The organism is Aliishimia ponticola, from assembly GCF_004803475.1.
Classification (GTDB): domain Bacteria; phylum Pseudomonadota; class Alphaproteobacteria; order Rhodobacterales; family Rhodobacteraceae; genus Aliishimia; species Aliishimia ponticola.
Map to the genome: position 1 here is coordinate 112,628 of NZ_SRKY01000003.1, position 109,911 is coordinate 222,538.

At 62.1% G+C, this 109,911-nt stretch carries 120 protein-coding genes and 1 other RNA gene (1 of these 121 running past the window's edge); 51 read left to right on the plus strand and 70 right to left on the minus strand.

Annotation, left to right across the window (positions count from 1 at the left end; translation table 11 throughout):
• Nucleotides 1-1,699: the 3' portion of a hypothetical protein gene (locus tag E4Z66_RS11655; RefSeq protein WP_211097149.1), read on the plus strand. Its footprint begins 887 nt before the window's first position; the window shows 1,699 of its 2,586 coding nt (coding positions 888-2,586); the start codon falls outside the window, past its left edge; the stop codon is at nt 1,697-1,699.
• A gap of 52 nt (nt 1,700-1,751) precedes the next feature.
• On the opposite strand, the gene E4Z66_RS11660 is transcribed toward E4Z66_RS11655, so the two are convergent.
• Together E4Z66_RS11660 and E4Z66_RS11665 are read right to left on the minus strand one after the other, a co-directional pair.
• Complete coding sequence (locus tag E4Z66_RS11660; protein WP_136463209.1) at nt 1,752-1,985, minus strand: DUF2842 domain-containing protein; 234 nt, start codon at nt 1,983-1,985, stop codon at nt 1,752-1,754.
• A gap of 10 nt (nt 1,986-1,995) precedes the next feature.
• Entirely contained in the window at nt 1,996-3,288 is a 1,293-nt protein-coding gene (locus E4Z66_RS11665; protein ID WP_136463210.1) for an adenylosuccinate synthase, read from the minus strand.
• A 125-nt stretch (nt 3,289-3,413) separates the two neighbouring features.
• Here E4Z66_RS11665 and E4Z66_RS11670 point away from each other — a divergent pair, with 125 nt between their 5' ends.
• Entirely contained in the window at nt 3,414-3,809 is a 396-nt protein-coding gene (locus tag E4Z66_RS11670) for a DUF6524 family protein (protein ID WP_136463211.1), read from the plus strand.
• On the opposite strand, the gene E4Z66_RS11675 is transcribed toward E4Z66_RS11670, so the two are convergent.
• The 3 genes from E4Z66_RS11675 to nthA are packed head-to-tail and all read right to left on the minus strand — an operon-like array spanning nt 3,810 to nt 5,403.
• Nucleotides 3,810-4,121 carry a nitrile hydratase accessory protein gene (locus tag E4Z66_RS11675; RefSeq protein ID WP_136463212.1) on the minus strand — a complete coding sequence of 104 codons (312 nt, stop codon included), beginning with the start codon at nt 4,119-4,121 and terminating at the stop codon, nt 3,810-3,812. It abuts the gene before it with no gap.
• Nucleotides 4,118-4,789 carry a nitrile hydratase subunit beta gene (gene nthB, locus E4Z66_RS11680; RefSeq protein ID WP_136463213.1) on the minus strand — a complete coding sequence of 224 codons (672 nt, stop codon included), beginning with the start codon at nt 4,787-4,789 and terminating at the stop codon, nt 4,118-4,120. Before nthB ends, E4Z66_RS11675 begins: the two co-directional genes overlap by 4 nt.
• Nucleotides 4,786-5,403, minus strand: a complete 618-nt coding sequence (nthA, locus tag E4Z66_RS11685; protein ID WP_136463214.1) for a nitrile hydratase subunit alpha — start codon at nt 5,401-5,403, stop codon at nt 4,786-4,788. Before nthA ends, nthB begins: the two co-directional genes overlap by 4 nt.
• 111 nt (nt 5,404-5,514) lie before the next feature.
• Between nthA and secG the strand changes: the two genes are divergently transcribed.
• The 10 genes from secG (at nt 5,515) to E4Z66_RS11735 (ending at nt 13,000) form a co-directional block, all read left to right on the plus strand.
• Nucleotides 5,515-5,877: a preprotein translocase subunit SecG gene (gene secG, locus E4Z66_RS11690; RefSeq protein ID WP_136463215.1), complete on the plus strand. Its 363-nt coding sequence runs from the start codon at nt 5,515-5,517 to the stop codon at nt 5,875-5,877.
• 170 nt (nt 5,878-6,047) lie between these two features.
• Complete coding sequence (locus tag E4Z66_RS11695; RefSeq protein WP_136463216.1) at nt 6,048-7,691, plus strand: CTP synthase; 1,644 nt, start codon at nt 6,048-6,050, stop codon at nt 7,689-7,691.
• 110 nt (nt 7,692-7,801) lie between these two features.
• Nucleotides 7,802-8,581 (plus strand): 23S rRNA (adenine(2030)-N(6))-methyltransferase RlmJ, encoded by a 780-nt coding sequence (locus E4Z66_RS11700; protein ID WP_136463217.1) that lies wholly within the window; start codon nt 7,802-7,804, stop codon nt 8,579-8,581.
• Nucleotides 8,582-8,622: 41 nt separating this feature from the next.
• On the plus strand, nt 8,623-9,267 hold the full coding sequence (locus E4Z66_RS11705) for a hypothetical protein (protein ID WP_136463218.1): 645 nt from the start codon (nt 8,623-8,625) through the stop codon (nt 9,265-9,267).
• Nucleotides 9,268-9,277: 10 nt separating this feature from the next.
• The gene (locus E4Z66_RS11710; protein WP_136463219.1) at nt 9,278-9,718 is read left to right on the plus strand and encodes a tellurite resistance TerB family protein; all 441 of its coding nucleotides are present in this window, start codon (nt 9,278-9,280) and stop codon (nt 9,716-9,718) included.
• Between the two features lie 19 nt (nt 9,719-9,737).
• Nucleotides 9,738-10,178 (plus strand): tellurite resistance TerB family protein, encoded by a 441-nt coding sequence (locus E4Z66_RS11715; RefSeq protein WP_136463220.1) that lies wholly within the window; start codon nt 9,738-9,740, stop codon nt 10,176-10,178.
• Nucleotides 10,175-10,933 carry a phosphate/phosphite/phosphonate ABC transporter substrate-binding protein gene (locus tag E4Z66_RS11720; protein ID WP_246035999.1) on the plus strand — a complete coding sequence of 253 codons (759 nt, stop codon included), beginning with the start codon at nt 10,175-10,177 and terminating at the stop codon, nt 10,931-10,933. The genes E4Z66_RS11715 and E4Z66_RS11720 overlap by 4 nt, the downstream gene beginning before the upstream one ends.
• A gap of 153 nt (nt 10,934-11,086) precedes the next feature.
• The gene (locus E4Z66_RS11725; protein WP_136463221.1) at nt 11,087-11,863 is read left to right on the plus strand and encodes an ABC transporter ATP-binding protein; all 777 of its coding nucleotides are present in this window, start codon (nt 11,087-11,089) and stop codon (nt 11,861-11,863) included.
• Between the two features lie 28 nt (nt 11,864-11,891).
• Entirely contained in the window at nt 11,892-12,626 is a 735-nt protein-coding gene (locus tag E4Z66_RS11730; protein ID WP_136463222.1) for a transporter substrate-binding domain-containing protein, read from the plus strand.
• 92 nt (nt 12,627-12,718) lie between these two features.
• Nucleotides 12,719-13,000 carry a hypothetical protein gene (locus E4Z66_RS11735; RefSeq protein ID WP_136463223.1) on the plus strand — a complete coding sequence of 94 codons (282 nt, stop codon included), beginning with the start codon at nt 12,719-12,721 and terminating at the stop codon, nt 12,998-13,000.
• Nucleotides 13,001-13,023: 23 nt separating this feature from the next.
• Here E4Z66_RS11735 and E4Z66_RS11740 read toward each other — a convergent pair whose 3' ends face one another.
• Nucleotides 13,024-14,556, minus strand: coding sequence for a calcium-binding protein (locus E4Z66_RS11740; protein WP_136463224.1), 1,533 nt, complete (start codon nt 14,554-14,556; stop codon nt 13,024-13,026).
• 243 nt (nt 14,557-14,799) lie between these two features.
• On the opposite strand from E4Z66_RS11740, the gene E4Z66_RS11745 reads away from it, so the two are divergent.
• The 6 genes from E4Z66_RS11745 (at nt 14,800) to E4Z66_RS11770 (ending at nt 21,270) form a co-directional block, all read left to right on the plus strand.
• The gene (locus E4Z66_RS11745) at nt 14,800-15,687 is read left to right on the plus strand and encodes an ABC transporter permease (RefSeq protein WP_136463709.1); all 888 of its coding nucleotides are present in this window, start codon (nt 14,800-14,802) and stop codon (nt 15,685-15,687) included.
• Entirely contained in the window at nt 15,684-16,490 is an 807-nt protein-coding gene (locus E4Z66_RS11750; protein ID WP_136463225.1) for an ABC transporter permease, read from the plus strand. Before E4Z66_RS11745 ends, E4Z66_RS11750 begins: the two co-directional genes overlap by 4 nt.
• Before the next feature lie 49 nt (nt 16,491-16,539).
• Nucleotides 16,540-17,226, plus strand: a complete 687-nt coding sequence (locus E4Z66_RS11755) for a type 1 glutamine amidotransferase (RefSeq protein ID WP_136463226.1) — start codon at nt 16,540-16,542, stop codon at nt 17,224-17,226.
• The gene (locus E4Z66_RS11760) at nt 17,223-18,584 is read left to right on the plus strand and encodes a glutamine synthetase family protein (RefSeq protein ID WP_136463227.1); all 1,362 of its coding nucleotides are present in this window, start codon (nt 17,223-17,225) and stop codon (nt 18,582-18,584) included. The genes E4Z66_RS11755 and E4Z66_RS11760 overlap by 4 nt, the downstream gene beginning before the upstream one ends.
• Nucleotides 18,585-18,593: 9 nt before the next feature.
• Nucleotides 18,594-19,895 (plus strand): NAD(P)/FAD-dependent oxidoreductase, encoded by a 1,302-nt coding sequence (locus E4Z66_RS11765; RefSeq protein WP_136463228.1) that lies wholly within the window; start codon nt 18,594-18,596, stop codon nt 19,893-19,895.
• A gap of 160 nt (nt 19,896-20,055) precedes the next feature.
• Nucleotides 20,056-21,270, plus strand: a complete 1,215-nt coding sequence (locus tag E4Z66_RS11770) for a DegT/DnrJ/EryC1/StrS family aminotransferase (protein ID WP_136463229.1) — start codon at nt 20,056-20,058, stop codon at nt 21,268-21,270.
• A 66-nt stretch (nt 21,271-21,336) separates the two neighbouring features.
• Here the strand turns inward: E4Z66_RS11770 and phaR are convergent, their stop codons facing one another.
• The 3 genes from phaR to E4Z66_RS11785 form a co-directional block, all read right to left on the minus strand.
• Entirely contained in the window at nt 21,337-21,903 is a 567-nt protein-coding gene (gene phaR, locus E4Z66_RS11775) for a polyhydroxyalkanoate synthesis repressor PhaR (RefSeq protein WP_136463230.1), read from the minus strand.
• A gap of 252 nt (nt 21,904-22,155) precedes the next feature.
• Nucleotides 22,156-22,605: a phasin, PhaP gene (locus tag E4Z66_RS11780; protein ID WP_136463231.1), complete on the minus strand. Its 450-nt coding sequence runs from the start codon at nt 22,603-22,605 to the stop codon at nt 22,156-22,158.
• A gap of 156 nt (nt 22,606-22,761) precedes the next feature.
• Entirely contained in the window at nt 22,762-24,552 is a 1,791-nt protein-coding gene (locus tag E4Z66_RS11785) for a PHA/PHB synthase family protein (RefSeq protein WP_246036000.1), read from the minus strand.
• 165 nt (nt 24,553-24,717) lie between these two features.
• Between E4Z66_RS11785 and phaZ the strand changes: the two genes are divergently transcribed.
• A complete protein-coding gene (phaZ, locus tag E4Z66_RS11790) occupies nt 24,718-25,992 on the plus strand; it encodes a polyhydroxyalkanoate depolymerase (RefSeq protein WP_136463232.1) in 1,275 nt (424 codons plus the stop codon).
• Between the two features lie 43 nt (nt 25,993-26,035).
• On the opposite strand, the gene E4Z66_RS11795 is transcribed toward phaZ, so the two are convergent.
• The 7 genes from E4Z66_RS11795 to E4Z66_RS11825 form a co-directional block, all read right to left on the minus strand.
• On the minus strand, nt 26,036-26,728 hold the full coding sequence (locus tag E4Z66_RS11795; RefSeq protein ID WP_136463233.1) for an alpha/beta fold hydrolase: 693 nt from the start codon (nt 26,726-26,728) through the stop codon (nt 26,036-26,038).
• Nucleotides 26,729-26,869: 141 nt separating this feature from the next.
• Complete coding sequence (locus E4Z66_RS11800) at nt 26,870-27,472, minus strand: hypothetical protein (protein WP_136463234.1); 603 nt, start codon at nt 27,470-27,472, stop codon at nt 26,870-26,872.
• A gap of 17 nt (nt 27,473-27,489) precedes the next feature.
• The gene (locus E4Z66_RS11805) at nt 27,490-27,918 is read right to left on the minus strand and encodes a VOC family protein (RefSeq protein ID WP_136463235.1); all 429 of its coding nucleotides are present in this window, start codon (nt 27,916-27,918) and stop codon (nt 27,490-27,492) included.
• A gap of 1 nt (nt 27,919) precedes the next feature.
• Entirely contained in the window at nt 27,920-28,900 is a 981-nt protein-coding gene (locus tag E4Z66_RS11810) for an alpha/beta hydrolase (protein ID WP_136463236.1), read from the minus strand.
• Nucleotides 28,897-29,637, minus strand: a complete 741-nt coding sequence (locus E4Z66_RS11815; protein WP_136463237.1) for an alpha/beta fold hydrolase — start codon at nt 29,635-29,637, stop codon at nt 28,897-28,899. The genes E4Z66_RS11810 and E4Z66_RS11815 overlap by 4 nt, the downstream gene beginning before the upstream one ends.
• Nucleotides 29,638-29,798: 161 nt before the next feature.
• Entirely contained in the window at nt 29,799-31,058 is a 1,260-nt protein-coding gene (locus tag E4Z66_RS11820; protein ID WP_136463238.1) for an MFS transporter, read from the minus strand.
• Nucleotides 31,059-31,082: 24 nt separating this feature from the next.
• A complete protein-coding gene (locus E4Z66_RS11825; RefSeq protein WP_136463239.1) occupies nt 31,083-31,307 on the minus strand; it encodes a hypothetical protein in 225 nt (74 codons plus the stop codon).
• Between the two features lie 276 nt (nt 31,308-31,583).
• Here E4Z66_RS11825 and thrS point away from each other — a divergent pair, with 276 nt between their 5' ends.
• The 5 genes from thrS to E4Z66_RS11850 all read left to right on the plus strand — a co-directional run bounded on the left by thrS (nt 31,584) and on the right by E4Z66_RS11850 (nt 36,218).
• A complete protein-coding gene (gene thrS, locus E4Z66_RS11830; RefSeq protein WP_136463240.1) occupies nt 31,584-33,533 on the plus strand; it encodes a threonine--tRNA ligase in 1,950 nt (649 codons plus the stop codon).
• Nucleotides 33,534-33,730: 197 nt separating this feature from the next.
• The gene (locus E4Z66_RS11835; protein ID WP_136463241.1) at nt 33,731-34,036 is read left to right on the plus strand and encodes a BufA1 family periplasmic bufferin-type metallophore; all 306 of its coding nucleotides are present in this window, start codon (nt 33,731-33,733) and stop codon (nt 34,034-34,036) included.
• A gap of 56 nt (nt 34,037-34,092) precedes the next feature.
• Complete coding sequence (bufB, locus tag E4Z66_RS11840) at nt 34,093-34,956, plus strand: MNIO family bufferin maturase (protein ID WP_136463242.1); 864 nt, start codon at nt 34,093-34,095, stop codon at nt 34,954-34,956.
• On the plus strand, nt 34,953-35,690 hold the full coding sequence (locus E4Z66_RS11845) for an HvfC/BufC N-terminal domain-containing protein (protein WP_136463243.1): 738 nt from the start codon (nt 34,953-34,955) through the stop codon (nt 35,688-35,690). Before bufB ends, E4Z66_RS11845 begins: the two co-directional genes overlap by 4 nt.
• A 12-nt stretch (nt 35,691-35,702) precedes the next feature.
• A complete protein-coding gene (locus tag E4Z66_RS11850; protein ID WP_136463244.1) occupies nt 35,703-36,218 on the plus strand; it encodes a DoxX family protein in 516 nt (171 codons plus the stop codon).
• 6 nt (nt 36,219-36,224) lie between these two features.
• Here the strand turns inward: E4Z66_RS11850 and E4Z66_RS11855 are convergent, their stop codons facing one another.
• Nucleotides 36,225-36,539 (minus strand): arsenate reductase family protein, encoded by a 315-nt coding sequence (locus E4Z66_RS11855; protein ID WP_136463245.1) that lies wholly within the window; start codon nt 36,537-36,539, stop codon nt 36,225-36,227.
• Nucleotides 36,540-36,734: 195 nt separating this feature from the next.
• Between E4Z66_RS11855 and E4Z66_RS11860 the strand changes: the two genes are divergently transcribed.
• On the plus strand, nt 36,735-36,941 hold the full coding sequence (locus E4Z66_RS11860; protein WP_136463711.1) for a cold-shock protein: 207 nt from the start codon (nt 36,735-36,737) through the stop codon (nt 36,939-36,941).
• A gap of 27 nt (nt 36,942-36,968) precedes the next feature.
• Here E4Z66_RS11860 and E4Z66_RS11865 read toward each other — a convergent pair whose 3' ends face one another.
• Together E4Z66_RS11865 and thyX are read right to left on the minus strand one after the other, a co-directional pair.
• Nucleotides 36,969-37,262 carry a hypothetical protein gene (locus E4Z66_RS11865; RefSeq protein WP_211097150.1) on the minus strand — a complete coding sequence of 98 codons (294 nt, stop codon included), beginning with the start codon at nt 37,260-37,262 and terminating at the stop codon, nt 36,969-36,971.
• Nucleotides 37,263-37,330: 68 nt separating this feature from the next.
• A complete protein-coding gene (thyX, locus tag E4Z66_RS11870; RefSeq protein ID WP_136463247.1) occupies nt 37,331-38,239 on the minus strand; it encodes an FAD-dependent thymidylate synthase in 909 nt (302 codons plus the stop codon).
• A 193-nt stretch (nt 38,240-38,432) separates the two neighbouring features.
• Between thyX and E4Z66_RS11875 the strand changes: the two genes are divergently transcribed.
• The 5 genes from E4Z66_RS11875 to E4Z66_RS11895 are packed head-to-tail and all read left to right on the plus strand — an operon-like array spanning nt 38,433 to nt 42,680.
• Complete coding sequence (locus E4Z66_RS11875; RefSeq protein WP_136463248.1) at nt 38,433-39,353, plus strand: hypothetical protein; 921 nt, start codon at nt 38,433-38,435, stop codon at nt 39,351-39,353.
• Between the two features lie 6 nt (nt 39,354-39,359).
• Nucleotides 39,360-40,715, plus strand: a complete 1,356-nt coding sequence (locus E4Z66_RS11880) for a tetratricopeptide repeat protein (protein ID WP_136463249.1) — start codon at nt 39,360-39,362, stop codon at nt 40,713-40,715.
• Between the two features lie 48 nt (nt 40,716-40,763).
• Nucleotides 40,764-41,192 (plus strand): VOC family protein, encoded by a 429-nt coding sequence (locus E4Z66_RS11885; protein ID WP_136463250.1) that lies wholly within the window; start codon nt 40,764-40,766, stop codon nt 41,190-41,192.
• Nucleotides 41,186-41,899 (plus strand): DUF1194 domain-containing protein, encoded by a 714-nt coding sequence (locus tag E4Z66_RS11890; protein WP_136463712.1) that lies wholly within the window; start codon nt 41,186-41,188, stop codon nt 41,897-41,899. Before E4Z66_RS11885 ends, E4Z66_RS11890 begins: the two co-directional genes overlap by 7 nt.
• Nucleotides 41,880-42,680 carry a DUF1194 domain-containing protein gene (locus E4Z66_RS11895; protein ID WP_136463251.1) on the plus strand — a complete coding sequence of 267 codons (801 nt, stop codon included), beginning with the start codon at nt 41,880-41,882 and terminating at the stop codon, nt 42,678-42,680. The genes E4Z66_RS11890 and E4Z66_RS11895 overlap by 20 nt, the downstream gene beginning before the upstream one ends.
• On the opposite strand, the gene E4Z66_RS11900 is transcribed toward E4Z66_RS11895, so the two are convergent.
• The 3 genes from E4Z66_RS11900 to E4Z66_RS11910 form a co-directional block, all read right to left on the minus strand.
• Nucleotides 42,674-43,168, minus strand: coding sequence for a MarR family winged helix-turn-helix transcriptional regulator (locus E4Z66_RS11900; protein WP_136463252.1), 495 nt, complete (start codon nt 43,166-43,168; stop codon nt 42,674-42,676). The genes E4Z66_RS11895 and E4Z66_RS11900 overlap by 7 nt on opposite strands.
• An 82-nt stretch (nt 43,169-43,250) precedes the next feature.
• Nucleotides 43,251-43,472, minus strand: a complete 222-nt coding sequence (locus E4Z66_RS11905; protein ID WP_136463713.1) for a succinate dehydrogenase assembly factor 2 — start codon at nt 43,470-43,472, stop codon at nt 43,251-43,253.
• A gap of 37 nt (nt 43,473-43,509) precedes the next feature.
• Nucleotides 43,510-43,908 carry a helix-turn-helix domain-containing protein gene (locus E4Z66_RS11910; protein ID WP_136463253.1) on the minus strand — a complete coding sequence of 133 codons (399 nt, stop codon included), beginning with the start codon at nt 43,906-43,908 and terminating at the stop codon, nt 43,510-43,512.
• A gap of 81 nt (nt 43,909-43,989) precedes the next feature.
• On the opposite strand from E4Z66_RS11910, the gene E4Z66_RS11915 reads away from it, so the two are divergent.
• Nucleotides 43,990-45,192 carry a pyridoxal phosphate-dependent aminotransferase gene (locus E4Z66_RS11915; RefSeq protein WP_136463254.1) on the plus strand — a complete coding sequence of 401 codons (1,203 nt, stop codon included), beginning with the start codon at nt 43,990-43,992 and terminating at the stop codon, nt 45,190-45,192.
• A gap of 105 nt (nt 45,193-45,297) precedes the next feature.
• On the opposite strand, the gene E4Z66_RS11920 is transcribed toward E4Z66_RS11915, so the two are convergent.
• Nucleotides 45,298-45,723, minus strand: coding sequence for a GFA family protein (locus tag E4Z66_RS11920; RefSeq protein ID WP_136463255.1), 426 nt, complete (start codon nt 45,721-45,723; stop codon nt 45,298-45,300).
• A 221-nt stretch (nt 45,724-45,944) separates the two neighbouring features.
• Between E4Z66_RS11920 and E4Z66_RS11925 the strand changes: the two genes are divergently transcribed.
• Nucleotides 45,945-46,343: a hypothetical protein gene (locus tag E4Z66_RS11925; RefSeq protein ID WP_136463256.1), complete on the plus strand. Its 399-nt coding sequence runs from the start codon at nt 45,945-45,947 to the stop codon at nt 46,341-46,343.
• 19 nt (nt 46,344-46,362) lie between these two features.
• Here the strand turns inward: E4Z66_RS11925 and E4Z66_RS11930 are convergent, their stop codons facing one another.
• A complete protein-coding gene (locus tag E4Z66_RS11930; protein WP_246036002.1) occupies nt 46,363-47,769 on the minus strand; it encodes an MATE family efflux transporter in 1,407 nt (468 codons plus the stop codon).
• A gap of 158 nt (nt 47,770-47,927) precedes the next feature.
• On the opposite strand from E4Z66_RS11930, the gene E4Z66_RS11935 reads away from it, so the two are divergent.
• The 5 genes from E4Z66_RS11935 (at nt 47,928) to E4Z66_RS11955 (ending at nt 54,241) form a co-directional block, all read left to right on the plus strand.
• Entirely contained in the window at nt 47,928-48,443 is a 516-nt protein-coding gene (locus tag E4Z66_RS11935; RefSeq protein WP_136463257.1) for a fasciclin domain-containing protein, read from the plus strand.
• A 154-nt stretch (nt 48,444-48,597) separates the two neighbouring features.
• Complete coding sequence (locus E4Z66_RS11940; protein WP_136463258.1) at nt 48,598-49,665, plus strand: AI-2E family transporter; 1,068 nt, start codon at nt 48,598-48,600, stop codon at nt 49,663-49,665.
• Nucleotides 49,665-50,336 (plus strand): AAA family ATPase, encoded by a 672-nt coding sequence (locus tag E4Z66_RS11945; protein WP_136463259.1) that lies wholly within the window; start codon nt 49,665-49,667, stop codon nt 50,334-50,336. The genes E4Z66_RS11940 and E4Z66_RS11945 overlap by 1 nt, the downstream gene beginning before the upstream one ends.
• Before the next feature lie 51 nt (nt 50,337-50,387).
• Nucleotides 50,388-52,562 (plus strand): RNA degradosome polyphosphate kinase, encoded by a 2,175-nt coding sequence (locus E4Z66_RS11950; RefSeq protein ID WP_136463260.1) that lies wholly within the window; start codon nt 50,388-50,390, stop codon nt 52,560-52,562.
• 119 nt (nt 52,563-52,681) lie between these two features.
• Entirely contained in the window at nt 52,682-54,241 is a 1,560-nt protein-coding gene (locus tag E4Z66_RS11955; RefSeq protein WP_136463261.1) for a Ppx/GppA family phosphatase, read from the plus strand.
• A gap of 24 nt (nt 54,242-54,265) precedes the next feature.
• Here the strand turns inward: E4Z66_RS11955 and E4Z66_RS11960 are convergent, their stop codons facing one another.
• Genes E4Z66_RS11960 through E4Z66_RS11990 form a run of 7 tightly spaced genes read right to left on the minus strand, consistent with a single transcriptional unit; the run spans nt 54,266 to nt 60,707 of the window.
• Nucleotides 54,266-54,679 carry a hypothetical protein gene (locus E4Z66_RS11960; RefSeq protein WP_136463262.1) on the minus strand — a complete coding sequence of 138 codons (414 nt, stop codon included), beginning with the start codon at nt 54,677-54,679 and terminating at the stop codon, nt 54,266-54,268.
• Between the two features lie 51 nt (nt 54,680-54,730).
• Nucleotides 54,731-55,813 carry an endonuclease/exonuclease/phosphatase family protein gene (locus E4Z66_RS11965; protein WP_136463263.1) on the minus strand — a complete coding sequence of 361 codons (1,083 nt, stop codon included), beginning with the start codon at nt 55,811-55,813 and terminating at the stop codon, nt 54,731-54,733.
• Entirely contained in the window at nt 55,794-56,489 is a 696-nt protein-coding gene (locus E4Z66_RS11970; protein WP_136463264.1) for a molecular chaperone DjiA, read from the minus strand. The genes E4Z66_RS11965 and E4Z66_RS11970 overlap by 20 nt, the downstream gene beginning before the upstream one ends.
• A gap of 44 nt (nt 56,490-56,533) precedes the next feature.
• Complete coding sequence (locus E4Z66_RS11975; RefSeq protein WP_136463265.1) at nt 56,534-57,004, minus strand: GNAT family N-acetyltransferase; 471 nt, start codon at nt 57,002-57,004, stop codon at nt 56,534-56,536.
• Nucleotides 57,001-57,618: a VOC family protein gene (locus E4Z66_RS11980; protein WP_136463266.1), complete on the minus strand. Its 618-nt coding sequence runs from the start codon at nt 57,616-57,618 to the stop codon at nt 57,001-57,003. Before E4Z66_RS11980 ends, E4Z66_RS11975 begins: the two co-directional genes overlap by 4 nt.
• Nucleotides 57,619-57,676: 58 nt before the next feature.
• Nucleotides 57,677-59,803, minus strand: a complete 2,127-nt coding sequence (gene scpA / locus E4Z66_RS11985) for a methylmalonyl-CoA mutase (RefSeq protein WP_136463267.1) — start codon at nt 59,801-59,803, stop codon at nt 57,677-57,679.
• Entirely contained in the window at nt 59,769-60,707 is a 939-nt protein-coding gene (locus E4Z66_RS11990; protein WP_136463268.1) for a hypothetical protein, read from the minus strand. Before E4Z66_RS11990 ends, scpA begins: the two co-directional genes overlap by 35 nt.
• Nucleotides 60,708-60,866: 159 nt before the next feature.
• Between E4Z66_RS11990 and E4Z66_RS11995 the strand changes: the two genes are divergently transcribed.
• Entirely contained in the window at nt 60,867-61,325 is a 459-nt protein-coding gene (locus E4Z66_RS11995; protein WP_136463269.1) for a DUF4174 domain-containing protein, read from the plus strand.
• Nucleotides 61,326-61,430: 105 nt separating this feature from the next.
• On the opposite strand, the gene E4Z66_RS12000 is transcribed toward E4Z66_RS11995, so the two are convergent.
• From E4Z66_RS12000 to E4Z66_RS12030, 8 genes are all read right to left on the minus strand, one after another.
• Nucleotides 61,431-63,476 carry an acetyl-CoA carboxylase biotin carboxylase subunit gene (locus E4Z66_RS12000; protein ID WP_136463270.1) on the minus strand — a complete coding sequence of 682 codons (2,046 nt, stop codon included), beginning with the start codon at nt 63,474-63,476 and terminating at the stop codon, nt 61,431-61,433.
• A gap of 119 nt (nt 63,477-63,595) precedes the next feature.
• Nucleotides 63,596-63,799 carry a hypothetical protein gene (locus E4Z66_RS12005; protein ID WP_136463271.1) on the minus strand — a complete coding sequence of 68 codons (204 nt, stop codon included), beginning with the start codon at nt 63,797-63,799 and terminating at the stop codon, nt 63,596-63,598.
• Between the two features lie 111 nt (nt 63,800-63,910).
• Entirely contained in the window at nt 63,911-64,117 is a 207-nt protein-coding gene (locus tag E4Z66_RS12010) for a hypothetical protein (protein ID WP_136463272.1), read from the minus strand.
• A gap of 343 nt (nt 64,118-64,460) precedes the next feature.
• Nucleotides 64,461-64,811 carry a hypothetical protein gene (locus E4Z66_RS12015; protein ID WP_136463273.1) on the minus strand — a complete coding sequence of 117 codons (351 nt, stop codon included), beginning with the start codon at nt 64,809-64,811 and terminating at the stop codon, nt 64,461-64,463.
• A 63-nt stretch (nt 64,812-64,874) separates the two neighbouring features.
• Nucleotides 64,875-65,018, minus strand: a complete 144-nt coding sequence (locus tag E4Z66_RS19675) for a hypothetical protein (RefSeq protein ID WP_168797790.1) — start codon at nt 65,016-65,018, stop codon at nt 64,875-64,877.
• Between the two features lie 214 nt (nt 65,019-65,232).
• A complete protein-coding gene (locus E4Z66_RS19880; RefSeq protein ID WP_246036003.1) occupies nt 65,233-65,802 on the minus strand; it encodes a DUF6497 family protein in 570 nt (189 codons plus the stop codon).
• Nucleotides 65,802-66,146 carry a hypothetical protein gene (locus E4Z66_RS12025; RefSeq protein ID WP_136463274.1) on the minus strand — a complete coding sequence of 115 codons (345 nt, stop codon included), beginning with the start codon at nt 66,144-66,146 and terminating at the stop codon, nt 65,802-65,804. Before E4Z66_RS12025 ends, E4Z66_RS19880 begins: the two co-directional genes overlap by 1 nt.
• 3 nt (nt 66,147-66,149) lie before the next feature.
• Nucleotides 66,150-67,682, minus strand: a complete 1,533-nt coding sequence (locus E4Z66_RS12030; protein ID WP_136463275.1) for an acyl-CoA carboxylase subunit beta — start codon at nt 67,680-67,682, stop codon at nt 66,150-66,152.
• Nucleotides 67,683-67,874: 192 nt separating this feature from the next.
• Here E4Z66_RS12030 and E4Z66_RS12035 point away from each other — a divergent pair, with 192 nt between their 5' ends.
• Both E4Z66_RS12035 and E4Z66_RS12040 read left to right on the plus strand, forming a co-directional pair.
• The gene (locus E4Z66_RS12035) at nt 67,875-69,095 is read left to right on the plus strand and encodes a multidrug effflux MFS transporter (protein WP_136463276.1); all 1,221 of its coding nucleotides are present in this window, start codon (nt 67,875-67,877) and stop codon (nt 69,093-69,095) included.
• 99 nt (nt 69,096-69,194) lie between these two features.
• Nucleotides 69,195-70,595, plus strand: coding sequence for a helix-turn-helix domain-containing protein (locus E4Z66_RS12040; RefSeq protein WP_136463277.1), 1,401 nt, complete (start codon nt 69,195-69,197; stop codon nt 70,593-70,595).
• 70 nt (nt 70,596-70,665) lie between these two features.
• On the opposite strand, the gene E4Z66_RS12045 is transcribed toward E4Z66_RS12040, so the two are convergent.
• From E4Z66_RS12045 to E4Z66_RS12090, 10 genes are all read right to left on the minus strand, one after another.
• Nucleotides 70,666-70,908, minus strand: coding sequence for an HP1242/YdcH family protein (locus E4Z66_RS12045; protein ID WP_136463278.1), 243 nt, complete (start codon nt 70,906-70,908; stop codon nt 70,666-70,668).
• Between the two features lie 75 nt (nt 70,909-70,983).
• The gene (locus E4Z66_RS12050; protein WP_136463279.1) at nt 70,984-71,640 is read right to left on the minus strand and encodes a thermonuclease family protein; all 657 of its coding nucleotides are present in this window, start codon (nt 71,638-71,640) and stop codon (nt 70,984-70,986) included.
• A gap of 54 nt (nt 71,641-71,694) precedes the next feature.
• Nucleotides 71,695-73,347 carry a choline dehydrogenase gene (gene betA, locus E4Z66_RS12055; protein WP_136463280.1) on the minus strand — a complete coding sequence of 551 codons (1,653 nt, stop codon included), beginning with the start codon at nt 73,345-73,347 and terminating at the stop codon, nt 71,695-71,697.
• Between the two features lie 14 nt (nt 73,348-73,361).
• Nucleotides 73,362-73,619, minus strand: coding sequence for a DUF6552 family protein (locus tag E4Z66_RS12060; RefSeq protein ID WP_136463281.1), 258 nt, complete (start codon nt 73,617-73,619; stop codon nt 73,362-73,364).
• The gene (betB, locus tag E4Z66_RS12065) at nt 73,619-75,076 is read right to left on the minus strand and encodes a betaine-aldehyde dehydrogenase (protein WP_136463282.1); all 1,458 of its coding nucleotides are present in this window, start codon (nt 75,074-75,076) and stop codon (nt 73,619-73,621) included. Before betB ends, E4Z66_RS12060 begins: the two co-directional genes overlap by 1 nt.
• 71 nt (nt 75,077-75,147) lie before the next feature.
• Nucleotides 75,148-76,332, minus strand: a complete 1,185-nt coding sequence (locus E4Z66_RS12070) for a BCCT family transporter (protein ID WP_246036041.1) — start codon at nt 76,330-76,332, stop codon at nt 75,148-75,150.
• A gap of 69 nt (nt 76,333-76,401) precedes the next feature.
• On the minus strand, nt 76,402-77,916 hold the full coding sequence (gene betC, locus E4Z66_RS12075; RefSeq protein ID WP_136463284.1) for a choline-sulfatase: 1,515 nt from the start codon (nt 77,914-77,916) through the stop codon (nt 76,402-76,404).
• Entirely contained in the window at nt 77,913-78,482 is a 570-nt protein-coding gene (gene betI / locus E4Z66_RS12080; protein ID WP_136463285.1) for a choline-binding transcriptional repressor BetI, read from the minus strand. Before betI ends, betC begins: the two co-directional genes overlap by 4 nt.
• 63 nt (nt 78,483-78,545) lie before the next feature.
• Entirely contained in the window at nt 78,546-79,442 is an 897-nt protein-coding gene (locus E4Z66_RS12085) for a DMT family transporter (RefSeq protein WP_246036004.1), read from the minus strand.
• A gap of 72 nt (nt 79,443-79,514) precedes the next feature.
• On the minus strand, nt 79,515-80,117 hold the full coding sequence (locus tag E4Z66_RS12090) for a LysE/ArgO family amino acid transporter (protein WP_136463286.1): 603 nt from the start codon (nt 80,115-80,117) through the stop codon (nt 79,515-79,517).
• A 176-nt stretch (nt 80,118-80,293) separates the two neighbouring features.
• On the opposite strand from E4Z66_RS12090, the gene E4Z66_RS12095 reads away from it, so the two are divergent.
• Nucleotides 80,294-80,593 (plus strand): hypothetical protein, encoded by a 300-nt coding sequence (locus E4Z66_RS12095; RefSeq protein ID WP_136463287.1) that lies wholly within the window; start codon nt 80,294-80,296, stop codon nt 80,591-80,593.
• Nucleotides 80,594-80,664: 71 nt separating this feature from the next.
• On the opposite strand, the gene E4Z66_RS12100 is transcribed toward E4Z66_RS12095, so the two are convergent.
• Nucleotides 80,665-81,405: a YebC/PmpR family DNA-binding transcriptional regulator gene (locus E4Z66_RS12100; protein ID WP_136463288.1), complete on the minus strand. Its 741-nt coding sequence runs from the start codon at nt 81,403-81,405 to the stop codon at nt 80,665-80,667.
• A gap of 197 nt (nt 81,406-81,602) precedes the next feature.
• Between E4Z66_RS12100 and E4Z66_RS12105 the strand changes: the two genes are divergently transcribed.
• The 3 genes from E4Z66_RS12105 (at nt 81,603) to E4Z66_RS12115 (ending at nt 86,010) form a co-directional block, all read left to right on the plus strand.
• On the plus strand, nt 81,603-83,375 hold the full coding sequence (locus E4Z66_RS12105; RefSeq protein ID WP_136463289.1) for an SLC13 family permease: 1,773 nt from the start codon (nt 81,603-81,605) through the stop codon (nt 83,373-83,375).
• Between the two features lie 110 nt (nt 83,376-83,485).
• Nucleotides 83,486-84,349 carry a bile acid:sodium symporter family protein gene (locus E4Z66_RS12110; RefSeq protein ID WP_136463290.1) on the plus strand — a complete coding sequence of 288 codons (864 nt, stop codon included), beginning with the start codon at nt 83,486-83,488 and terminating at the stop codon, nt 84,347-84,349.
• On the plus strand, nt 84,346-86,010 hold the full coding sequence (locus E4Z66_RS12115) for an FAD-binding dehydrogenase (protein ID WP_211097151.1): 1,665 nt from the start codon (nt 84,346-84,348) through the stop codon (nt 86,008-86,010). The genes E4Z66_RS12110 and E4Z66_RS12115 overlap by 4 nt, the downstream gene beginning before the upstream one ends.
• Nucleotides 86,011-86,025: 15 nt before the next feature.
• Here E4Z66_RS12115 and E4Z66_RS12120 read toward each other — a convergent pair whose 3' ends face one another.
• The 5 genes from E4Z66_RS12120 to mgtE all read right to left on the minus strand — a co-directional run bounded on the left by E4Z66_RS12120 (nt 86,026) and on the right by mgtE (nt 91,710).
• Entirely contained in the window at nt 86,026-87,822 is a 1,797-nt protein-coding gene (locus E4Z66_RS12120) for an SLC13 family permease (protein WP_136463292.1), read from the minus strand.
• Between the two features lie 67 nt (nt 87,823-87,889).
• Nucleotides 87,890-88,795 carry a DMT family transporter gene (locus E4Z66_RS12125; RefSeq protein ID WP_136463293.1) on the minus strand — a complete coding sequence of 302 codons (906 nt, stop codon included), beginning with the start codon at nt 88,793-88,795 and terminating at the stop codon, nt 87,890-87,892.
• Nucleotides 88,795-89,619 (minus strand): TIGR00282 family metallophosphoesterase, encoded by an 825-nt coding sequence (locus E4Z66_RS12130; protein WP_136463294.1) that lies wholly within the window; start codon nt 89,617-89,619, stop codon nt 88,795-88,797. The genes E4Z66_RS12125 and E4Z66_RS12130 overlap by 1 nt, the downstream gene beginning before the upstream one ends.
• Before the next feature lie 133 nt (nt 89,620-89,752).
• On the minus strand, nt 89,753-90,319 hold the full coding sequence (locus E4Z66_RS12135; RefSeq protein WP_136463295.1) for a 5-formyltetrahydrofolate cyclo-ligase: 567 nt from the start codon (nt 90,317-90,319) through the stop codon (nt 89,753-89,755).
• Nucleotides 90,316-91,710: a magnesium transporter gene (gene mgtE / locus E4Z66_RS12140; protein ID WP_136463296.1), complete on the minus strand. Its 1,395-nt coding sequence runs from the start codon at nt 91,708-91,710 to the stop codon at nt 90,316-90,318. The genes E4Z66_RS12135 and mgtE overlap by 4 nt, the downstream gene beginning before the upstream one ends.
• 127 nt (nt 91,711-91,837) lie before the next feature.
• Here mgtE and guaD point away from each other — a divergent pair, with 127 nt between their 5' ends.
• A complete protein-coding gene (guaD, locus tag E4Z66_RS12145) occupies nt 91,838-93,124 on the plus strand; it encodes a guanine deaminase (protein ID WP_136463297.1) in 1,287 nt (428 codons plus the stop codon).
• 3 nt (nt 93,125-93,127) lie between these two features.
• Here the strand turns inward: guaD and E4Z66_RS12150 are convergent, their stop codons facing one another.
• Nucleotides 93,128-93,847 carry a helix-turn-helix transcriptional regulator gene (locus tag E4Z66_RS12150; protein WP_136463298.1) on the minus strand — a complete coding sequence of 240 codons (720 nt, stop codon included), beginning with the start codon at nt 93,845-93,847 and terminating at the stop codon, nt 93,128-93,130.
• Nucleotides 93,848-93,935: 88 nt separating this feature from the next.
• On the opposite strand from E4Z66_RS12150, the gene E4Z66_RS12155 reads away from it, so the two are divergent.
• Complete coding sequence (locus E4Z66_RS12155) at nt 93,936-94,331, plus strand: RidA family protein (protein ID WP_136463299.1); 396 nt, start codon at nt 93,936-93,938, stop codon at nt 94,329-94,331.
• 64 nt (nt 94,332-94,395) lie between these two features.
• On the opposite strand, the gene E4Z66_RS12160 is transcribed toward E4Z66_RS12155, so the two are convergent.
• The 3 genes from E4Z66_RS12160 to E4Z66_RS12170 all read right to left on the minus strand — a co-directional run bounded on the left by E4Z66_RS12160 (nt 94,396) and on the right by E4Z66_RS12170 (nt 96,968).
• Complete coding sequence (locus E4Z66_RS12160; RefSeq protein ID WP_136463300.1) at nt 94,396-95,739, minus strand: 8-oxoguanine deaminase; 1,344 nt, start codon at nt 95,737-95,739, stop codon at nt 94,396-94,398.
• Entirely contained in the window at nt 95,736-96,530 is a 795-nt protein-coding gene (gene hisN / locus E4Z66_RS12165; RefSeq protein ID WP_136463301.1) for a histidinol-phosphatase, read from the minus strand. Before hisN ends, E4Z66_RS12160 begins: the two co-directional genes overlap by 4 nt.
• Nucleotides 96,531-96,593: 63 nt before the next feature.
• Nucleotides 96,594-96,968, minus strand: coding sequence for a helix-turn-helix domain-containing protein (locus E4Z66_RS12170; protein ID WP_136463302.1), 375 nt, complete (start codon nt 96,966-96,968; stop codon nt 96,594-96,596).
• Between the two features lie 309 nt (nt 96,969-97,277).
• Here E4Z66_RS12170 and E4Z66_RS12175 point away from each other — a divergent pair, with 309 nt between their 5' ends.
• Nucleotides 97,278-98,237: an NADPH:quinone oxidoreductase family protein gene (locus E4Z66_RS12175; RefSeq protein WP_136463303.1), complete on the plus strand. Its 960-nt coding sequence runs from the start codon at nt 97,278-97,280 to the stop codon at nt 98,235-98,237.
• Nucleotides 98,238-98,313: 76 nt separating this feature from the next.
• Here the strand turns inward: E4Z66_RS12175 and E4Z66_RS12180 are convergent, their stop codons facing one another.
• Nucleotides 98,314-99,186: a LysR family transcriptional regulator gene (locus E4Z66_RS12180; protein WP_136463304.1), complete on the minus strand. Its 873-nt coding sequence runs from the start codon at nt 99,184-99,186 to the stop codon at nt 98,314-98,316.
• A gap of 127 nt (nt 99,187-99,313) precedes the next feature.
• Between E4Z66_RS12180 and E4Z66_RS12185 the strand changes: the two genes are divergently transcribed.
• Nucleotides 99,314-99,529 carry a DUF1127 domain-containing protein gene (locus E4Z66_RS12185; RefSeq protein ID WP_136463305.1) on the plus strand — a complete coding sequence of 72 codons (216 nt, stop codon included), beginning with the start codon at nt 99,314-99,316 and terminating at the stop codon, nt 99,527-99,529.
• 200 nt (nt 99,530-99,729) lie between these two features.
• Nucleotides 99,730-100,506, plus strand: a complete 777-nt coding sequence (locus tag E4Z66_RS12190; RefSeq protein WP_136463306.1) for a Bax inhibitor-1/YccA family protein — start codon at nt 99,730-99,732, stop codon at nt 100,504-100,506.
• 103 nt (nt 100,507-100,609) lie between these two features.
• Here the strand turns inward: E4Z66_RS12190 and E4Z66_RS12195 are convergent, their stop codons facing one another.
• From E4Z66_RS12195 to E4Z66_RS12235, 9 genes are all read right to left on the minus strand, one after another.
• Complete coding sequence (locus tag E4Z66_RS12195) at nt 100,610-101,104, minus strand: P-loop nucleotide/nucleoside kinase family protein (RefSeq protein ID WP_136463307.1); 495 nt, start codon at nt 101,102-101,104, stop codon at nt 100,610-100,612.
• 103 nt (nt 101,105-101,207) lie between these two features.
• The gene (gene rpmG, locus E4Z66_RS12200) at nt 101,208-101,375 is read right to left on the minus strand and encodes a 50S ribosomal protein L33 (protein ID WP_130408037.1); all 168 of its coding nucleotides are present in this window, start codon (nt 101,373-101,375) and stop codon (nt 101,208-101,210) included.
• Nucleotides 101,376-101,465: 90 nt separating this feature from the next.
• Entirely contained in the window at nt 101,466-102,770 is a 1,305-nt protein-coding gene (gene chrA / locus E4Z66_RS12205) for a chromate efflux transporter (RefSeq protein ID WP_246036005.1), read from the minus strand.
• A gap of 120 nt (nt 102,771-102,890) precedes the next feature.
• Nucleotides 102,891-103,272: RNase P RNA component class A (gene rnpB / locus E4Z66_RS12210), an RNA gene on the minus strand.
• Between the two features lie 99 nt (nt 103,273-103,371).
• A complete protein-coding gene (locus tag E4Z66_RS12215; RefSeq protein ID WP_136463308.1) occupies nt 103,372-104,052 on the minus strand; it encodes an N-acetylmuramoyl-L-alanine amidase in 681 nt (226 codons plus the stop codon).
• Between the two features lies 1 nt (nt 104,053).
• Nucleotides 104,054-104,929: a hypothetical protein gene (locus tag E4Z66_RS12220; RefSeq protein ID WP_211097152.1), complete on the minus strand. Its 876-nt coding sequence runs from the start codon at nt 104,927-104,929 to the stop codon at nt 104,054-104,056.
• A gap of 37 nt (nt 104,930-104,966) precedes the next feature.
• On the minus strand, nt 104,967-106,445 hold the full coding sequence (gatA, locus tag E4Z66_RS12225; RefSeq protein WP_136463309.1) for an Asp-tRNA(Asn)/Glu-tRNA(Gln) amidotransferase subunit GatA: 1,479 nt from the start codon (nt 106,443-106,445) through the stop codon (nt 104,967-104,969).
• On the minus strand, nt 106,445-106,732 hold the full coding sequence (gatC, locus tag E4Z66_RS12230; protein WP_136463310.1) for an Asp-tRNA(Asn)/Glu-tRNA(Gln) amidotransferase subunit GatC: 288 nt from the start codon (nt 106,730-106,732) through the stop codon (nt 106,445-106,447). Before gatC ends, gatA begins: the two co-directional genes overlap by 1 nt.
• A 95-nt stretch (nt 106,733-106,827) precedes the next feature.
• Nucleotides 106,828-107,556 (minus strand): ceramidase domain-containing protein, encoded by a 729-nt coding sequence (locus E4Z66_RS12235; protein ID WP_136463311.1) that lies wholly within the window; start codon nt 107,554-107,556, stop codon nt 106,828-106,830.
• 98 nt (nt 107,557-107,654) lie between these two features.
• On the opposite strand from E4Z66_RS12235, the gene E4Z66_RS12240 reads away from it, so the two are divergent.
• A complete protein-coding gene (locus E4Z66_RS12240) occupies nt 107,655-108,347 on the plus strand; it encodes a metal-dependent hydrolase (protein ID WP_136463312.1) in 693 nt (230 codons plus the stop codon).
• Between the two features lie 129 nt (nt 108,348-108,476).
• Here the strand turns inward: E4Z66_RS12240 and E4Z66_RS12245 are convergent, their stop codons facing one another.
• Nucleotides 108,477-108,926 (minus strand): nucleoside deaminase, encoded by a 450-nt coding sequence (locus tag E4Z66_RS12245; RefSeq protein WP_136463313.1) that lies wholly within the window; start codon nt 108,924-108,926, stop codon nt 108,477-108,479.
• A 61-nt stretch (nt 108,927-108,987) separates the two neighbouring features.
• Between E4Z66_RS12245 and E4Z66_RS12250 the strand changes: the two genes are divergently transcribed.
• Nucleotides 108,988-109,803, plus strand: a complete 816-nt coding sequence (locus E4Z66_RS12250; protein ID WP_136463314.1) for a pseudouridine synthase — start codon at nt 108,988-108,990, stop codon at nt 109,801-109,803.
• Nucleotides 109,804-109,911 lie beyond the last annotated feature (108 nt).

The window sequence follows — 109,911 nt, forward strand, 5'->3', positions numbered from 1 at the left end:
CACCGACGCAGCCGAAATCGAAGACCTCGTGGCCGAGCCGGTCGCGCAGGACGTGCAGGCAGAGCCGGATTCGATCGCAGCCAAGCTGCAGCGCATCCGCGACGTGGTGGCCAAGAATCAAGCGGCTCAGGACGGGTATTCCGAAGACGAGCACGCGGTCGATACCGCCGATGAGGATTACGAAGACGCAGCCAGCACCACCGACGACGCAGACGATCTTGATGCCGCCTTCGACATGGGCAGCGTTCTGGAAGGTCTGGAAGATGCCGCGTCTGACGAAGACGATACTCTCGAAGACGAGATGTACGAAGAGGACGCCGAAGATGATGCGGACGACATGTCTGACATCGTCGGTTCCATCGCAGAATCGCTCGCAGCCGCGCATGAGGAATCCATGTCCGGTCAGCCCGCCGCTCAGGTCGAGGATGACGACATCGCGGATGTGCTCTCGCGCCTTGATGAGCAGCTTGCCGAGGATGAAGCTGCCGCGTCCAGCGCCGATGAATACCTTGCCGAAGAGATGGCCGAGGAATTGGCTGCCCATACAGCCGAACAAGAGCCGGTCCTTCTTGATCCGTCCCTGATGGTTGGCGCGGACGAGGACGACAGCTTCGACGAAGTCGCGCTGGCGGAGGAAACCGGCGATATCGATGCGGACCTGATGGAAGTTGTCGCGCAGGCAGAGCAGGATTTCGAAGACATCGATCTGGATGAAACCGCCCCGCGCGCGCGCCTTCTGAAGGTCAAGCGGGACGAGGTTGACGCCGCCCTGGAGGCTGGTCTTCTGGAAGAAGTTGCCGACGAAGGCATAGAAACGTCGCTGAGCGAAGAAGACGAAGCCGACCTGATGCGTGATCTCGCGGCGCTCGAATCCGAATTGGGCGGTCAGGATGCCGAACTGTCCGCAGATACGGACATCGATCTGGACCTCGACCTGGATCTGGATGGGGACGTCGCGGATGAATTGGCCATCGATGCGGATGACGAGATCGAAGCTGCCATGGAATCGGCGGCCTCGCATCTTTTCGATGACGTGGACGGCGACGAAGAAGGCAAGCTTGACCGTCTGATGGCCGAAGCCGACCAGCACATGCACGAGCCCGAAGCCAACAGCCGCCGCGAGGCGTTCAGCCACATGCGCGCTGCCGTTGCCGCGACAAAGGCCGACGACAAGCTAGGCGATGACGCGCATACGGATGAAACCGATTATCGCACTGATCTTGCCGCTGCAGTGAAGCCGCGACGCCCGGTTGCCAGCGCCAACGCAGAGCGCCCGCGCGATTCCCGCCCGGCACCGCTGAAGCTGGTGGCGGCACAACGCATTGATGGCCCGGATGCCGCAACAGCGGCTGGCCCGGTGCGTCCGCGCCGCGTTTCAACGGCCGATCTGACCGCACCGATGGAAGACGCGGGCAGCTTTGCCGATTATGCAAACACGCAAGGCGCGACAGAGCTTCCCGAAATTCTTGAAGCCGCGGCGTCCTATCTCAGCTTTGTTGAAGGGCGCGAGCAGTTCTCCCGCCCGCAGCTGATGACCAAGGTACGCCAACTGCAACTTGACGGTTTCACCCGCGAAGATGGGCTGCGCCACTTCGGCAAGCTGCTGCGCTCGGGCAAGATCGAAAAGCTGAAAGCGGGCCGCTTTACAGTGTCCGAAGGGATCGGCTTCCGCCCGGACGACGAACGCCAAGCCGGCTGATCGCCCCCCTCTATCAACAAAGCGGCCCCCAATTTGGGGGCCGTTTTGCGTTTTACTGATCTGGGCCGTTCGGATCTATGTCGTCTGGGTCCGCTTGGCCGACGCCCAGAAACAACCGTTTGAGCGGCGCGATCCAGATCACCCCCAACCCGACATAAACCAGCAATTCCAGCCAGATAGACGGGCGGTCAAACAGCCCGACAATGGTGACAGCCACCACGATATAGGCGGGCAGACCAAGGATCAGCACCAGAAGCGACAGGCGTTTGCGGGTTTTATAGTTCATGGGGCTCCGATCAGTCAGCGAAGGGGTCGGTCACCAGAATGGTGTCATCCCGCTCCGGCGAGGTCGAAAGTAGCGCGACCGGGCATTCAATCAACTCTTCGACCCGGCGCACATACTTGATCGCATTCGCAGGCAGGTCCGCCCAGCTGCGCGCGCCCTCGGTGCTTTCGGACCAGCCGGGCATTTCCTCATAGACCGGAACGCAGCGCGCTTGCTTGTCGGCGGCCGTTGGCAGGTAATCCAGCACTTCGCCATCCAGCTCATAGCCGGTGCAGATCTTCAGCGTTTCGAACCCGTCCAGCACATCCAACTTGGTCAAGGCGATACCGTTGACGCCCGATGTGGCGCAGGTCTGCCGCACAAGGCAGGCATCGAACCAACCGCAGCGCCGTTTGCGCCCGGTTGTGGTACCGAATTCATGCCCACGTTCGCCAAGGCGCTGGCCATCTTCGTCTTCCAATTCGGTCGGAAACGGCCCTTCACCCACGCGCGTGGTATAGGCTTTGACGATTCCCAACACGAAATCGATACCGCCCGGCCCGATGCCGACACCTGTCGCCGCCTGCCCTGCAATCACGTTGGACGACGTCACGAAAGGATAGGTGCCGAAATCGATATCCAGCAACGCGCCCTGCGCGCCTTCAAAAAGGATGCGTTTGCCCGATTTGCGCGCATCGGTCATCACTTTCCAAACCGGCGCGGCATAGCGCAGAATCTCTGGCGCGACCTCTTCAAGCTTGGCGATCAGCCCATCGCGATCCACCGGGTCCAGCCCCAGCCCGCGCCGCAGCGCATCGTGGTGTACCAGCGCGCGATCCACGCGTTTTTCCAGCGTCGCCTTGTCGGCCAGATCGGCCACGCGGATCACCCGGCGGCCCACTTTGTCCTCGTAGGCAGGGCCGATGCCGCGGCCTGTCGTGCCGATCTTGGCGACGGCATTCTGCGCCTCGCGCGCGCGGTCGAGTTCCCCGTGGATCGGCAGGATCAGCGGCGTGTTCTCGGCGATCATCAGAGTTTCCGGCGTAATATCAACACCTTGCGCCCGAACCGTTTCGATTTCCTGCACCAGATGCCACGGGTCCAGAACAACGCCATTCCCGATCACGGACAACTTTCCGCCGCGCACAACGCCCGACGGTAGCGCGTGCAGCTTGTACACTTCGCCGTCGATAACCAGCGTGTGACCGGCATTGTGACCGCCTTGAAACCGCGCGATGACATCGGCACGTTCGCTGAGCCAGTCAACGATCTTGCCCTTGCCCTCGTCGCCCCACTGTGCGCCCACCACAACAACATTGGCCATGTTCAGTCCTTCCACTGGCTCGGCAAACCCGCGCCCGTATAGCCCCCTGCGCTCTGCGGCGAAAGGGTGGACTTGCGCGAAGGAATGCGCGAATTGACGGGTCGTGCTTTGCAGGAGAGAGTATCATGGGTTTTGTTCTGCGCTGGATCTTCGCGTTCCTGCTGCTTGCGGCCACGTATAACCCCACGCGCTACAATTATGGCCGTTGGGTCAGCGACTATGGGCAGGATAACCTATCCATCGCGGTGCTGGCCGGTCTGGTTCTGCTGGTCGGCTACATCATCTATCTGCGCGCCACGCTGCGGTCGATCGGTGCGTTTGGCATGTTTCTGGTGCTGGCGCTGGTCGCGGCGATGCTGTGGGTGGCCTATGATTTCGGATTGATCGATCTGGAAGACCCCAAGTTCAATACGTGGCTTGCGTTGATCGCGATGGCCACAGTTCTGGGAATCGGACTGAGCTGGAGCCATGTGCGCCGCCGCCTGTCCGGTCAGGCCGATATGGATGACGTCGACGAGTAATTACTCCGGCAACTGGACGGGCTGCCCGTGCGGCGTGTCCAGATAGGCGGCCTGCCACGCGGATTTGAGCCCCTGCACCGCGTCGGCATCGGCCAGCCCGCGCTCAGCCAGCAGGGATTCGAGCGTTTCCAACCACGCGTTGAAGTAATCCTCGCCGCCATTCAGGTCTTTCGTCAGACCGTGATCCGCCAGCGTCACGCCAAAGCGCGCGGCCCAATCGGGCCAATCGAAATGCCCGGTCTCGTTCAAATGGACGGTCAGCGCGAAAAGCTGCGCGTGCCACGGCTGTTCGAAGACCGGCTCTGGCGTCATGCGGGCTCCAGATAGCTTTGCCACAGGTCAAGGATGACCTCATCGCGCGGATGTTCCGGTGCGGCCCAAAGCTCGGAGGCTGCGAAGGCGACGGAATATAACGGTTCTGGCCGTTCGCCCAGACCGTGGGCATTGGCATCGGGAAACACATGCGCGCCGTGACAGCGCAGGATACGTCCCTTGGCCCCGGCGGCATAGGCTGGAAGGCGGGTATGTCCGCCCGCGATCATCCGGTTGGCAGCCGGGCGCAGCGTGCGGACGGTATCCCCGGCCTCAAATCGCGGGGACCGCGTCGATGGCCGGTCTGCCGGGCCGCCCGCTGACAGAACCCCGGCCACCTTCGCGGCGGTCATCACGCGGTCCGCCAGATCCGATTGCACCGGATCGCTGCCTGCCAGTTCTTCGCGGGTGACGACGCCATGGGCCACCAGCAGATCGGCCAGCGCGGCAATCCATTTCTCGAAATAGGAAAACCGCGCGTAATCCTTTGGCGACAGCGCCTCGCGCGCGTGGCGGGAGACGTCGATATTCCACTGCCCCAGCCCGCCTGCCGCCAAAGTCACCGCCAGCGCGCGGCCATGCCAATCCTCGGCAAAGACCTTTGGTTCGGGGGCCGGGTTCACGGGGCCGTCGCCGAACCGGCCACCCATGTCATGCACGCGTGTCATGGGCGGGCCGCCAGACCGGTGCCGATCATCGAATCGCGTGTGACAAGCGGCATCAGCTCTTGCACGGACCAGCCTTCCGTCCCGGCGGGGCGCTGCGGGATGACGAGGTAGCGCACCTCTGCCGTGGAATCCCAGACCCGCACCGCCGTTTCTTCGGGAAGGGAGACACCGAATTCAGCCAGCACCTTGCGCGGCTCTCGTACCGCCCGCGCCCGGTAGGCATCGGACTTATACCAGCCGGGCGGGATGCCCAGCAGCGGCCACGGATAGCAGGAGCACAGCGTGCAAACGACCATGTTATGGTCTGCCGCAGTGTTTTCGACCGCAATGATATGTTCGCCCTGACGCCCGTAATAGCCCAGTTCCGACACGGCTGCGGTGGCATCCTGAAGCAAGGCTGCGCGAAATGCCGGATCGGTCCACGCCAAGGCGACGACATGCGCGCCGTTCTTCGGCCCCACCTTGTTTTCATAGGTGTCTATAATCTCGTCCAGCGCGGCGGGATCGATCAAACCCTTGCGGGTCAGAAGCGTTTCAAGCGCCTTGACGCGCAGCGCCGGATCGGGCGGCAAAAGCGCGTGTGGATGGTCGTGGTCGTGGTGATCATGCGGCATGGGCGCAGATTGACGGTGCAAATCGCCCCTGTCCAGCCCTCAGCCTCTTGCCCCGGAGCGGAAACTTCCATAGATACCCCGCGAACCGCCAGCCGCCATCTCAAGGATTTCATGGAAAACGTCGTTCTCATCGTACACCTGTTCCTCGCACTGGGGCTTATTGCCGTTGTGCTGATGCAGCGCTCCGAAGGTGGCGGGCTTGTCGGCGGCGGCAGCACGTCGACCGGGCGTCCCCCGGCCACACCGCTGGGCAAGGTGACATGGGTTCTGGCAGGTGCGTTCATCTGCACCTCGATCGCGCTGACGATCGTGGCGGCGCAGAAATCCGCAGGTGTTTCGGTCATCGACCGGCTTGGCACGACACCGCCCGCCGCAGAAGGCGGCATCAACCTATCGCCTGATCTTCAGGACGGTGACAGCCTGTTGCCGCCCACATCGGACGAAAACGCGCCGCTGGTTCCCAGCGCAGACTAAGACACTACAACCAATTGAGGTCCGCGAAATGCGCGCAACATGATGTTGAGCGCATCTTGCTTCACCACGGCGAATCTGGATATACTTAAATCCCGTGGTGTTGCGTTTTTTCGCGGCCCAAAGATGCATGATTGCAGGCTGACAGCAGATCACGGGAGGCCCTCCGGACTATGGCTCGATATGTATTCATCACCGGCGGCGTGGTGTCCTCTCTTGGCAAGGGGCTGGCTTCGGCGGCCTTGGGCGCTTTGCTACAGGCACGGGGCTTTTCCGTGCGGTTGCGCAAGCTGGACCCTTATCTCAACGTCGATCCGGGCACGATGTCGCCATTCGAACATGGCGAGGTGTTCATCACCGATGATGGCGCTGAAACCGACCTGGACCTTGGCCACTACGAACGGTTCACAGGTGTGGCGGCGCGGCGGACGGACAGCGTGTCCTCCGGCCGGATTTATTCCAACGTGCTCGAAAAGGAGCGCCGCGGCGACTACCTTGGCAAAACGATCCAGGTGATCCCGCACGTTACCAATGAAATCAAGGACTTCATCGAGATCGGCGATGACGAGGTCGATTTCATGCTGTGTGAAATCGGCGGCACGGTGGGCGATATCGAAGGCCTGCCCTTCTTCGAGGCGATCCGCCAGTTCAGTCAGGACCGCCCGCGCGGCCAATGTATTTTCATGCACCTGACGTTGTTGCCTTGGATCAAGGCGTCGGGCGAACTCAAGACCAAGCCGACCCAGCACTCCGTCAAGGAATTGCGGTCCATCGGCATCGCGCCGGATATTCTTGTGTGCCGGTCCGAAGGGCCGATCCCCGAGAAAGAGCGTGAAAAACTGGCCCTGTTCTGCAATGTCCGCCCCGACAGCGTGATTGCGGCACAGGATCTGTCCACCATCTATGACGCGCCGCTGGCCTATCACCGCGAAGGGCTGGATCAGGCGGTCCTGGATGCGTTCCAGATCAACCCGGCACCGAAACCGGACCTGTCCAAGTGGGAAAACGTGTCCGACCGCATTCACAACGTGGATGGCGAGGTGCGCGTGGCGGTCGTGGGCAAATACACCCAGCTTGAGGATGCGTATAAGTCCATCGCCGAGGCGCTGACCCATGGCGGCATGGCGAATCGTGTGAAGGTCAAGGTCGAATGGGTCGATGCGGAGGTGTTCGAAAAGGAAGACGCCGCGCCCCATCTGGAAGGTTATCACGCGATCCTCGTGCCCGGCGGCTTTGGCGAGCGTGGCACAGAGGGCAAGATCAAGGCCGCGCAATTCGCGCGCGAGCGGAAGATCCCCTATCTGGGCATCTGCCTTGGCATGCAAATGGCCGTTATCGAAGCGGCGCGCAATGTGGCCGGTCTGGATACCGCCGGGTCCGAGGAATTCGACCATGAGGCGGGCAAGAAACGGTTCGAGCCGGTGGTCTATCACCTCAAGGAATGGGTGCAGGGCAACCACAAGGTCGAACGCAAGGTCACCGACGACAAGGGCGGCACAATGCGGCTTGGGGCCTATGACGCGGTGCTGATGGAAGATTCGCGCGTGGCCAAGGTCTATGGCAAGACCTCGATCGATGAGCGTCACCGCCACCGGTATGAGGTGGATATCAAATATCGCGAAAAGCTGGAAAAGGCGGGTTTGCGGTTCTCTGGCATGTCGCCCGATGGCCGCCTGCCCGAGATCGTGGAATGGCCGGACCATCCGTGGTTCATCGGCGTTCAGTTCCATCCGGAGCTGAAATCCAAACCCTTCGATCCGCACCCGCTGTTCCGGGATTTCGTCCGCGCGGCCAAGGAAAACTCGCGGCTGGTGTGATCCCGCACCGGGCTGTTTGGCGCGCTGTTCAAGGCTTGTGCCCTCGCGCCGTTTGCGGCTTGGGTATAAGCACGTCCGACATGATTTGCCCGAAGTGAGCCAACGCCGACATGCTGTCCTACCAACACGCCTATCACGCCGGGAACCTCGCCGATCTGCAAAAGCATGGGGCCTTGGCGTGGACGCTTGCCTATCTGACGCGCAAGGACAAACCGCTTAGCTATATCGAAACCCATGCCGGGCGCGGGCTGTATGACCTGTCGGGCGCGGAGGCGACCAAGACGGGCGAAGCCGCGCAGGGGATCGAGGCTCATGCCGATTGGTTCGGCCCCGATCACCCGCTGTCACAGGCACGTGCCGCAGTCATCGCGGCACATGGGCCGCAGACCTATCCCGGCTCTCCGGCCATCGCGGCGCATTTGCTGCGCCCCGGCGACAGCCTGCATCTGGCCGAACTGCATCCGGGCGAACATGGGGCATTGCGCGAAGGCTTTCGGCGGCAGGCCAAGCTTTACAGGCAGGATGGGTTCGAGCTGGCCCATGCGCTGACCCCGCCCACACCGCGCCGCGGGCTTTTGCTGATCGATCCGCCCTATGAGATCAAGGATGATTACGCCGATATTCCGCGCCATATCGGCAAGATCGCCAAGGCGTGGAATGTCGGAATCATCATGCTGTGGTATCCGGTTCTGACCAGTGGCGCGCATGAGGATATGCTGGCGCGTTTGATGCGCGCCCATCCAGAGGCGCTGCGGCACGAGGTCCGTTTCCCCCCGGCCCGCCCCGGTCATGGCATGGTCGGCTCTGGCCTTTTCGTGCTGAATCCGCCCTTCGGGCTGGAGGAGGAATTGCGCCGCCTCTCAACCCTCTTTGCCAAGCTGAACCGCTAGCACGCTACCGCGAAGGCCCTTTTCGTGGTAGGATCGCGCCCATGTGGCGTTCGCTTGTCCTGTCCTGCCTGCCCGTATCTGCGCTTGCCTGCGGCGCGCCGATTTGCCGTGTCGCGCCCGATACGCTGGAGCTTGCGCAAATCATCACCTTCGACGATCTGCCTTCGGGCTGGGATCCGGGGCACCGCGTGGATGATCTGTTGCGCCTGCCGGGGGCCAGCTTTGCCGAACGCTTTGCGGGCCAGACCCTTGGGGCCGAGGGCGATCACGACACGGTCAGCGGTCCGGCGCTTGCCCCGCTGACCTTGCTGCCCGGCGCACCGGGGCAGACCCTGTCGGTGGTGCGGCTTTATTCCAGCAATATTCTCAACGGCTATGGTCCAGCGGGGTATCCGTGGACCCATGGGCAGGGCGAAGGCGCGATTGCGGTTCTGTTCGACGAGGATCAACCGGCGCTCAGCTTTCAGGTTCTGGGCGGCGAGGATGGCGCGGCCACCGTGCAATTCCTGCGCCGGGACGGCTCTGTCATCCATGTGGCACGGGTTGGTGGGCTGGGTCCGGTCTCTCTTGGCTTTCGGCGGGCGGACGATCTGCCGGATATCGCGGGATTTGTCATCACCAATACCGATCCCCAGGGGCTGGCCATCGACAATTTGCGCTTTGGCCCGCCGCCAAAACTCGGTTAACACTGCGCCCATGTTCGAACGACTCTTTCCGCGCAAGAAGCGCGACCCGAAACCTCTGCCGCAGCCTGACAGCCAATTGGCGCTTGGGGCGTTATTGATCCGTGTGGCGCTGGCCGACCGGCAGTACAAGCTGGCCGAAGTGGCTGCGATTGACCGTATCTTGCAGGCGACCTTCGGCATCGGCCCGCTGGAGGCCGCCAAGCTGCGCGCGGTCTGCACCGACCTTGAGATGCACGCCGCAGACAAGGCCGAATTCGCCAAGATCCTGCGCGACGAGGTGGATTATGCCGAGCGTATGGGACTGGCCCATGCGATGTGGCAGGTGGTCATGGCCGATGGTGAAAGCCACAGCCTTGAAGAAGGCGTCGTCGAAGAGATCGAGACCGCCCTGGGTCTGAGCGAAGAAGATTGCGCGGCGGCACGTGCGGCGGCGCTTGGCGCGGGCGAATAAGCCGCCTATATCACCAGACATGTTCGGAGAATTCATCAAAAGATTGACCGCCCCGCAGCCTGCGCGCTTGCCGGATGCGGATGCACGGCTGGCGCTGACGGCGCTGCTTGTGCGTGTGGCCCGCTCGGATGGGTATTACGCGGAAGCCGAGAAGGCCCAGATCGATGCGGCGATGTCGCAACGCTATGGTCTGGACGGCCCCGCGATGGAAGAATTGCGCGCACAGGCCGAAGTGCTGGAGGCCGAGGCCCCCGACACCGTCCGGTTCACCCGCGCCATCAAGGATGCGGTGGGCTACGAAGACCGGTTGGGCGTGATCGAAGCGCTTTGGGGCGTGGTTCTGGCCGATGGCGAACGCGCCAAGGAAGAGGATGCGCTGCTGCGGCTCGTGTCCTCCCTGCTTGGGGTGGAAGACATGGACAGCAATCTTGCGCGCAAGAGGGTCGAGGCCAGCCTGTGATCGCGCATCTGGGCATGTATGACATGGCCCATTTGCGGGAGGCGACCGATGCCTTCTGGCACCTGATCCGGCGCGAACTGGGATTCGGCCCGGCGGAGCTTACCCGCGAGGGCGATTTTTGGGACATCTGGCAAAGCCCGGACCTGCTGCTGTCGCAAACCTGCGGCTACCCTTATCGCGCCGTGCTGCATGACAAGGTGCAGCTTGTGGGCACGCCGGATTACGGCCTGCCCGGATGTCCGCCGGGGTATTACAATTCCATCTTCATCCGCCGCCGCGACGATACGCGCGCGGCACTGGGCGATTTCGATGGGGCGCGCTTTGCCTATAACGAGGCGCTGTCCCAGTCAGGCTGGGCCGCCCCGGTGCATCACATGATCGGAACCGGGATTCGCCCCGGAACGTTGCTGGAAACCGGCGGTCATGCGGCGTCTTTCGCGGCGGTGCGGGACGGGCGCGCGGATTTCGCGGCCCTCGACGCGCTGACACTGCAATTGCTCCAGTCCAGCGATCTGGACGGCACGGGGGATGTGGTGGCCATGGCCGCAACGCAGCCCACCCCCGCCCTGCCCTATATCACCGGCACGGCGCGGGATGCCGAACAGCTGCGCAGCGCCATAAGCCGGGCCATCGCCGCCTTGCCACCGCAAATGGCGCAACAGCTTTGCCTTCGCTCGGTGGTGACGATCCCGGCCCAAACCTACCTGGACGTGCCAACGCCGCCCGGCCCGGATGCCCTGCTGCACGCAGGGTGATTGCGGGCCTGCCTCAGCGCCCGCAACACAGGACAACCCCTGCCTGAAAAACGGGCAATTGACGCTGATTTTCGCAAAAACAGGCAATTTCTTCGTTGCATCAACCGCGAATATTCGTCCACATGCTGCAAATCCTGATCCAAGTAGGCCCACGTGACCGACATTGATCCCGTCATAGAAATCAAGAACCTCCACAAGTCTTATGCGCGACTGGAAGTGCTCAAAGGGGTCGATATTGCTGCGCCGCGCGGGCATGTGATCTCTCTCATCGGGTCTTCGGGGTCGGGCAAATCCACCTTGCTGCGATGCTGCAACCTTCTGGAAGACAGCCAACAGGGCGAAATCCTGTTCAAGGGGGAGCCGGTCAAATGGCGCGGTTCGTCTCATGGGCGTCGCCCTGCCGACCCCGCCCAGGTGCTGCGCATCCGCACCAATCTGTCGATGGTGTTCCAACAGTTCAATCTGTGGTCCCATCTGACGATCCTGCAAAACGTGATGGAAGCGCCCTGCACCGTTCTGGGACGCGACCGGGCAGAGGTCGAAGCGTCGGCGCGCGCCTATCTCGACAAGGTCGGGATTGGCGACAAGTGCGATGTCTATCCGGCGCAGCTGTCTGGCGGTCAACAGCAGCGGGCGGCCATCGCGCGGGCGCTGTGCATGGAACCCGAAGCGTTGCTGTTCGACGAGCCGACCTCGGCGCTGGACCCGGAACTGGAACAGGAAGTCGTCAAGGTCATCAAGGATCTTGCCGCCGAAGGGCGCACCATGATTATCGTCACGCATGACATGAAGCTGGCAGCGGACCTGTCAGACCATGTCGTGTTTCTTCATCAGGGGTTGATCGAAGAAGAAGGCCCGCCAGAGCGCCTTTTCGGCAACCCCCAATCCGAAAGGCTGCGCGGTTTCTTGTCCGCGACACATGCAGCCTGATCATAACCAACAGACGGGAGTACGTCATATGAAACACTTGATCCTGACCACTGCGGCGCTGGCATTGTCCGCCGGGTTCGCCTTGGCCGATGGCCACGGAAAAACCGTGCGCATGGGCACCGAGGGCGCGTATGCCCCCTATAACTTCATCAACGACGCGGGTGAGATCGACGGGTTCGAGCGCGAGCTTGGCGACGAGATGTGCAAGCGCGCCGAGCTGACTTGCGAGTGGGTCAAGAACGACTGGGATTCGATCATCCCGAACCTTGTGGGTGGCAACTACGACACCATCATGGCCGGCATGTCGATCACCGACGAGCGCGACGAAGTGATTGATTTCACGCAAGATTACTATCCGCCGACCGCATCGACCTATGTTGCGACATCTGAAGGTGTCGATCTGGAAGGCGGCGTCATCGCGGCGCAAACCGCCACGATCCAGGCCGGTTACGTGGCCGAAAGCGGCGCAACACTGGTTGAGTTCGCAACGCCGGAAGAAACCGTTGCTGCCGTGCGCAATGGCGAAGCGGATGCCGTATTCGCCGACCGCGACTACCTTGTGCCGCTGGTCGAGGAATCGGGCGGTGAGCTGATGTTCGTGGGCGACGACGTTCCGCTGGGCGGAGGCGTTGGCATGGGCCTTCGTGAATCCGACACCGATCTGAAAACAAAGTTCGATGCGGCGATCACGTCCATGAAGGAAGACGGCACGCTGAACGCGATGCTCGACAAGTGGTTCGGCGAAGGCACCGGCACGTACTGATCCAACACGTGGGGTAGGCGCAAGCCTACCCTACACCCCTTCCCGGCCCTTGCCCCATCGGGGCGTGCCGGGCTTTCAGGTTTCCCCCGCACATGCAGATCATCATCCCCGGATACGCCGTTCTGGCCAAGGTTCTGCGCCCGGACGGTCATGCGGAGGGGCCTGGTTATTTCTGTGCGTTCGCGGTGCGGGCGGTGTCCCAATCCGAAGCGGAACAGCGCGTGCAGACGGAACTTGCCGCCGCCCCCGATACGGCCAGCGTCAGCATCGAAGACACCCGCGCCTTGGTGCCGGGCGAAATCCCTGACACGGTCGACTTCCAAGCCTTGGGCGCGCGTATCCCCATTCAGGCCGGTCCATCGGACGGCGGCTGACGTTTTCGCATCAACGGCAGCGCTTAGAACAAGAAGCTGTCATCCACGAAAAAATCGCGCCATTCCACCGTATCCTCCACTTCGACGAGCAAACGCTCATTCGTGGCATCGACCTTCAGCGTGAAGAAGCGGTTGCCGTCCAATTCTGTCATCCAGCATTTCAGATCGTCGCGGCTGCCGACCCCCGCAAAGCCCCGCAGGTCGATCACGTCCTGACCGATTGCGAAATCCTCGATCACGTCGATCAGCAGGGACCGCTCCTGCCATTCGCCGGACAAATCCCCCCAGCGGATCAGATCGCCGGTGTCGAAGACGAACACATCCGCGCCGCGCCCGCCATGGGCGCTATCCCGCCCGGTTCCGCCTTGCAGGATATCCGCGCCCGATCCGCCGCTGAGCATGTCATCGCCTTCGCTTCCGAACAGCCGATCGATGCCGTTTTGCCCATATAGCGCATCATCCCCGCCATCGCCGCGCAGCACGTCGTCATGGCGACCGCCGTACAAAATGTCAGCCCCGCCCTGACCGTAAAGGTAATCGTCCCCCGCGCCGCCATGGACCCGGTCATCGCCGCTGCCCCCATCGACGCGGTCCGCGCCATCGTCGCCATACAGGGTATCCGCCCCGGCATTGCCATAGAGACGGTCATTGCCCGCCCCGCCAGAGACCTCATCGGCCCCGTCGCCGCCATAGGCCCGGTCATCGCCCGCGTTGCCCTCCAACACATCCGCGCCGCCGTCGCCGTAAAGATCGTCATGCCCGCTGCCGCCCCAGACATGGTCATCGCCCGCCCAGGCGCGCACCACATCATCATTGAGCCCTGCGGCGATCAGGTCGTCCTGGGCCGTTCCGGTAATTTGCTGCGCCACATCGGCTGCATCCTGATCGGTGTCGTTTATCCGCACGCCCCCGGCCCCCGGTGTCATGCCCGCTGGCACATAGTTTTGCGGATCGGTGAAGGGAATGTCTTCCAACGCGTCCCAGTCGATGGGCTGGGTCAGGAAATGTGCCTCTTGCGCGCCGCCATTTGCGCCGCCTGTGCCATCCATATCGACCCGCGCGCCTTCCAGCGCATAGAACACCCGCCCCGCGGCGGTGGTGATCAGCAACCACTGTTGAGGATCGGCATCGGGATCGTCGAAATCGCCGTTATAAGCGACCAGCCGGACATTGCCCGGCAAATCGGTCAGGTCGATATCCGCACCGTCGATCTGAATCCTGTCTTCGGAGGCGTTGAAATCTTCGATCCGGCCGACAACCGTGCCCTGCACCTCGTCGAGATCGGTAAAGTTGAAGCGGTCCGCGCCCGCCTCTCCGCGCACGTGATGGCCGTGGGAAATGGTCCGGTAAATCCCGTCCGTATCGGTGAAGTCGTGGATGTCGTGAAAGCCAAGGTTGAGAAGGTCGTCGCCCGCCCCTGCCCATGCGTGGATCTGGCCCCACCATTTGGTCGCCGTCAGGTCCAGCCTATCGTCACCCGCAAAGGAAAACACACCGCGATTGCCAAGTGCAGTCATCACATTGTCGGCGGGCGTGCCATAATCCTTCGGAGCCATTCGCAAAGCCTTTCTGCTGCGTTGCGGATACGGCCCGGTTTCACCGCGCGCGCCGCAGGGTCAGGCTACGGGGCGCGGCTGAATCGGACAACCATAGGTGCAAAAATTTGCATTTCTTTCCGTCATTCGCGCTTTCCTGACGTGTCAAAGGCAAACCGCTCTGGTCACTGGCCGAAACTTTCGGATAAATTAACGAAATCGCGCGATCCGGCGCGTTGCCAGCCACTGAACCGGGACACCACCATCTATAATTATTGCTCCGATCCCGATGCGCTTGAGGGTGTCAAATGGCTGAGTTGCTATTTGACCACCGGCGTGCATTTCCAGTTCTACAACGCCTTCGTGAAGGTGCTGTTGCTTCTGGCCGTCACCGCGCCTGTGGCGTTGTCTTTCGGCTTTGCCGGGGCGACGGCGGCGCGGTCGCGTTTCCTGCCGCTGTCATGGCTGGGGCGCGGCTATATCGCGGTGGTGCGGGGCGTTCCGGATATCGCGTTCTTCCTGTTCTTCGTGATCGCGCTGGACCAGATGTTCGAATATGTGCGGCATGTGGCGCTTTGCCCCGACTGGGAAGACCCGATCCGGCAGGGCGCGGATTTCATCGTGTGCCAGCAGGCGAAACTGCCGCTAAGTTCTGCCCGAGAATGGGTGCATGAAACTTACGCATTCGCGCTGGCCGTCTTCACCTTTGCCATCGTCTTTGGGGCCTTTGCCGCGAATGTGCTGTTCGGCGCGATGCAGGCCGTCCCCCACGCCCAGCTTGAAACCGCCGAAGCCTATGGCATGAGCCCGCGCCAGACCTTCTGGCGGGTGCTGGTGCCGCAGATGTGGGTATTTGCGCTGCCCGGCCTGTCGAACCTGTGGCAGATCCTGATCAAGGCGACGCCCTTGCTGTTCCTGCTGGGGATCGAGGATGTCGTCTATTGGGCGCGCGAGCTTGGCAGCACGAAAACCGCACGGTTCTCTGACTACCCGCATGGGGATTGGCGCATGTGGTACTTCCTTGCGCTTCTCGTCTTCTATCTTGTCATGACATGGGGATCGGAGCGTTTGCTGAACCGGATCGGTGCGCGGCTCTCGTATGGGCAGGCCACGGCGGGCGGTGAGGCGATGCGCAAGGGGGCGGCGCTGTGAGCTGTATCGAAACCATTCAGGCCTATGGGCTGCGGTCGCTCGGGATCGGCGAACGGCTGTTGCCGCGCAGCGACTTTACCTTGTGCGAACAGTTCACCCTGATCGGGTCCGGCATGATCTGGAACATCTATTTCGGCGTCGTAGCGCTGCTGATCGGGTTCTTCTTCGCCACCGGGCTGGCGCTGGCCAAAACGTCCCGGAACCGCTGGCTGCGGCTTCCGGCGGATGGGTTCATCTTCTTGTTCCGTGGCTCGCCGCTGTTCATCCAGTTCTTCTTTGCCTATTTCCTGTTCCTCAGCCTGAAGCGCACAAACGACTTTTTCGATCCTTTCACCGCCGCGTGGCTTGGTGCGACGATCGTACTGTTTTGCAATACCGCCGCCTATTCGGCGCAGATTTTCTACGGCGCGCTGCAATCGGTGCCCAAGGGCGATCTGGAGGCCGCGGATGCCTATGGCATGTCAGGCTGGTCGCGGTTTCGCCGGATCGTCTGGCCAACCATGCTGCGGCTGGCATGGCCGTCTTATACGAATGAGGCGATCTTCCTGTTCCACGCCACGACGCTGGTGTTCTTTTCCGGCTTTCCGGCGTGGCAGCAGCGGGGCGACGCGCTTTATTACGCAAGTTACTTCGCGGACAAGACGTTCAACCCGTTCGTGCCCTACCCGATCCTCGCGCTTTATTTCGTGCTGCTGACACTGTTGGTGATCGGCGGGTTTGGCCTTGTGAACCGGCGTCTGAACCGGCACCTGCCACAAACGGCGCGGCCCCGCTTGCGTTTGCGTCCGAACCTCATTCGGTAATCTTGCCAGCCCGCAAAGCTGGGTGTACGGATTGCGAGCGAGGTATCTAATGAAAATCGGCTTACTGATTACGGGTCACGTTCCGCAGCAATTGCGAACTGTCTATGGCGATTACGATCGGATTTTTCGGCGCTTTCTGGACGGGAACGATTTCGAATTCCGCGACTTCTTTGTCGTCGACAACCACCTTCCTGCCGGGCCAGAGGTCGCCGATGCGTGGCTGATCACCGGCTCGCGCCATGGCGTCTATGAGGACCATCCGTGGATTCCCCCGCTGGAGCGGCTGATCCGGCAGATCAGGGACAGTGGCAAGCCGCTCGTCGGCATCTGCTTTGGCCATCAGATCATCGCGCAGGCCCTTGGCGGCACGGTCGAGAAATATCCCGGCGGCTGGGCTGTGGGGCGCACGACATATGACAGTGGCAGCGACGCATTGACGCTGAATGCCTGGCACCAGGATCAGGTCATTGCCCCGCCCCCCGGGGCCGAGGTCATCGCGTCCAACGACTTCTGCCCCTTCGCTGGACTGCGCTATGGCGACACCGTGCTGACCTATCAGGCGCACCCGGAATTCACGACCGATTATGCCCGCGACCTTGCCGAGATACGCGGCCCCACCGTTCTGGATGACGAGACGCTGCAGCGCTCTCTGGCCTCGCTTGAGGGGCCGAATGACAATGACGCCATCGCCGCGAAGATCGCCGCGTTTCTCTCTGGCGCGAAGGTGACAGCATGACAACCGATTGGATGGCCGACCTGCCGGAGAACGCCCGCGCGTATCTGGAAGGGCGCAAGCTGGACGAAGTGGAATGCGTCATCGCGGACCTGCCCGGCATCGCCCGGGGCAAAGCGGTTCCGGCCTCGAAATTTGCGCGGCAGTCGAAATTCCACCTGCCCGACTCGATCTTCTATCAGACCATCACGGGCGATTGGGGAGAGGCCGCCGGGGCCGAGGGCTTCATCGAACGAGACATGGTGTTGATCCCCGACATGAGCACCGCAACCGCCGCGCCCTGGACGGCGGACTGGACGCTTCAGGTGATCCATGACGCCTTTGACCGGCATGGCGAACCAGTCCCCTTTGCGCCGCGCAATGTGCTGCGCCGCGTGGTCCAGCAGTATCACGAGATGGGTCTAAAACCCGTGGTCGCGCCGGAGATGGAATTCTTCCTGATCGCGCGCAACCTTGACCCCGCCCGCGATATCGAACCGATGACCGGACGCTCTGGCCGGCCTGCGGCAGCGCGTCAGGCCTATTCGATGACGGCGGTGGATGAATTCGGCCCGGTGATCGACGACATCTATGATTTTGCCGAAGCGCAAGGGTCAGAGATCGACGGGATCACCCAAGAAGGCGGCGCGGGCCAGTTGGAAATCAACCTGCGCCACGGTGACCCGATCAAGCTGGCGGATGAGGTGTTCAACTTCAAACGCCTGATCCGCGAGGCCGCGCTGCGGCACAATTGTTTTGCCACATTCATGGCCAAACCCATCGCGGATGAGCCGGGATCGGCCATGCATATCCATCATTCGGTGCTGGATCTGGAAACCGGGCAGAACATCTTTTCCGGTCCGCAAGGGGGCGAAACGGATGCGTTCTTCCATTTCATCGCCGGGCTGCAATATCACATGCCCGCCGCGCTCGCGATGCAGGCGCCTTATGTGAACAGCTATCGCCGCTTCGTTCGGGACCATGCCGCCCCGATCAATCTGGAATGGGGCCGCGACAACCGCACGACTGGCATTCGCATCCCGCTGGCAGAGCCGGATGCGCGGCGCGTGGAAAACCGCATCGCCGGGATGGATTGCAACCCTTATCTGGGGATTGCGGCCTCTCTCGCCTGCGGTCTTCTGGGCCTGAAAGAGGAACGTCGCCCGCATCGGCAGTTCCGCGGTGACGCCTATGAGGGCGAAGGCGATATCCCGCGCGTTCTGGGCGAGGCGCTGACTCAGTTCGAAGACAGCACCGCCCTGCACGAGGTGATCGGGCCGGAGTTCGCACGGGTCTATTCCATCGTGAAACGCGCCGAGTACGAAGAATTCCTGTCGGTGATTTCCCCTTGGGAACGCGAGCACCTGCTGTTGAACGTGTGAGGTTGCCGGATGAAGTTGCTGTATGCCAATGACCGCAAGGGAAGCTACCCGGAGAGTTGGTATGCTGCGACGACTGCGCAACTGCCGCCCTTCGCTTCGCTGAAAGGTGAACAGCGCTGCGATGTCTGCGTGATTGGCGCGGGCTATACCGGCCTTTCCGCCGCGCTCCATCTTGCCGAAGCCGGGCGCGACGTGATCCTGATCGACGCGCAACGCGTTGGCTTTGGCGCATCTGGGCGCAATGGCGGGCAGTTGGGATCGGGGCAGCGGCAGGATCAGAAGACGCTGGAAAAGATGCTGGGCCGCGGCATGGCGGTGAAGCTGTGGCATCTGGGCGAAGAGGCGAAGGGGTTGGTCAAATCCCTGATCGACCGGCACGGCATCGACTGTCATCTGCGGCCCGGTGTGGCATGGACCGCCACCCGCCAGTCAGAGGTCGATGATCTACACGCCTATGCCGATTTCATGGCCCGCCAATACGACTACAAGATCGAAGCCTTCGGCGCGCAGGCCTTTCGCGATATCTGCCCCTCGCCGGAGTATCACGGCGGCATTCTGGATATGGACGCAGGGCATCTGCACCCGCTGGCCTATGCGCTTGGTCTGGCGCGCGCAGCGCAGGCGGCAGGTGTGCGCATCTTTGAACAGACCGAAGCGCATCATATCGAACAGACCTCCCCCGCGACCATCCGCACCGGCCAAGGCCGGATCAGCGCCGATCATGTGATCCTCGCCACTAATGGCTATTCTCAGGGTCTGGCCCGCCCGGTCGCACGCAATGTCATGCCGATCAACAACTTCATCGCCGCGACCGAACCTTTGGGTACGCGCGTCGAAGAGGTGCTGCGGCGCGACATCGCGGTGTCCGATGATCGCTTCGTCATCAATTACTTCCGCCTGTCCCATGACGGGCGCCTGTTGTTCGGAGGCGGCGAATCCTATGGCTATCGCTTCCCGTCGGATATCGCCGCCGTGGTGCGCAAACCCATGCTGGAAATATTCCCCAGCCTGAAGGATGTCGGCATCGACTATGCCTGGGGGGGAACATTGGCGATCACCGTCAAACGCCTTCCATTCCTTGCGCGCGTCGCGCCCAACGTGTTGTCCGCCTCCGGGTATTCTGGCCATGGGGTCGGCTCTGCCACCCATGCGGGCTGGTTGATGGCCAAGGCGATCGAGGGCGATGGCGACGGGTTCGATACGCTCGGCGCGATCCCCTCCACCGCTTTTCCCGGCGGCCCGGCCTTCAAGTCGCCCCTGCTTGCCATGGCGATGAGCTGGTACGCCCTGCGCGACAGGCTCGGCATCTAAGCCCTACCCTGCCCCTAAACCGACGCAGCCCGTATCGGGGCGGCTGGCCCGTTACGGGCCTGCAACGGGCGGCTGTTTTCCGCCCTGCGACAGTATTTTCACTTTGCGCGCTTTCGCGTCTGGTTTAAATGAATCGAAAACGGCAATTAAGGAAATCAAAATGTCGAGCCTTCCAGACGTGCATGCCGCCGAACCGATCCCAGACCGCGTGATGTCCGAAATCGAGCGCCTGATGCAGTCCGGCGACCTGTTCCGTTATACCGCGCCGCAAGATGCGCCGGTCGCGCTGCTGGAAGCGGAATTCGCCCGGATGATGGGGACGAAATACGCGCTGGCTGTCTCGTCCTGCTCTGCCGCGCTGTTCCTGTCGCTCAAGGCGTTGGATTTGCCGCGCGGCGCGCGGGTGCTGATCCCCGGCTTTACCTTCGCGGCGGTGCCCTCGTCGGTGGTGCATGCCGATTGCGTGCCCGTGTTGTGCGAAGTCGGTGAGAATTACCGGATCGACATGGCCGATTTCGAAACCCGTCTGGACGATGATATCGCAGCGGTGATTGTCAGCCACATGCGCGGCCACACCTCTGACATGGATGCCATCATGGCGCTTTGCGATGCGCGGGACATTCCGGTGATCGAGGACGCCGCGCATTCGCTTGGCACGCTGTGGAAGGGCGAGAAGATCGGCACCATTGGCCGGGTCGGCTGTTTCTCCTTCCAGTCCTACAAGATGATCAACGCGGGCGAAGGCGGCATTCTGATCACCGACGACGCCGGTCTTGTTGCGCGCGCGGTGATCATGTCCGGCGCCTACGAGCATAACTGGAAAAAACATGCGGCCCCGCATGGTGACAATACCGGCGCGCTGGAAGACGCCTTCGGGCGCTGGCAGAATAAACTGCCGCTTTACAACCTGCGCCTGTCGAACCTGTCGGCAGCCATCGCCCGCGCGCAATTGCCCGAGCTTGAGCGTCGCTGCCGCGATGGGCTGGCCAATCACGACTATCTGGCGGGGCTGCTTAGCCGCAATGCCTGCATCGACGTCCCCGCCCCGCTGCCGGGCGAGCAGCGCGCGCCGGATTCCATCCAGTTCAACCTGTGCAATCTGGACGATGCGCAGATCCGCGCGTTTTCCGATACCGCTGCGGCCAATGGTGTGAAGGTGCAGGTCTTTGGCCAGTCAGAGGACAACGCGCGTGCCTTCTGGAATTGGCAGTTCATCGACGACCTGCCAGAGCTGCCGCAAACGCGCGCCATGCTGATGCGGGCCTGCGATGTGCGCCTGCCAGTCCGTCTGACACGCGACGAAATCGACGCGGTCGCCAAGGTGCTGCTGGATGCGGTGGAAACGGTCTGCGCGCCGCGCGTCGCGGCGGAGTGATCCAAGACGCCTTTTTTGATGCGGCCCACGCCTGTGCGCGCGGGCTGCATATCCTTCGGCGCGACCTTACTTGAGCTTGGACAACTTGTCCTGAAGTTCGGCCAGTTGTTTCTTGATGGAATCTAGGTCTTCGCCCTTTTCCTCGCCATTCGGGGGCGTATCGCCAGCGCCGCCTTCCGGCGCGCTCCACCCCCCGGAAATCCCGCCGGTCATCGCCTTGAGAAACGCCTGTTGCTGCGCCTGCATGGCCTCAAAGCCAGGCACCTGCGCCATCGGGTTGATCGCCGACATGTTTTCCAACATGCGGCTTTGGCTGTTGCGCAACATATCGAAGCTGGCTTGCAGGAATTGCGGCACGACGCTTGCCCCGCCGCCCATATAGGCGCGCACAAGATCGTTCAGCACATCGACAGGTAGGACGTTTTCGCCCTTGCTTTCATGCTCTGCGATGATCTGAAGAAGATACTGACGCGTCAGGTCGTCGCCCGATTTCAAATCGACGATCTGCACCTCGCGGCCTTCCCGGATGAACCCCGCGATATCCTCGAGCGTCACGTAGTCACTGGTCTCAGTGTTGTACAATCTGCGACTAGCGTAGCGCTTGATCAACAAGGGGGCCTGTTTTTCCGCCATACGGCTTTTCCTCCGGTTCCTTGAGGCTCGATTGAGCCATGTCGCAGCGCAGCACAAAAATTCGGCAGGCGCAACCCTCTGGGTAATAATCCTGCGCGCAGACCGCACCGTTCGAACAAAGAAAAAGGGCGGGTCCGAAGACCCGCCCAGCATCATTGCGCCTTAAGGGAGGAGGATGGGCGCAAATCAGATTGTCACCGTTTACATCAATGGGAGAACCAAAATACTCGTGACCCCTATCGATTAAGCGGCTTACTTGGATGCAGCGGCTTTCTTGGCTGCGGCAGTCGCATCGGCAGTTGCTTTTTTCACAGCTGCGGTTGCGTCTTCCTGCATGTCTTTGCCTGCTGCCATCATCAGCTCGACAGTGTCCATTTGGACTTTCTTGGCGATTTCTGCGTAGGCGGCCATGTTCTCTGCTGCGACTTCAGCCGAAGCGGATGCGAAGTCGGAGATCGCTTTTGCGTAGTCTGCCGGCTCTGCCTTGACCTTGGACATTTCTGCCATCTTGGACAGGGTGTCTTTGGTCCATTTGTTGGACAGCTCGGCGGATTTCTCGACGGCTTCGATTGCAACGCCGGACAGTTTTTCATTCAAAGTCGCGGTGCTTTTGAACGCGTCTTCCATCGACTTGGTGTCAACCGGGAATGCGCCCATGAAATCTTTCATCATCGCGGTAAAATCAGGTGTTTGGGTAGCCATTTGTTTAAGTCCTTGTATTCTGCCAAGTGGGCATCTTCAGCACCGTGTGAGTGCTTCGTTGTTGTTGACAAGAATATGCATGCTGCACCGCAGCATTTCAAGTATTTTTTCTGCGGTGCAGCAAAAAACTTCAGGACGAAAATTTTTGCTTGGTTTTCAGATGGATGCCCGGATGCGCACGTAGGTGCCGGGCGCATCTTCCAGCAATTTGCGCCCATCATCGCCGGGATTTCGTGCGGGAATCATCTTGCCCGAACGCTTGTTCAGCCACTTTTCCCACCGCGGCCACCACGATCCCTTGTGGTACTCACCGCTTTGCTGCCAGTCGGACGCGGACAGGGTCAGGTCGTCATTGGTATAGTGGCCGTACTTGTTCTTGCTGGGCGGATTGACGATGCCCGCGATATGGCCGGATTCCGACAGCACGAAGGTCCGGTCCTTGGACCCCATCAGCTGCACACCGCGATAACAGTCCTTCCATGCGGCGATGTGATCGGTCTCGCAGGTCACCGCAAAGAGCGGCACATCGACCTCGTCCAGCACCAGATGGTGCCCCCCCAGATCGAACCCGGTCGTCGAAAGCTCATTGCGCTGACACAGCCCGCGCAGATACTGCATCGCCATCTTGCCCGGCAGGTTCGCCCCGTCCCCGTTCCAATAGAGCAGATCGAAGGCCGGAGGCGCTTCGCCCATCATGTAGCTTTTGATCGCCGGGCTGTAGACCAGATCGTTGGAGCGCAGGTAAGAGAACGTGCGCGCCATGATGACGGATGGCAATATGCCCTTGTCCTTCACCTCCTCTTCGATTCCGTCGATGAAATCGTTCTGCAAGAAGGGCGTGAACTCCCCCTGATCGGAAAAGTCGGTCAGCGCGGTGAAGAAGGTCGCGGACTTGATGCTGTTGTCCCCTTCCTGCTTGAGCCATGACAGCACCATGGCCAGCGTGGTTCCCGCAATACAGTAGCCGACCACATTGATCTGCTTTTGGTCGGTGATCTTCTTCACCTCGTTGATCGCGGCGACATAACCATCAAGGACATAATCCTCCATCCCGACATCCGCGTAGGTCGCGTCGGGGTTGATCCAGCTGACGACGAACACGGTATAGCCCTGTTCGGACAGCCAGCGGATCAGGCTGTTCTGTGCCTTGAGGTCAAGGATGTAGAACTTGTTGATCCAGGGCGGGAAGATCAGCAGCGGGATCTCGTGCACCTGTTCTGTCAGGGGCTTGTACTGGATCACTTCCATCATGCGGTTGCGAAACACCACCGACCCTTCGGAGGTCGCGATATTCTCGCCCAGCGCAAAGGCTTTCTCATCGGCCAGCTTGACCACCAGCTCGCCGTCATTGGCCTCAAGATCGGCGATCAGGTTTTCCAGCCCCTTCACAAGGCTCTCGCCCTCGGTCTCCAGCGCTTTTTCCAGCACGTCTGGATTGGTGGCGAGGTAATTGGTCGGGGCCATCATGTCGATGATCTGCTGCGAGAAGTATTTCAGCCGCTTCTTTTCCATCGGGTCCAGATCGACCGCATCATCGACCGCCGCACGAATAGCATCGGAATTGATTTGGTATTGCTGCTTGATGAAATTGAAATAGGGATGCGTTTCCCACAGCGGGTTTTTGAAACGGCGATCAGAGGGGCCGGGATTCTCGGGCGCTTTGAACCCGTGCATGGCAAAAGCCTGCTGGGCCTCCATGAAGTGGGTGACCGCCTTGGTCCAATAGCCCATCTGGTGTTCGATCAGACGGGCAGGATTCGACACCCCTTCCTTCCAATAGGCCGCTGCTGCGTTTGCGAAAAGCTCCGGTCCCGGTGCGTCCAGACTGGCGTTATGGCCCTTCCTGTTCGATATCACCCGTAAAAGACGCTGCGACAGTTCCTCGATCTTCTTGAAATTTTCATTCATTTTCTCAAGGTTTTGGCCGTCGGCCTTCAGTTCTGACATGGTTCTCCCCTTGCCCACCTTGTCAATTTCATTGTCATTTTAACCGTTACATATTACCTTCGCACCTGCAGCATTGCCCGCCGGGTCCTCCGCGCCCGTTTTGCCTGCACCGTTGTTGACGAGTGATGAGCCAGTGGAAGGCTCGATCAGACGAAGGAGACGCAGATGCGTTCGATGCTGAGCTACGACTGGATGGAAACCCTCCGAAATACGAACCAATGGCTTGGCGCGTCTGCACGCGCTCTGGGATCATATCCGGTTTTTTCTGTTATGCCTAATCCTGCTTTGCATTGGATGCAGGCTTGGGGCGAAGTCACCGAACGTTCTTTTGAGCGCATGATTGCAAAGCCTGACTGGAACATCGATTCCATCACCTGCGAAGACGGGCGGGACCATGTGGTTCAGGTCGATACCGTGGTGCAGCGGGCCTTTGGCGACCTGATTCACTTCAATGTCGTGGGCCGCGAGGAACAGCCGCGGCGCATCCTGCTGGTCGCGCCGATGTCCGGGCACTATGCGACCTTGCTGCGCTCGACCGTGAAATCGCTGATCACCAATTGCGAAGTCTACATCACCGACTGGCATAATGCGCGCGACATTCCGGTATCCGAAGGCAAGTTCGATGTGGAAGATTACACGCTTTATCTCGTCGATTTCATGCGCGAGATGGGCCCCGACACGCATGTGATTGCCGTCTGCCAGCCTGCCCCGCTGACACTTGCCGCCACGGCGTATCTTGCGGAGGACGATCCCAAGGCGCAGCCGCGCACGCTGACCCTGATCGGTGGCCCGATCGACCCGAATGCGACGCCGACTGACGTGACCGATTTCGGCCATCGCGTCACGATGGGCCAGTTGGAGCATAGCATGATCCAACGCGTCGGTTTCAAATATGCGGGCGTGGGCCGCAAGGTCTATCCCGGCCTGCTGCAGCTGACATCGTTCATGTCGATGAATGCGGACCGCCACGGGCAAGCCTTCATGGACCAGATCACGCGCGTCGCGCGCGGCGAGGCAAGCGATCACGATGCCCATAACCGCTTTTACGACGAGTATCTGGCGGTGATGGATATGACGGCCGAATTTTACCTGTCCACGGTCGAGCGTATCTTCAAGAATGGCGAAATCGCCAAGAACGCCTTTGTCGTGGACGGCAAGAAAGTGGATATCGGCAAGATCACCACTGTCGCGGTCAAAACCGTCGAAGGCGAAAAGGACGATATTTCTGCCCCCGGCCAATGTATCGCGGCACTGGGCCTGTTGACCGGTCTGCCGGACAACAAGAAAGCCTCGCATGTGGAACCCAATGCGGGCCACTATGGCATCTTCGCGGGCCGCAGCTGGCGCAACAATATCCGGCCGCTGGTGCTTGATTTCATCGACAGCAATTCCGGCGAGGCAAAGCCCCGCGCCGCCAATCAGAACGCCGCCGCCGGGTAAACCGGCGCGGCCTGACGCGGCAAAGGCTGCGCGCTTTGGCGGTTCAGGCCAGCCAGTTGCGCAGCGCCGCCGTCGTCTCTGCCGGCTGTTCAAGCGGCGGCAGATGACCGGAATTTTCCAGCACCACCAGTTTTGCACCGGGGATCAATTCCGCCATGAATGTATGGCGCTTGACCGGGCAAAGCTGGTCATGGCGCCCGCACAGGATCAGCGTCGGCACTTTGCACTTGGCCAGTGTCGCCTGCTGATCCTTGCGCCGCTGCAACGCACGGGACTGACGCACGAATATCTCCGGGCCCAGCGTATCGGCCATGTCCATCACCAGATCCAGAATGTCATGGCTGTGCCCCCCCGGCGCGAGATAGCGCGGCTTCATCTCGTCCTGCATGACCTCGCGCAGCTTGCCGGTCCGGACCTTGACGATCTGCGGCTCGCGCGTGGCGGCCACTTGCGGCGTTTCGGGCAGTGGGTTGGTCGACAGCAAGGCCAGCTTGGCCACCCGGTCGGGGGCGCGGCGCAAGATCTCCATCGCGACGATGCCGCCCATGCTCAGCCCAGCCAGTGCAAAGCGGCGCGGCAGTTGGTCCAGCAGACCCGAGGCGATTTCCTCGATCCGCTCGCCGCGCGTGATCGGGGCGCTGACAACCGTATGATCGGCAGAAAGTTCCGCGATCTGGGGGCCGAACAATCGCGCGTCACACATCATTCCGGGTAACAGAACCAGCGGCTCCGGCATGGGCACAACCTCTTGTCTCGCGGCCTCAACTCTTTTTGCGGCGCGCCGCCCGTAAACAGGCCACGCGGCACGCTCGTTCATAGGCGCAGCGCGCCGCCGACGAAAGGCCCCCTGCACCGTTCCGCACGCGGTTTCGTGCCGTCACTTCATCAGGGGTGGAAAATCGGCGTAGCGCGCCTGCCGGACCTCAAGCGTTTCGGACGGTTCTGCCCCGCGTCGCAACAAGGTGCCGCGCGGCGCGATATAGCTTGAGATCACCCGCCATGGCCTGGGCCGCCACGAGATATTGAAGGCGCAGAGCTTCGGAAAGAACCACATTTCGGAATAGGGCAGATGGTCATGTATCCACCACGCCAAGTCTCGCCAATCGCGCCCGTCTTCATACTGATCTGCAAACCACGGCAGGACGATGGATGCGCCTGCGATGGCCTCTGCCCCGCTTGCACGGTCCCAGATATGACATTCCTGCGGGTAGTCGTTGCGCGCGCAATTCAGTTTGTGTTCGTTGCCGAACCGATTGAGCGACGGCGAACGATAGCCCGACCGCACAGCGACGCGGCCAAAGGTCCGCTCGAGCGGGTCCAGCAGCGCGGTGCAGAACTGCCGCCCGTTTTCGATCGCAAGGTCAGGATCATCCGGGATGTTCTGCAGTTGGTGGAAATTCGCGATTTCAGAGTAGAGAAACTCGCGCATATAGAAGTAGTCCGACAGCCGCACACGCCCGAGGGTTTCGAGGCTCCACATGCTTTGCGGCTTGCGCATCACGCATACCCGTTCCAGCGGAATTCGCCATTCGGGCCGAGTGTGGAAAACGGGTTCCACGAGACTTCCCAGACATGGCCTTCGGGATCGGCGAAATATCCCGTGTGCCCGCCCCAGAACACGTCACTGGCCGGGCGCAGGATCGTCGCGCCGGCCGACTGCGCCGCTGCCAGAACTTCGGCCACCTGCGCGCGTTCGGTCACGTTATAGCCCAGCGTGGCCGCGCCATGGCCCATGGCGTCCATCGTCAGGCCGGTATCTTCGGCCAGTTTGTCCAAGGGATAGATGCCCAGCGCCTGCCCGATCAAGTCGAACACCACGATCCCGTCGGGGCTGTCGACACGCGCCCAGCCCATCTTGTCGTAGAACGTCGCCAGCGCCTCGGCGTTTTTCGCGCCCAGCGTAATCAGGCTGATGCGTTGGTCCATCTCAAAGCTCCTTCACGAAGTCGAGGATCGCGCGGACCGCCGGTTCGGTCTGGCCCGGCGACAGAATATCCCCTGCCGTGACATGCGCAAACGGGTCGTCCTGCGGCCCAAGCCTGGGGGTGATCCGGCGGACAGGGCTGCGCCAGTCCTGCATCATCTTCCGGGTTGCGGCGGCGTCCACGACCTGATCCGCGTCCGAGAACCAGAACAGCGCGGGCACATCTGTGCCCTCCATCTCCCCCCGTGCCACGGCACGCACCAGTGCCGCCATCGGCATCAGCGCGACCGACGGGTATTGCGTCGTCCAATAGCGCGCCTGCCCGTCATTGGCGGGCGCAAAGCTGCGCGTTTGCCCAGCGACAAGCGGCACCCAATGGCGCGCGGCAGGAAAGGTCAGCAGCGGCGCGGCGGCGGAGTTCACCGCGAAATTGGGAGAGACGAAGACAACGCCCGCCACATCCCGCGCGCCCGGCACATCCTGTTGCAAACCGCCCGTCATCAGCGTGGCCCCGGTGGAGGTCGCGATCACCAGCACCCGGTCGCCGACACGCTGCGCAACCGCAAGCGCTTCGGCCAGATCATCCGCCCAGCCCGCAACCCGCGCCTGCGCCATGGCATCGCCGCCGCGCCCATGCCCTTGCAGCCGGGTATAGACGAGGTTCGCGCCCAGCGCCTTGGCCACATTATCCGGTACGGGACGGATTTCTTCGGAGGTCGCCGAGAACCCGTGGATGTAAAGCACGCTCCATCCCGTGGGCGTCCCGTCCGCGTCTGCCCAGACTATGCGCTTTTCGACGCCCGGCGTGATGTCGTCGAACCGGGCCTCGGACGCGGCGAAATAGGCGCTTGGATCGTCGCCCAGGCGGGCCGGATCGAAGGTCGTCACCAGCCGCGCGGACTCATAGGGGCCGAAGACCCATAGCCCGGCGCAGATCACTACCAGCAGTGCAAGCGCGCGGCCGATCCAGACCAGCGGCCTCATATGCCCAGAACGTCGCTGACCGCCGCTTCGATCATGGCAAGGCAGCGCGGATCAGAGAACCGGTGATCCGCGTCCTTGACCAGCGTAAGGCGCATATCCTCGCAATCGGCGTGATCCAGAAGGCGCAGCGCGGTCTCGGTCGATACGGCGGTATCCGCGGTCCCTTGCAGACAGCGCACCGGGAACGGCAGCGCCAGCGGTGTGCGCAGAACCAGATGCGTGCGCCCGTCTTCGATCATACGTTTCGACACATGGTAGGGTTCCATGTAGTCGCTGGGCAGTTCGACATAGCCTTGGCTATCCAGCAGCGCCTTTTGCGCTTCGCTGAACCCCGCCCAATAGCCGTCTTCGGTAAAGTCGGGGGCAGCGGCGATGGTCACAAGCCCGGCGATCCGGTTCGGACGTGCGCGCGCCAGCAGCAGCGATTGCCAGCCCCCCATCGAAGACCCGACAGGCACAACAGGGCCGGTGGTCAGGTTATCGATGGCGGCCAGCGTGTCTTGATGCCAATCGCCGATGCAGCCCTCTTCGAAGGTGCCAGAGCTTTCGCCATGCCCGGAATAGTCGAACCGCAGGAACGCGCGGCCCTGCGCCTTGGCCCATGCTTCCAGATGCACGGCCTTGGTGCCTTCCATGTCCGATTTCAGACCGCCCAGAAACACGATTGTCGGCCCCGCGCCTTCGGTCTTGTGATAGGCGATGCGCCGCCCCTCGGCGGTCTCGAAATAGTTGGGCATTCAGGGCTCTCCCTTTGGTGGTCGGCGGCGCGCACCCGATGCGTCAGGGCATGGGGTGCGCGCCGCGGCGAATGGCGTGCGTTGCCGCCATATGGCCACGGGCAGAGCATGTCTTCAACCGCAGACTGATGCGGGAACAAGTCGCCATGATCGGAGCGCGGTCAATCCCGCTGATCGGTGTCTTCGACCTCTGGCAGGGCTTGCGCCATCAGCACGGCTGCGGCGCAGATTGCGGCAAAGACGCAAAGCGACGTGACCGGCCCGGCAATCGCCGCCAGACCGCCCAGCACGCCCACGAGCAGCAGGCCAAGCCCGATCACCGTATTCGCCAGCGCCGCATAGGTGGAGCGTTGATCCTCGGGCGCCATATCCACGAGATAGGTGGACCGCCCCTGCCGGACGCCTTGATAGGCGATCATCAGCACGAACAGCGACACCGGCATGGCCCAAACCTGTCCAGCCACACCAAGCCATGACAGCGTGACTGCCAGCATCATCGCCGCCGCGCCCAGCAGCGCCGACAGTCGCAGCACACGGCGTGACGACTGATCCGCCAGACGTCCCCAGGCATAGGAGGCCACGAAAGAGGCCGCGCTGGAGGCGAGCAGCATGAAGCCAAGCGCAGACAGGGCCTCTTGCCCCGACTGGCTGGCCAGCATGACGATATAGGGCGGGGCCAGCGCCGTTGGCAGCAGCAGGCTGCGCACAACGATGAATCGCCGCAAGGTGCTGTCCTCGCGCAGCGGCGTCAGGTCGATGGCGGATTGGTCTTCTTGCGTGTCAGAGGCGTCTTCTTCCAACCCGCGAAAGGTCAGCGCTGCCGCGACCCACAGGCAGGCGGCCAAGGCGATGGCGGCGATCAGGAAACCCTTGTTCTGGGCGACGCCCGCGATGAGCAGCCCGGCAAAGGCCAGCCCGGCCACCGACGCCGCGGACCCGGCAAAGCCGGTAATCGCGCCGCGACGGGTTTTCTCAACCGTCTTGCCAAGGATGTCCTTGAAGGACACCGAACAGGCCGCCCGGCTGATTGCGAGGCCAGCAAGCGCCGCGCAGATGGCGATCCCTGCCGCCAGCCCTTCAAGGGTCAGGGCGAATACGGCGATCAACGCCGCGAAGATCCCCTGCCCCGCCGCACCGGCGACCCAAGCCCATTTGCGAAACCGCATCCGCTCCACCCGGCCCGCAAGGAAAATTTGCGGCAACAGCGCCCCGGCCTCGCGGATGGGTACCAGCAGGCCCGAAACCGAGGACGGCGCGCCCAGTGCCCCGACAAGCCAGGTCAGCACGAGCTTTGGATCGATCAGGCTGTCCGCGACTTTTGACAGCGTCAGGCTGACAGTGTGGCGCAGCCCATTCCGGCTTTCTTCGGCATCCGCCCGGCTGCCTGCAAGATGTTCGAACGTCGATTGTGAATCGGCCATAAGGGCCCCGTCTGGTTAAGGATGTTATCCTCCGACGTAGGGCGCGGTAGTGGGTCGGTAAAATTCTTTTTGGTTGTGCAGCCGTCCCAGAAGCTCCTGAATGTCGCTCAGATCGCTCTTAAGATCCTCGTCCGGTTGCGTCATTTCGCAAAGCTGATCGCACAGGGCCTGCTTTTGCGTATGCAGCGCGCTTTCGATCAGGTCCATGTCCTGCACGGTCAGTTCAAAACGTGTGTTGGGTCGTGCCATTGGGGAACTCCTCTGCCAGTCGATCCTGGCCCGTGTTTCCGATAGTGAACATGGCCAATCTACGCGCAGGTGGGTTTCGCGCAACTCCGAAGGAGGCCCAGCAACCATCTGATTTCTCATGTTTATGATGAGCGATTTTGCAACAGCGCCTTCAGGTGTACAGATCCCCCCGCGCTGCACGGTCTTGACCTTCGCGCATGGCGCTGGCAAGGGTGCGGCACATCATGACCCGCAACCGGGCGCACATGTAGGCGCCAAACCGACGAGGAGGCCGATATGGCTCAAATCGCACTCACCCTTCCCGATCAATCCGTTCGCAATTACGACGCCGGCGTCACCCCTGCCGATGTGGCCGCGGATATTTCCAAATCGCTGGCGAAAAAAGCGATCAGCGCCACCGTGAATGGCGCCCATTGGGACCTGCAATGGCCGATCGACGCCGATGCGGATATCGCGATCCACACCATGCAGGACGAAGTGCAGGCCAATGAATTGGTGCGGCACGACCTTGCGCATATCATGGCGCGCGCCGTGCAGGAAATCTGGCCGGACACCAAAGTGACCATCGGCCCCGTGATCGAGAACGGCTGGTATTACGACTTCGACCGGGCCGAGCCGTTCACGCCCGAGGATTTGGGGCTGATCGAGAAGAAGATGAAAGAGATCATCAATCTTCGCGATCCGGTCCGCACCGAAATCTGGCCGCGCGAGAAGGCGATCAAGCATTATCAGGACCTGAACGAGCCCTATAAGGTCGAGTTGATCGAAGCCATTCCGGGCGATGAGCCGCTGCGCATGTATTGGCATGGCGACTGGCAAGACCTGTGCCGTGGGCCCCACTTGCAACATACCGGGCAGGTTCCGGCCGATGCGTTCCGCCTGATGTCCATTGCCGGGGCCTATTGGCGTGGCGATTCCAACCGGGCGATGCTGCAACGGATTTATGGCGTGGCCTTCACAGGCAAGGAAAAGCTGAAAGCCTATCTCAACTTCCTTGAAGAGGCGGAAAAGCGCGATCACCGCAAGCTGGGCCGCGAGATGAACCTGTTCCACATGCAGGAAGAAGCGCCGGGCCAGATCTTTTGGCACCCCAATGGCTGGACGGTGTACACCGAGCTTCAGGATTACATGCGTCGCCAGCAGCGCAAGGGCGGCTATGTGGAGGTCAACACCCCGCAGGTCGTGGACCGCAAGCTTTGGGAAGCGTCGGGCCACTGGGACAAGTATCAGGAAAACATGTTCATCGTCGAAGTCGACGAGGAACACGCCCGCGAAAAGGCGATCAACGCGCTCAAGCCGATGAACTGCCCCTGCCACGTGCAGATCTTCAATCAGGGGATCAAGTCCTACCGTGATCTGCCGCTGCGCATGGCGGAATTCGGATCCTGCGCGCGGTATGAGCCGTCGGGCGCGCTGCATGGCATCATGCGGGTGCGCGGCTTTACGCAGGATGACGGGCATATCTTCTCCACCGAAGAGCAGATCGGCGAAGAATGTCAGCGCTTCATCGATTTCCTGTCGAATATCTATCGCGACCTTGGCTTCGAGAAGTTCGACATTCTGTTCTCTGACCGTCCCGAAAAACGGTCGGGCAGCGATGAAGTCTGGGACAAGGCGGAAAGCGCATTGCTGGAAGCCACCCGTGCGGCAGGGATCGAACCGATCATGAACCCCGGCGAAGGCGCGTTCTATGGACCCAAGCTGGAATTCAGCCTGACCGACGCGATTGGCCGGGTCTGGCAATGCGGCACGTTCCAAGTGGATTTCGTGCTGCCCGAGCGGCTGGATGCGACCTATATCGGCGCGGATGGTGCCAAGCACCGTCCGGTCATGCTGCACCGCGCCACCCTTGGCTCTTTCGAGCGCTTCATCGGCATTCTGATCGAAGAGCACGCCGGCAAGCTGCCCTTCTGGCTGGCCCCGCGTCAGGTCGTCGTCGCCTCGATCACCTCCGAGGCGGATGATTACGTGAACGAGGTCGTGGCGGCGCTGAAGGCAAAAGGCGTCCGGGCCGAGGCAGATACCCGCAACGAAAAGATCAACTACAAGGTGCGGGAACACAGCCTTGGCAAAGTTCCGGTCATTCTGGCTGTCGGCCACCGCGAGGTTGAGGAGCGCACCGTCTCTGTCCGTCGTTTGGGCGAGAAACAGACCTCTGTTCAGGGGCTGGACGCTGTAACACAGGAACTTGCGCAGGCGGCCCTGCCCCCTGACATGGTGCAATAAACCCACGATTCCGCGCTTCGCCGATTGTAACATTTCCGGCGGAGCGCAACACAAGCCATTGAAAACGCTCAATACACAGATCACGAAACGGGCCGCCCGGCTAACACGCGCGTGACCCACGATCCTGTGAGTGGCACGTTAAGGTGCGAATGGTAATGTTCTTCTCATAGACACCATCGACTGATGAGGAGACCAACATGACCACCACAGTGAAGACAGTCGCCATCGCATCGGCCTTCGCCGCCGCATTCGCAGGGACAACCGCGACAACCGCAGAAGCGGCCAGCAAGGAAAAATGCTACGGCGTTTCGCTGGCAGGCCAGAACGATTGCGCCGCCGGTCCGGGCACGACCTGCGCAGGCACATCCGTCACCGATTATCAGGGCAACGCATGGACGCTGGTCGACTCCGGCACATGCGACAGCATCGAGCTGCCCTCCATGGCAGACGGCACCGAACGCAAAGGCTCGCTTGAGCCGCTTGAGCGGGACCTGCCCGCTTGATCCCGACACACAACCTGTAGGGTGCGCTTCAGCGCACCCTGCTTGAGGGCCAGACCATGCTTGACCGTTCGCCACGTTTCGACCAACTGCCCGCAATGCCAGGGATTGGCTACAAACCGCAGCATTTCGCGGACATCATGGAAGATGCCCGCCCGGTCACATGGCTGGAAATCCATGCGGAAAACTATATGGGCGATGGCGGGCGGCCCCTGGCGCAATTGCGCGCCCTAAGCGAACGCTTTCCCATTTCCGTTCACGGCGTCGGCCTGTCCATCGGTGGCGCAGGCGCGCTTGATACCGAACATCTGGCCCGTCTGAAGCACCTGTGCGGCTGGCTGCAACCTGCGAGCTTTTCTGAACATCTCGCATGGTCGACCCACGGGGCGGAGTTTCTCAACGACCTTCTTCCCCTGCCCTATACCGATGCCACACTGGCCCGCGTTGCCGCGCATATCGATCAGGTGCAGGACACGCTCGGACGCAAGATGCTGCTTGAGAACCCGTCGAGCTACCTCGCGTTCGCGGAAAGTACGTGGGAAGAAACCGAATTTCTGGCGGAGCTGACACGCCGGACGGGCTGCGGATTGCTGCTTGATATCAACAACGTCTTCATCTCTGCCACCAATCTTGGCACCTCGCCGCAGGCCTATATCGACGCCTACCCGCTTGACGCCGTTGGCGAAATCCACCTTGGCGGCCATGACGAGGATGAGGATAGCGAGGGGCGCCCGCTGCTGATCGACAGCCATGGGCGCGAAATCGCAGACCCGGTCTGGGCGCTGCTGGATTACACGCTGGCGCGCTGCGGCGCGAAGCCTGTGCTGGTTGAATGGGACACGGATGTGCCTGACTGGCCCGTCTTGGCGGCGGAAGCCTGCCGCGCGGCCACTGCGCTTGATCGCATCGCCGCCGCCCAATGACCGATCAAACAGAATTTCGCGCCGCGCTTCTGGACGCGCGCCAGCCCGTGCCAGACGGGTTGTTGGATGGCCATGGTGGCGGCGCGGGCAAACGATTTTCCGTCTATCGCAACAATGTCGCCGTCTCTTTGACCGAAGCCTTGCAGACAGGCTTCCCGGTGTTGCGCAAACTTCTGGGTCTGGGCAATTTCGACCAACTGGCGGGGCTGTACCTGCGGGCGCATCCCCCTGCATCGCCACTGATGATGCATTACGGCGCGCAGATGCCCGCCTTTCTGGAAGGTTTCGCACCGCTGCAACATATCGGTTACCTGCCGGATATTGCGCGGCTCGAGCTCGCCATCCGGGCAAGTTACCACGCGGCGGATGCCGATCCGATGGATGCCGCGAAGCTCGCCGCGATCCCGGCAGAGACCTTGAGCACCGCACGCCTGCAATTTGCCCCGGCGTTGAAACTGGTGCGCTCGCCTTGGCCACTTTTCGACATCTGGCGTTTCAACAGCGAAGCGGGCGCGCCAAAGCCGCAAGCGGTGCCGCAACCCGTGCTGATCACCCGCCCGGAATTTGACCCGATCCCCGCCCCGCTGACGCTGGCCGAGGCGGAATGCCTCGCCGCGCTTCTGGAAGGCGTGCGGCTGGACCATGCCCTTGCCGCGGCCACTGGCCCGCTGGACCTGACCGACCTGCTGTCCCGGCTGGTGCGCGGCCAGGCAATTACCGACATCCAAACCTAAAGGAAAAAGCCAATGCGCGTCCTGATCACTGCCCATAATGACATTTTTGACCGGCTGGAGCGCGTTCCCTCTTTGCTGCCGACGCTGGCGCGGGTGGTCTTTGCGCTCGTCTTCCTGATGTATTTCCTGAATTCCGCCATGACCAAGGTGGATGGGTCGATTTTCACCCCCTCTTTCAACGCTTTTGCGCAGATCCTGCCCAAAGCGGCAGAGGCCGTGTCTTATGACACCTCGCAACTGACCGGGCTGCAAAGCCTGATCATCGTGGCTGGCACCATTGGCGAATTCGTCTTGCCTGTATTGGTCGTGATTGGCCTGCTGACGCGGCTGGCGGCGCTTGGCATGATCGGCTTCGTCGCGGTGCAAACCTTGGTGGATGTGACCGGCCATGGTGCGGCCTTGGGCGGATGGCTCGACAACACTGTGGGCCTGCTGGACCAACGGACGCTGTGGGTGTTCCTCTTTGCGGTGATCGTCATCACCGGGCCGGGCAAGCTGTCTGTCGACCGGCTGCTTGGCCTGCGTTAAGCGCCGTCACAGGACAAGGGCGGCCTGAACGTCCTTGGTCCATCCCAGATACATCTGATCGCCCGCTTGAATGAGCGGGCGTTTCATCAAGGCCGGAAAGGCGCGCAGCTGCGCATCGGGGGCCATCGCACGGTCTTCATCGCTCATTCCGCGCCACGTGGTTGACCGCGTATTCACCAAATCCGTCCCGAACCGGTCCAGCGCAGAGGCCAGAACCGCATCCGGCAACGGCACCTCGCGCACATCGACGAATTCCGCCTCTGGCAGCGCCTTGCGCGCTTTGCGGCAGGTATCACATGTTTTCAAACCAAATATCTGCATTCCCGCTCCCATCGCCTTTGCCCGATTTTCAAGGTGTTCAGCCTTGATTTCATCCTTAACCGGACGATTTACATAAATGTGACGGTGATGGAAACGGCCAGAGAGCACGGCACTTCCGGATGCGTCACGGACATCTCGCGCGGCTTTTACCAGGGCCGCGGCATTGGTTTGACGGCATCAAGGAGCACGGGAACTATGCCACAGGGCACCGTGAAGTGGTTCAACACCACAAAAGGATATGGGTTCATCGCGCCGGACGAAGGCGGCAAGGATGTGTTTGTTCACATCTCGGCGGTTGAAAAATCGGGCCTGACCGGACTTGCGGACGATCAGAAGGTCAGTTTTGACCTGAGTGAAAGCCGCGATGGGCGCACAATGGCGATCAATCTCAAGGCGTTATGACCGCGCCTTAAGGCTGCGACGCAGGTTTCAGGAGGCAGGCTTTTCGCCCGCCTGCTCCCAATGCTCGCCCATGGCCACGATGCAGGAATTGCCCGCCGCATAGCGCATCACCAGCACCCAATCGCCCCGGTCATCGGTCCAGACTTCGACAATCGAATCCGCCGATCGCATCCCACTGGCCGTCTTTTCGGCGGTCAGTGTCGTCTTGAGGCGCTGTTCCATCCGCAAGGTCGTGTCGCAGATAACATCCGCCAACGGGCCAGAGGCCGCGGCGGCGGATGCGAAGATCATCAATGGTATCGTCAGCATAAATTTCTTCATGCCCCGAATGTAACCGTTCTGTGACAGCCTGTGGAGAAGTATCTAAAATCAGGCCATCACATTACATATCACTCGGACAGAACTGCCTGAAATTCCCGCCATTCCCCGGCGCTCATTCCGCTGTTTTCCTTGGTCACGCTTTCGCCCGCCAGCATCCGCCGCACGCAATCCAACGCCGTCGCGGACAGCGTCGCGCCGCCCATCCGGTAGTCTTCGAACGCCTTGAACGCGAAGGGCACCCAGTCGGCGACGATTTTGCACATCTCTTCGGCATAGACGCGAATTTCGTATTGCGCATGGCTGTCGGCCCGCAGACGCAGGAAATGCAAAAGATTGTGCAGATCCACCTTCCAGTACCACTGGGTATAGATATTGGCGGGCAGGTTCATCCGCGCCAATTCGCGGGCCAGACCCTGCTGACCCTCGGTCGAGATCATCTCTTCGTAGTGGTCGTAGGCGCGCATACTGTCGGCCTTGAGGTAATCGAGAACCCGCGCGGCCTCTTCGCCCTCAAGCGCTTGGCCCCGGCCCTGATTATTGACCTCGGATTGCGCTGCAAGATGTTCGGGCGCGGGAATATAAAACTCCCGGTCGAGGATCGAATAGCGCGCCGAATATTCGTTCACATTCGCGGTCCGGTGACGGATCCATTGACGCGCGACGAAAACCGGCAGCTTCACATGCAGTTTCAGTTCGCACATCTCGAACGGGGTGGAGTGCCAATGCCGCATCAAATAGCGGATGAGCCCTTCGTCATTCTGCACCGATTTGGTGCCTTTGCCATAGCTCACACGGGCGGCCTGGCAGATCGCAGCGTCGTCGCCCATATAGTCGATGACGCGCACAAACCCATGATCCAGAACCGGAAACGCCTTGTACAAATGCGCTTCCATACCGGGCACGGTGGCGCGCAGGGTCTGGGCTGACTGGCTGCGCAGGGCTTCGATTTCGGCGCTTTGTTCAGGGCTGAGCGGCATTGCAAACGTCCTTCTTGGGCGAGAATCTGTCAGACCCCAACTATATCTGGGAGTTTCCAACTTCGGAACCGCAATATCCGGCCTGTTGCAGAGACGCCATTGGCAAGGAAAGCTCTTTGCCCTCACGTTGACTTTGCCCAAATTTAACCACACTCTGCCCCGCAATAGTTAATGAGCCAAAGGCCTCGAGCAGATGATCCGGAATTTTCTAGCGGTAAGCGCGCTTATCGGCCTAGCGGCCTGTGGCGACGGCAATCCCTTCACTGACGGTGAGACGGTAGACGGTGAGGTCACTCCGTCAGATTCTGTTTTGACGGGCGAAGACCTTGATGAGCAGATGACCGCCAATAACGTCGAGTATGACGATAATGGCACCGCGACGACGGCGGACGATACGCTGGTCATCAACAACCTGCCTTTCGACAATTCTGACCTGAGCGGCGGCACCTACACGCGGGTTGCCGCGTTGCCCAATGGGTTCGAGGCCTATGAGAGCCCGGCAGGCGGTGGCGGCACGCGCCAGTATTTCGCCGTGTTCCGCCGCGCAGAGCACACGCAAGCCACGGCAACCGCGACCAACGACTATATCGGCGCGGGGTTTGGCGGCGTCATCGCGGAACGGCTTGGCTCCGGCTCGACACCGGACGCGCGTCCCTCCAGCTATGTGTTTACTGGCGAATATGCCGGTCTGCGCGTCTATCGGGGTGAAGGCCTTGCCGATGCGACCTATGTGATTGGCGACGCGACCGTCTATGTCGACGTGCTTGATTTCGACGAGGCCGGTGCCGTGGAAGGCATCGTCAACAACCGCGAGGTCTATAGCCTCGCTGGTGCCTATATCGGCGATATCGACGGCTACTTGTCGCTGGCGACCGCAAGCATTGACCAGGACACGGCCACGGCGTCGTCCAGCACGGCGGTTTCGGTCGCCGGATCGGAGCAAATTGGCGCGGGCGAGTGGTCCGCGGTCTTTGGCGGCCCCAATGGCGAGGAACTGGCAGGGATCGTCGTGATCGATGGATCGCCAAGCGAGACCGAGATCGCGGATTTCGGCCTGCCTGACGATACGACCGTGCGTGAAAACGGCGTTTTCATCGTCTTCAACGGCGGCTAATCGGCCATGCGCCGCTACCTTCGGGCGTGGCTGCTTTGTGCCGCTGCATTCGGGCCATTCGAGGCGGCACAGGCCGCAACGATCGACGTGCCCACGGCGACCCGGCTGGCAGACATTCTGCTGGCCGACAACCAACCTGCCGCCGCCGAAGTCATCCTGCGCGAACTTCTCAAACGCGATCCCGACAATCCCGACCTGCTTGCGGCCATGTCGCGGGCGCAGACCGGAACCGGCGATGCCAAGGCAGGCGTGGACACCGCCCGCCGCGCCTTTCAGCAAGCCAGCACAAAGGCCGAAAAGGCCCGTACCGCGCGCCGCATGGCGCAGGCCCTGTCTGCCAATGGCAACAAGACACGCGCGCAAATCTGGCTGCGGCGCGCCGGGCAATATGCCGAAGATCCGCGCATGAAGCAGGCGATCCGGCAAGAATTCGACTATGTCCGCACGCGCAACCCGTTGTCCTACAGCTTTGATTTTTCGATCAAACCTTCGGACAATGTGAACAGCGCGCCGACCAGCAACACGCTGTCTTACGGCCCGATCACCATCGTCAACCTGGCGAACCGCCCGATCAGCGGGATCGAATATTGGAGCACCGCGCAAGTGGCGTGGCGCCTGCCCTCGACGCAGACCCGGCAATCGCAGTTCGATCTCAGCTATATCGGGCGGCGCGTGTCGCTTGGCAGCGAAGCCGATGACATCGACCCGGATTTGTCGGCCAGCGATCTTTCCTTCGACCGGCTGGCGATTGGTTGGCGCGGCAAATTCCGCATTCCCGGTCAGAAAGGCGTCTTCGACCTTGGCACCCAGATCTTTCGCGATCTGAGCGGCGGCGACCCCTATCAGAACGGGCAGGCGCTGACATTCGGCTATGGCTGGCAGCCCAGCAAGGGGCGACATGCGCGGGTCAGTTGGACGGTGCAGAACCAGAACCGGCTGGACGATGGCACGTTCTCGTCGCTGAGCAACCGCATCGCGCTGGACTGGGCGACCCCCCTGCCCAATCGCGGGCGCTTGCGCTTCCATGTGGCCCTGTCGGACACGCAAAGCGATTCCACCCAAGTGGCAGGAAGCGCGTTGGATATGCGTGTCGGTTATGTGCTGCCAGAGCCGATCCTGACCGCCCGTATCGAACTTGGCGCTGAATGGCGGATCGCGGAATATGACGCGCCGATCAATTCCCTGTTCGACCGTCGCAGCGATGACCGCTTTGCGTTCACCACCAATGCGACCTTCCCCAAGCTCGACGTCTATGGCTTCGTGCCGGTGCTGGAGATGCGGCACGAGCGGAACACCTCTACCGTGCCGCTCTATGATACGCGCTCCACAACTATCGGATTGTCTCTGCGCTCCATCTATTGAACAGTCCAGCCCGAACGATACCTGTTTCCCAAATCGGAGGAGCCGAAGATGGCGTTGAAATATCTACACACGATGGTGCGGGTGAAAGACCTTGAGAAATCCATGGCTTTCTACGAATTGCTGGGCCTGAAAGAGACCCGGCGCATGGACAGTGAAGGCGGGCGTTTCTCGCTGATCTTCATGGCGCCTCCGGGTCAGGAAGAGTGCCCGGTCGAGCTGACCTATAACTGGGATGGCGATGACGAATTGCCGTCGGACAGCCGCCATTTCGGGCATCTGGCCTATAGCGTGCCGAATATCTACGAGACCTGCCAGTTCCTTCAGGACAATGGCGTGGTGATCAACCGCCCGCCGCGTGATGGGCGCATGGCCTTTGTACGTAGCCCCGACAACATCTCTATCGAATTGCTGCAAGAGGGCGATGCGCTGGAGCCGGCCGAACCGTGGGTGAGCATGGAAAACACCGGCCATTGGTAAGGGCCGCGCTGCTTCTGGCTGCGGCTTTGGCACCTGCGGCGGCTGAGGCGGTGGAATGCCGCCTCGCGCTGCTGCTTGCGGTGGATGTGTCCTCCTCTGTCGATGCCCGCGAAGACCAGTTGCAGCGCAAGGGTCTGGCCGCAGCGCTGCGCGCGCCAGAGGTGCGTGCGGCGTTTTTCGCGGCGGATTTGCCAGTGGCGTTGGCCGCGTATGAATGGTCCGGACGCTACAATCAGGAGGTGCTGCTGGACTGGGTTCTGATCCGCGACGCTGCGGCGCTGGATGTCGCCTCCGACCGCATTGGCGGGTCGACACGATCCTACAATCAGTTTCCGACCGCGCTTGGATACGCGCTAGGATTCGGGGCGCAAATGCTGCAATCCGCCCCGCCCTGCCTGGTCCAAACCATCGATGTGTCCGGGGATGGCGAAAACAACGAAGGGTTTCCGCCCAGCGCGGCCTATCGCGAGTTTCCGTTTGAGGGCGTCACCGTGAACGGCTTGGTGGTCAACGCCGCCGAGTTCGAGGCAGAGACCCAGCTGATCACCTTTTTCGAGACCGAAGTTCTGCGCGGGCCCGGCGCATTTCTGGAAATCGCCGAAGGTTTCGAGGATTACGAGCGCGCGATGCGCCGCAAGCTGGAACGTGAGCTGCGCCCGCCGTCCATCGGCGCGCTGCCGCAAGACCATGACAACGCGCCGGGATAGGCCGCAGCGCTGGGGCGCATGGCTGGCCGCGCTATGGCTTATGACCGCCGCGTCGCCAGCGGTGGCGCAAGACCTGGCCTGCCGTCAGGCTTTGGCGCTGGGGCTGGATGTGTCAGGCTCTGTCGATGCCCGCGAATACCGGTTGCAACTGGACGGGATCGTCACCGCGCTGGACGCCGCCCCCGTGCGGGCGGCCCTGCTTGCCCTGCCCAACGCGCCGGTCGATTTGATGGTCTATGAATGGAGCGGGCCGGAGGATCATCACGTGCTGGCCGACTGGACGACAATCAACGGCGCAGAGGACATCGCAGTGTTTCAGGAAACGCTCCGGCAAACGGTGCGCCGGGCGGCCTCCCCCGCGACGGCGCTGGGTGCGGCCTTGCGCAGCGGGGCCGCCCATCTGGCGCGGCGCGCCCATTGCGCGAAACGCTCGCTGGATATTTCTGGCGATGGCCGGTCGAATATGGGCGACGCGCCCGAAACCGCACGGGCAGAGCTGGCCCGCGATGGCATCACCGTCAATGCATTGGTCATCGGCGTGGACATGCCACGGGGCGGCGATATGCGACAGGAGCAGATCGGCGCACTTTCCAGTTACTTCCGGGAGCGCGTGATCGTCGGCCCGGATGCTTTCGTGCAGACCGCCCTAGGCTATGAGGCTTACGCAAAGGCGATGGAGCGCAAACTGGTGCGCGAGCTTGAAACGCGGCTTGTCGCGCGGCTGGCAACGCCGCCGAAAAGATCAGCGGCGCGGCGCCTTATATCACGCGGCACTCAATAGATGTAGCGGATTTGATCGGTCCAGTAGCGTTCGACCCGGCGCAGCAGGGAGCTTATATCTTCGATCCCCTGCTCGTCGATGACGTTCTGTTCCTTCAGGCCGACCGCGTGCCGTTCAAAAAGCTCTGACACGATGCGCCGGATTTCGCGGCCCTGTTCGGTCAGGCGCACCCGCACGGAGCGGCGGTCGATTTCGCAGCGCTGATGGTGCATATAGCCCATCTCGACCAGTTTCTTGAGGTTGTAGGACACGTTGCTGCCCTGATAGTAGCCGCGGCTTTTCAATTCGCCTGCGGTTACTTCGTTATCGCCGATATTGAACAGCAGCAGTGCCTGTACCGAGTTTATCTCAAGCACACCGACCCGTTCGAATTCGTCCTTGATCACGTCCAGCAAAAGGCGGTGCAACCGTTCCACCAGTGACAGGCTTTCGAGATACCCGACCATGAAGTCATTTTGCCCGGCGGTCGTGGGTACCGGATGCCGCATGTCCATAATTTGTTACTCCGACTCAAGACTGCTCTTGAGGAGGGAGATAGCAGGGCAAACGGAAATATATCGTTAAATGCAATCAGTTGCGGTGCAGTGTTGATGCGATATCCCCGACGAGCGCAGAAAATCGTTCTGGTGTCGGGGTTTGCCCGGACACCCACATATAGAGATCCTGATCGTTTTCGTTCAGAAGCGCCTCGTAATCATCCAGCATGACGTCATCAAGCTGGGCCAATCTTGCCTCTGAATAGGCGGTCAGGATCAGGTCCATTTCCTTGATCCCGCGGCGGATTGACCGCATGTGCAGGCGTTTCAGGCGCGTCGGGCGATCTTCAAGTTCAGGCAAGCTGCGCCTCCTCGATCATCCGGCGCAGGCGCTTTTCAAGGCGACCCACCTGTTCAGCCTTGGCGGTCATGCTGGCGCGTAGTTCGCGGACTTCGATCAGCAGATCGCGCACATCCTGCGAGGTCGTGTCTTCTTCGGGGTGGGCGATGCCCTCGCCCGTGCCGGTGATCAGCCACGTCATCGACACGCCCAGAATACCGGACATCATGGACAGGCGGTTGGCGCGCGGCTCCAGCAGGTCGCCTTCCCACTTCTCCAACGTGGTGAGCTTCACACCAAGACGGCGGGCAAAAGCCTCTGGCGTCATTCCGGCCGCTTCCCGCGCCGCCGCCAGGCGATCCCCGAATGTCGCGACATCTGCATTGAACCAGTCGTCTTCCGTGCTGCTCATATCCGTCCCTTCCAATATCAGATTGCTCTCATTGCCAGCGGCGCCTAAGACGCAACAGATCACTACCATAGGAAGATGCCAATGGATTTCCTCTCAGCGACACTCGCCCGCGTCAAACCGTCTCCCACGATTGCAGTAACAAACAAGGCGGCGGAGTTGAAGGCAGCTGGGCGGGATATCATCGCCCTTGGCGCCGGTGAGCCGGATTTCGACACCCCGCAGAACATCAAGGATGCGGCCGTGAAGGCGATTGCCGAGGGCAAGACGAAATACACCGTCGTCGATGGCATCCCCGAGTTGAAAAAAGCGGTCTGCGCCAAGTTCAAGCGCGACAACGGGCTGGAATACACGCCCGCGCAGGTCAGCGTGTCCACGGGTGGCAAGCAGGTGCTGTATAACGCGCTGATGGCCACACTGAACGAAGGCGACGAGGTCGTGATCCCCGCGCCGTTCTGGGTCAGCTATCCGGACATGGTGCTGCTGGCGGGCGGCACACCGGTCATCGCAGAGGCGTCGATCCAGACCGGCTACAAGCTGACGGCGGACCAGCTTGAGGCGGCGATCACGCCGAAGACCAAATGGCTGATCTTCAATTCCCCGTCGAACCCGACCGGCGCCGGCTATAGCTGGGACGAGCTCAAGGAACTGACTGACGTTCTGATGCGCCATCCGCATGTCTGGGTGCTGACGGACGACATGTACGAGCATCTCGCCTATGACGATTTCGAATTCTGCACCCCGGCCCAGGTCGAGCCGCGACTCTACGACCGCACGCTGACGGTCAACGGCGTCTCAAAGGCCTATGCCATGACCGGCTGGCGGATCGGTTATGCGGCCGGGCCGGAAGAGCTGACCAAGGCGATGCGCAAGGTGCAGTCGCAATCCACGTCCAACCCTTGCTCTATCAGCCAATGGGCGGCGGTCGAGGCGTTGAACGGCACGCAGGATTTCCTCGCCCCCAATAACGAGACTTTCGTGCGCCGCCGTGATCTGGTGGTGAAAATGCTGAACGAGGTGGATGGCATCAACTGTCCGGTGCCGGAGGGCGCGTTCTATGTCTATCCGTCCATCGCGGGGCTGATTGGCAAGACCAGCGCGGCAGGCACGGTGATTGCCGATGACGAAGCCTTTGCAACGGCGCTGCTGGAAGAAACCGGCGTTGCGGTCGTCTTTGGTGCGGCGTTCGGATTATCCCCGAATTTCCGGGTCAGCTATGCCACCGCCGACGAAGCCTTGCTTGAGGCCTGCACACGCATCAAAACATTCTGCGACGGGCTGCGATAAGCAGCCCGCCTCGCGGGGCTCGTGACATCGCGCATCTGAAGGATCGGGGTTCAGTCCCGCCATACGGACGAAGCGGCCCTATGGAACACCAGGTGGTGTCCCCCCCTAACTATATCCGTCTGGGTCGTTGGGGGTGTGCAGTAAGGTGCCTTCAAACGCCTCAAGGCCATCCGTCATTTGCAACCACGGCAACTTGCTTTGCTTGTTGACGTGAAAGGTCGGCTTGAAGTTTTCCGGATTTTCAAGCGAGGCAGCATAAAGGTTCATACCACCCGGATAGTGATCCGCTTCAAATCCCATGGGTGACCCGCAGGTTCCGCAGAAATGCCGGAAGACGCCCTTGGAACTTTCGTAGGTGCGGGGTTTGTCACCGGTCCACTCAAAGTTTTCTATCGGCACACCGAACCAGGCAACCACCGGTGCTGCACAATTCCGACGACAGTCATCGCAGTGGCAGTAGCATGCCCATGTTTGAGCCCCCCGGTAGACCCAGCTCGTTTTTTGACAAAGACAGAAACCGCGCGTTGCCATTCGATTTTCCTCCGAACCTACGGGAACTTAGGATAACGGCCGGTTTTGAGATGGACTTTTTCGGACGTTTCATCATTGGAAAACGTCGAAGCTTGGGGGCAAAATGGGCTCAAACCGGCCATGGACCTGTGCAGGCCGTCGCGCCGCGCTGCTGGCGTTTCTCGTTTTGACACCCCAACGCGGCGCACCTAAACTTAAGTGAACAAGAACCGAGGCGCAGCGTGTCAGACCTTCCAGACTATTATTTCCGCGTGCGTGAGAATGGTGCGGTCGTGTTCCGCGTGGATTCCGAAAACCGGATGCGCCGGATCGAGATGGACCAGATCGCGGTCATCAATATCCGCAATGGCGAAATCAAGCCTCATGGTGGGCGGACCCTGTCCGAGCGTGACCTTGAGGAAATCAAACGCTGGATGGCCGAGCGCGCACAATTGCTCGCCTATCGCGATATCGACGACATCCGCCGGGCGATCGATCATCTGAACATGACCGCGCAATGGGTACAGTCGAAAGCGACGGATGAGCAGTTGGAGGCGATTACCGACGATCTGCTTCTGGCGATGCACGACCTGCGCAGCCTGCTTGTTCGCAAAAAAGCCGACCGGCTGACCAAATCCTAAACCTTTTGGCCGATGCGCCTTAGACGCTGTGCGGTGTGACGCGCTTGGATGCGGTGCGCCAGAAGCGCCCGACAAGCAGGACAGCGGCACAGGCCAACCCGGTCACAAGGCCGGTCCAGACCCCTGCCGCGCCCCAGCCCAGCACGAAGCCGAACAGATAGGAACTGGGCATCCCGACGCCCCAATAGCTGATCGCCGCCATATACATGGGGATTTGCGTGTCCTGAACGCCGCGCAAGGCGCCCAGCGCGATGACCTGCGCGCCATCGACGGTCTGGAACAGCGCGCCCAGCGCCAGCAGCACGATACCGATGGAGAGGATCTCTGGCAGGGCGGGGTCATCCGCATCCAGGAAGATCGAAATCAGCGTCTCTGGCATCAGCAGGAACGCGGCCACGGTCGCGCTTGCGAACATCAGGGACATGATCATCACGACCCAGACGCCGCGCACCAGATGATCCCTGTCGCGGCGGCCAAAGGCATTGCCCGCGCGCACCGTCGCAGCGTTGGACAGCCCCAGATGCACCATGAAGGTGATGGAGGCGAGCTGCACCACCACCGTATGCGCCGCCAGCGGGATCGTTCCCAACCAGCCCATCATCAGCGCCGAGGCCGAGAACAGCCCCGCCTCGCTGAGCGTCGTGAGGCTGATCGGCCAGCCCAGCGAGAACACCCGCCGGAACATTTGCCAATCGGATTTCCACAGCCGCACAAAGAGCTGGTGTTCGGGCAAGGCGCGCACCGCATAGATGGTCACGCCGATCAGGGCAAAGAGTTGCGTCGCGTTGGAGGCCCATGCCGCCCCGACAATGCCCAGTTCCGGCGCACCCCAATTGCCGAAGATGAAGGCCCAGTTGCACAGACCGTTCAGCACCGCAGAACCCAAGATGATGTAAAGAACCGGGCGCGTATGCTCCAACGCGGCCAGATAGGATTTGAGCACCATCACCAGCAACATCGGAACGATGCCCCACCCGGCAATGCGCAGATAGGATTGCGCATCGGCGGCGATTGCCTCGGACTGGCCAAGCGCCAGCAGGATCGGGCCGCTGAAGATCAACGGCGGCAGCGCCAGTGTGCCATAGATCAACGACAGCCACATGCCCATGCGCGTGGCGCGCCGCACCTGCGTTTCGTTCCCCTCGGCCGCGAAGGCCGCGACCATGGGCAACACCGCCCACGCAAAGCCGGAGCCGACCAGCATCAAAAGATGCAGCAGCGTCGCCGCGATTCCAACGGCGGCCAGCGCTTCGGCCCCGTACCATCCCAGCATCACCGTGTCGGTCACCCCAATCGCCATCTGCCCCAGATGCGTGCCGATAATCGGCAGCCCCAGAACAAGGATCGCGCGGACATGCCCCGACCACGGCATCGTCGCGGATTGCGGCGGCGGTTGGTGCCGTGGGTGGGAAATATCGGTGGTCATACAGCCCCCTTACGCTTCCGGACCTGCCCGGAAAAGAGGCAAATATTCCCTCACGCAAGTTCACGGCCGCGTGATTTCATACATCCGACCCGTTCCCCCCGCCGTAAGCAGTGCAGATGTCCGCGGACGGGCATCGGATCAATCATGAGGACATTGATATGCGCTTCCCCAAGAAATTCGCTGCCCTGACTGCCGCTGCCATCGCATTGGGCACGGCGGCCTCCGCCAATTCGATTGTCGAAATCGCGGCTGGCGACGAACGGTTTTCGACCCTCGTGGCTGCTGTAAGCGCAGCGGGCCTTGCTGAAACCCTGAGCGGCCCGGGCCCCTTCACTGTCTTTGCGCCGGTCAATGACGCCTTCGCCGCCCTGCCCGAAGGCACTGTGGACACGCTTCTCAAGCCCGAGAACAAAGAGCAGCTGACCAATGTGCTGCTTTACCACGTGGATGACCGCAACCTACCCGCCGAAGCGATCCCGAACGGGTCCAACTATTTCAAACCGGTCCTGGCCTCTGAGCGGCTGTGCATCACCAAGGATGCGTCGGGCGTGTCCATCGCGGATGGCACCGGCCAGTCGGCCAATGTTGTGATCGCCAATATTCAGGCGGATAACGGCGTGATCCATGTGATCGACAAGGTGCTGCTGCCCGGCGACCGCCCTGCCTGCCACTAAACCCGGCCGGTTCCAGCACTGACAGGGGGAGGCTCCGCGCGGGCCTCCCCTTTTGCGTGTCCCGCCCCGGCAGATACGGGTGCCCGGGGCCGATCAGGCTTGAATCCTCCCCGTAAAAATACGATGTCTACCATCAAACGCTGGTGGAGAGTGTATGGCATTGCCCGTTCGTGAGCAGATGAGATATTGGGGCATCGTGGCCGCGGTTTTCCTCGTGCTGCTCTGGGCTTTGGGCGATGTGCTGCTGCCATTCGTTCTGGGCGGGGCGATTGCCTATTTCCTCGATCCCGTGGCTGACCGGCTGGAAGCGATGGGCGCCTCCCGCGCCGCTGCCACCGCGATCATCACCGTCGCGGCGGTGCTTCTGTTCATTCTGCTGGCCCTGTTGGTGGTGCCGACGCTTGTCAACCAGTCGGTGCAGCTTTTCAACACCGCGCCGCAACTGGTGAAGGATTTCACCACATTCCTGACTGAACGTTTCCCGACACTGCTGGTCGAAGGATCGACCCTGCGCACTTCGCTGCAATCGATTGGCGAGACGATCCAAAGCCGGGGTGGCGAGCTTTTGAACACCCTCATCACCTCGGCCGCGTCGCTGATGAACGTGGTGCTGCTGTTCGTGATCGTGCCGGTGGTGGCGGTCTATCTGCTGCTCGACTGGGACCGAATGGTGGCGCAGGTGGACAAACTGCTGCCGCGCGACCATGCCCCGGTGATCCGCCGCCTTGCCGCCGATATCGACAAGACGCTGGCATCTTTCGTGCGCGGCATGGGGACGGTCTGCCTGATCCTTGGCACCTATTACGCGGTCGCGCTGATGGCCGTGGGGCTGCAATTCGGCCTTGTGGTCGGCTTCGTCGCGGGGCTTGTGACCTTCATCCCCTATCTGGGCGCGATGATCGGCGGCGCGCTGGCCTTGGGGCTGGCGCTGTTCCAGTTCTGGGGGGATTGGGTTTCCATCGGTCTGGTGGCCGCGATCTTCTTTGCCGGTCAGTTCATCGAAGGCAATCTGCTGACACCCAAGCTGGTCGGTGACAGCGTCGGGCTGCACCCGGTCTGGCTGCTGCTGGCATTGTCGGTCTTCGGGATGCTGTTCGGCTTTATCGGGATGCTGGTCGCCGTGCCTTTGGCCGCTGCGCTTGGCGTCCTCGCACGGTTCAGCGTCGAGCAATATAAAGACAGCCGCCTCTATCGCGGTGTGTCGGAGCAGGACGACCTGTAATGCCCCAGCAGCTTGGATTGGACCTGCCCGGCATCACCGCGCTGGGTCGAGACGACTTCTTGGTCGCGCCCTCCAACGCCTTGGCAGTTGCGCTGCTGGATGCCTGGCCCAATTGGCAGGGCGGCAAGCTGCTGCTGAGCGGGCCTGCCGGGTCGGGCAAGACCCACCTGGCCCATGCATGGGCGGCCCGGTCGGGGGCGCGGATCATTCAGGCCAGCGCGGTGGCAGAAGACGACATCCCCGCCCTTGCCGAAGGGCCGGTGGCGGTCGAGGATGTCACCGACATCGCCGGCGACCTCGCACGCGAAACCGCGCTTTTCCATCTGCACAATCTGGTGCTGGCCAATGGGCACAGCCTGATGTTCACCGGGGATGTGGTGCCTGCGGGCTGGCCGCTAAGCCTGCCGGACCTCAAAAGCCGCCTTCAGGGGGCCACTTCGGCAGAGCTTGCGGCGCCGGACGATACGCTCCTGTCTGCCGTGATCGCGAAGCTCTTTGCGGATCGCCAGATCATGCCGCCGCCCAATGTCATTCAGTACCTCGTGTCGCGGATCGACCGGTCTTTTGACGCGGCGCGCGACACCGTGGCCCGGATCGACGCGGAATCCATTGCCCGCAAAAAGCCCGTTACCCGCAGACTTGCGGCGGATATTCTGGACAACACCCTGTAATCGGTTGATTGTTTTCACCGAACCGTCACACGCTGCGCCTAAAGGACCGGTATGACACAGACTGATTTCCTGAATGCCGACTTTCCCGAAGCGATAAGCGTCGACGATATCGACCTGAGCGGCCCGGGTCGCTTCTGGAACCGCGAACTCAGCTGGATCGGCTTCAACTGGCGGGTTCTGGAAGAGGCCGAGAACCCCAAAGTGCCGCTGCTTGAACGGCTGCGCTTCTTGTCGATTTCGGCCAACAACCTTGATGAATTCTACACCGTGCGCGTCGCGGGCCTGCGCGAATTGCGCAAGGAAGGCATTACGACGCCCGCCGCCGACGGCCTGACCCCGACCCAGCAACTTGAGCTGATCAACGACGACGCGCGCAAACTTCTGCAACATCAGCAAACGGTTCTAGCGTCGCTTGTGGCGGCGATGAAAACCGCTGGGATCGCACTTCTGGCCCCACGGCAGGTAACCGCCAAGGACAAGGAGTTCCTTGAAGAAGTCTTCCTTGAACAGGTGTTTCCGGTCCTGTCGCCGCTGGCCATCGATCCGGCGCATCCCTTCCCGTTCATCCCCAATACCGGCTTCTGCCTCGCGCTGGAGCTTGAGCGGAAAAAGGACAAGAAGGCGCTTCAGGCCATCCTGCCGATCCCCGCGCAGATCGATCGGTTCATCTCCTTGCCGGCGCCGGCAGGAAAGCACCGCTTCGTGTCGCTGGAAGAGGTTCTGCTGCTGAACATCTCGCGGCTGTTTCCGGGGTATGTGCTGAAGGCCAATTTCGCCTTCCGGGTGCTGCGCGACAGCGACCTGGAGGTCGAGGACGAGGCCGAAGATCTGGTGCGCGAATTCGAAGTCGCGTTGAAGCGCCGCCGCCGGGGCGAGGTCGTGCGGATGACCCATTCCTCCGGCGCGCCGCAAGCCCTGCTGAAGGTCATCATGGACCAGTTGCATGTCAATCCGGACGAGGTCTTTGAACAGGACGGCATGATCGGGCTGGCTGACCTGTCCGAACTTGTGATCGACGCGCGCCCGGACCTGCTTTGGCCCAATTTCACGCCGCGCGTGCCCGAACGGGTGCTGGACCATGATGGCGATATGTTCGCAGCCATCCGCCAGAAGGACATGCTGCTGCACCACCCGTATGAGACTTTCGACATGGTGGTGCGCTTCCTGCAACAGGCTGCGCGCGATCCCAATGTGGTGGCGATCAAGCAGACGCTCTATCGCACGTCCAAGAACTCTCCCATTGTCGAGGCGCTGTGCGAAGCGGCCGAGGATGGCAAATCCGTTACCGCGCTGGTCGAACTCAAGGCCCGCTTCGACGAGGCCGCCAATATCCGCCAGTCACGCCGGCTGGAACGGTCAGGCGCGCATGTGGTCTATGGGTTCATCGACCTCAAGACTCACGCCAAAATCTCGACCGTGGTGCGCCGTGAAGGCGACAAGCTGGTGACCTATACCCATTACGGGACCGGCAATTACCACCCGATCACCGCGCGCATCTATACCGACCTGTCGCTTTTCACCTGCGATCCGGGGCTGGGACGCGACGCGACCAAGGTGTTCAACTACCTGTCGGGCTATGCACAGCCCGAAAGCCTTGAGAACCTTGCGATTTCCCCGATTTCTCTCAAGTCCCGCCTGATCGAGCTGATGGAGGCCGAGGCCGAACATGCCCGCGCCGGACGCCCTGCGGCGATCTGGGCCAAGATGAACTCGCTCATCGACCCCGAAGTGATCGACGCGCTTTACAAGGCCAGTCAGGCCGGTGTGAAAATCAGCCTCGTCATTCGCGGGATTTGCGGCTTGCGACCGGGCATCAAGGGGTTGTCCGACAATATCCGCGTCAAATCGGTGGTGGGCCGGTTCCTCGAACATTCGCGCATCGTCTGCTACGGCAACGGGCATGGCCTGCCCTCCAAGAAAGCGCGTGTGTTCATGTCCTCGGCCGATTGGATGGGGCGCAACCTGAACCGCCGGGTCGAGACATTGGTGGAGATCGAGAACCCCACCGTCAAAGCGCAGATCGTCAGCCAGATCATGGCCGCGAACCTTGCCGATGTGGCGCAAAGCTGGGTGATGGCCCCCGATGGCAGCTTCAGCCGCCCTGCGCTGCCACGTGGAAAATTCGCGTTTTCCTGCCACCGCTTCTTCATGGAGAACCCCTCCCTGTCGGGCCGTGGCTCTGCCGGGGCGTCGGACGTGCCCAAGCTTACCCATACCGACGATTAGCGCGCCCTGCATGGGGCGTGATGCGCCCCTGCCCGCCCGATGAAAATCTGAACCAATCCGCGCATTGACCAAGACCGGCGGATCGCGCATAGCTTGTTAACCTCAATCAAATGCGCGTTATGAACATTCAGTCAGATCGCTCCTCAGACGACCCCGTCCCCTTCACCACCCCGTTGTTTGATGATCCGTCCGTGCGCGCCCTGTCGCGTGTCGGCGTGGTCGATGTGGGGTCGAACTCTGTCCGGTTGGTCGTCTTCGACGGGGCCGCGCGCAGTCCGGCCTATTTCTACAACGAAAAGATCATGTGTGCGCTTGGCGCGGGCGTCAGCCAGACGGGCAAGCTGAACCCGCTGGGGCGCGAACGGGCAATGGCGGCGATGGTCCGCTTCAAGGCGCTGGCGGACCGGATGGGCCTGCCCGATCTCAACGTGGTTGCCACCGCGGCGATGCGCGACGCCGAAGACGGGCCGGAATTCGTCGAGATGGTCGAGAAAAAGACCGGCCTGAAAATCTGGGTGATCAATGGCGAGGAAGAGGCCCGCCTGTCCGCGCAGGGTGTGCTCTTGGGCTGGCCCGGTGCCTATGGGCTTATCTGCGATATCGGCGGTTCTTCCATGGAACTGGCGGAGATTTCCGACGGCGAGGTTGGCCGCCGGGTGACCTCCAATCTTGGTCCGCTGAAGCTGCGCGATCTCAAAGGGGGCCAAAGCGGCCGCAAGGCCCATATCCGCAAGACGCTGGCCGATCTCAAAAAGCAGATGGGCGAGCAGCGCGACCGGTTGTTTCTTGTCGGTGGCTCATGGCGGGCCATCGCGCGGATCGACATGCTGCGCCAGAAATACCCGCTGCATGTGCTGCACGAATACCGGATGGACGCAGCCTCTGTCACCAAGACGGTCGAATATATCCTGACCGGCGATCCCGAGGAAATCCGGCTTGCGGCGGGGGTGTCTTCTTCGCGGATGGATCTGGTGCCGATTGCAGCCGAGGTGCTGGGCGAAATCGTGCGGCAGTTCAAGCCGAAGGATATCGCGATCTCTTCCTACGGTATCCGCGAGGGGATGCTGTATGAACAAATGCCGCAACGCCTGCGCGACCGCGACCCGCTGATCGAAGCATGTCACTTCGCGGAAAGCAAAGATGCCCGCCTGCCCGGCTTTGGCGCGCAGCTTTACGACTTTATCCGTCCGCTCTTTCAAGGTGTGCCGGAAACCCGTTGGCGGATCATTCAGGCCGCGTGCCTGCTGCATGATGTGACGTGGCGCGCGCATCCCGACTATCGGGCCGAGCTGTGCTTTGACAACGCGACCCGCGCCAATCTGGGCGGGCTGAAGCATTCGGAGCGTGTCTATCTGGGGCTGGCGTTGCTGCACCGTTATTCCAACAAGCGGGACGGCACCCGGTTTGAAGACCTGTTCAATCTGATCCCCGAAGAGTTGCAGGTCGAGGCGGAAATCCTTGGCAAGGCAATGCGCTTTGGCGCGATGCTTTGGCTCAATGATGCGTCCGATCTGGGCGAATTCACCGTGATGAAAGACGAAGGCCGCGTGGAACTGCGCCTGTCGAAATCCGGGCGTTCGCTGTTTGGCGAGGTTGCCGAGGCGCGGCTGCGGTCCCTGTGCAAATCCATGGGTGTCGAACCGCGCGTCTATGCAGATGGGGAACTTCTGATCGAATGAACCGGCCCGCCCAAGGGCGCGCGGTCAGATATCGATCGGGGTGTCCTGGTTCGCGGTGGGGGCGTTCGGCCCGCGATCTTCCGGCACGGGGTCATCTTGCATAGGGTCATCTTGCACGGGCGGCTCGACCTTGCGGCGCATGATGATGTCCCCGTTGTCCAGCATTTCGGGCGGGTGATAGGCGGACCAATCCTTGACCTGATCCAGCAGGTCGACAAAGGCCGGACCCATCTCGTCCACGAATTCCTTGAAGGCCGGGCCAATCTGCTCAAAGGCTGGCTCAATCTCTTTGAGCATACCTTCCATGAACAGTCGCGCGCCGCGTTCAATCAGGCTAAGCCCGCCTTCCGCTGCGCCGTCCTGTGTGCCCGTATCCTGCGCGTGGACGGGCGCGGCACAGGCCAAGGTCACGGCGATGATTAAACTGATCCGTCGCATATGTTGAATATAGCCATGCTTGCCCGAAATGTGACCCCTGCCCGCCAAAACTCATGGCGCGGCGGTATCGTCCTGCGTCAGGATGGCAGCGCCGGGATCAGGTGCGCCGTCGATATCGATATCCAGCGAGACCGGGAAATGATCGCTCGCCATCACCAGCGCGTCGCGCAATTCCGGCACCGCCCAGCAGGCGGGATCGTCCAGCGGGTGCCAGATGCGCCAGACCGGACGCTTTGCCATCAGGTCGGGCGAGATCATTACATAGTCCAGCAGGGCTTGCAGGAACCGCTTTTCCGGCCTGATCCAGAATCTTGCGGTGGTGGGCTGCGCCGACAGTTTGCGCCCCAAGGCCCGGCGGGCATGGGGATCGAAAAGCCGTGTGTCACCGTTGCGGCCCATCACGATCTCGACCGAAGAGCGCCCGAACAGGTCCTCGTATTCGTCAAGGCCGGGACCGTCATTGAGATCGCCCAGCACGATCAGCGATTCACCCGCGGACAGATGCTCATCCACCCGGCCCCGCAACCAGATCGCCTGCGCCAGTTGCTTGCGCCGGTTCGCGATGGAAATCCGCATCGCATCGGCGGCATTGCGTGCCCCGTGCGGCGCCTTGGATTTGAGATGTGCGCCGATCATCCGCAATCGCGTGCCACCGCGCGTCGTGATGTCCAGTTCTAGCGGCGGTTTTGAAAAGGTGACGATATCCTCGGTCGCGTCCACGTCCAGATCGATGCGGAAGCTGCCATCGAAACGCGGTGCGCCATGACCGCCCTTCTTGCCCGTTTCCGGCCCGATGGGGTCATGCCGCGCGCTCAAGGCGTTCGGATCGTATAGCAGCGCGATTTCCTGCTGCGTATCGTTGGAAAACCCCATCACGGCCTTGTTCGCCCGCAGCCCCATGGTCTGCGCGAAGGTTTCCAGCGCGGCCACCGTGTTGGACCGGCGCGAATTGTCCGGCGCTTCGATGATCATCACCGCATCCGCGTCCAGCGCCGTGAACACAATGCCCAGCGCTTCGATCTGCTGCGCCCGCGTCACGTTATAGCGCGCCGACCATTCATCATCGACCAGCAGCCCCCCCGCCGCATCAAAGAGAGAGGAAAACCATTCGACGTTATAGGTCGCGATGCGCATCAGCTTTTTCCGACAGGCGTTCCCACGCGCGGTTGATGTCGATCATCCGTTTCTCGGCGATCTTGCGCGCTTCTTCGGGCAGGCCACGTGCATAAAGGGCATCGGGGTGGTTGTCGCGCACAAGCTGGCGCCACGCCGCGCGGATCTCTTCCATCGTCGCATCGCTGGGCACGCCCAACACGTCATGCGGATCGGGTTCTTCGTCGGGGATGAAGCGCACCCGCAGCGACCGGTATTCTGCTTCGGGTAGGTCGAAAATCTCGGCCACCCGTTCAAGAAACGCGTCCTCGTTCGGGTGATAGACACCATCGGCCAACGCAATGTGGAACAGCCCCTCTACCAGATCGGTCAGGGTCTGCGGATGGCCTTCGAACATGCCGCGAATGCGCAGGGCGTATTCCTCGAACCCCGCCACGTCCTGACGCGCCAGATCGAACACCTTGGCCGCGCCCGCCTCGTCCTTGTCCGAGATGTGGAACACCTCGCGAAAGGCGGTGACCTCATCCCGCGTCACCTGCCCGTCGGCCTTGGCCATCTTCGCGCCAAGCGCAATCACCGCGATAGTGAACGCCACCGACCGCTCTGGCGGGGTGCGCAGGCGGTCGAAAACAGCGGTGAGACTTTCACCACTGGTCAGGGCAGAGAGCGCCTCGGAGATACGGGACCAAATCGACATGCCCCCAGTCTAGCCTGACCGTGCGGCAGTGTCAGTGCGCGACCTCAGATGTTTTTCTGCATCAGCACAAGATCAAGAACGTCGCCGAATTTTCGACCAACACCCGGCATTTTCCCAACGATTTCAAAGCCAAGCGCGGTGTGGAATTCGACCGCTGCCGCGTTGTCGCCGCTGATTCCGGCCACCAGAATATCGATGGAGCGTCCTTTCGCCTCAGCCATGACGGCGCGGATCAGCGCGCGGCCGATCCCCTGCCCATGGGCGCCGGGTGCGACCATGACGGTATGCTCTGCCACATGGGTATACCCGGGCCCGCCGCGAAACGGGCCAAAGCTGGCGAAACCCGCGACCTGACCGGCAGGCGCGGCCACGAAAACCGGGCGCGCCTCGATCATCTGCGCAATCTCTTCGGGCGTTTTCTGAACCGTGGTGAAGGTGATCGTGCTGTCCCGGATGACCGGGTTCCAAATGGCGGTGATCGCCTCCGCGTCTTGAGGTGTTGCCCGGCGGATCACGGGCCGATGACCCTGCGCCCGTGCGGTGTGTCGAACTCGGCCGCCAGCGCTGCCGAACCGGTTTCAAATGCGATGCGGTCGTCCTTTAGCTGCCCCGCAAGCGTGGCGGACAGGGCCGCTGCCTCAGGGTGACGAACGGTCAGGCGCGTCAGCCGCACCCCCTGCTGCGCGAGACGCGTCGCCGGATGCTGATCCGTCTGCCATTCGATCAGGGCCGGTGCGGTGTTGTCGAAGGGTAAAATACCATCCGACGGCACCGCCATGCGCCAGCGCAGCGTCCCCCGTTCCAGATCCACCGGCGCCCCCAATTCCATCGGGATATCCGCCAGCGTGTCTGTCAGGTTCGGGGTGCGGCAGATCCAGTTGCTTAGCCGCGCAGCGCCGGAAAACCGATCCAGATCAAACCAGCGCGGGCGATCTGGCTGGGGCGCATTCGGGTTCGCCGCGATCGCCTCCAGATAAAGCCCGTCTTCCAGACCGAGCAGCGTGTTATGGGTGTGAAACACCGCATGTTCGCCGCCGGGCTGCAAGGGCACGCCCAGCGCGTCCTCTACACAAGCGGTCGCCTCGGCGAGGGTCTCCCCCCCGATGGCGATGTGATCCAGTTCGATCATGGGCTGGCCCTTCCTGATCCGTCCGCAATCCGCATCGAGCCGCGCAACCGCACGCCGGTCAGGCGCGGGCCTCGCGGATCAGGCGCAGGATATCCTGCGCGGCTTCGGGAATATTGGTACCCGGACCAAAGATCGCCTTAACACCGTTTTCATACAGGAATTCATAGTCTTGTTGCGGGATGACCCCGCCACAGATCACGATGATATCCTCGGCATTCTGCGCCTTGAGCGCGGCCACCAGCTGCGGCGCGAGTGTCTTATGCCCGGCCGCCTGACTGGAAATCCCGATCACATGAACGTCGTTGTCGACTGCGTCCTGCGCGGCCTCTTCCGGGGTCTGGAACAGCGGGCCGACATCCACGTCAAAGCCGATATCGGCAAAGGCGGTCGCGATCACTTTCGCGCCGCGGTCATGGCCATCTTGGCCCATCTTGACGACAAGCATACGCGGACGGCGGCCTTCGTCTTCGGCGAATTCGTCCACCGATTTCTGGATGGCCGCGAAGCCCTCGTCGCCCTCATAGGCCGCGCCATAGACACCGGCGAGCGTCTTGACCTCGGCCCGGTGACGCCCAAAGATTTTCTCCATCGCCATGCTGATTTCTCCCACTGTCGCGCGCGCCCGGGCGGCTTCGACCGCCCCTTCAAGCAAGTTGCCGCCCTCTTCGGCGCGGCGGGTCAGTTCGGCCAAGGCCGCATCGCAAGCCGCCTGATCGCGGGTGCTGCGGATGGTCTTAAGCCGCGCGATCTGGCTTTCGCGCACCGCCATGTTGTCCACGTCGAGGATGTCAATCGGGTCTTCCTTATCCTTGCGGTACTTGTTGACGCCGACGATCACCTCTTCGCCACGGTCGATCATGGCCTGACGGCGCGCCGCGGTTTCCTCGATACGCAGTTTGGGCATGCCAGAGGCGACCGCCTTCGTCATGCCGCCCATTTCCTCGACCTCTTCCATCAAGGCCCAGGCTTTCTCGATCAGATCGTTGGTCAGGCTTTCGATATAGTAAGAGCCGGCGAGCGGATCGACGACCTTGGTGACGCCGGTTTCTTCTTGCAGCACCAACTGCGTGTTGCGCGCGATCCGGGCGGAGAAATCGGTGGGCAGCGCGATGGCTTCGTCCAGCGCGTTGGTGTGCAGCGACTGGGTGCCGCCCAGAACCGCGCTCATCGCCTCATAGGCGGTGCGGATCACGTTGTTATAGGGGTCTTGCTCTTGCAGCGACACACCCGAGGTCTGGCAATGCGTGCGGAGCATCTTGGAGCGTTCTGACTTGGCACCGAATTCTGTCATCACGCGGTGCCACAGCGTCCGCGCGGCGCGAAGCTTGGCGATTTCCATGAAGAAGTTCATTCCGATGGCAAAGAAGAAGGACAGCCGCCCGGCGAATTTGTCCACATCCATGCCCGCTTCAAGCGCGGCGCGCACGTATTCACGCCCATCGGCGATGGTATAGGCCAGCTCTTGTACGAGGTTCGCGCCCGCTTCCTGCATATGATAGCCGGAGATCGAGATGGAGTTGAATTTCGGCATCTCGTTCGACGTGTATTCGATGATATCCGAGATGATCCGCATCGACGGTTCGGGCGGGTAAATGTAGGTGTTCCGAACCATGAATTCCTTCAGAATGTCGTTCTGAATGGTCCCGGCCAACAGGCTTTTATCATGGCCTTGCTCCTCTCCCGCAACAATGAAGCTGGCGAGGATCGGGATCACCGCGCCGTTCATCGTCATGGAGACAGAGACCTTGTCGAGGGGGATGCCGTCAAAGAGGATTTTCATGTCCTCGACGCTGTCGATGGCCACGCCCGCCTTGCCGACATCGCCAACCACACGTTCGTGGTCGCTGTCATAGCCGCGGTGGGTGGCCAGATCGAAGGCAACCGAAACGCCCTGCTGACCGGCCGCGAGGTTGCGGCGGTAGAAGGCGTTGGATTCTTCGGCTGTCGAGAAGCCCGCATATTGGCGGATTGTCCAAGGACGCCCCGCATACATCGTCGCCTTCACGCCACGGGTGAAGGGGGCCTCCCCCGGGATGGTGCCAAGATGCGGCAGCCCTTCGATGTCTTCTTCGGTATAAAGCGGCTGAACGGGGATGCCTTCCAGCGTGTTCCACGTCAGATCATCGACCGCGCGCCCGCGCAGTTCCGCCTCAGCCAGTTTCGTCCAGGCGTCCTTCTTCGTCATCCAAGTGTCCTCTCACTTCGGCCGCGTGTCGGGCTAAGCCTCTATCGCGCGGCATGGCTTCTTCTGTCAGTGTTGCGTGACCGTCTGCGCCTTGAAGGAGCCAGAACAGGTCATCGTTATATTTTTCGCGCATCGACGCGCGTTGTTCGTCGGAGAACATTTCCCACATGCCCTCCCCGTCCGGCAGCTTCGTGACGGACTGGCCCCGGTCTTTCAAAGTCTGGCGCAGCGTCGGCAGGTCCGGCGCGCGGTTCAGCCATTCGTAATCGCCCTTGAGCGGCACATCGAGCTTGCCCGCCTGCGACAGCAGCGCGCGCGGGTTGGCGTAGAAACTCTCATACGGCATGACGTTGATTTCCACGCCGGGCAGCGCCTCTGACAGGTCGGTAATCACATCGCGCCAGCTACGCTGCGAAGACGCGATGCTGCGCAGCTTGTCGCGGCCGGGAATTGGGTGGCCGCGCATCACGCCATAGGCGATGGCCGAGGACCAGTACCGGTCCTGCGCGCGGATCGACATCGCAATGCGGGTGATCTTGCCATCGAAAGCCCGTGCAAAATGCGCCAAACGCTCGGCCGTTTGCGGATAAAGCGCCATGTCACGGATATTGCCACGCACCGAACCGAGCATGTTTTCATCGCTCAGGATCAGTGCCGTCTTGCCCGATTGTTCCGCCTGCGCCAGCCGCAATTGAACGCGCCCTTCGGCCCGATCCTGCGCCTTTTTGGCAGGTTTCGCCTTGGCCTGTTCCGGGATCAAGCCGCTGAACAGACCATTTCGGGTCCGCCGCGGCCCCCAAAAAGCGATTTCGGACTTCGCCAGCACATCGGTATTCTGACGCATGTAAGCCTGAAACGTAGTCGACCCGGTGCGATGGGCCCCGATATGCAAAATAACATCCATAGTTCGACACTGCCTTCGTGATCGCGCCGTCCCAACCGACGCAACAAGGGGAATTTGCCGTATCATTGGCACGCCCCCCTTTCGTTAACATTAACGCAGTGCATAGTGCTTTTCGTGGTCGCAATCGCGCGCACGCGGCTTATATTGAATTTTATGAAGATGCTCCGCACATCCCTCTTAAGCCTTGTTTTCACGGCCCTTTTCGCGTCGGCATCCAGCGCCGCCGATGGGGAGAAAACCGATCCCGACGCCCTGTTCCAAACAGAATATGCCGGGGATTTGAGCGAATTTGTCTGGAAGAAACGCCCGGTCATCGTCTTTGCCGATAGCGAATTCGATCCCGCCTTTTCCGAGCAGATGGAGATGCTGCGCACCCGGCCCGAGGCATTGATGTCGCGCGATGTCGTGGTGCTGACCGATACCGATCCGTCGAACCTGTCGGCGATGCGCAAAAAGCTGCGCCCCAATGGGTTTGCCCTTGTGATCATGAGCAAGGAGGGCCGTGTGCAATTGCGCAAGCCCGCCCCATGGGACGTCCGGGAAATCACACGATCCATCGACAAGATGCCGATCCGGCAGTTGGAAATCCGGGAAGAGAAAGAACGCGCGCGCCAGTAGCCAGCCCCGGCAGCGGCAAGGCTTTGACCGCCCCGCCGAAGCTGCGCATGGCCCGCTGGACCACACGCTGCCGCTTCATATGGCGCGCACGCCCCGTGCATGGTGTTATTCGAACTCCATGATGACATCATCCACGGCAAAGCTGTCGCCTGCCGATGCGTTGATCTTGGACACGACGCCCTTGCGTTCGGCCCGCAGGATGTTTTCCATCTTCATCGCTTCGACGGTGCACAGCGCCTGGCCTTCCTGCACCTCTTGTCCGACTTCCACATCGACCTTCACGATCAGACCGGGCATCGGGCAAAGCAGCATCTTTGACGTATCGGGCGGCAGTTTTTCCGGCATCAGTTTCGCCAGTTCCGCCTGGCGCGGAGAGCGCACATGCACTTTCAACTCCGCCCCGCGGGTCCGAATGTTGAACCCCCCGGAAATCTTGCCAACCTTCAGAACCAGCGGCGCGCCATCGACCAGCATATCGGCCAGCGGATTGCCCGGCGTCCAGTCGCCTTCGACCCGGTGCTCTGTCCCGTCGGGGAACCGCACGGTGGAGCCATCCGCATCCGCCGCGATCACCACGTCATAGCTTTGGCCCTGCAAGGCGACATTCCAGTCCGCGCCAACCTTGCGTTCATGATTGTCCATGCGGCCAGAAACGCGGGTCCGGCGGATTTCGCCAACCCGGTGCATCGCCGCGCAGGCCGCCGCCACGCGCTTGAGTTCGCCCTCGTCCAGCGTCACGCCATCGAATCCGTCGGGATATTCCTCGGCGATGAAGGCGGTGGTCATGTCACCGCTGACAAATTTGGGATGATCCATGACCGCGGCCACGAATGGCAGGTTGTGGCCGATGCCCTCGACCTCAAACCGGTCCAGGGCGACGCGCATCGCCTCAATCGCTGCGGCACGATCCGCGCCCCAAGTGCATAGCTTGGCGATCATCGGGTCATAGTACATGGAGATTTCGCCGCCTTCGAAGACGCCGGTATCGTTCCGCACGCCTGTCTCCCCGGACGGGGCATCATCATGCCATGTGCCCGCATCCAGCATCGGACCTGCGGCAACTTCCATCGGGGGACGATAACGGGTCAGACGCCCGATCGACGGCAGGAAGTTGCGATAGGGGTCTTCGGCGTAAAGCCGGTTCTCGATCGCCCAGCCGTTGATCGTCAGGTCTTCCTGCTTCATCGGCAGCTTTTCACCTGCCGCGACGCGGATCATCTGCTCCACCAGATCGACGCCGGTGATCAGCTCCGTCACCGGGTGTTCCACCTGCAAACGTGTATTCATTTCAAGGAAGTAGAAGTTCTTGTCGCCATCGACGATGAATTCCACGGTCCCGGCGCTGGCATAGCCAACCGCATGGGCCAGAGCGAGAGATTGCTCTCCCATCGCCTTGCGTGTCGCTTCATCCAGGAACGGGCTGGGCGCTTCTTCGACGACCTTCTGGTTGCGGCGCTGGATCGAACATTCACGTTCGTGCAGGTAAACGCCGTTGCCATGGGTATCGCACAGAACCTGAATTTCGATGTGACGCGGCTGCGTGACGAACTTTTCGATAAAGATACGGTCGTCGCCGAAAGAGTTTGCCGCCTCGTTCTTGGAGGATTGGAAACCTTCGCGGGCCTCGTCATCATTCCAGGCGATCCGCATCCCCTTGCCGCCGCCCCCGGCGGAGGCCTTGATCATCACCGGATAACCGATGTCGTTGGAGATCTTGACCGCTTCTTCCGCGTCTTCGATCAGGCCCATATAGCCCGGAACGGTCGACACCCCGGCGTCCTGTGCGATCTTCTTGGAGGTGATCTTGTCGCCCATGCTTTCGATCGCGCCCTGCGGCGGGCCAATAAAGGCGACACCGGCGGCGGCCAGCGCCTCGGCGAATTTCGCGTTCTCGGACAGGAAGCCATAGCCGGGGTGAACTGCTTCGGCGCCGCTTTCCTTGATCGCCGCCATCACCTTGTCGATGACGATATAGGACTGGTTCGCGGGCGGTGGGCCGATATGGATCGCCTCATCCGCCATTTTCACATGCAGCGCGTGCTTATCCGCATCCGAATAGATCGCGACGGTCTTGATGCCCATCTTGCGCGCCGTCTTGATGACCCGGCAGGCAATCTCTCCTCGGTTGGCGATCAGGATTTTATTGAACATTTGCGACTTCCCATTGTTGTTCGGAGGGCCCGCGCAGGTGCGCTTGGGCAAAGAAAAACCCGCGTCCCGGCAAGGGACGCAGGTTGAAAACAGGTCGTGAAGCCGCGTCGCGTGCGCGATCAGCAGCGTTCAGGATAGGTTTGGCAATATGCGAGGTTTGCCGCAGCACCGACGGCCGCACCCGTGACCGGGTTGGCGTTGACGACCGCAGCCGCGCCTGCACCGGCACCAGCGCCGAAAATTGCGCGTTCGCCCGTCGTGTCGCCACATGCGGCGAGGGACAGAAGGGCTGCACTAAGAATGGCCGGGATCTTGATGGACATGGCGGGAACTCCTTTGCGTTGATCTTCAACGAGACAACGCGGAGCCCCGCGAAAGGTTCCCAAACCCGATCTGCGCATGCCCCTCGAGCCGGCAGACTGGTGCTTAGTGGCTTATTGGCATTTGCCGGGGTTGGTCTGGCAATACAGCATGTTCCCAGCGGCGCCGACGACCGCGCCAGTGAACAGCTTGCCATCCAGAACAACCGCTGTTGCTGCGCCGGCACCTGCACCGACAAGCGCTTGATCTGTAATGGTATCTCCACATGCCGCCAGCCCTGCCAGACCGGCTGCGGCAATGATCCATGCCTTGAACTGCATCTTGTTAGCCCTTCTTGAGCGATTATGTTGTTTGCCTCTGCCGCGACTATACGCGCCGCGTCGACCAATAACAATTCACTACCTGTGGAGAAACCGGCGAAAGCCCGCCAAGTCAACGGCTTACCCTCTAGAACGAATGTGGGCAGCTTATGTCTGGGGGACATAAGCTGCCCATGAGGGGAAGGGGTACGTAAAAATAGCGCGAACCTCGGTCGTGGTAGCAATCCTTGATCCGCACAACTCAAAGTTAACCTTTTCAAACCTTTTTCCAAGCCGCGCGACAAGGATTGGCGAAAATCAGCCGAGAATTGCCTATTCAACCTGTAGTTAGGCGACTTCATGCTTACTCATCCTCGAAAATATCGGGGAAAGCTGCACGGGCGACCGCAACATCTATGCGCAACAGGGCATCGTAACTCTCTGGATCGAAAGGGTCTTCTGCTGGCACGACCTCGCGGCCAAAGAGCCAGCTGATCCGCCCGGCATCAAGATTACCGCGCTCAAACGGGGCGTCGCCGAAATGCTCCCACAGGGCGGCAAGAAAGGCGGTATCGGCACGCCGATCGGCGGCCTTTCTGTCACGAAACCGCTCTCGCCGGGTCAGTGGGGTCACGCCGCGCGGATTCGGGCGACGGATGGTGAACTGGAAATCGGTGCCGGAAAGGCGGCCCGGAAAACCGCGATGCTTCAGCATTTTGCGCCCTCCATTGCGGAGAGGCGGAGTGGACCGGCCCCGAAGGCCCGGCCCGAAAGGGTCTTACTTGTATTTACCTGTGTAGACAGGTTCGGACGAGATCGGCTCAGGCTCGACCACGACGAACTCTTCCGTCTCTTCTTGGGCGCATGCGGCCAGCCCGGCAACGAGGCCGAATACCGCGAGAAGTTTAATGCTCTTGGACATCTGTTTCTCCTGTCATTGTTCCAAAGCGCAAACGGGCACGTAGGCCCTGCCTGCCTCAACTCTGAGGGTGTGACTCCAACCGGATTCACAACGCCCAAGATACGCGAAACGCGCTTTGAATGATATGCAGGACAGGTGGCAGCCCCAGTCTGTGGCGGAAAATCACCACAAACTTGTCCACAAGAGATTAACGCCGCAACATGTTGTGGAAGCATCAGAACCCCTCCCATATGCAGTCGCCCTTTTCGACGCGAAACTGCTCGAAATACTGGGTGGCGTCCGGGTCAGACAGCCCGAATTTCACCGCGCGATCAGACATGGAAATCACAACCTTGTCCGGCTCCAGCTCGTAGTTCTGCAGGTATGGCACAGCCAGATTCACGCACAGATGCGAGAAATCCGGTTCCAGCATGGCGAAATCCGGGGCCGAGTCGCTGTCGCGGGCGATTTTCGGCGCGATAAAGCGGAAGCGGATCCAAGTTTCGCTGCCAACCGTGTCGATCAGCACCTCCTGCAAGTCCGCGGACACGCCAGACGGCAGGTCCATTGCAGCGGCCCCTTGCGACAGGGCCAGGAATAAGGCGCAGCCTTGGACCGCTTTCGCGGTTCCTCCACCAAGGGCTGCGGCGCAGCTGTGGATAACTCCACGCGCGCGGTGTAAGTTGCTTTTTGTAAACTCAGTGCCGGAGCGTCGCGCCAAGCCTCCGGAAAGAATCGCATTTATGCAATCGCGTGATGCGCCGACATATGCGCGGCGGGCTGCTGTCTGTCCGAATGTCATCATCAAGCGCCCTCCCCTCTTTGCGCGAATTGCACCCAGCGCGTGCGGCGCTGCTTGTCGTCCAGCACAGCTTGAACCTGCGCCACCAAGTCTTCGTTTGCGGCCGGGACGCGCCCGCCTGCCTCCACCTGCCAGCCCGCCGAAATCGGGGTCAGCCGCACCACCGGGGAAAACCCACGCACCCGCTGCAACGCGCGCCACATATCCTGCCGGATTTGATGGGCGAGCCGAACCGCTGATCCGCCGGGCAGCACTGTACGCGCCGTCATATCGAAACGTGGCGGCAGGTGGCGGCAAAGGATCACCGCCTCCCCATCCCGCAGAATATGCCAGCGCGGCTGCCCCATGGCTTACAACGGGATGTTATCGTGCTTCTTCCATGGCAGCTTTTGTTTCTTGCTGCGCAGGCTGGCAAAGGCCCGCGCGACGCGCTTGCGGGTGGAATGCGGCATGATCACTTCGTCGATAAAGCCACGCTCTGCCGCGACGAAGGGGTTGGCGAAGCGATCTTCGTAATCCTTCGTGTGCTGCGCGATCTTTTCCGGATCGCCCAGATCCCCGCGGTGAATAATCTCGGTCGCGCCTTTCGCGCCCATAACCGCGACTTCCGCCGTCGGCCAGGCATAGTTGAAATCGGCGCGCAGATGCTTGGACGCCATCACGACATAGGCACCGCCATAGGCTTTGCGGGTGATGACCGTGACTTTTGGCACCGTCGCCTCACCATATGCGTAAAGCAGCTTGGCCCCGTGCTTGATGACGCCGCCATATTCCTGGCTGGTGCCCGGCAGGAAGCCCGGCACGTCCACAAGCGTCAGCAGCGGGATTTCAAAGCAGTCGCAGAAGCGCACGAAACGCGCCGCCTTGCGGGCACTGTCGATGTCCAGAACCCCGGCCAGAACCATTGGCTGGTTTGCCACGACGCCCACCGTGCGCCCTTCGAGGCGAATGAAGCCGGTGATGATGTTCTTGGCGAAATCTTCCTGAATCTCGTAGAAATCGCCCTCATCGGCGAGTTTCAGGATGAGTTCCTTCATGTCGTAGGGCTGGTTCGGGTTCTCCGGGACCAGCGTATCAAGGCTGTTTTCCACCCGCGCCGGATCGTCGAAGAACGGGCGCACCGGGGGCATTTCGCGGTTGTTGAGCGGAAGAAAATCCACCAAGCGGCGCACTTCCGCCAGCGCCTCGACATCGTTTTCGAACGCGCCATCGGCGACAGAAGATTTCTTGGTATGGGTCGACGCCCCGCCAAGCTCTTCTGCCGTAACCTGCTCATTCGTCACGGTTTTAACAACATCGGGGCCGGTGACGAACATGTAGGAGCTGTCTTTCACCATGAAGATGAAATCCGTCATCGCGGGCGAATAGACAGCGCCGCCCGCGCAGGGGCCCATGATCACGGAGATCTGCGGCACAACGCCAGAGGCGCGGATGTTGCGCTCGAAGACGTCGCCGTAGCCAGCAAGGCTGTCGACGCCTTCCTGAATACGCGCACCGCCGGAATCGTTGATCCCGATCACCGGCGCGCCGTTTTCCATCGCCATATCCATGATCTTGACGATCTTGGCCGCATGGGTCGCGGAAACAGAGCCGCCCAGAACCGTGAAATCCTGGCTGAAGACATAGACTTGGCGACCGTTGATGGTGCCCCACCCAGTCACGACGCCGTCCCCTGCGGGCTTTTGCTGTTCCATCCCGAAATCGGTGCAGCGATGGGTGACGAACATGTCGAACTCTTCGAAGGAGCCTTCGTCGAGCAGCAGATCAATACGCTCTCGCGCTGTCAGCTTGCCGCGACCGTGCTGGGCATCGATACGCTTTTGACCGCCGCCAAGACGCGCACCGTCACGCCGATCTTCGAGTTCGCTCAGAATGTCCTTCATGGGGGCTCCTCCCGTAGAATTTTCGGCAACCTACAGCCGCAACACGCCGCAGGACAGTATTTTCCGGCTAATTTGCAAAGTTTATGCATAGGACGCTTTGCAAATTGCAAATCTGCAAAGTTCGGATTGTCACGTGACGTCGCGGAAATTGGCTGATGGACATGCTGCGGTTGCAGTTCTACATCACGAGGCATGAGCCAGTTTGCCCCGGTTCGTTTCCTAGACAGAACGACCCCACCTCACATCGGAACCTTGATCCTGCTATCGGGCATGTCCGCGATGGTCATGAACATGTTCCTGCCGTCCCTGCCCGGGATGACCGCGTATTTCGACACGGAATACTGGGTCATGCAGATGTCGGTCTCCATCTATCTTGCGGCCAGTGCGGTCTTGCAGGTGTTTATCGGCCCGTTGTCGGACAAGTTCGGCCGCCGCCCGGTGATCCTGCTGGGCACGATCGGATTTCTGCTGGCAACGCTGGGCTGCATCTATGCCCCGACTGCGGGCGTATTCCTGATCTGCCGTACCTTGCAGGCGATGATGGCCGTGGGCATGGTACTAAGCCGGGCCACGGTGCGCGACCTTTACTCACAAGACCAAGCGGCGTCGATGATCGGCTATGTCACCATGGGCATGGCGGTCGTGCCGATGATCAGCCCGGCCATCGGCGGGTTCCTCGATCAGGCATATGACTGGCGGGCTAGCTTCTGGTTCCTCTTCGTGCTGGGCGCGCTGACTTTCGTGCTGGTCTGGGCCGATCAGGGCGAAACCGTCAGCAGCTCTGGCCTGACACTTGGCCAGCAATACCGCGAGTACCCCGAACTTCTGTCGGCCCGGCGCTTCTGGGGCTATTGCGCGGCAGCGGCCTTCACCTCGGGCGCGTTCTTTGCCTATCTCGGCGGCGCCCCCTTCGTTGGCACGCAGGTCTACGGCCTGTCCTCGGCCGAACTTGGTGTCTATTTCGGCGCACCTGCCATCGGCTATTTCCTAGGCAACTACCTGACCGGGCGCTTCACCATCCGCTTTGGCGTCAACCGCATGATCATGTGGGGCTGCATCGGAAATATCGTTGGCATCACAGCGTCCCTTGTCGTGTCCTATGCGGGCTATGGCTCTGTCTTCACGTTCTTTTTCTTCATGACCTTTGTTGGCCTCGGCAATGGGCTGGCCATTCCCAACGCCACTGCGGGGATGCTCTCCGTCCGCCCGCGCTTGGCGGGAACGGCGTCCGGCCTTGGCGGCGCGATCATGCTGGCGGGCGGCGCGATGCTGGGTCAGTTGACCGGCCTGCTGCTGACGCCCGAAACCGGAGCCTTTCCGCTGCTTTGGCTGCAATTCCTGACCGGCGTTCTGGCAATCGTGGCGATCACATTGACGATCCGGCGCGAAAAACAGGTCTCGGGCCACGGCTGATTTAACCCCGCTTTAACGACGTTTGGGAAAACTTGCGCTGAGGGCTTTGCAAAGTTAGCGTGCGAGGCCTGCAAAGTTGCAAAGTCTCGGGGGCCATTCATGTCGACACAGAAGCTTTATGCCGGGGTGAAACTGCGGGAATTCCGCACGCGGATCGGGCTGACCCAGAAGGATTTCGCGAGCAAACTCAAGGTATCCCTGCCCTATCTGAACCAGATGGAAAACAACCACCGCCCGGTGTCCTCTGCCGTGGTGCTGGCGCTGGCGACGGAGTTCGGGATCGACGTGACCGAGCTTTCGCAAGGGGATGGCGAACGTCTGGTCAGCGATATGCGCGAGGCACTGGCCGACCCGCTGTTCAAGGGGGATGCGCCGCCGCTGGCCGATCTGAGGCTGACGGCCTCCAACGCCCCTGCCCTTGCCCGCGCCTTCATCGAACTGCACCGGTCGTACCGGCAAACCCACGAACGGCTCGCTTCGCTTGACGAAGCCCTGGGACGCGACGGCGCGCAGGCGCAGCCCAGCGCATGGGAAGAAGTGCGCGACTTCTTCCATTACTGCGACAACTATATCGACGCCGTGGATCGCGCGGCAGAGCATTTCGCCGGGCAGGATGGCGGGTTGAAAAGCATCCGGGTCGCCGCTGTGGCGCGTCTGGGCAATGCGGGCATTCGCGTCCAGTTTGAAGAGGCCGAAATGCTGCGCCGCTATGATGCGCAAAAGAAAGTCCTGACCCTGTCGGCGCTGGCCACGCCCGAAACCCAGACTTTCCAGTTGTTGCTGCAAGTCGCGCTGCTGACGCAGAACGCCCTGCTGGAAGCGACGCTTGATCTGGCCCGGTTCAAAAGCGACGAGGCCCGCGCCATCGCAAAGATCGGCCTTGGCAATTACTTCGCCGGGGCCGCGCTGATGCCCTATGGCAAATTCCTTGATGCCGCCCGCAAAAGCCGCCACGACCTTGAGGCGCTTTCGACCCGCTTCGGCGCCTCCATCGAACAGGTCGCGCATCGGCTGTCCACGTTGCAAAGGCCGGGTGCCAAGGGTGTGCCGTTCTTCTTCGTGCGCGTCGATCAGGCCGGAACCATCACCAAGCGCCACTCTGCCACGCGGCTGCAATTCGCGCGCTTTGGCGGGGCGTGCCCGTTGTGGAATGTTCACCGCGCCTTCGAGACCCCCGGCCAGTTTCTGCGCCAATTGGCCGAAACGCCCGATGGGGTGCGCTATATCTCCATTGCGCGGGATGTGACGAAATCCGCCGGGCGCTACGGTGCGCCGGTGCGCCGTTATGCGATCGCGCTGGGATGTGAGGTCGCTCATGCCGAAGAGCTGGTCTATGCTAACGGGATGGACATCACCCGCGCCGAAGCCTTTGAACCGATTGGCATTTCCTGCCGGATTTGCGAGCGCACCAATTGCCATCAACGCTCGGTTCCGCCGCTGGAACGGCCGCTGGAGGTCGATCCTGATCAGCGTGACGTGCTGCCCTATCGCGTCGGGTAATCCGCGCGCCGAAATGACAAAGGGCGCACCAAGGCGCGCCCTTCTTTTCCGATATTGCGACTAAGGCCCTTCAGGCGTCCGCCGACAGCGCGGCGTAGATTTCATCCTTCAGCGCGGCACGGCGCTTGCGCAATTCGACCTCGGTCAACTCTTCGACCGGCTCGACATTTGTCTCGGCCCGGTGCACGGCCCGGTTCACTTCGTGATAGGATTCGACCAGCTTTGCGAAATGGGCATCGGACTGTTTCATAGCGGCAATGCGGTCGGCAAATTCCGGGAAATCGTCGGCGAGTTCGTGCGGTGTGTGTGACATGTGATGTTGCTCCCTTTCACGCGTTCGAAGGGAGTGTAGCGTTTTCACCCGGCCCAACATTGACCCGGATCAAACTCAGCGCTTTGCCCGCCGCCATCCGGCCGCGCGCGCTTCGGCCTCATTGCAGAACCACCGTTCCCCTTTTTGCGGCGAAATCCGCGTGCGCGCGTAATTCTCCTGCCCCGGCACGTGGTAGATACGCGCCCCGGATCGGGAAAGGTTGCCCTTGATCACACAGCCATCGGCGCGGTCCGCCGGGGTGCTGCGCTGCGCCTTGCGGAACGCGGCGGGGGATTGCACGTCATAGCCATGCAAACCGGCGCGGCGCACGGCGGCGGCTTTTTCGTCCAGGTCATAGGCCATGGAATAGTAGCGATACGCGAAGGCACGTCCGTCCGAAACCAGCACCTTGCCCAAGTCGTTGCCGCGCACCGTGCAGCGCGCGACATCGCGCCCGTATTTGTCCTGTTCGATGGTCTTGCAGCGGGCGCGCTTGCCTTCATACCGCTCTGTCACGACCTGCGTGACCCAGCGCCCGCAGCGCCAATCCACCCCCGCACCATCGCGGCAGGTCTGATCCATCTCGGGCGCGTCGATGCCGTGCAGCCGCACTGTGACGCCGCCAACTTTCAGCGTATCGCCATCGACAACCCGAATCCGGCCAGTCGGATCGGAGGCCAGAACCGGCGCCGCAAGAAGGAGTGCCCAGAGCACGTTAACGAATCTTAACATGCCCCCGGTATCCCCCCGCCGCGCGGCAGGGTCAACGCGGGCCGGGAGAAATCGTTAACGCTGAGACGTCTCCCAAGCCGGGTTCACCCATGGCTCTGCATTCGATGGCGGCAGCGGCGCGCGGCCAAGGATATGGTCCGCCATTTTCTCACCGGTCATGATCGACGGGCCGTTAAGGTTGCCATTGGTGATCTGGGGGAACACCGAACTGTCCACGACGCGCAATTGATCAACGCCGATCACGCGTCCTTCGGGATCGACCACCGCGTCCGGGTCGTCAGCGCGCCCCATCCGGCACGTGCCGCAAGGGTGATAGGCGCTTTCGGCATGTTCGCGGATCGCGTCATCAAGCGCGTCATCGCTTTGTACTGCGTCGCCCGGCTGAATTTCGTGTTTCACGAAGGGTTTGAAGGCGTCCTGCGCAAAGATCTCGCGCGTGAGGCGAATGCAGGCCCGGAAATCCTCCCAGTCCTGCTGCGTGCTCATGTAGTTGAAGCGGATCAGCGGATCGGCCGCCGGGTCGGAGGACCGCAAAGACACCCGCCCCCGGCTTTGCGACCGCATCGGGCCGACATGGGCCTGAAACCCGTGCCCTTCGGCGGCAGCCTGGCCATCATAGCGCACGGCAATGGGCAGGAAGTGGAACTGAATGTCGGGATATTGCACCCCGGCCCGCGACCGGATAAAGCCCGCACTTTCGAAATTATTGGTCGCGCCCAGACCGGTCTTGGTAAAGAGCCACTGCGCCCCCACCATCGCTTTTCCGAACAAATTCCAATACTTGTAAAGCGTGATCGGCTGCGCGGCGGCCATCTGGATATACATTTCCAGATGGTCCTGAAGATTGCCGCCGACGCCGGGCCTGTCAGCCACGACACTGATCCCATGTTCTGCCAGATGCTGCGCCGGTCCGATCCCGGACAGCATGAGGATTTTGGGCGAGTTGATCGACGACGCGGCAAGGATCACCTCGGCGCGGGCGTGGATCACGCGCCCATCGGCCAGAACGACGCCGGTGGCCCGCCCTTCGGTGATCTCGATCCGCTCCACCAGTCCGCGGACCAGATCGCAGTTTTCGCGTTTTAGCGCTGGTTTCAGATAAGCGTTGGCCGCAGACCAGCGCCGCCCTTTGTAGACCGTCTGTTCCATTGGGCCGAAGCCCTCTTGCTGGCGGCCATTATAGTCGCCCGTGACCGGATAACCGGCCTGGCGCCCGGCCTCTACAAAGGCATGGTAAAGCGGATTCTCACGCCGCCCCCGCGTCACATGAAGCGGCCCATCGGTGCCGCGCCATGCCGGATCGCCGCCATGCCCGCCATCGTGCCACGTTTCCATCCGGTGGAAATAGGGCAGCACATCGGCATAGCCCCAGCCCGCCGCGCCGCTGTCTTCCCAATGGTCGTAATCCAGCGCATGGCCGCGCACATAGACCATCCCGTTGATCGAGGACGACCCGCCGATCACCTTGCCACGCGGGCACGCCAGTTGCCGCCCGCCCAGATGTGGCTCCGGCTCCGACACATAGCCCCAGTCATAGCGCTTCATGTTCATGGGATAGCTCAGCGCGCCGGGCATCTGGATGAACGGGCCGGCATCGGTGCCCCCATGTTCGACGATTAGCACGGATTTTCCAGCTTCCGCAAGGCGGTACGCAACGGCGCAGCCAGCGCTGCCCGCGCCGACGATAACGTAGTCAGCCTGTGTCATGGCAACCTCCAGGGTCAGGCGTTCAGATAACCGATCAGCAGCGAGATGAAGGCACCGACATGCACGACCATGATCGCGCGGTCCTTCCACATGACCCCGACTGCGAACCACAAAATGATGCCCGCAAAGAAGGCGAACACGTTCCAAGGCACGATGTTGAGCCCGGTCAGCCCATAGCCCACCAGTTGGATCGCGGTGGCGATCCATTTCACGATGTCGACGGTTTGAAAGCCGGGCCGAACTGGCGCTGGTTCGGGTGCGTTCGATGCCATCAGAAAGGCGCCTCCAGATCGCCCATGCGGACGAAGACCGATTTGACCTGACTGTAATGGGCGATGGCCTCCTTGGAGTTTTCACGCCCCACGCCAGACATCTTGACGCCGCCAAAGGGTGCTTCGACCGGCGCGTCATTGTAAGTGTTGATATAGCAGGTGCCCGCTTCGAACCCCGCTGCCACGCGATGGGCACGGGACAGATCGCGGGTAAACACGCCCGCCGCCAAGCCGAATTCGGTGTCATTGGCGCGCGCCATCACCTCTTCTTCGGTGTCGAAATCCAGCACCGCCATGACGGGGCCGAAAATCTCTTCGCGTGCAATGACCATATCGTCCGTCACGTCGGCGAAAACGGTTGGCTCAAGGTAGAAGCCGTCCCGATTAAGCCGCGCGCCGCCCGTGACCAGCCGCGCACCCTCTTCCTTGCCCTTGGCGATATAGCCTTCGACGATCTCCATCTGGCGTTGGCTGACCATTGGGCCAAAGCTTGTTTCGGGGTCCATCGGGTCGCCGATCACGGCGTTTGCCAGACGTTCGGAAAGCCGGGTCAGGAACGCCTCCTTGATGCCCTTTTGCACGAAGACGCGCGTCCCGTTGGAACAGACCTGACCAGAGGAATAGAAGTTGCCAAGGATCGCGCCCGACACCGCGTTTTCAATATCCGCATCGTCGAAGATGACCAAAGGCGACTTGCCGCCGAGTTCCATGGTGACATGCTTCATGCCTTCAGCGGCGGCGGCATAGACCTTGCGCCCCGTCGGCACAGACCCGGTGAGCGAGACCTTGTCCACGCGCGGGTCCGACACCAGCGCAGCGCCAACCGGCCCCATTCCCTGCACCACGTTGTAAAGCCCGGCAGGCAAGCCCGCCTCGTGCAGGATTTCGGCCACTTTCAGCGCGCAAAGCGGGGTGGTTTCGGACGGTTTGAAGATCATGGCGTTGCCGCAGGCCAGCGCGGGCGCGCCTTTCCAGCAGGCGATCTGCGTCGGATAGTTCCACGCGCCGATCCCGACGCACAGGCCCAGAGGCTCGCGGCGGGTATAAACCCAATCCTCGCCCAGCTGAATATGCTCGCCCGTCAGGCTTGCGGCCAGCCCGCCGAAATATTCCAGCGCATCCGCGCCAGAGGTCGCGTCGACGACGCTCGTTTCCTGATAGGGCTTGCCGGTGTCATAGGTTTCCAGAACCGAAAGCTCGTGATTGCGTTCGCGGATGATATCGGCCGCGCGGCGCAGGATGCGGCCACGCTCTGTCCCGGTCATGGCTGCCCATTGCTTTTGTGCGGCCCGGCCCGATGTAATCGCGGCCTCTATCACGGCGGGGGTCGCGGCATGGACTGTCGCGATGACCTCTCCCGTGGCGGGATAGATCACGTCGAAGGCATCGCCATCGGTATCTTCAAGATAAGCGCCATTCACGAAATGGCTGGCTTTGGGCTGCGTGGCTTGGGTCATCGGACTCTCCGCGGTGGACGTCAGTCAGGAAGGCACCCGCGCCGGGACGGTCCCGGCGCGCGCGGTTGGTATCAATTGCTGGCGGCAGCGGTCTGCCCGCCATGGGACAGGCCCGCCAGTGCATCGCGCCGGGACAGAACCCAGACGATGCAAGCGACATACAGGCCGATCACAACGGTGCCGACCCACTGGATTTGCAACCACTGCGACTGGAACAGCAGCGTCAGCACGAACAGCAGCGCCGCGTTGCCAAGCACATATTGCACCTTGCCATAGCGGTCAGCGGTCAGGTTCAAATTGTCCGTATAAAGCCGGATCAGCGAGTCGAAGGAGTTGATCACGAAGAGGATGCCAACCACCGTCATCGACCAGTTGACCATGCCGGTCATGTCGATCGCGTTGAGGTGGTAGTAATAGGCCACCGTGAACCACAGCGCGAGCGGGATCGACGGGAACACCAGCAGCGCTGCCAGCAATTGCCATGTGGTCAGGCCGCCGACAAACCGCGAGGTGAACTGCCCGATCATGATCGACCATGCGAACCACCAGAACAGGTAGAACTCGTGATACTCGGTCAGCGGCAGAACGAATTTGTGGATATTCGCGAAGTAGCCGCCAATACCGGACGCGGTTGCAAAGAAGTCGCCCAGACCCATGCCCGCATAGGCCCACATGCCGAAGATCAACGCAAAGAAGATGGCTGTCGAGGCCACGGACAGGATCTTCACGAACCGGATATCGGTCGAGGAAAAGCTGGCCGCGAGGATCACGAGGAAGCAGATCACATAGAAGGCCGGGAGCACCGTTTCGCCGTCGCCGACTTCGGGGATGTAATAGGGCATGTAGATCAGGAACAACGCACCGGTGAAGGCGCAGGTCGTGATGATGACAAGGTTGTTGATCAGCTTCACCGCGCCGATCTCGAAGAATTTCACGCGCGGCTCGATGGCGCAGAAATAGAACGCGGTGAGGAAGTAGAAGGCCCAGATCAGAAAGCCCCAGAAGCCGAATTCCAGCGCCAGCGGGTTGGTGAAGGCATAGGCCGGTTCCGTCGCCGTGTCGGCATAGAGCGGGAAGTCAAAGGCGATCGGGAACATCACCAGCCCGACATCCAGCCCGGAGGTAAAGAGGATCGCGATGAAAACGAACAGGCTTACGGGCTGTGGTCCCGTCAGTCTTACGTTCCACCATTTGATTGTGCAGAATGCCACCAGCGCAAAGGCCATCAGCACCCCGAAGGATATGATTGTCGTCAACATTTTTCGTGTCCCTGTTCGTTTTAGATCCCGGCTTACGTCACCGGTATTCGCGCATACGGGTTACTGTCACTCTCCGCGCGGGTAGCGCGCATCTTCCTCAACCGTGTTGAGATCCATGTGGTTGCGCATGAAGCGCTCGGACGCCTTTTGCAGTGGCTGGTAATCCCACGGGTAATAGCCGCCCTGCCGCAACGCCTCGTAGACGACCCAGCGCCGGGCCTGACTTTCGCGCACCTCGGCATCGAAGGTTTCCAGATCCCAGCGGCTTGCCGCATCCAGTCGGAACCGTTCCAGCACCTCTGCATGGGCGGGGTCGTCGGCCAGATTGGTCAACTCGTGGGGGTCGGCCGCCAGATCGAACAGCTGTTCGGGATCAAGCGCACAATTGACGTATTTCCACCGCCCCTGCCGCAAGGCGATCAGCGGCGAATAGCTCGCCTCGGCGGCGTATTCCATCGCCACCGGCTCCGTCCGTGTGCCGCCTTGCCCCAACGGGACCAGCGATTGACCGGTGGTCCAGGGCATGACCTCGTCCATGGGCACGCCGGCCAGTTCGCACAGCGTCGGGCAAACGTCGATGTTGGAGACCGGAACCTCGACCAGACCCGGCTGCATCTGCGGCGCGGCGATCATCATCGGCACCCGGGCCGCGCCCTCGTAGAAGCACATCTTGAACCACAGCCCACGCTCGCCCAGCATATCGCCGTGGTCCGAAACAAAGAGAATGATCGTATTCTCGTCCTGCCGCGTGCCGCGCAGCGCCTCCATCACCTCGCCGATCTTGTCATCGAGATAGGAGATATTGGCGAAATAGGCCCGGCGGGACCGGCGGATATCCTCATCGGTGATGTCGAAGCTGCGCCAATCGTTCGCGTCGAAGATGCGCTGCGCGTGGGGATCGTGATCCTCATAGGCCATCGCCGGAACCTCGGGCAGCAGATGGTCGCAATCCTCGTACAGATCCCAGTATTTGCGGCGCGCCACATAGGGATCATGCGGATGGGTGAAGCTGACCGTCAGGCACCACGGGCGATCATCCTTTCCGCGCGCCAGATCGTAGACCTTGCGCGTCGCGTGATAGGCGACCTCGTCATCATATTCCATCTGGTTGGAAATCTCGGCCACGCCCGCCCCGGTGACGGAGCCCATGTTGTGATACCACCAATCGATGCGCTCGCCCGGCTTGCGGTAATCGGGCGTCCAGCCGAAATCGGCGGGATAGATATCGGTGGTCAGACGTTCCTCGAACCCATGAAGCTGGTCCGGCCCGACGAAATGCATCTTGCCGCTCAGGCAGGTGTGATAGCCCGCGCGGCGCAGGTGGTGGGCATAAGTGGGAATATCCGACCGAAACTCGGCCGCGTTGTCATAGACGCCCGTCTGGCTGGGCAACTGCCCCGACATGAATGACGCCCGCCCCGGCGCGCAAAGCGGCGAAGCCGTATAGCTGAGCGCAAAGCGCGTCGACCGGTCGGCCAGCGCGCGCAGGTTCGGCGCGTGCAGCCAATCGGCGGGACCGTCGGGGAACAGCGTGCCGTTAAGCTGGTCCACCATGAAAATCAGGATATTCGGACGTGTCATGCGGCCACCAATCTATGTGCAACATCAAGCGCGTGCCGGGTCGCTTCTTCGGCGGTGCCCCTGCGGCTGAGCGCAGCGCGCAGGTAAAGGCCATCGATCAACGCGGCCAGTGTTTCGGCATCCTCTTCCGGCGTGGGGCTCAGCGGGCGCAACGCCACGCGCAGATGGGTCCGCAATCGCCGCTGGTAGACGCGCAAGAGCTGCGCTGCCTTGGGGTTGGTGCGCGACAGGCTGTAGAACAGCATCCAGGCCTGAATCGTGTCGGGGTCAAAGGAGGGCGGCGCGAAGCAGCCTTCGATGATGGCGTTCAGTTGCGCACGCGGAGTCGTTGCGCCGCGCACCCGGACCTTCACCGCCGCGCGCAAATCGACAAGGATCTGCCGCATCGCCGCGGCGAAGATATCGTTCTTGCCCCCGAAATAGTGATGCGCCAGCGCAGAGGACATGCCCGCCCGCCGCGCGATCTGGCCCACGGTCACGTCCAATGTGCCCGCCCCGCCAAGCTCTGCGATGGTGGCCTTCACAAGCGCCGCTCTGCGAACGGGTTCCATTCCTAGTTTCGGCATGCCGAGTCTCCGCCTTTAAGCGGCGAACCTGTTGGATATTGACTGACCAGTCAATAAAAAACATCACAGCTTGGTGGCTGGCCCCGGCGGCGTGATGGGACGGCGCTTCAGAACGGCCTCGCGCCAGGTGATGAAGGACACTGCGCCCAAGATGATCGAGCCGCCGATTACCACCCATATATCAACGGGTTCCGCGAACAGAAGCGCACCAAGAAGCGTGGCCCAGACCAGTTGCAGGAAGGTGACCGGCTGCGTCACGGTCATCGGCGCGGCGGCAAAAGCCAGCGTCATGGTGTAGTGCCCGGCTGTCGCAAAACAGGCCACGAGAAAGAGCAAACCGAGTTCTTCCCATGTGGGCGGCACCCAGACGGCGATTGCAAAAGGCGCAAGGAACAGCGTGACAAAGATCGACAACATGCCCACCACCAGCGCCGCGGGGACCTCATCAGCGAGGATCTTGGCCGTCAGGTATCCGGCCGCGAACACGACCGCGCAGATCAGCATGGCAAGGTGCCCGTCCTCGATCTCGCGCACGCCCGGTCGCAGGATGACGAGCACACCAATCAGGGCCGCGACAATCGCCATGATCCGCCGGATCGCCAGCTTTTCGCCCAGCACGAAGACCGCCCCGATAGAGACATAGACCGGCGACAGGTAGTTCATCGCCGTCACCTCCGAGATAGGGATGCGCGTCATGGCAAAGAACCACAGGATCACGCCGCAGCTATGGCATATCCCGCGAAACACGAAGAGCCGCCAGTGCCGGGGCGTCAGGCGTGTGCCCCCCAGGCCGCGCAGCAGCGGGATCAGGAAAACAAGGCCAAGAAGATAGCGCAGGAAGGCGGATTCGGTGGCTGGAATCCGGTTGCCTGTCATCTTGACCAGCGCCGTCACCGCGACGAAGCACAGCCCGGTGACGAGCATCCAGAAAACACCGACAATTGGACGAGAGGGACTCATGCGGCCATAGAGGCGACGCCGCGCGCAAATGGCAAGCCGTTGCAGGGCCTCAGATTAAATTCTGCGCCCCGATCAGTGGCCACCCAACAGCAATCCGGCCGCAATCGCCCACATTGTCAGCGCGATCAGCGCGTCAAGAACCTGCCACGCCCGGGGCAACCTGAAGACAGGCGACAGAAGCCGCGCGCCATAGCCGAGCGAGAAAAAGAAGGTGAAGCTGGCCAGCACCGCCCCGATACCGAAAGACAGCCGGTCCGGATATTGCGCCGAGATCGACCCGATCAGCACCACGGTATCCAGGTAGACATGGGGGTTCAGCCAGGTCAGCGCCGCCAGCGTTGCAAGGATCACGCTCAACCGCGTCTGCGCTGGCCCCTCTGTCTGGAGCGCCGCGCCCCCCTGCCACGCCGAATAAGCGTTCTTCCAGCCGTACCAGATCAGGAAGGCCGCGCCGCCGTAACGCATCGCAGTTTCAAACCATGGCACCGCAGTTGCCAGCGCGCCAAAGCCCGCCACCCCGGCGGTGATCAAAAGCGCGTCAGAAACGGCGCAGAACAGGCAAACCGCAAAGACATGCTGACGCATCAGCCCCTGCCGCAGAACAAAGGCATTCTGTGCGCCGATGGCGAGGATCAGCGACAGGCTCAGAAAGAATCCGGAAAGGAAGGCAGGCATCGTCATCTCTTACACACGGGCCGGACGTCCCTATCGGGCGAACCGCGCCTTGGCAAACCCGTTTCGCACAAGGCGGATTGCGAGCCCGAATCGGGCGCTACGCCAGCAAGGGGGCCAAATTGGGGCACGTAGTTTGCAGAGAGTTAACCAAGTCTGCAATTTCGCATCACATTTTTATGACATTTTGGGGCTGGTACATCTCGCTCTGCGACATAAATAAGCACTCAATTAATAGTAAAGAGAGCGCGAAGATGAAGTGCCATAAAGAGAACCTTGAGCTGACTGCTGAGCAAATTGAAGTCATTCAAGGAGCGTTGCAGACGCAGGAAAAGATTCTGTCGGTCCAGAGCCGTGCAGATCGTGACAATGATGCCCACCATCGTTTGGCCATCGTGAAAGGTGTGCTGAAGTCCTTGCCGAAGTCGGCGCCACAACCCTCTTTGTGGAATTCCATGACGCGCGGGCTGTTCAGCTAAGCCCATCTTCGTGCCATGCGCAAAAAAGGCCGCCCACCGGGCGGCCTTTTCGCATTCGGATCACGTGACGCTTACAGCTGCGCGAGGACTTCGTCCGAGGCCTCGAAATTCGTGGTGACGCGCTGCACGTCATCATCGTCTTCAAGCGCATCGACCAGCTTCATCAGCTTTTGCATGTTGTCGAGGTCAAGTTCCGTCGTGGTGGAAGGCTTCCAGACCAGCTTGGTCGACTCCGATTCTCCCAAGGCTGTTTCCAGCGCGTTCGACACTTCGTTCAGATCGGTATCGGCGCACCAGATGATATGCCCATCCTCCGAGCTTTCGACATCCTCCGCGCCCGCTTCGATCGCCGCCTCAAAGATCGAATCCGCATCGCCTGCTTCCAGCGGGTAGGTCACTTCGCCCTTCCGCTCGAACATGAAGGCAACCGAGCCGGTCTCGCCAAGGTTGCCGCCGTTCTTCGTGAAGGTGGACCGCACATTGGACGCGGTGCGATTGCGGTTGTCGGTCATCGCCTCGACAATCACCGCAACGCCATTGGGGCCATAGCCCTCATAGCGGATTTCTTCGTAATCGTCGCCATCGCCTGCGGTGGATTTCTTGATCGCCCGTTCGATCACATCCTTCGGGACGGATTGCGATTTTGCCTCTTTCACGGCAAGGCGCAGGCGCGGGTTCTTGTCCGGGTCCGGGTCGCCCATCTTCGCCGCAACGGTGATTTCCTTGCTAAGCTTGGAAAACAACTTGGAGCGGGCCGCATCCTGCCGCCCCTTGCGGTGCTGGATGTTGGCCCATTTGGAATGGCCTGCCATGGTGATGCCTCCATTGGAAGAATTTTGGCAGTTCTATATGCAGGCGCGCGCCTCTGTTCAAGGCAAAGGCCGGGCGGCACGCTTACGGGGCCGGGATATCGGCATGGCGGGGGCCAGCGCATCGCCGCCTTGGGGCGTAATTCAAGCAGGTCATCTGAGCGCGTGACCTTCCTCGCGCGCTGGACTAGATATCGCTTATGACACAAGATCAGATCATCCTGTTTGCCCTGTTCGGCGCCGTATTCGGCCTGCTGCTCTGGGGGCGTTTCCGTTATGATATCGTTGCCTTTTCGGCCCTGCTTGCCGGGGTAACTTTGGGGGTCGTGCCTTCCGATCAGGCGTTTTCGGGCTTTGGCCACCCGGCCACGCTGGTGGTGGCCTTGGTGCTGGTGGTTTCTGCCGGGCTGGTGCGGTCCGGCGCGGTGTTCCTGATCACCCGGACATTGGTGGACAGTGCCCGCAGCCTTGGCGCGCATGTGGCGATCATGGGCGCGGTCGGCGGCATCCTGTCGGCCTTCATGAACAACGTCGCGGCGCTGGCGCTTTTGATGCCGGTCGATATGCAGACGGCCCGCAAGGCGGGTCGGTCGCCGGGTTTGTCGCTGATGCCACTGTCCTTCGCGACGATCCTGGGCGGCATGGTCACTCTGATCGGCACGCCGCCCAATATCATCATCGCCTCGATCCGCGAGGATAGCCTGGGCGAACCCTTCCGCATGTTTGACTTCGCCCCGGTGGGCGGGGTGGCGGCGATTGCCGGGCTCGCCTTTGTTGCGCTGATCGGCTGGCGCCTGATCCCAGAGCGGGAAGATGCCGCCGCCGCGCTGGAGGATGTGTCGCAATACATCGCCGAACTGACCGTGCCGGAGGACAACAAGCATACCGGCAAGCGCCTTGCCGAACTGGATGAAGAGGCCGAGAAGGCGGATGTCGCCATTATCGGGCTGATCCGCGATGGCAGACGCGTCTATGGCCGCGGGCGCAATACCAACATCAAGGCGGGCGACGCGCTGGTGATCGACGCGACGCCCGATGCGCTGGACGAGTTCCGCGCCGCTTTGGGTTTGTCGGTCGCGGATGCCACGCGCGAAGAAAAGCTGCGCGCGGGCGGCGAAGGCGTCGAGATCATCGAAGTGGTGGTCACGGAAAACTCCCGTCTGGTGGGCCGCACGGCGCAATCGGTTGGGCTGGCTTGGCGGCAATCGACGGTGCTGATGGGGATCTCGCGGCAGGGCAAGCGCATCTCCGAGCAGATCCGCAAGACGCAGGTCATGCCCGGCGACATTCTGTTGCTGCTGGTGCCGCAGGGCCGCGCGGCGGATGTGACCACATGGCTGGGCAGCCTGCCACTGGCGGAGCGCGGCCTCGCGGTGACGCAGGATGACAAGGTCTGGCTGGCCATTGGCCTGTTCGGCGGCGCGGTCGTCGCGGCCAGCTTTGGACTATTGTACCTGCCGATCGCGCTTGGCCTTGTGGTCGTGGCCTATGTGCTGTCCAAGATCGTCCCGCTGTCGGAACTTTATACCCATATCGAATGGCCGGTGGTCGTGCTGCTTGGATCGATGATCCCGCTTGGCGCGGCGCTGGAAACATCCGGCGGGACCGAGCTGATTGCCGGCACGCTCGTATCGCTGACCGAAGGGCTTCCGGCCTGGGCGGTGCTGACCGTTCTGATGGTTGTGACGATGACCCTGTCCGACGTGCTGAACAACACGGCGACAACCATCGTCGCCGCCCCCGTGGGCATCCAGATGGCGCAAAGCCTTGGGGTCAGCCCCGATCCGTTCCTGATGGCGGTCGCGGTTGCGGCCTCTTCGGCGTTCCTGACGCCCATCGGGCACAAGAACAACACGCTGATCCTTGGTCCCGGCGGATACCGCTTTGGCGATTACTGGCGCATGGGCCTGCCGTTGGAAGTGCTGGTGATCGCCGTGTCGATCCCGGCCATTCTGGTGTTCTGGCCGCTCTGATCCCTGCTGCTGCGGGTGGGTGCCTACCGCCGGTTGACGGCACGTCAGCATTGCGCGGCCGCGCCGCCCACGACTAGCCTTCCGGAAACTACGAGGGAGGGGAGGCCGTCGTGGACACAATCCTGAACATCGGTTTACCGGTGGCGCTGGCGATCATCATGCTGAGCCTTGGCGTCGGCCTGACCATGGCCGATTTCCGCCGCGTGACCGAACGCCGCCGCGCGTTCGGTTTGGGCGCTTTCAGCCAGATCATCATGGTGCCGCTGACGGCCTATCTGATCATCCGCGCCTTTGGGATCACCGGCGAACTGGCCGTGGGGATCATGCTGCTGAGCTTTTGTCCGGGCGGCGTGACCTCGAACATCATCACCAAACTGTCGCGGGGCGATGTGGCGCTATCCGTGTCTTTGACCGCTGTGGTGTCGCTCTTGTCGGTGCTGACGGTGCCCGCGCTGGCGGCATGGGCGGTGCTGCATTTCATTGGAACAGAGGCCCCGCGCGTGTCAGCTGTGTCGCTGGGGGTCACCATGTTCCTCATCACCACCCTGCCCGTCGCATTGGGTGTCGCACTGCGCCATTTCGCCAGCGGCATCACCCAGCGGATCGAACCGCTGCTTTCCGGCTTCGCCAGTGTGCTGTTCGTGCTGATGGTGATCGGCGCGCTTGCCGGGAACTGGGACATCTTCACCCAGAACCTCGCATCGCTTGGCCCGGCCCTGATCGGGTTGAACGCGGCGCTGATGCTGATTGGCCTGGGCCTTGCCGCGCTTGCCGGGCTGAGCGGGCCGGAACGCAAGACCGTTTCGGTCGAGACGGGCATTCAGAACGCGGGCATGGCGATCACGCTGGCCGGACTTATCGCAGGTACGACCTCATCGGCGGGGCTGTCGACCATTGCCTTGCCTGCGGGCGTTTATGGGATCACCATGTATCTCGTCGCCCTACCCTTCCTTTTCTGGTTCCGGAGCAAATGACAATGGATACGGCAGATGTGATCATCGTAGGCGCGGGGCTGGCTGGGTTGGCCGCCGCGGCGGAACTTGGCGACCGGGGCAAGCGCGTCATCATCGTCGATCAGGAAGGCCCGCAGAACCTTGGCGGTCAGGCGTTCTGGTCATTGGGCGGGCTGTTCATGGTCGACACGCCCGAGCAGCGCCGCCTTGGCATCCACGACAGCCGCGAGCTTGCGATGCGCGACTGGATGGGATCGGCGCAGTTCGACCGTCCCGAAGACGCCCTGCCCCGCAAATGGGCCGAGGCCTATGTCGATTTCGCCGCCGGAGAGATGCGCCCGTGGCTGCACAAGATGGGCCTGCGCTGGTTCCCGGTGGTCGGCTGGGCCGAACGGGGCGGCAGTTTTGCCGATGGCCATGGCAATTCGGTGCCCCGTTTCCACATCACATGGGGCACAGGGCCGGGTGTTCTGGAACATTTCGTCCGCCGGTGCCGCGCGCATGAAGCCTCTGGCCTGATCACGTTCCGCTTTCGCCATCAGGTCGACCGGATCGAGATGGAGAACGGCGCGGCCAAGGGTGTCAGCGGCACGGTGCTGGCCGAAGACCCTGCGGTCCAAGGGGCCAAGACCAACCGCGACCCCGTGGGCGACTTCACGCTGCGTGCGCCCTCGGTCGTGGTCAGTTCCGGCGGGATCGGCGGCAATTTCGAAATGGTCCGCAAGGTCTGGCCCGAACAGCGGCTTGGCCCTGCCCCGAAAGAGATGGTGGCGGGCGTGCCGGCGCATGTGGATGGGCGCATGATCGCCATCAGCGAAGCGGCGGGCGGCCATGTCATCAATGGCGACCGGATGTGGCACTATACCGAAGGCGTGAAGAACTGGGATCCGATCTGGCCCGCGCATGGCATCCGTATCCTGCCCGGCCCGTCCTCCATGTGGTTCGACGCGGAGGGCAACCGCTTTGCCCCGCCTGCCCTGCCCGGCTTCGACAGTATGACCACGCTGCGGATGATCCTCGAGACCGGCTATGACTATAGCTGGTTCGTGCTGACGCAGAAGGTCATCAAGAAGGAATTCGCGCTGTCCGGGTCAGAACAGAACCCCGATTTCACCTCTGCCAAGTGGATGGAGGTCATCCGCCAGCGCATCCTTTCTGGCAAGAACGCCACCGGACCGGTCGAAGCCTTCAAGGAGCGGGGCGAGGATTTCGTCGTGGCGAATGACCTGCCGACCCTGGTGCGCGGCATGAACCAAGTCGCGGGTGGCGGGCTGATCGACGAGGCCAAGCTGCGCGCGCAGATCGAAGCGCGTGACGCGCAGGTGGACAATCCCTTCACCAAGGACGCGCAGATGGCCGCGATCCTCGCCGCGCGGAATTACAAGGGCGACAAGCTGATCCGCACCGCGAAACCGCACAAGTTCCTTGACCCGGATAACGGCCCGCTGATCGCCGTGCGTCTGCATGTGCTGACGCGCAAGACGCTGGGCGGGCTTCAGACCGATCTGGACAGCCGCATGATCGATGCCAATGGGCGCGTGGTGCCGGGGCTGTTCGCCGCCGGGGAGGTCGCGGGCTTTGGCGGTGGCGGGTATCACGGATACAACGCGCTGGAAGGCACGTTTCTTGGCGGGTGCATCTTCTCGGGCCGCAATGCGGGGCGGTCCAAGGCCGTGTCTTAAGGAACCGGTCGGGCGCTACAGCGGCCAGATCAGCGGGATCAAAGCCGAGGCAAGCAGCCCCATGCTCAGGTTCAGGGGGATGCCCACGCGCAGGAAGTCGGTGAACTTGTAACCGCCCGGACCATAGACCAGCATATTCGTCTGATAGCCAATCGGCGTCGCGAAAGAGGCCGACGCCGCGATCATCACCGCCACCACAAGCGGGCGCGGGTCGATGCCCATGGCCTGCGCCAGCCCGATGGCAATGGGTGTGACCACAACCGCAACCGCGTTGTTGGACACCAGTTCCGTCAGAACCGAGGTCAGCAGGTAAATCGCCCAAACCACAAGGAATGGCGGCAGCGAGCCCAGCATCGGCGCAAGCGCCTTGACGATCAGCGCCACCGCGCCCGTTGCTTCAAGCGCGGCACCGATGGCAAGCATGGCAAAGATCAGCGTCAAAAGCCGCCCATCCACAAAGCCAAAAGCCTCATCCGCGTCGATACAGCGGGTGATCAGTACAATGGAGACCGCGATCACCGAAAGCATCAGGATCGGCGCCACTTTCAGCGCGGCCAGCGCCACGATCGCCAGCAGCGCAATGATGGCCACCGGCGCGTGCCCGCGGCGGAATTCGCGCTGCGACGGCTTGGAGACATCGATGATCTCCATGTCCTGAGCCAGCCGCTGAATATCGCCCGGCGCGCCCTCCAGCAGCAGGGTGTCGCCGACACGCACAATCAGTTCGTCGATCTTCGTGCCGATATTTTGGTTCCGGCGGTGGACCGCCAGCGGATAGACACCATACCGGCGGCGCAGGCGCATATCGCCCATGCGGCGGCCGACCATGCGGCAACCGGGGGTGATCAGCACCTCGACCGTGGTCGTTTCGACCGAGCCGACCTGATCGATGCGCTTGAGTTCCTTGTTACGTTGCAGGCTGAGCAATTCGGTCATCTGTGTGCGCAGTATCACGCGGTCGCCGACTTGAAGCTCCACGCCCTTCAACTCGCGCCGCAGAGAGGTATCGCCGCGCACGACATCGACCAGCCGAACGCCGTCGCGCTTGAACAGCTGAACCCCGGTGACCTCGCGCCCGATCAGGTTGGATTCGGGGGGAATGACGGCTTCGGTGAAGAACTTCATCTTGGACCGGTCCGACAGCAGCGACGACATGCTGTCGCGCTCCGGCAGGAGACGCGGCGCGATATAACGCAGATAGATCATCCCCCACGCGACCAGCACAAGGCCCAGCGGCGTGACTTCGAAGATGGTGAACGGCGTCAGCCCTTGGGTCCGGGCCACACCATCCACCAGCAGGTTCGTCGACGTTCCGATCAATGTCAGCGTGCCGCCAAGGATCGCCGCATAGCTGAGCGGGATCAGCAGCTTGGACGCGGATACGCCCATGGTGCGGGCAAGCTGGGTAAAGACCGGGATCATCACCACCACCACCGGTGTGTTGGACACGATCGCAGAGGAAAAGACCACAAAGCCCATCATCAGGACGATGGCGCGGGCCGGGCTGTGCTTGGCCAAACGCTCCGCCTGCCCGGTAAAGCGGTCAAGGGCACCCGTTCGGACCAGCGCGCCCATGATGATGAACATCGCCGCGATGGTCCATGGGGCGGGGTTGGACAACACCGCCAAGGCATCGTCATAGGGCAACAGCCCCAGTGCCAGCATCAGCGCCGCCCCGGCGATGGCGACCACCTCGGTTGGGAAGCTCTCGCGCAGGAACAAGACGAACATCACGCCAACGACGGCCAATGTCAGTACGGCTTGCCCGGTCTGGGACAGAGAGAATAAGTCGATCACTTGGGCCTCACCCATGGTTTAGGCGTTGAATATGCTCAGATCGGGCGACCGGGCAAGCGCTCCAACGCCGCATGGGTCATATTCAGGCTGCGTCGACCGTATCCCGGTGCGGCCTGGGTTGCACGAGATACATGCCGAGCACCAGCAGCCCCAGGGCGAGCCAGACAGAGGGCGCATAGCTTTCGCCAAGAAACAGCCGCGCCCAGAACAGGCCGAACAGCGTCACCAGATAGGACACCTGCGCTGAAAAGACCGGCCCCGCCTGCCCAACGAGCCAGACATATCCCGTATAGACCAGCACATGCGCGATGGATGACGCCACCAGCGCCGCGTCCGGTGCGCCCCAGGGCGCGCGCGGGTCGATCCATTGGCCAGAGCCCCAAGCCAGCGGCCCGGCGATGATCATGCCCACCAGCGAGGCCCCGAAAAGAACTTGCAGCGGGCTCAACCCTTCGGTTCCCCAGCGGGCGACATAGTTGCCTTCAAAGGCGTAGAACGCGCAGGTCAGCAGCACCGCGCCGACCCAGAAAATCGGCAGCGCGCCGTTCAGATCCGCGCCCGGCGCGACGATCAGCAGAACCCCGCCAAGGCCGACCAGCAGCCCGGCAAGGCGCAGCCAGTCGAACCGGTCCAGACGCAGCGCCAGCGCGATGGGAAAGGCCAGCATCGGGATCATGCTGAGCAGGATCGACACGATGCCCGCGGGCAGATGCACCGCCGCCTGATAGCTGAGCGAGTTCGGCAGCACGGTGCCGATCATCGCGATAATGCAGTAAAGCTTCAGGTGACGCGGGCGCAGTGGCAAGCGAATCCCGCGCAGCGCCGCGATAAGCGCCATCAACGCCGAGCCAATCGCCAGTTGCCAGAAGATCAGGCCGAAATGGCCATAGCCCTCGGAGACCGCGATTTTCGTCATCGGCTGGGTAAAGCCCCATCCCGCGCCAAGGATCACAAGAACCCCGATAAAGCGCGGGCGGTCCGGGATCATCAGGCCACCGTATCCGGGCCGCTGGGTTGCAAGCGGCCACCTTGTCGGACCGGCACGATGCGCGTGGCTGCGCCGGTGCGGTCATCGGTTTCGATGTAAACACCCGAGAGGCTGACATCGCCCAAAGCGGGGGTGAAACGCTCCTTCGGCATGCCGGTGATGAAACGGCGCATCGGTTCGGTCTTTTCCATGCCGATCACGCTGTCATAATCGCCGCACATGCCCGCGTCACTGAGATAGGCCGTCCCCTTTTCTAGGATCATCGCATCGGAGGTCGGCACATGGGTGTGGGTGCCGACGACGAGGCTGGCGCGACCATTGCAGAAATGGCCTATCGCCATCTTCTCGGACGTGGCTTCGGTGTGCATATCGACGATCACCGCATTGGCCTGCCCGCCCCGCGGATAGGTCTTGAGCGCGAGGTCCAGCGCCGAGAACGGATCGTCGAAGGGCCGCTTCATGAAGACCTGCCCCAGCACCTGCACCACCAGCACCTTGCGCCCGCCCGGCGCATCGAAAAGCCGCGCGCCCTTGCCCGGCGCGGCCTTGGAGAAGTTGAGCGGCCGGATGATGCGCGGCTCGGCCTCGATCGCCTGAAGCATGTCCTTCTGGTCGAACGCGTGATCGCCCAGCGTGACGACATCCGCGCCCGCATTCAGCAGCCCGGCAGCGTGTGCCCCCGAAAGGCCCATGCCGGAGGTGGCGTTTTCGCCATTCACGACGACAAAATCGAGACGCCAATCCTTGCGCAATTGCGGCAGGTGGCGGGCCACGGCGGCGCGTCCCGCGCGGCCCATGACATCTCCGAGAAACAGAATTCGCATTTGCGTTTGGTAGGTCCGCGCGCGGCTGAGGGCAAGAGGTTTCGGATCGGCTTTCGCCGATCCGACCCGTCGGGGGAGGCGCGGCCTCCCCCGGGCCCCCTCCGGAGTATTTTTCGAACAATGAAAGGGGAGATCAGGCGCGCGCGATGTCGATGACTTCGCGTTCGGTGACGATCAGGTCGAGCGGCTGGTCCGTGGGTTCCTGTGGGAGTGTGTCCGCCTGCTGTGCGGCGAAGGCGAAGCCGATGGCCAATGTGGCACGGCGGGCGCGGAGCCGTTCCAATGTGCGGTCGTAGAAGCCACCGCCATAGCCGAGCCTGCCGCCATCGCGGGTGAAGGCGACGAGCGGGACGATGAGGATTTCCGGTTCGAAGAAATCGTCGGTTTCCGGGATCTGTGCGCCGAAGGGGCCGGGTTTGAGGGGCATGTCCGGCTCCCATCGGGAGAAGTCGAGCGGTTCGCCTTTGGCTTGGATCACCGGGATGGCGACCGGGCCGTAGGCGGCAGCTTCGGCCATGGCGGGGAGCGGGTTTATCTCTGTTCGGATGGGCATGTAGCCTGATAGCGGCACGCCGCGATAGCCTGCCAGCACCGAGGAGAGCAGCGCCGATTGCCCCGGCCCCGCGGCGGCCTGCGCGGTTGCGCGGCGGGCGAAGGCGGCTTTGCGGGCCGCTTCCTTGGTCGCCGCCAGATCGGTCACAACAGCACCAGTACGGCCAGCCCGAGGAAGGCGAAGAAGCCGACCACGTCGGTCACGGTGGTCACGAACGCCCCAGAGGCCAGCGCGGGATCGACGCCGAGCCGGTCCAGCACGATGGGGATGCCCGTTCCGGCAAGTCCGGCAACGACGAGGTTGATGACCATTGCCGCCGCGATCACGTAGCCCAGCGCGGGAGAGCCGAACCAGACCAGCCCGACAATGCCCATGAGCACCGCGAAGATGCAGCCATTGATCAGGCCGACGAGCACTTCGCGTCGGATCACGCGCCAGACATTCGAGCCGGTGAGGTCCTTGGTTGCCAGCGCGCGCACCGCAACGGTCAGCGATTGCGTTCCGGCGTTGCCGCCCATGGAGGCGACGATCGGCATCAGGACCGCGAGCGCCACGATCTGGGCAATCGCCACGTCGAACTGCGCGATGACCATGGATGCGAGGATGGAGGTGACAAGGTTCACCGCGAGCCATGGGAAGCGCCGTTTGGTGGTATCGACCACCCGGTCGGCCAGCGAGCTTTCCTCGCCCACGCCAGCAAGACGCAGGATGTCTTCTTCGTGCTCTTCGTCCAGCACCGCCATCGCATCATCGATGGTGATGACCCCGACCAGACGCCCGTCCGCATCCACCACGGGGGCAGAGATCAGATGGTATTGGTTGAACGCATAGGCCACGTCGGATTCGGCCTGATCGACGGGGATCACGCGGAACAGATCCTCTTTGATCGAGGACAGCGGCACATCCCGGCGCGAGCGCATCAATTTGCCCAGCGTGACATTCCCGACCGGGTGCAAACGTGGATCGACAAGGGTGATGTGGTAGAATTGTTCCGGCAGATCCGCCTCGGGCATGGCGCGCAAATGGTCGATCGCCTCGCCGACGCTCCAATGTTCGGGGGACATGACCAGTTCGCGCTGCATCAGGCGGCCTGCGGAGAATTCCGGATAGCTCAGCGCCTGTTGCACCGCGACGCGGTCCGCGTCCTCCAACACGTCAAGGATGGCGGTCTGCTGTTCGGCGTCGAGGTCTTCGACGATGTCGACCACGTCATCGCTGTCGAGTTCGCGCACCGCTTCGGCCAGCACTTCCGGGTGCAGGACAGAGATCACGTCTTCGCGCAGGGATTCCTCAAGCTCGGACAGGATCTCCCCGTCGAACTCGCGCCCATAGAGCCGGATCAGCCGCGAGCGGTCGAAGGTGTTCACCTGTTCCAGCAGGTCGGCGATGTCGGCGGCGTGCATCGGCTCCATCAGGGCGATGAGTTGTTCGCGGTCCTCGATATCGACGGCATAGAGAATCGCGGCAATCGTCTTGGGGTCCAGCGAATACGCCTTTTCTGGCACCGCGTTTTCAGTCACTTCCGCCGTTTCCGCCATATATGCCCCCGATTTTCTGCTGATCGTCCAGACGTGTGCGGACCATAGGCAGGTGCAATGGCCGGGGCAATCGAATGCGAAGCATTTGGGTATTTTCGCCCGGCGCACAGTGGCGTATCGCTTGCGAATGAATACTTCGACCCTGATCACCGGCCGCATTCTGACCTTCAACGCCTCTCCCTTCGACGGAGCGCCCGAAGATGCCGTGACCTGGCATGAGGCGCTGCGGATCGACTCGGGGCGCATCACCGCTGTCGGATCGCGGGCCGATCTGGTGCCCGTGGGCGCCGCAACCATCGATTACGGCGCGCATGTGATCTGCGCGGGTTTCGTGGATTGCCATGTGCATTACCCCCAGACCGCGATGATCGCCAGTTGGGGCAAACGCCTGATCGACTGGCTCAACACCTATACGTTCCCCGAGGAAATGCGCTTTGCCGATCCCGCCTATGCGCAGAAGATCGCGGCCCGGCATCTTGACCTAGCCCTATCGATGGGCACGACCACGGTCGCAAGCTATTGCACGATCCACCCCGGCAGCGTCGATGCCATATTCGCGGCCGCAGAGGCGCGCGGCATGGCCATCGTCGCAGGCAAGACCTGCATGGATCGCAACGCGCCCGAAGGGCTGCGGGATACGGCGCAATCGGCCCATGATGACAGCAAGCTGTTGCTGGACCGCTGGCACGGGCGGGGGCGTGCGCGCTATGCCATCACGCCGCGATTCTCGCCCACCTCCACCCCAGAGCAATTGGAGGCGTTGGGCGCTCTTTGGGCAGCGCACCCGGATGCACTGATGCAAACCCATCTGAGCGAGCAGACCGACGAAATCGCCTGGGTGAAGTCGCTGTATCCGCAGGCGCGCGATTATCTCGACACCTATGAGGCCCATGGCCTGTTGGGCGCGCGCGGCATTTACGGCCATGCCATCCATATGGAGCTGCGCGAATTGGACCGGTTAGCAGAGATCGGCGCGTCGGTGGCACATTGCCCGACCTCGAACACCTTCATCGGGTCGGGCCTGTGTGACGTGACCGGGCTGATGGGGCGCGGCGTGACGGTTGGGCTGGCGACGGATACCGGCGGGGGGTCCAGCTTTTCGATGCTGCGCACCATGGCGGCGGCCTATGAGGTGGCGCAGTTGCGCGGCACCGCGCTGCACCCGGCGCATCTGATGTGGCTGGCGACCGAAGGCGCGGCGCGCAGCCTGCATATGGTGGACGATATCGGCACCCTCGCCCCCGGCAGTGCGGCGGATCTGGTGGTGCTGGATCTGGCCTCCACCCCCGCCATTGCCCAGCGCGAGGCAGAGGCGGACACAATCTGGGAGGCCTTGTTCCCAACGATCATGATGGGGGACGACCGCGCCATTGCCGATGTCTGGGTGGCGGGCACCCGGCGCGGGGCGAGCTGACCACTACTTACCCAGGTCGCGGAACGGGCACACATCGTCTTCGAAAGGAACATGGCGGCGGCGAAAGCTGCTGTCTTCAACCGGCGCAGGCGCACTGATCCGATCCATTCGGAAATGCCGGAAATCGTCGCGGTCCGGGTCCCAGCCGACAAGATACCAAAGCGGCGGCAGGATCAGCATCGCCTGCGGTTCTACCTCGCGCCGGGTGGCGCGGCCTTTGGCATCGCGGTAGTCGAACCGGATCAACTGCCGTTGCAGGAACGCGGTCTCGAAGGCCGGCAATAGCGCTGCATCCATTCGCCCCACATCCCCCAAATCCTGATGCGGCGACAACTGGCCGACATGCAGGCAATCGAGAAAGGCGCGCAGATCGCGCAGCTTGTCCCGGGGCAGCGCCTTTTCGATCTTTGCAAGCCCCGCGTCAGCCAGTTCCGCAAAAGGCAGGTTCCCCGCCGCGCGCATCGCCGCAACGCTTATCAGAAGGGCAAAGACCTCCGGCACTGTCAGACGGGCCGTGGTTTGCACCGAAGACGGATCAAGTTGCACGCCGCCGCCCCGTCCAACGTCAGAGTGGATGATATAGCCTTCTTCGCGCAGCGCTCCGATGTCGCGCAGCACCGTGCGCCGCGAGGCCCCGACCTCTTGCGAGAGGGCGTCGATCGTGCTGGTGCCGCTGCGACGCAAACTGCGCACGATAGCGTCCTGTCGTGTCCGAATGTTCATGCAGCACCTTTAGCGATAAATAGTGCCATTTTTTGGCACCGTTTGATTTTATCAAGGTTTCAGCAACAACACGCAAGGAGTTTGAGACATGGAACGTACAGCTGTGAACCCGTGGGACTGGTCGCTGAGAATGGGATTCAACCAAGCGGAAATCATCGAGGGCGCGACCCGGCAGGTTACGTGTTCGGGGCAGACCGCGGTGGACGACAATGGCGCATCGCAGCATCCGGGGGATATGCGCGCGCAGATCGCCCTTGCGCTCGACAATCTGGAAGCCGTGCTGGAGGGCGCAGGCATGACGCTGGCCAATGTGACCCGGCTTGGGGTTTACACGACCGATATTGAGGAAGCGCTGCGCAATTTCGACCTGATGGGGATGCGCTTCGGCCCGCATCAGGTGAAGCCGCCCATGACATTGCTTGGCGTGACGCAGCTTGCCCTTCCCGACCTGATGTTCGAGATCGACGCGACGGCAACTGACTGATCTTCTGCACTGCTCTTCTGCAATGACACCTGCGCGCGCCTGATGATTCCGGCGCGCGCAGCGCTTAGCCAGCTTCGGCCAAGGCCCGTGCAAGGCGGTTTTGCGTTTCGATCACCTTCGGCAAGTCGATGGTGGTGACCTGCCCTTCGGCCACGATACGCCGCCCTTCGACCAGCAGATCGCGCACCTGCATCGGTCCGGCCAGGATCAGCGCTGCCGCATCCCAACTGCCTGCACTTTCGATCCCAGTGACATCCCAGATCGCGATATCGGCACGTTTGCCCACGGCGATTTGCCCGCAATCGGCGCGGCCCAGAACCTCTGCCCCGCCGCGCGTCGCAAGTCGCAACGCCTCACGCGCGCTCATCGCGTCGGCCCCGTTGGCCACCCGTTGCAGCAGCATTGCCTGGCGCGCCTCGGCCATCAGATTGCCCGCATCATTGGAAGCCGACCCATCGACACCCAGCCCAACCTTGACCCCGCTGTCGCGCATCGCCCGCACTGGCGCGATGCCCGATCCAAGGCGGCAATTGGAACAGGGGCAATGCGCGACACCTGTGCGCGTGCGGGCGAACAGGTCGATCTCTGCCCCGTCCAGCTTGACGCAATGGGCGTGCCACACATCGTCACCGGTCCAGCCCAGATCCTGCGCGTATTGGCCGGGACGGCAGCCAAACTGCGCCTCGCTATAGGCGATATCTTCGTCGTTCTCCGCCAGATGGGTGTGCAGCATCACACCCTTGTCCCGCGCCAGCACTGCGGCGTCCCGCATCAATTCGCGGCTGACCGAGAATGGCGAACACGGCGCCACGCCGACCCGGCACATCGACCCATCGGACGGATCGTGGAAGGCGTCGATCACCCGAATACAGTCGTTCAGGATCGCCTCTTCACGTTCCACAAGGCTGTCAGGCGGCAAACCGCCCGCGCTTTCGCCAATGCTCATCGCGCCGCGCGTCGGGTGAAAGCGCAGGCCAAGCTCGGCAGCGGCGTGGATCGTATCCTCCAGCCGTGCACCGTTCGGATACAGATAAAGGTGGTCCGAAGACAGCGTGCAGCCGGACAGCGCCAGTTCCGCCAGCCCGATCTGGGCCGAGGTGAACATATGCTCCGGCGTGAAACGCGCCCATATTGGATAAAGGGTCTGGAGCCAGCCAAACAGCAGCGCGTCCTGCCCGCCCGGCACCGCCCGCGTCAGCGTCTGGTACAAATGGTGATGCGTGTTCACCAGCCCCGGCGTGACCACGCAGCCGCCTGCATTGAGGGTGTCATGATCCCCGGCGGGCAGATCGGCACCGATTGCGGTGATGACCCCGTTCTCGATCAGGATGTCTTGCCCGGACAGCTCGCGCGCGCCGTCATCCATCGTCAGAATGGCCTGCGCGCCGCAGATCCTGACCCGGCTCACAGGGCGGCCTGCAAAACCGCCATGGCTTCGGCGTGAATTTCGCGATTCGCCGCCGCTATGGCGCGGCCTCCGGCATGGACCGGACCGCCCTCCCAATCGGTGACAAGCCCGCCCGCCGCTTCGATCACCGCGATCGGGGCCTGAATGTCGTAAGATTGCAGCCCCGCTTCGATCACAAGGTCGATCTGGCCGGAGGCGACCAGCGCGTAGGCATAGCAGTCACAACCATAGCGTGTAAGTCGCGCTTTTTGGGAGACCGCGCGAAAGGCGTCGCCCTCGCGCGCGCTGCCAATTTCGGGAAAGGTCGTGAACAGCACCGCTTCGGACAAGGGCCGGGCCGCGCGCGTGCGCAATCCGCGCGTTCCCAACGGGCCGGTCATCTCTGCCTGCCCCGGACCGCCGACAAAACGTTCCCCGATATAGGGTTGGTCGATCATGCCAAAGCGCGGGCCAGTCTCATCCGATACGGCGATCAGCACGCCCCAAGTCGGTGTGCCGGACATGAAGCCGCGCGTGCCGTCAATCGGGTCGAGCACCCATGTCAGCCCGGAACTTCCCGGTTTTGCACCATATTCTTCGCCGAAAATCGCATCCTGCGGGCGCTCGGCCTCGAGAATGCGGCGCATGGCGGCTTCGGCAGCGCGGTCAGCCTCTGTCACCGGGTCGAAACCGCTTGCATCCTTGTTCTGCGTATCCAGTCCGTCACTGCGGAAATACGGCAAAATCACCGCGCGCGCGGCATCGGCCATGGCATCCGCCACGGCCCGGATTTGTGGTGCATCAAATGTCATGGGGCCTTGGTGCCAAAGGCCAGCGCGGCGCACAAGCGTAATTGCAGCGCGCGTTACCGCTGCCTATGGCACATCGCTCAGCACGCGGGCCAATTCGAACAGGCGTTTGCGCTGCGGTTCGGGAATTCCGAAATAGGCGCGCATCAATTCCATCGCTTCACGATCCTGAGTCGGATCTTCGGGCACCTTGACCGAGGACGCCGCGCGCCCGTCTTTCTTGACGTCCAGCCCTTCGAAGAAGAACGTCACCGGCACTTCGAGAACCTTGGCGATTTCCCACAGCCGCGAGGCACTGACGCGGTTTGCCCCGGTCTCGTACTTCTGCACCTGCTGGAACTTGATCCCAACGGCTTCACCCAATTGCTGCTGTGTCAGCCCCAACAGCCACCGCCGTTGCCTGACACGCTTGCCGACGTGGATGTCTACTACATGCGCCATATCCCACCTTCCCCCAAAGGCACCCAAAAAACAACCGGGCGTTGCATCACTTGCGTGACACCGCGCCCGTCACCAGAGATTCGTCTCAAACATCGCTACGAAATCAAAAGTGTGAATAAAAGGTTAACGCCCGATTTTCAAGCAGTACCAACCGTGGGTGGCAGGAAGAGGTCAATTTTTCCGCGCTCTGCCCGGCGGCGTTGCGCGTTGAAGCTGCGTGAAATCGGCGGTACATCGCGGCGCAAGGACGTTCCGGCACCGCCCAATACAGGCGGGGACGCGCCGGGCGCAGGATGGGGAGGCATTGCCATGAAAGCATATCAACTGGCCGCCAAGGGCGAGACACCGGCCCTGATCGATCTGGACATGCCTGCCCCCGCCACAGGTGAGGTTCTGGTAGAGATCAAAGCCTGTGGGCTGAACTTTGCCGATCTGCTGATGATCAAAGGCACCTATCAAGACACGCCCGCCGCGCCCTTCACCCTTGGCATGGAGGCCGCCGGAATCGTGCGCGCCACCGGGGATGGCCTGTCGCGCTTCAAATCCGGGGATCGTGTGGCGGTCTTTGGCGGTCAGGGCGGGCTCGCGGAATATGGCGTATTCCCCGAAGATCGCTGCCTCGCGCTTCTGGACGATGTGAGCTTTGAGCAAGGCGCGGCGTTCCAGATCGCCTATGGCACCAGCCATCTTGCGCTGGATTACCGCGCGCGGATGCAGCCGGGCGAAACCCTCGTCGTATTGGGTGCGGCGGGCGGGGTCGGCCTGACGGCGGTCGAAGTCGGGCATCGTATGGGCGCGACTGTGGTGGCGGTGGCACGCGGAGATGACAAGCTGGCCGTGGCGAAAGCAGCGGGCGCCCATCACCTGATCGACGCCGAAACGCCCGACCTGCGCCAGGCGCTCAAGGATCTGGGCGGCGCGGATGTGGTCTATGACGCGGTTGGCGGAGACGCCTTCCGCGCGGCCTTCCGTGCCTGCAAGCCCGAGGCGCGGCTATTGCCCATCGGTTTTGCCAGCGGCGACGTGCCGCAAATCCCCGCCAATCACCTGATGGTCAAGAATATCGACGTTCTGGGCGTGTATTGGGGCGGTTACATGAAGTTCAAGCCACAGGTCGTAAGGGACTCTCTGGCCGAACTCATGGGCTGGATCGCAGCGGGCGCCATCACCCCGCATATCAGCCACAGCCTGCCGCTGGCCGAGGTCGAAACCGGGCTGGAGCTGCTACGCGCGCGTAAATCCACCGGCAAAATCGTGATCACCCCCTGAGGGGAATGCGAGAACATCCGCCAAGCCCCCCATGAACGGCGTGCGGCCCGAACGGGCCGCTCCGATTGATAGCTGGTTAGACTGCTTTCAGGCGCGGCGCTTCGCTTATGGAAAAGGCCGCGCGCAGCAGATCGGCCATCACATCACGCGCCGGATCGCCGGATTTGCCTGTCATCAGGTTGATCTTCTGCTCTGGCAGGTCAGGCAGCGCGCCGCCATGCTCGATCACTTCCAAATGTGACGGCTGCGTGCCTTGCAGCGCGATTTGGACGGCCAGATCGGCAGCAACCGCGGCCTCGATCGACCGGTCGCTGTCGCTTTCCACGGTCAGTTCCCAGTCAAAGCCTGCGCGGTCCAGTGCGGCCACGGCATGGGGGCGAAACACGCAGTGCCGCCCGAAGGCCAGTTTGAGCGGGCGTTGCCGCCACGCCACGCCGCCCTGCGCGCCGATCCAGACCAGCGGCTTGGTGCACAGCGCCTCTGCCCCCTCGCCGGTTCCGCTTTCCGTAGTCAGCGTCATATCAACCTCGCCGCGGGCGAATTGCTCTTTCAAAGTCAGCGTGAAGGAAGAGATCAGATGCACGCGCACCTTCGGGAAGGCCGCGTTGAATTGTTGCAGCACGCGCGGGATCGCCGGGTAGACGACATCATAAGGCACGCCGAGCGTCAGTTCGCCCTCTTGCGACTGTTCGGACAGGCGCGACATGATCTCGTCATTCAAGGCCACCATCCGCCGGGCATAGGCCAGCAATTGCTCTCCCGCCGCCGTCAGCGCGATCCGCCGCCCCGTCCGGTCCAGCAATTCGACGCCCAGCATATCTTCGAGCCGCTTGAGCTGCATGGACACAGCCGATTGGGTCAGGTGCAAGAACCCCGCAGCGCGTGTGACACCCCCGTTATCGGCAACCGCGACAAACGACCTAAGCGTCGTCACATCAAGATTTCTCATCCATCAAGATCCTTGATTAAAATCCACACAAACATTCGTTTTGCAAATGTTGCATGTGGTGCCATATGGATCAAGAGAATTGATGACACTCTTGCCATCCATCACAAACAAAACTGAGGAGGCTGTTATGGCCCTGCTGGATATTTCCGCACCGCGCAGCGCATCGCTGCGTCCCTTCAACCTGTTCGCCTTCGCAGCGCGTACCGCTGCGTTGTACCGTCAACGTGCCGCGCTGCGCCGTCTGGATGCGGACGCATTGCGCGATATCGGCATCTCGCGCGCCGAAGCCACTGCCGAAGCGCAGCGTCCTGTTTGGGACGTCCCGCATAACTGGCACAACTGATCCCCATTCTGGGTCCAAAACATGGCCTGGCGCGCTGATTGTGCGCCGGGCACTGTCGCTACATTTACCCTTCCCCCGGGTTTCGCGCATCTTCGCACCTAAAATGCTTGAATTTGCCGCCCTCTCCCCCAATATAACATAAGGAAAAGCGTCGGATAAATTCGGCGCGGCTTAGTGTTTTCAGCTTTGTGGAGGTCTAAATGGCTGGATTTGACTCGATGCGGCAGACAGCGGCGGGTACCCGCTCTGCGGCGATTGACGCGGGTTTGCGCGCGCACATGAACAAGGTGTATGGCACCATGTCCGTGGGCTTGCTCATCACCGCGCTCGCGGCGTGGGCGATTGCCGGTCTGTCGATCACATCGACCCCGAACGAATTCCAGATCGGTGCAGACCGCTATCTGACCGATCTTGGCTACACGCTTTATGTGTCGCCGGTGAAATACATCCTGATGTTCGCACCGCTGGCCTTCCTGTTCTTCGGATGGGGCGCGCTGATGCGCCGTGGCTCTGCCGCGACCGTGCAATTCGGCTTCCTGGCCTTTGCCGCCGCGATGGGCCTGTCCTTCGGCACGATCTTCATGATCTACACGCCCTACTCCATCGCGCAGACATTCCTTGTGACCGCGATCGCTTTCGCAAGCCTCAGCCTTTGGGGTTACACCACAAAACGTGATCTGAGCGGGATGGGCACCTTCCTGACGATGGGTGTCATCGGCCTGCTGGTTGCGATGATCATCAACCTGTTCCTGCAATCGGGCCCGATGATGATGGCGATCTCTGCGATCGGCGTTCTGATCTTCGCAGGTCTGACCGCGTATTACACGCAGGACATCAAGGCGACTTACGTGGCACATGCCGCGCATGGCGATCAGGAATGGCTGGACAAAGCTGCATATGATGGCGCGTTGAGCCTCTACATCAGCTTCCTGAACATGTTCCAGTTCCTGATGATGTTCATGGGACAGCAAGAATAAAAAGCCGACTTACCTCGGAAGAACTGGGCCGCCTTCGGGCGGCCTTTTTCGTTTCAGCGACGTGTGTGGGGATGGGGCTGGCGGCCGCACTGCTTGCAATGGCTTAACGATACGGGCGGTGCAGGATTTCAAACCCTTCGTCATCCCCGGGCGCAACGAAATACGCGCTGAACTGGTGGAACTGCGCCTCTGTGGGTGCAAAGGGATGGGCCCCGCGCGCATTTCGTGCCCGCAGACGGTCAAGGCAGACCGCGTCCGGCACATCAAGGAAGTGCAGCAGCGCCCGCGCATCCGCCTGTTCCGCCAGGCCGCGCGACCAGGCGCGCTCCTCCGGGCGGTTCGCCGCGAAGTCGAGAACGACACTCACCCCTGCGCGCAGCATATCCACCACCAGCGGCCCCGCCACATCGCGCACCCGGCCCGCGCATTCGGCATAGTCGGACAGCGACGTCATCCGGTCGCCAAAGAGGGTCGCCAGCCATGCGTCTTCCGACACGGACACGATGCCCGGCCCGCGCGTCAAATCCGCAGTCAGCGTGGATTTCCCCGATGCGATCTTGCCGCATAGCACGTGCAGCACAGGCCGTGTCCCGGACATGGCGCATCCCCTCTGGCCAGTATCAGTGGTTTTCCCAATGGTATCGAAAACGAAAAAGGCCGCACCCGAAGGCGCGGCCCATAGAACGTCCGGTCAGCAGATCTTACTTGATCTTGCCTTCCTTGTATTCCACGTGCTTACGCGCCACCGGGTCGAATTTACGAACAACCATTTTCTCGGTCATGGTGCGTGCGTTTTTCTTGGTCACATAGAAGTGGCCCGTGCCTGCGGTGGAGTTCAGGCGGATTTTAATCGTGGTCGGCTTCGCCATTGGCTCTCTCCTGCGCCGCGCAAGTCAGGGGCGCGGGTTTGAATTCGTGTGAGACCCGCCTTTTAAGGATTGGCGGGCGCGAGTCAACAGCTATTGCACGCCAATCAGGTGCAAACCCAGCGCAAGCGTCGCGGCGATGCCCAAAACCCGCGTGAGCGGCCAGTTCAGGCGGAAAAGCGCGACGATCGACAGCCCCGCAAGGGCGAGCGCGCCGGGATCGAGACTCGCCAGTTCTGGCAGCCAAAGGTGCAGCGGGCCGATGCTCTGCCGGGTGACAACGCCGAAAAGCACATGCAGCGCGAACCACAGCGACAGATTGGCAATGACACCCACCACCGCCGCCGTGATCCCTTGAAGGGCCCCGGACAGACGCGGCTGCGCGGTGAGCCATTCGACATAGGGCGCGGCGGCGAAGATCCACAAGAAGCAGGGCACGAAGGTAACCCATAATGTCAGGCAGGCAGCCGCAATGGCCATCGCCGTGCCCGCCCCGCCCCCACCAGCGGCGGCCCCCGCCCCGTAACCGGACAGGTAGCCGACGAATTGGGTGACGAGGATCAGCGGGCCGGGCGTGGTTTCCGCCAGCCCAAGCCCATCCATCATCTGACCCGCCGTCAGCCAGCCGTAATCGCTGACCACCTCCTGCGCCATATAGGCCAGCACGGCATAGGCCCCGCCAAAGGTCACGACCGCCAGTTTGGAAAAGAACAGGCCGATTTGCAGCAGCAGCCCCTCCGGCGCGGTCAGCCAGAGCGCCAGCAGCGGCGCGGCCCAAAGCGCCAGCCAGATAGAGATGGTGCGCAGAAGGCCGGGCGACACCGGCGGCGCCGGGGCTGCGGGTCCGGATTGCGGTGCCATGAGCGCGCCGAAAGCTGCGGCCACGGCAATCACCAATGGGAATGGCAGCGCGAAGGCATAGAGCGCGACGAACCCGAAGGCGGCCAGCGCCCAATGCGCCGGTCCCTTCAGCGCCCGCCCCATGAGGGCGGCCAAGGCTTGCAATACTATGGCGATGACCGCCGCCTGAACCCCGAGAAACAGCGCCTGAACCCATGGCAGCGTGCCGAAGGCGACATAGGCGGCAGCCAGCGCCATGATCACAGCCGCGCCGGGCAGGATGAACAGCGTGCCTGCGGCCAAGCCGCCCCGCGTGCCATGCAGCCGCCAGCCCGCATAGGTGGCGATCTGCATTGCCTCCGGCCCCGGAAGAAGCATGCAGAACCCGGTGGCGTTGAGAAATTGCCGCTCTGTCAGCCAGCCGCGCTCTTCCACGATTTCGCGGTGCATCAGGGCGATCTGGGCGGCCGGTCCGCCGAAGGACAGCACGCCAATGCGCGCCCAGACCGGCAGCGTCTCGCGCAAGCGGGGCGCGTTGGAACTTGATGCCTGCGTCACTGCCCTGCCCCCCGAAATTCGGCCCGTTCACACCGCCCGGCGTAGCGCCTGCGACGCGGCCCATGCAACCGTAAAGCCAAGTGTCATATGGAAAACCCGGTTAAGGGCGAAAGAGGAGATATGCGCGGAAGGCCTATAAGCCGGATTCTGTCCCCCGAAGGGTGATGACCATTCCTCTTGGTCCTGTATTGCTACAGGCCCTCTAGCTGCCAACCCGGACCTGACTTCGGGCGAAAGCAGCCCTGCCTTGGATCTTGCGACCCTTGGCGCGTCGGTCCCTATTCGGCATTGCTCCCGGTGGGGCTTGCCTTGCCCGCGCTGTTGCCAGCCCGGCGGTGGGCTCTTACCCCACCGTTTCACCTTTTCCCGTGCAGGCACGGGTAGTTTGTTTTCTGTGGCGCTTTCCGTCGGGTTTCCCCGCCCGGGCGTTACCCGGCACCGCTACTTTCTGGAGTCCGGACTTTCCTCGGACGTTGCCGCCCGCGGTCATCCGGCCTTCCGCGCGACGTTGTGGGTACGCCGCAAGCAGGCCCGAGGTCAATGGGCGTGACGCGGTCGGGTGCCTCCGGCGGGAGTATTTTGCGAACAATGAAGCGGGCGTTTAATCGGCAGGGCCGAGCGCGTCGTGGTCTGCAGCAGTGAGTGGACCGCGCCCCCACGGGCGGTAGCGCAGGCGGATGGCGGCAAGGAGCGTGGCATCATCGACCGGCGCGGTGAAGCCGTGGGCCTGCGCGCGGGCGCGGAATGTGTCGGCGGTTGGGGTGACAGGTGCAGGGGGGTCACCACGGGGTTGGGCCAGGCCTTGCCGTTCGAGGCGCTGCCAGTCGAAACGTGGGCCGGGGTCGGATTTACGCCCCGGTGCCATGTCCGAATGGCCGATCACCCCTGTGGGCGGGATGCCGTGGCGCCGCATGATTGCGCGCAGCAGGACTTCGAGCGTGGCCATCATCGGTTCGGAAAAAGGCGCGCGCCCGTCATTGTCGAGTTCGATGCCGATGGAGCGCGAGTTGATGTCGTCCAACCCCTGCCATTCCCCTGCCCCGGCATGCCATGCGCGCAGGTGTTCAGGCACCAAGGGCACGGTTTCGCCGGTGCGGCAGATCAGGTAGTGTGCGGACACCTCGGCCGCGGGATCGCAAAGGCGGTCCACGGCGGCATCTGCGCTGGCCATGGCGGTGTAGTGCAGCACGATCAGCGTTGGTGTCAGACCGTTTCGGCGCGGTCCGCAATTGGGGGACAGGCCATGTCCGTGTTGCCGTGCCGGGCTATCCGCCGCACTCATATCACTCTGTCGAGATGGCGAGCGGTTCGACCACGGGCGAGGAGGCTGCCGACGCGTTCTGCGTCACCGTTTGCGCCTGTGATTGGGTCTGGGTCTGCGGCTGTGCCTGGGACTGCGTCACCGGGGCCGCAGCCGTCTGGGTTGCGCCGCGTGCGTTGCGGAAGGGGCGTGGATCCCATGTGCAGGCATAGCCATCGCCATCCGGATCCAGTCCGCGGCGGTCCCGTTCGGGGCCACCTGAGGACAGGAATTCCGCCTGTGCCAGATCCGGCGAGGCGAATTTGCGGCAGGCTGCGGCGGCACGCTGGGCGCGCAGGCCAGAGCGGCGATAAAGCTGCGTGCCCACGGGATTGTCGGTGCGCAGCGCGTATTCGACGATATTGGGCTGGTTGGAGCCCGGACGCGTTGGCAGTTCGGTCGGGTCGATCACCGTGTATTGCGCCCGGTTGCTGGCGATAAGCTCTGCGTCGGACGCGATGCTGCGCTGCGCCGAGACGGCCTCGAAGTCCTGCTCGTTGGAGATACCCACTTCGTTGACAATGACCGGCGGCGGGTTGGAGGGGCTTGCCTCGATCGGGGCGACGCCCGAATTGGCCGCAGCGGCTTGTGCGGCGGCGGTGTTTTCCTGCTGCGCCGAAGCGGCATCGCCAGAAACGGCAGCGGTGACAGAGCTGGGCAAAGGCTGCAACGCCGGATCGCCGCCCGTCGTCGCCAGCGGCGTTTCGGCCACTGGTGTCGGCGCGGACACGACAGGCGCCGAAAGCGCGCTATCCCGCGACGTTTGCGCCGCTGGCGAGTAGACCACATCATCGGGGATTGTGGATTGGCATGCCGCCAGCCCTGCCAGCGCCACGCCCGAAAGCAAAAACCGCACCATATCTGCCTACCTCGGCGTTTTTATCGTTGGAGCCTATTTACCACCATTTACTGGGCTTGGCTACAAACCCGGCGCGATCTTCCAACGCATAGGCAAGGTTCAGCAAATCGCTTTCCTCCCACGGGCGGCCGATCAATTGCAGCCCCAGTGGCAGGCCATTCGCATCCAGCCCCGCGGGCACCGAGATCCCGGGCAGCCCGGCCAGGTTGACCGTGACGGTGAAGACGTCGTTCAGATACATCTGTACCGGGTCGGCATCGGCCATCTCACCCAGCCCGAAAGCTGCAGAGGGGGTCGCCGGGGTCAAAATCCCGTCGATGCCCTGAGCGAAGACATCCTCGAAGTCTTTCTTGATCAGCGTCCGCACCTTGCGCGCGCGGTTGTAGTAGGCGTCGTAGAACCCGGCCGACAGCACATAGGTGCCGACCATCACGCGGCGCTGGACTTCGTCGCCGAAGCCTTCGGCGCGGGTCTTTTCGTACATCTCGGTGATGCCGTCGCCCTGATCCAGCTTGGCGCGGTGGCCAAAGCGCACACCGTCATAGCGCGCAAGGTTGGAGGAGGCTTCCGCCGGCGCAATCACGTAATAGGTCGGCAGCGCGTATTTCGTGTGCGGCAGAGAGATATCGACAAGCTCTGCGCCCGCGTCCTGCATCATCTCGCGCCCCTTGGCCCAGAGATCTTCGATCTCTTGCGGCATCCCGTCCATCCGGTATTCGCGTGGAATCCCGATCTTTTTGCCCTTGATGTCACCGGTCAGCGCGGCTTCGAAATCCGGCACGGCCAAATCCACGGAGGTGCTGTCCTTGGGGTCGTGGCCGCACATCGCTTCGAGCATGATCGCCGCGTCGCGCACCGATTTGGTCATCGGCCCGGCCTGATCCAGGGACGAGGCAAAGGCGATGATGCCCCAGCGCGAGCAGCGCCCATAGGTCGGCTTGATCCCGGTAATGCCGGTCAGCGCGGCGGGCTGGCGGATCGAACCGCCGGTATCGGTCCCGGTCGCGGCAAGGCACAGGTCGGCCGCCACGGCAGCGGCGGACCCACCAGAAGAGCCACCCGGCGTCAGCTTGCGGTCATCGATCTTCCACGGGTTCACCGCGTCTCCATAGACGGAGGTTTCGTTCGACGAGCCCATGGCGAATTCGTCCATGTTCAGCTTGCCCAGCATCACCGCACCCGCATCGAACAGGTTCTGCGTGACCGTCGATTCGTATTGCGGCTTGAACCCTTCGAGAATGCGCGAGGCCGCCTGAGAGGCAACGCCCTTGGTGCAGAACAGGTCCTTGATGCCCAGCGGCAGGCCGTTCAGCGACGGCGCGTCGGCAGACATGCGCGCATCGGCGGCCTTGGCCTGCTCCAGCGCCAGATCGGGGGTGTTGTGCACAAAGGCGTTCAGCGCGCCCGCGCCGTCGATTTCCGACAGGCAGGCTTCGGTCAGGGCCACGCTTGTGGTTTCCCCCTTGCGCAGCGCGTCGCGGGCTTCGGCCAGCCCCAGCTTGTTCAAATCGCTCATCACTCAACCACCTTGGGAACTGCAAAGAAGCCTTCGCGGGCATCGGGCGCATTGGCGAGAACGGCGGATTGCTGATTGCCATCCGTCACCACATCCTCGCGGCGCTTGAGACGCTGCGGCGTGACCGACGTCATCGGCTCGACATTGTCGACATCCACTTCACCCAATTGTTCGATGAAGCCCAGAATCGTGTTGAATTCCTCGGCCAGCGCGGGAAGTCGGTCTTCCTCAACGCGGATACGGGCAAGCTTGGCCACCTTCGCGGCGGTCGCTGTATCGATGGACATGGATAGCACCTGTTTTCTTCGGGTCGCCTGCACATATCGCCCTGCCCCCGGCTTGCCAAGTCTTGCTGCGCGAAAGCGCGCGGGCGGGGGCGCAATTAAGCGCCGGAACCACCGGCTTGGCCCCTGCCCTGCACATTATCCATGCCGAAACCCATGCCGGGCCGGGCCGGGTTCAGGTGCCGGCGCGCCGGCACCTGATGGCGGCGATAGGTTTCGATCATCCATCCCAGCATGACCGCATTCAGCACGTGCCACAGGAAATGCGTGCCAATCGGCACGTGATCGCACAGCGCCTCGTCCACCGATCGCAACGAGATCGACACGCAAAGGATCAGCCCGCCGATCACAAGGCCCCGCGCCGTCTGCGGCACGCGCTTGCGCAGCAAAGCGCCATAGACAAACAGCAAAATCGGCACCGTCCAGTAGAAATCGGACACCCGCAAAAAGGGGATACGGTCCAGCACCGGCACCAGCAGCGCGGCATAGGGAAAGAACAGCGCCGTCGCCAGAAGCGCCTGCCAGCCTTTCATGCCGACGACATCGCGGTTCACAAGGAACAGGTACAGCAGGATGAACACGCCAATCGGCACCACATCCGCAAGCGCGGCCCATTGTGTCGCATAGCTGTGGAACAGGAATGACCCGATGCCGATCGTGAACAGGATCACGCATAGCACCCGCGCCATCGTCACCCCTGCGCAGCGTTGCCACATCCACGCCGCCGCCACCACGAAGCCCGCATTTGTGATCGCGTTCACAGGCTCCGACCAGAAAGAGAAATCGATCCGCTCGCAATACCCGTCGATCTGCCTGTTCCAATCCATCGCGCGCTTTTCCTCTTTGGCCCTGCGGCGGGCTTACCCTCTCCCCAAGGGCGAAACATCCGTTACATTGGGTCATATCATCTAGGGAGATTTATCGCATGAACATCATCTGGCTGGGGCACGGGTCGTTCCGAATCGAGATTGGCGGGCAGGTTCTACTGGTTGACCCGTGGCTGACCGGCAATCCCGTCCTGCCCGAAGACCAGCACGAGGCCGCAACGGCGGGGGCGACGCATCTGTTGCTGACCCATTGCCATTTCGACCATGTCGCCGACCTGATCCCGCTCTGCCGGGCGCTGAAAATCCCGGCGGTCGGGCAATATGACGTGATGAGCCACTGGGCCGCGCAGGACGGGATAGAGACCGTCGGGTTCAACAAGGGCGGCACGGTGGATTTGAACGGGGTGCGGGTGGCGATGGTGCCGGCCTCTCATTCGTCCACCTTCGGCAGCGATGACGGGCCGAAAGCCGCCGGGTCCGAGGTGGGCTACATGATCATGGGCGAAGGTCACACGATCTATGTTTCCGGCGATACGGCAATCATGGCCGATATGGATTGGATGGGGGATTACTACAAACCCGATATCGGCATCCTGTCCGCAGGCGGGCACTTCACGATGGACATGAAGCAGGCGGCCTATGCGTCGAAACGCTATTTCGACTTCAAGACCGTGATCCCGTGCCACTACAAGACCTTTCCGATCCTTGAACAGGACGCGAAGGCGCTGCGGGATGGCCTTCCCGGCGTGGACGTGATCGAGCCCGAGGTGATGGTGCCCATCGCGCTTTGATCGCCGGGTTAACAAGGTATTACGGCACCGTGCGGTCCCTGCGTGCGGTGCTGTAACAATTCACAAACGAAGATTAACGCGCCGAGTCAAATACGCGCCACAAGCCACTGAAATAGCTGTACTTTTAGTCTATCTTCGCTGCGCGAAAAAGGCCTTGAGCAGCGCTTCGGCCTCTTGTCCGGCGATGCCGTCATAGACCTCTGGCACGTGATGGGCCTGCGCGTGCGAAAAGACGCGCGCACCATGCGCAACGCCGCCGGATTTCGGATCGCTCGCCCCGTAATAGACGCGGGCGATGCGGGCGGCGGCGATGGCCCCGGCGCACATGGCGCAAGGCTCCAGCGTCACGTAAAGATCATGGCCGGGCAGACGTTCGGACCCGGCAGCGGCGCAGCCCGCGCGGATCGCCAGCATTTCCGCATGGGCGGAGGGGTCGTTCAACTCGCGCGTCCTGTTCCCCGCCCGCGCGACCACCTGCCCGTCCGGCGCGACGAGGACCGCGCCCACCGGCACCTCGCCCCGATCGGCGGCAGCGCGCGCTTCGTCCAGCGCAAGCGACATGTAAGAACGGAACTCCATCCCCCCAGATGCGCCGAATCCTCCCCCTTCCGCAAGCGCGGCAAACCGGGTAAGCGAAGCCATGACCAAGGAAACTCCGGAAGGCGACCGCATCGCCAAGGTTTTGTCGCGGGCCGGGATCGCCTCGCGCCGGGAAGCCGAACGCATGATCGAAGCCGGGCGTGTGACCGTCAACGGCAAGGTCATCACGCGCGCCGCGCTGAACGTGACGGACAAGGATACAATCACCGTCGACGGGAAGCTGGTGGGCGAACCGGACCCGCCGCGCCTGTGGCTGTATCACAAGCCCGCCGGGCTGGTGACGACCACGAAGGACGAACAGGGGCGGCCCACGATCTTTGACGACCTGCCGGAGGATTTGCCTCGGGTGATGACTGTCGGACGGCTCGATCTCAATTCCGAAGGCCTGCTGCTGCTGACCAATGATGGCGGCATCAAACGGCAATTGGAACTGCCGCAAACCGGGTGGCTGCGGCGCTACCGGGTGCGTATCCACGGGCGGCCCACGGATGACACCTTTGCCCCGCTGCGCGATGGGATCACGGTGGACGGGCAGAGATTCCTGCCCATGCAGATCACGCTGGATCGCCAGCAAGGGGCGAATGCGTGGGTCACGGTGGGCCTGCGCGAAGGCAAGAACCGCGAGATTCGCCGCGCCATGGACGATATCGGCCTGTCGGTGAACCGGCTGATCCGCGTCTCTTACGGCCCATTCCAGCTGGGACAGCTCAAGCAGGGCGAGGTCGAAGAGATCCGCCGCCGCGTGCTGCGCGACCAGTTGGGACTGGAGGCGCAAGAGCCCGGCCCCGCCCCGGCCCGCCGCCAGGTCAGCCGCCGCCCGCGTGGCCGAAAGGGCGCGCCCGGCAGCCGCGGATGATGCGAGATATGGCAATTTCCCCTTGTACCCCAACCCACCGTCACACATTTCCATTAGGCCCGCGCTTGGCAGAGCGCTGCGCTGCGGCTAGACTTCGTTCCGGGGGGC

Coding starts and splice junctions, on each gene's coding strand:
- E4Z66_RS11660 (WP_136463209.1), bottom strand. CDS start 1,985: ATGAACTATAAAACCCGCAAACGCCTGTCGCTTCTGGTGCTGATCCTT.
- E4Z66_RS11665 (WP_136463210.1), bottom strand. CDS start 3,288: ATGGCCAATGTTGTTGTGGTGGGCGCACAGTGGGGCGACGAGGGCAAG.
- E4Z66_RS11670 (WP_136463211.1), top strand. CDS start 3,414: ATGGGTTTTGTTCTGCGCTGGATCTTCGCGTTCCTGCTGCTTGCGGCC.
- E4Z66_RS11675 (WP_136463212.1), bottom strand. CDS start 4,121: ATGACGCCAGAGCCGGTCTTCGAACAGCCGTGGCACGCGCAGCTTTTC.
- nthB (WP_136463213.1), bottom strand. CDS start 4,789: ATGACACGCGTGCATGACATGGGTGGCCGGTTCGGCGACGGCCCCGTG.
- nthA (WP_136463214.1), bottom strand. CDS start 5,403: ATGCCGCATGATCACCACGACCACGACCATCCACACGCGCTTTTGCCG.
- secG (WP_136463215.1), top strand. CDS start 5,515: ATGGAAAACGTCGTTCTCATCGTACACCTGTTCCTCGCACTGGGGCTT.
- E4Z66_RS11695 (WP_136463216.1), top strand. CDS start 6,048: ATGGCTCGATATGTATTCATCACCGGCGGCGTGGTGTCCTCTCTTGGC.
- E4Z66_RS11700 (WP_136463217.1), top strand. CDS start 7,802: ATGCTGTCCTACCAACACGCCTATCACGCCGGGAACCTCGCCGATCTG.
- E4Z66_RS11705 (WP_136463218.1), top strand. CDS start 8,623: ATGTGGCGTTCGCTTGTCCTGTCCTGCCTGCCCGTATCTGCGCTTGCC.
- E4Z66_RS11710 (WP_136463219.1), top strand. CDS start 9,278: ATGTTCGAACGACTCTTTCCGCGCAAGAAGCGCGACCCGAAACCTCTG.
- E4Z66_RS11715 (WP_136463220.1), top strand. CDS start 9,738: ATGTTCGGAGAATTCATCAAAAGATTGACCGCCCCGCAGCCTGCGCGC.
- E4Z66_RS11730 (WP_136463222.1), top strand. CDS start 11,892: ATGAAACACTTGATCCTGACCACTGCGGCGCTGGCATTGTCCGCCGGG.
- E4Z66_RS11735 (WP_136463223.1), top strand. CDS start 12,719: ATGCAGATCATCATCCCCGGATACGCCGTTCTGGCCAAGGTTCTGCGC.
- E4Z66_RS11740 (WP_136463224.1), bottom strand. CDS start 14,556: ATGGCTCCGAAGGATTATGGCACGCCCGCCGACAATGTGATGACTGCA.
- E4Z66_RS11755 (WP_136463226.1), top strand. CDS start 16,540: ATGAAAATCGGCTTACTGATTACGGGTCACGTTCCGCAGCAATTGCGA.
- E4Z66_RS11760 (WP_136463227.1), top strand. CDS start 17,223: ATGACAACCGATTGGATGGCCGACCTGCCGGAGAACGCCCGCGCGTAT.
- E4Z66_RS11765 (WP_136463228.1), top strand. CDS start 18,594: ATGAAGTTGCTGTATGCCAATGACCGCAAGGGAAGCTACCCGGAGAGT.
- E4Z66_RS11770 (WP_136463229.1), top strand. CDS start 20,056: ATGTCGAGCCTTCCAGACGTGCATGCCGCCGAACCGATCCCAGACCGC.
- phaR (WP_136463230.1), bottom strand. CDS start 21,903: ATGGCGGAAAAACAGGCCCCCTTGTTGATCAAGCGCTACGCTAGTCGC.
- E4Z66_RS11780 (WP_136463231.1), bottom strand. CDS start 22,605: ATGGCTACCCAAACACCTGATTTTACCGCGATGATGAAAGATTTCATG.
- E4Z66_RS11785 (WP_246036000.1), bottom strand. CDS start 24,552: ATGTCAGAACTGAAGGCCGACGGCCAAAACCTTGAGAAAATGAATGAA.
- phaZ (WP_136463232.1), top strand. CDS start 24,718: ATGCGTTCGATGCTGAGCTACGACTGGATGGAAACCCTCCGAAATACG.
- E4Z66_RS11795 (WP_136463233.1), bottom strand. CDS start 26,728: ATGCCGGAGCCGCTGGTTCTGTTACCCGGAATGATGTGTGACGCGCGA.
- E4Z66_RS11800 (WP_136463234.1), bottom strand. CDS start 27,472: ATGTGGAGCCTCGAAACCCTCGGGCGTGTGCGGCTGTCGGACTACTTC.
- E4Z66_RS11805 (WP_136463235.1), bottom strand. CDS start 27,918: ATGGACCAACGCATCAGCCTGATTACGCTGGGCGCGAAAAACGCCGAG.
- E4Z66_RS11810 (WP_136463236.1), bottom strand. CDS start 28,900: ATGAGGCCGCTGGTCTGGATCGGCCGCGCGCTTGCACTGCTGGTAGTG.
- E4Z66_RS11815 (WP_136463237.1), bottom strand. CDS start 29,637: ATGCCCAACTATTTCGAGACCGCCGAGGGGCGGCGCATCGCCTATCAC.
- E4Z66_RS11820 (WP_136463238.1), bottom strand. CDS start 31,058: ATGGCCGATTCACAATCGACGTTCGAACATCTTGCAGGCAGCCGGGCG.
- E4Z66_RS11825 (WP_136463239.1), bottom strand. CDS start 31,307: ATGGCACGACCCAACACACGTTTTGAACTGACCGTGCAGGACATGGAC.
- thrS (WP_136463240.1), top strand. CDS start 31,584: ATGGCTCAAATCGCACTCACCCTTCCCGATCAATCCGTTCGCAATTAC.
- E4Z66_RS11835 (WP_136463241.1), top strand. CDS start 33,731: ATGACCACCACAGTGAAGACAGTCGCCATCGCATCGGCCTTCGCCGCC.
- bufB (WP_136463242.1), top strand. CDS start 34,093: ATGCTTGACCGTTCGCCACGTTTCGACCAACTGCCCGCAATGCCAGGG.
- E4Z66_RS11845 (WP_136463243.1), top strand. CDS start 34,953: ATGACCGATCAAACAGAATTTCGCGCCGCGCTTCTGGACGCGCGCCAG.
- E4Z66_RS11850 (WP_136463244.1), top strand. CDS start 35,703: ATGCGCGTCCTGATCACTGCCCATAATGACATTTTTGACCGGCTGGAG.
- E4Z66_RS11855 (WP_136463245.1), bottom strand. CDS start 36,539: ATGCAGATATTTGGTTTGAAAACATGTGATACCTGCCGCAAAGCGCGC.
- E4Z66_RS11860 (WP_136463711.1), top strand. CDS start 36,735: ATGCCACAGGGCACCGTGAAGTGGTTCAACACCACAAAAGGATATGGG.
- E4Z66_RS11865 (WP_211097150.1), bottom strand. CDS start 37,262: ATGAAGAAATTTATGCTGACGATACCATTGATGATCTTCGCATCCGCC.
- thyX (WP_136463247.1), bottom strand. CDS start 38,239: ATGCCGCTCAGCCCTGAACAAAGCGCCGAAATCGAAGCCCTGCGCAGC.
- E4Z66_RS11875 (WP_136463248.1), top strand. CDS start 38,433: ATGATCCGGAATTTTCTAGCGGTAAGCGCGCTTATCGGCCTAGCGGCC.
- E4Z66_RS11880 (WP_136463249.1), top strand. CDS start 39,360: ATGCGCCGCTACCTTCGGGCGTGGCTGCTTTGTGCCGCTGCATTCGGG.
- E4Z66_RS11885 (WP_136463250.1), top strand. CDS start 40,764: ATGGCGTTGAAATATCTACACACGATGGTGCGGGTGAAAGACCTTGAG.
- E4Z66_RS11895 (WP_136463251.1), top strand. CDS start 41,880: ATGACAACGCGCCGGGATAGGCCGCAGCGCTGGGGCGCATGGCTGGCC.
- E4Z66_RS11900 (WP_136463252.1), bottom strand. CDS start 43,168: ATGCGGCATCCGGTACCCACGACCGCCGGGCAAAATGACTTCATGGTC.
- E4Z66_RS11905 (WP_136463713.1), bottom strand. CDS start 43,472: ATGCGGTCAATCCGCCGCGGGATCAAGGAAATGGACCTGATCCTGACC.
- E4Z66_RS11910 (WP_136463253.1), bottom strand. CDS start 43,908: ATGAGCAGCACGGAAGACGACTGGTTCAATGCAGATGTCGCGACATTC.
- E4Z66_RS11915 (WP_136463254.1), top strand. CDS start 43,990: ATGGATTTCCTCTCAGCGACACTCGCCCGCGTCAAACCGTCTCCCACG.
- E4Z66_RS11920 (WP_136463255.1), bottom strand. CDS start 45,723: ATGGCAACGCGCGGTTTCTGTCTTTGTCAAAAAACGAGCTGGGTCTAC.
- E4Z66_RS11930 (WP_246036002.1), bottom strand. CDS start 47,769: ATGACCACCGATATTTCCCACCCACGGCACCAACCGCCGCCGCAATCC.
- E4Z66_RS11935 (WP_136463257.1), top strand. CDS start 47,928: ATGCGCTTCCCCAAGAAATTCGCTGCCCTGACTGCCGCTGCCATCGCA.
- E4Z66_RS11940 (WP_136463258.1), top strand. CDS start 48,598: ATGGCATTGCCCGTTCGTGAGCAGATGAGATATTGGGGCATCGTGGCC.
- E4Z66_RS11945 (WP_136463259.1), top strand. CDS start 49,665: ATGCCCCAGCAGCTTGGATTGGACCTGCCCGGCATCACCGCGCTGGGT.
- E4Z66_RS11950 (WP_136463260.1), top strand. CDS start 50,388: ATGACACAGACTGATTTCCTGAATGCCGACTTTCCCGAAGCGATAAGC.
- E4Z66_RS11955 (WP_136463261.1), top strand. CDS start 52,682: ATGAACATTCAGTCAGATCGCTCCTCAGACGACCCCGTCCCCTTCACC.
- E4Z66_RS11960 (WP_136463262.1), bottom strand. CDS start 54,679: ATGCGACGGATCAGTTTAATCATCGCCGTGACCTTGGCCTGTGCCGCG.
- E4Z66_RS11965 (WP_136463263.1), bottom strand. CDS start 55,813: ATGCGCATCGCGACCTATAACGTCGAATGGTTTTCCTCTCTCTTTGAT.
- E4Z66_RS11970 (WP_136463264.1), bottom strand. CDS start 56,489: ATGTCGATTTGGTCCCGTATCTCCGAGGCGCTCTCTGCCCTGACCAGT.
- E4Z66_RS11980 (WP_136463266.1), bottom strand. CDS start 57,618: ATGATCGAACTGGATCACATCGCCATCGGGGGGGAGACCCTCGCCGAG.
- scpA (WP_136463267.1), bottom strand. CDS start 59,803: ATGACGAAGAAGGACGCCTGGACGAAACTGGCTGAGGCGGAACTGCGC.
- E4Z66_RS11990 (WP_136463268.1), bottom strand. CDS start 60,707: ATGGATGTTATTTTGCATATCGGGGCCCATCGCACCGGGTCGACTACG.
- E4Z66_RS11995 (WP_136463269.1), top strand. CDS start 60,867: ATGCTCCGCACATCCCTCTTAAGCCTTGTTTTCACGGCCCTTTTCGCG.
- E4Z66_RS12000 (WP_136463270.1), bottom strand. CDS start 63,476: ATGTTCAATAAAATCCTGATCGCCAACCGAGGAGAGATTGCCTGCCGG.
- E4Z66_RS12005 (WP_136463271.1), bottom strand. CDS start 63,799: ATGTCCATCAAGATCCCGGCCATTCTTAGTGCAGCCCTTCTGTCCCTC.
- E4Z66_RS12010 (WP_136463272.1), bottom strand. CDS start 64,117: ATGCAGTTCAAGGCATGGATCATTGCCGCAGCCGGTCTGGCAGGGCTG.
- E4Z66_RS12015 (WP_136463273.1), bottom strand. CDS start 64,811: ATGCTGAAGCATCGCGGTTTTCCGGGCCGCCTTTCCGGCACCGATTTC.
- E4Z66_RS19675 (WP_168797790.1), bottom strand. CDS start 65,018: ATGTCCAAGAGCATTAAACTTCTCGCGGTATTCGGCCTCGTTGCCGGG.
- E4Z66_RS19880 (WP_246036003.1), bottom strand. CDS start 65,802: ATGATGACATTCGGACAGACAGCAGCCCGCCGCGCATATGTCGGCGCA.
- E4Z66_RS12025 (WP_136463274.1), bottom strand. CDS start 66,146: ATGGGGCAGCCGCGCTGGCATATTCTGCGGGATGGGGAGGCGGTGATC.
- E4Z66_RS12030 (WP_136463275.1), bottom strand. CDS start 67,682: ATGAAGGACATTCTGAGCGAACTCGAAGATCGGCGTGACGGTGCGCGT.
- E4Z66_RS12035 (WP_136463276.1), top strand. CDS start 67,875: ATGAGCCAGTTTGCCCCGGTTCGTTTCCTAGACAGAACGACCCCACCT.
- E4Z66_RS12040 (WP_136463277.1), top strand. CDS start 69,195: ATGTCGACACAGAAGCTTTATGCCGGGGTGAAACTGCGGGAATTCCGC.
- E4Z66_RS12045 (WP_136463278.1), bottom strand. CDS start 70,908: ATGTCACACACACCGCACGAACTCGCCGACGATTTCCCGGAATTTGCC.
- E4Z66_RS12050 (WP_136463279.1), bottom strand. CDS start 71,640: ATGTTAAGATTCGTTAACGTGCTCTGGGCACTCCTTCTTGCGGCGCCG.
- betA (WP_136463280.1), bottom strand. CDS start 73,347: ATGACACAGGCTGACTACGTTATCGTCGGCGCGGGCAGCGCTGGCTGC.
- E4Z66_RS12060 (WP_136463281.1), bottom strand. CDS start 73,619: ATGGCATCGAACGCACCCGAACCAGCGCCAGTTCGGCCCGGCTTTCAA.
- betB (WP_136463282.1), bottom strand. CDS start 75,076: ATGACCCAAGCCACGCAGCCCAAAGCCAGCCATTTCGTGAATGGCGCT.
- betC (WP_136463284.1), bottom strand. CDS start 77,916: ATGACACGTCCGAATATCCTGATTTTCATGGTGGACCAGCTTAACGGC.
- betI (WP_136463285.1), bottom strand. CDS start 78,482: ATGCCGAAACTAGGAATGGAACCCGTTCGCAGAGCGGCGCTTGTGAAG.
- E4Z66_RS12085 (WP_246036004.1), bottom strand. CDS start 79,442: ATGAGTCCCTCTCGTCCAATTGTCGGTGTTTTCTGGATGCTCGTCACC.
- E4Z66_RS12090 (WP_136463286.1), bottom strand. CDS start 80,117: ATGCCTGCCTTCCTTTCCGGATTCTTTCTGAGCCTGTCGCTGATCCTC.
- E4Z66_RS12095 (WP_136463287.1), top strand. CDS start 80,294: ATGACATTTTGGGGCTGGTACATCTCGCTCTGCGACATAAATAAGCAC.
- E4Z66_RS12100 (WP_136463288.1), bottom strand. CDS start 81,405: ATGGCAGGCCATTCCAAATGGGCCAACATCCAGCACCGCAAGGGGCGG.
- E4Z66_RS12105 (WP_136463289.1), top strand. CDS start 81,603: ATGACACAAGATCAGATCATCCTGTTTGCCCTGTTCGGCGCCGTATTC.
- E4Z66_RS12115 (WP_211097151.1), top strand. CDS start 84,346: ATGACAATGGATACGGCAGATGTGATCATCGTAGGCGCGGGGCTGGCT.
- E4Z66_RS12120 (WP_136463292.1), bottom strand. CDS start 87,822: ATGGGTGAGGCCCAAGTGATCGACTTATTCTCTCTGTCCCAGACCGGG.
- E4Z66_RS12125 (WP_136463293.1), bottom strand. CDS start 88,795: ATGATCCCGGACCGCCCGCGCTTTATCGGGGTTCTTGTGATCCTTGGC.
- E4Z66_RS12130 (WP_136463294.1), bottom strand. CDS start 89,619: ATGCGAATTCTGTTTCTCGGAGATGTCATGGGCCGCGCGGGACGCGCC.
- mgtE (WP_136463296.1), bottom strand. CDS start 91,710: ATGGCGGAAACGGCGGAAGTGACTGAAAACGCGGTGCCAGAAAAGGCG.
- guaD (WP_136463297.1), top strand. CDS start 91,838: ATGAATACTTCGACCCTGATCACCGGCCGCATTCTGACCTTCAACGCC.
- E4Z66_RS12150 (WP_136463298.1), bottom strand. CDS start 93,847: ATGAACATTCGGACACGACAGGACGCTATCGTGCGCAGTTTGCGTCGC.
- E4Z66_RS12155 (WP_136463299.1), top strand. CDS start 93,936: ATGGAACGTACAGCTGTGAACCCGTGGGACTGGTCGCTGAGAATGGGA.
- hisN (WP_136463301.1), bottom strand. CDS start 96,530: ATGACATTTGATGCACCACAAATCCGGGCCGTGGCGGATGCCATGGCC.
- E4Z66_RS12170 (WP_136463302.1), bottom strand. CDS start 96,968: ATGGCGCATGTAGTAGACATCCACGTCGGCAAGCGTGTCAGGCAACGG.
- E4Z66_RS12175 (WP_136463303.1), top strand. CDS start 97,278: ATGAAAGCATATCAACTGGCCGCCAAGGGCGAGACACCGGCCCTGATC.
- E4Z66_RS12180 (WP_136463304.1), bottom strand. CDS start 99,186: ATGAGAAATCTTGATGTGACGACGCTTAGGTCGTTTGTCGCGGTTGCC.
- E4Z66_RS12185 (WP_136463305.1), top strand. CDS start 99,314: ATGGCCCTGCTGGATATTTCCGCACCGCGCAGCGCATCGCTGCGTCCC.
- E4Z66_RS12190 (WP_136463306.1), top strand. CDS start 99,730: ATGGCTGGATTTGACTCGATGCGGCAGACAGCGGCGGGTACCCGCTCT.
- E4Z66_RS12195 (WP_136463307.1), bottom strand. CDS start 101,104: ATGTCCGGGACACGGCCTGTGCTGCACGTGCTATGCGGCAAGATCGCA.
- rpmG (WP_130408037.1), bottom strand. CDS start 101,375: ATGGCGAAGCCGACCACGATTAAAATCCGCCTGAACTCCACCGCAGGC.
- E4Z66_RS12215 (WP_136463308.1), bottom strand. CDS start 104,052: ATGAGTGCGGCGGATAGCCCGGCACGGCAACACGGACATGGCCTGTCC.
- E4Z66_RS12220 (WP_211097152.1), bottom strand. CDS start 104,929: ATGGTGCGGTTTTTGCTTTCGGGCGTGGCGCTGGCAGGGCTGGCGGCA.
- gatA (WP_136463309.1), bottom strand. CDS start 106,445: ATGAGCGATTTGAACAAGCTGGGGCTGGCCGAAGCCCGCGACGCGCTG.
- gatC (WP_136463310.1), bottom strand. CDS start 106,732: ATGTCCATCGATACAGCGACCGCCGCGAAGGTGGCCAAGCTTGCCCGT.
- E4Z66_RS12235 (WP_136463311.1), bottom strand. CDS start 107,556: ATGGATTGGAACAGGCAGATCGACGGGTATTGCGAGCGGATCGATTTC.
- E4Z66_RS12240 (WP_136463312.1), top strand. CDS start 107,655: ATGAACATCATCTGGCTGGGGCACGGGTCGTTCCGAATCGAGATTGGC.
- E4Z66_RS12245 (WP_136463313.1), bottom strand. CDS start 108,926: ATGGAGTTCCGTTCTTACATGTCGCTTGCGCTGGACGAAGCGCGCGCT.
- E4Z66_RS12250 (WP_136463314.1), top strand. CDS start 108,988: ATGACCAAGGAAACTCCGGAAGGCGACCGCATCGCCAAGGTTTTGTCG.